This is a genomic window from Corynebacterium sp. HMSC074C01, assembly GCF_001814605.1.
Classification (GTDB): Bacteria; Actinomycetota; Actinomycetes; order Mycobacteriales; family Mycobacteriaceae; genus Corynebacterium.
This window is the reverse complement of the sequence record NZ_KV817300.1, coordinates 1-112,343: the sequence shown is the minus strand read 5'-3', so window position 1 is coordinate 112,343 and position 112,343 is coordinate 1. Positions and strand designations below refer to the sequence as shown.

At 62.6% G+C, this 112,343-nt stretch carries 105 protein-coding genes and 1 pseudogene (1 of these 106 running past the window's edge); 46 read left to right on the top strand and 60 right to left on the bottom strand.

All coding sequences use genetic code 11. The features are described 5' to 3' along the window. Together guaB and HMPREF2978_RS11020 are read left to right on the top strand one after the other, a co-directional pair. Positions 1-2, top strand: a 2-nt sliver of a protein-coding gene (gene guaB / locus HMPREF2978_RS11025; protein ID WP_070745579.1) for an IMP dehydrogenase. It extends 1,513 nt beyond the left edge of the window; just 2 of its 1,515 coding nucleotides fall inside the window; its start codon lies off the left edge, out of view; the stop codon is cut by the window's left edge — 2 of its three bases fall inside, at positions 1-2. A 9-nt stretch (positions 3-11) separates the two neighbouring features. Next, positions 12-1,208, top strand: a complete 1,197-nt coding sequence (locus HMPREF2978_RS11020; protein ID WP_070527912.1) for a GuaB3 family IMP dehydrogenase-related protein — start codon at positions 12-14, stop codon at positions 1,206-1,208. A 47-nt stretch (positions 1,209-1,255) separates the two neighbouring features. Here HMPREF2978_RS11020 and HMPREF2978_RS11015 read toward each other — a convergent pair whose 3' ends face one another. Next, positions 1,256-2,236, bottom strand: a complete 981-nt coding sequence (locus HMPREF2978_RS11015; RefSeq protein WP_168166449.1) for an EamA family transporter — start codon at positions 2,234-2,236, stop codon at positions 1,256-1,258. Between the two features lie 74 nt (positions 2,237-2,310). Here HMPREF2978_RS11015 and HMPREF2978_RS11010 point away from each other — a divergent pair, with 74 nt between their 5' ends. Both HMPREF2978_RS11010 and guaA read left to right on the top strand, forming a co-directional pair. Beyond that, positions 2,311-3,237 (top strand): LysR family transcriptional regulator, encoded by a 927-nt coding sequence (locus HMPREF2978_RS11010; RefSeq protein WP_070745574.1) that lies wholly within the window; start codon positions 2,311-2,313, stop codon positions 3,235-3,237. Positions 3,238-3,261: 24 nt separating this feature from the next. Beyond that, positions 3,262-4,830, top strand: coding sequence for a glutamine-hydrolyzing GMP synthase (gene guaA / locus HMPREF2978_RS11005; RefSeq protein WP_070745572.1), 1,569 nt, complete (start codon positions 3,262-3,264; stop codon positions 4,828-4,830). A gap of 516 nt (positions 4,831-5,346) precedes the next feature. Here the strand turns inward: guaA and HMPREF2978_RS11000 are convergent. The 3 genes from HMPREF2978_RS11000 to HMPREF2978_RS10990 are packed head-to-tail and all read right to left on the bottom strand — an operon-like array spanning position 5,347 to position 8,780. Further along, a complete protein-coding gene (locus tag HMPREF2978_RS11000) occupies positions 5,347-6,558 on the bottom strand; it encodes an HNH endonuclease signature motif containing protein (protein ID WP_070745570.1) in 1,212 nt (403 codons plus the stop codon). A gap of 33 nt (positions 6,559-6,591) precedes the next feature. Further along, positions 6,592-7,713: a threonine aldolase family protein gene (locus HMPREF2978_RS10995; RefSeq protein WP_070745568.1), complete on the bottom strand. Its 1,122-nt coding sequence runs from the start codon at positions 7,711-7,713 to the stop codon at positions 6,592-6,594. Between the two features lie 11 nt (positions 7,714-7,724). Beyond that, positions 7,725-8,780, bottom strand: a complete 1,056-nt coding sequence (locus HMPREF2978_RS10990) for a PspC domain-containing protein (protein ID WP_070745566.1) — start codon at positions 8,778-8,780, stop codon at positions 7,725-7,727. 113 nt (positions 8,781-8,893) lie between these two features. On the opposite strand from HMPREF2978_RS10990, the gene HMPREF2978_RS10985 reads away from it, so the two are divergent. Together HMPREF2978_RS10985 and HMPREF2978_RS10980 are read left to right on the top strand one after the other, a co-directional pair. After that, on the top strand, positions 8,894-10,042 hold the full coding sequence (locus HMPREF2978_RS10985; RefSeq protein WP_187357532.1) for an ATP-binding protein: 1,149 nt from the start codon (positions 8,894-8,896) through the stop codon (positions 10,040-10,042). Positions 10,043-10,044: 2 nt separating this feature from the next. Beyond that, on the top strand, positions 10,045-10,698 hold the full coding sequence (locus HMPREF2978_RS10980) for a response regulator (protein WP_070527938.1): 654 nt from the start codon (positions 10,045-10,047) through the stop codon (positions 10,696-10,698). Between the two features lie 96 nt (positions 10,699-10,794). On the opposite strand, the gene HMPREF2978_RS10975 is transcribed toward HMPREF2978_RS10980, so the two are convergent. After that, positions 10,795-11,205: a hypothetical protein gene (locus HMPREF2978_RS10975; RefSeq protein ID WP_070745564.1), complete on the bottom strand. Its 411-nt coding sequence runs from the start codon at positions 11,203-11,205 to the stop codon at positions 10,795-10,797. Between the two features lie 59 nt (positions 11,206-11,264). Between HMPREF2978_RS10975 and HMPREF2978_RS10970 the strand changes: the two genes are divergently transcribed. Both HMPREF2978_RS10970 and HMPREF2978_RS10965 read left to right on the top strand, forming a co-directional pair. Next, positions 11,265-11,948, top strand: coding sequence for a hypothetical protein (locus HMPREF2978_RS10970; RefSeq protein WP_070527944.1), 684 nt, complete (start codon positions 11,265-11,267; stop codon positions 11,946-11,948). Next, entirely contained in the window at positions 11,945-13,489 is a 1,545-nt protein-coding gene (locus HMPREF2978_RS10965; protein ID WP_070745562.1) for a DNA polymerase Y family protein, read from the top strand. The genes HMPREF2978_RS10970 and HMPREF2978_RS10965 overlap by 4 nt, the downstream gene beginning before the upstream one ends. Positions 13,490-13,494: 5 nt before the next feature. Here the strand turns inward: HMPREF2978_RS10965 and HMPREF2978_RS10960 are convergent, their stop codons facing one another. Then, complete coding sequence (locus HMPREF2978_RS10960; protein WP_070745561.1) at positions 13,495-14,148, bottom strand: AMIN-like domain-containing (lipo)protein; 654 nt, start codon at positions 14,146-14,148, stop codon at positions 13,495-13,497. A gap of 98 nt (positions 14,149-14,246) precedes the next feature. Between HMPREF2978_RS10960 and HMPREF2978_RS10955 the strand changes: the two genes are divergently transcribed. Next, positions 14,247-15,116: a sucrase ferredoxin gene (locus tag HMPREF2978_RS10955; protein ID WP_070745559.1), complete on the top strand. Its 870-nt coding sequence runs from the start codon at positions 14,247-14,249 to the stop codon at positions 15,114-15,116. An 18-nt stretch (positions 15,117-15,134) separates the two neighbouring features. On the opposite strand, the gene HMPREF2978_RS10950 is transcribed toward HMPREF2978_RS10955, so the two are convergent. The 4 genes from HMPREF2978_RS10950 to HMPREF2978_RS10935 form a co-directional block, all read right to left on the bottom strand. Next, positions 15,135-15,815, bottom strand: a complete 681-nt coding sequence (locus HMPREF2978_RS10950) for a methionine ABC transporter permease (RefSeq protein WP_070521487.1) — start codon at positions 15,813-15,815, stop codon at positions 15,135-15,137. Continuing rightward, positions 15,812-16,855 carry a methionine ABC transporter ATP-binding protein gene (locus HMPREF2978_RS10945; RefSeq protein WP_070745557.1) on the bottom strand — a complete coding sequence of 348 codons (1,044 nt, stop codon included), beginning with the start codon at positions 16,853-16,855 and terminating at the stop codon, positions 15,812-15,814. Before HMPREF2978_RS10945 ends, HMPREF2978_RS10950 begins: the two co-directional genes overlap by 4 nt. 107 nt (positions 16,856-16,962) lie before the next feature. Then, positions 16,963-17,868 carry a MetQ/NlpA family ABC transporter substrate-binding protein gene (locus HMPREF2978_RS10940; protein WP_070527960.1) on the bottom strand — a complete coding sequence of 302 codons (906 nt, stop codon included), beginning with the start codon at positions 17,866-17,868 and terminating at the stop codon, positions 16,963-16,965. Between the two features lie 39 nt (positions 17,869-17,907). Continuing rightward, a complete protein-coding gene (locus HMPREF2978_RS10935; protein ID WP_070527963.1) occupies positions 17,908-18,807 on the bottom strand; it encodes a MetQ/NlpA family ABC transporter substrate-binding protein in 900 nt (299 codons plus the stop codon). Positions 18,808-18,971: 164 nt separating this feature from the next. Between HMPREF2978_RS10935 and HMPREF2978_RS10930 the strand changes: the two genes are divergently transcribed. After that, positions 18,972-22,109 (top strand): error-prone DNA polymerase, encoded by a 3,138-nt coding sequence (locus HMPREF2978_RS10930; RefSeq protein WP_070745555.1) that lies wholly within the window; start codon positions 18,972-18,974, stop codon positions 22,107-22,109. Here HMPREF2978_RS10930 and HMPREF2978_RS10925 read toward each other — a convergent pair. From HMPREF2978_RS10925 to HMPREF2978_RS10910, 4 genes are all read right to left on the bottom strand, one after another. After that, positions 22,106-22,333 carry a helix-turn-helix domain-containing protein gene (locus tag HMPREF2978_RS10925; protein WP_046648395.1) on the bottom strand — a complete coding sequence of 76 codons (228 nt, stop codon included), beginning with the start codon at positions 22,331-22,333 and terminating at the stop codon, positions 22,106-22,108. The genes HMPREF2978_RS10930 and HMPREF2978_RS10925 overlap by 4 nt on opposite strands. Continuing rightward, a complete protein-coding gene (locus tag HMPREF2978_RS10920; protein WP_083316540.1) occupies positions 22,320-22,868 on the bottom strand; it encodes a DUF2975 domain-containing protein in 549 nt (182 codons plus the stop codon). Before HMPREF2978_RS10920 ends, HMPREF2978_RS10925 begins: the two co-directional genes overlap by 14 nt. A gap of 91 nt (positions 22,869-22,959) precedes the next feature. After that, positions 22,960-23,433: a hypothetical protein gene (locus tag HMPREF2978_RS10915; protein ID WP_070527973.1), complete on the bottom strand. Its 474-nt coding sequence runs from the start codon at positions 23,431-23,433 to the stop codon at positions 22,960-22,962. 7 nt (positions 23,434-23,440) lie between these two features. Further along, positions 23,441-23,701, bottom strand: coding sequence for a helix-turn-helix transcriptional regulator (locus tag HMPREF2978_RS10910; RefSeq protein WP_070527976.1), 261 nt, complete (start codon positions 23,699-23,701; stop codon positions 23,441-23,443). A gap of 58 nt (positions 23,702-23,759) precedes the next feature. Between HMPREF2978_RS10910 and HMPREF2978_RS10905 the strand changes: the two genes are divergently transcribed. Next, entirely contained in the window at positions 23,760-24,209 is a 450-nt protein-coding gene (locus HMPREF2978_RS10905) for a PH domain-containing protein (protein ID WP_070745551.1), read from the top strand. Continuing rightward, entirely contained in the window at positions 24,206-25,609 is a 1,404-nt protein-coding gene (locus HMPREF2978_RS10900) for a PH domain-containing protein (protein ID WP_070745549.1), read from the top strand. Before HMPREF2978_RS10905 ends, HMPREF2978_RS10900 begins: the two co-directional genes overlap by 4 nt. Here HMPREF2978_RS10900 and HMPREF2978_RS10895 read toward each other — a convergent pair. From HMPREF2978_RS10895 to HMPREF2978_RS10875, 5 genes are all read right to left on the bottom strand, one after another. Further along, the gene (locus tag HMPREF2978_RS10895) at positions 25,587-25,850 is read right to left on the bottom strand and encodes a FeoC-like transcriptional regulator (protein ID WP_070527982.1); all 264 of its coding nucleotides are present in this window, start codon (positions 25,848-25,850) and stop codon (positions 25,587-25,589) included. The genes HMPREF2978_RS10900 and HMPREF2978_RS10895 overlap by 23 nt on opposite strands. Beyond that, positions 25,850-27,784, bottom strand: a complete 1,935-nt coding sequence (feoB, locus tag HMPREF2978_RS10890) for a ferrous iron transport protein B (protein ID WP_070527985.1) — start codon at positions 27,782-27,784, stop codon at positions 25,850-25,852. The genes HMPREF2978_RS10895 and feoB overlap by 1 nt, the downstream gene beginning before the upstream one ends. Before the next feature lie 3 nt (positions 27,785-27,787). Continuing rightward, positions 27,788-28,036, bottom strand: coding sequence for a FeoA family protein (locus HMPREF2978_RS10885; protein WP_070563834.1), 249 nt, complete (start codon positions 28,034-28,036; stop codon positions 27,788-27,790). A gap of 141 nt (positions 28,037-28,177) precedes the next feature. Beyond that, complete coding sequence (locus HMPREF2978_RS10880; RefSeq protein WP_070745547.1) at positions 28,178-30,040, bottom strand: pyruvate kinase; 1,863 nt, start codon at positions 30,038-30,040, stop codon at positions 28,178-28,180. Positions 30,041-30,087: 47 nt separating this feature from the next. Beyond that, positions 30,088-30,558, bottom strand: coding sequence for a tRNA (cytidine(34)-2'-O)-methyltransferase (locus tag HMPREF2978_RS10875; RefSeq protein ID WP_010189418.1), 471 nt, complete (start codon positions 30,556-30,558; stop codon positions 30,088-30,090). 24 nt (positions 30,559-30,582) lie between these two features. Between HMPREF2978_RS10875 and HMPREF2978_RS10870 the strand changes: the two genes are divergently transcribed. Together HMPREF2978_RS10870 and HMPREF2978_RS10865 are read left to right on the top strand one after the other, a co-directional pair. Then, positions 30,583-31,437, top strand: a complete 855-nt coding sequence (locus HMPREF2978_RS10870; protein ID WP_070745545.1) for a bifunctional methylenetetrahydrofolate dehydrogenase/methenyltetrahydrofolate cyclohydrolase — start codon at positions 30,583-30,585, stop codon at positions 31,435-31,437. Positions 31,438-31,569: 132 nt separating this feature from the next. Continuing rightward, positions 31,570-31,884 carry a DUF3017 domain-containing protein gene (locus HMPREF2978_RS10865; protein ID WP_083316542.1) on the top strand — a complete coding sequence of 105 codons (315 nt, stop codon included), beginning with the start codon at positions 31,570-31,572 and terminating at the stop codon, positions 31,882-31,884. 33 nt (positions 31,885-31,917) lie between these two features. Here the strand turns inward: HMPREF2978_RS10865 and HMPREF2978_RS10860 are convergent, their stop codons facing one another. The 4 genes and pseudogenes from HMPREF2978_RS10860 to HMPREF2978_RS10845 form a co-directional block, all read right to left on the bottom strand. Continuing rightward, entirely contained in the window at positions 31,918-33,117 is a 1,200-nt protein-coding gene (locus HMPREF2978_RS10860) for a homoserine O-acetyltransferase MetX (protein WP_246818771.1), read from the bottom strand. Beyond that, the gene (locus tag HMPREF2978_RS10855) at positions 33,065-34,384 is read right to left on the bottom strand and encodes an O-acetylhomoserine/O-acetylserine sulfhydrylase (RefSeq protein ID WP_070745541.1); all 1,320 of its coding nucleotides are present in this window, start codon (positions 34,382-34,384) and stop codon (positions 33,065-33,067) included. The genes HMPREF2978_RS10860 and HMPREF2978_RS10855 overlap by 53 nt, the downstream gene beginning before the upstream one ends. Before the next feature lie 150 nt (positions 34,385-34,534). After that, positions 34,535-35,137, bottom strand: a complete 603-nt coding sequence (locus HMPREF2978_RS10850) for an MBL fold metallo-hydrolase (RefSeq protein ID WP_070745642.1) — start codon at positions 35,135-35,137, stop codon at positions 34,535-34,537. A gap of 10 nt (positions 35,138-35,147) precedes the next feature. Continuing rightward, positions 35,148-36,727 (bottom strand): annotated as a pseudogene (locus HMPREF2978_RS10845) (cytochrome c biogenesis protein CcdA). 170 nt (positions 36,728-36,897) lie between these two features. Between HMPREF2978_RS10845 and HMPREF2978_RS13290 the strand changes: the two are divergent. The 3 genes from HMPREF2978_RS13290 to HMPREF2978_RS10835 are packed head-to-tail and all read left to right on the top strand — an operon-like array spanning position 36,898 to position 38,279. Next, entirely contained in the window at positions 36,898-37,035 is a 138-nt protein-coding gene (locus tag HMPREF2978_RS13290) for a hypothetical protein (protein ID WP_168162410.1), read from the top strand. Positions 37,036-37,042: 7 nt separating this feature from the next. Then, positions 37,043-37,663: a sigma-70 family RNA polymerase sigma factor gene (locus HMPREF2978_RS10840; RefSeq protein WP_083316539.1), complete on the top strand. Its 621-nt coding sequence runs from the start codon at positions 37,043-37,045 to the stop codon at positions 37,661-37,663. Beyond that, positions 37,647-38,279, top strand: a complete 633-nt coding sequence (locus HMPREF2978_RS10835) for an anti-sigma factor (RefSeq protein ID WP_070528004.1) — start codon at positions 37,647-37,649, stop codon at positions 38,277-38,279. Before HMPREF2978_RS10840 ends, HMPREF2978_RS10835 begins: the two co-directional genes overlap by 17 nt. Before the next feature lie 3 nt (positions 38,280-38,282). Here HMPREF2978_RS10835 and HMPREF2978_RS10830 read toward each other — a convergent pair whose 3' ends face one another. Next, entirely contained in the window at positions 38,283-39,584 is a 1,302-nt protein-coding gene (locus HMPREF2978_RS10830; protein ID WP_070745539.1) for a MocR-like pyridoxine biosynthesis transcription factor PdxR, read from the bottom strand. 81 nt (positions 39,585-39,665) lie between these two features. On the opposite strand from HMPREF2978_RS10830, the gene pdxS reads away from it, so the two are divergent. From pdxS to ppc, 3 genes are all read left to right on the top strand, one after another. Beyond that, complete coding sequence (gene pdxS, locus HMPREF2978_RS10825; protein WP_070521426.1) at positions 39,666-40,568, top strand: pyridoxal 5'-phosphate synthase lyase subunit PdxS; 903 nt, start codon at positions 39,666-39,668, stop codon at positions 40,566-40,568. A gap of 41 nt (positions 40,569-40,609) precedes the next feature. Then, positions 40,610-41,407 carry a pyridoxal 5'-phosphate synthase glutaminase subunit PdxT gene (pdxT, locus tag HMPREF2978_RS10820; protein ID WP_070528014.1) on the top strand — a complete coding sequence of 266 codons (798 nt, stop codon included), beginning with the start codon at positions 40,610-40,612 and terminating at the stop codon, positions 41,405-41,407. A gap of 124 nt (positions 41,408-41,531) precedes the next feature. Then, entirely contained in the window at positions 41,532-44,261 is a 2,730-nt protein-coding gene (gene ppc, locus HMPREF2978_RS10815; protein ID WP_070745538.1) for a phosphoenolpyruvate carboxylase, read from the top strand. Here the strand turns inward: ppc and HMPREF2978_RS13285 are convergent. The 5 genes from HMPREF2978_RS13285 to HMPREF2978_RS10795 all read right to left on the bottom strand — a co-directional run bounded on the left by HMPREF2978_RS13285 (position 44,258) and on the right by HMPREF2978_RS10795 (position 51,669). Next, positions 44,258-44,425 carry a hypothetical protein gene (locus HMPREF2978_RS13285; RefSeq protein ID WP_168166448.1) on the bottom strand — a complete coding sequence of 56 codons (168 nt, stop codon included), beginning with the start codon at positions 44,423-44,425 and terminating at the stop codon, positions 44,258-44,260. The two genes, ppc and HMPREF2978_RS13285, sit on opposite strands and share 4 nt — an antisense overlap. 17 nt (positions 44,426-44,442) lie before the next feature. After that, positions 44,443-45,471, bottom strand: coding sequence for an HNH endonuclease signature motif containing protein (locus HMPREF2978_RS10810; RefSeq protein WP_070745536.1), 1,029 nt, complete (start codon positions 45,469-45,471; stop codon positions 44,443-44,445). A gap of 163 nt (positions 45,472-45,634) precedes the next feature. Beyond that, positions 45,635-47,677, bottom strand: a complete 2,043-nt coding sequence (locus tag HMPREF2978_RS10805; RefSeq protein WP_070745534.1) for a M3 family metallopeptidase — start codon at positions 47,675-47,677, stop codon at positions 45,635-45,637. A gap of 52 nt (positions 47,678-47,729) precedes the next feature. Beyond that, the gene (locus tag HMPREF2978_RS10800; protein WP_070745532.1) at positions 47,730-49,097 is read right to left on the bottom strand and encodes a PepSY-associated TM helix domain-containing protein; all 1,368 of its coding nucleotides are present in this window, start codon (positions 49,095-49,097) and stop codon (positions 47,730-47,732) included. 388 nt (positions 49,098-49,485) lie between these two features. Continuing rightward, positions 49,486-51,669, bottom strand: coding sequence for an NADP-dependent isocitrate dehydrogenase (locus HMPREF2978_RS10795; protein WP_070745530.1), 2,184 nt, complete (start codon positions 51,667-51,669; stop codon positions 49,486-49,488). A 162-nt stretch (positions 51,670-51,831) separates the two neighbouring features. Here HMPREF2978_RS10795 and HMPREF2978_RS10790 point away from each other — a divergent pair, with 162 nt between their 5' ends. The 6 genes from HMPREF2978_RS10790 to HMPREF2978_RS10765 all read left to right on the top strand — a co-directional run bounded on the left by HMPREF2978_RS10790 (position 51,832) and on the right by HMPREF2978_RS10765 (position 57,224). Beyond that, positions 51,832-53,082, top strand: coding sequence for an MFS transporter (locus tag HMPREF2978_RS10790; protein WP_070745528.1), 1,251 nt, complete (start codon positions 51,832-51,834; stop codon positions 53,080-53,082). Positions 53,083-53,092: 10 nt separating this feature from the next. Beyond that, positions 53,093-53,992, top strand: a complete 900-nt coding sequence (locus HMPREF2978_RS10785; RefSeq protein ID WP_070745526.1) for an exodeoxyribonuclease III — start codon at positions 53,093-53,095, stop codon at positions 53,990-53,992. Positions 53,993-54,057: 65 nt separating this feature from the next. Beyond that, complete coding sequence (locus HMPREF2978_RS10780) at positions 54,058-54,249, top strand: hypothetical protein (RefSeq protein WP_049157254.1); 192 nt, start codon at positions 54,058-54,060, stop codon at positions 54,247-54,249. A 48-nt stretch (positions 54,250-54,297) separates the two neighbouring features. Further along, a complete protein-coding gene (gene trpS, locus HMPREF2978_RS10775; RefSeq protein WP_070528041.1) occupies positions 54,298-55,332 on the top strand; it encodes a tryptophan--tRNA ligase in 1,035 nt (344 codons plus the stop codon). Between the two features lie 62 nt (positions 55,333-55,394). Continuing rightward, entirely contained in the window at positions 55,395-56,477 is a 1,083-nt protein-coding gene (locus tag HMPREF2978_RS10770; RefSeq protein ID WP_070745524.1) for a YhjD/YihY/BrkB family envelope integrity protein, read from the top strand. A gap of 6 nt (positions 56,478-56,483) precedes the next feature. Beyond that, complete coding sequence (locus HMPREF2978_RS10765) at positions 56,484-57,224, top strand: RDD family protein (protein WP_070528045.1); 741 nt, start codon at positions 56,484-56,486, stop codon at positions 57,222-57,224. Here HMPREF2978_RS10765 and HMPREF2978_RS10760 read toward each other — a convergent pair. Further along, positions 57,199-58,419, bottom strand: a complete 1,221-nt coding sequence (locus HMPREF2978_RS10760) for a D-alanyl-D-alanine carboxypeptidase family protein (RefSeq protein ID WP_070528049.1) — start codon at positions 58,417-58,419, stop codon at positions 57,199-57,201. The genes HMPREF2978_RS10765 and HMPREF2978_RS10760 overlap by 26 nt on opposite strands. A 39-nt stretch (positions 58,420-58,458) precedes the next feature. Between HMPREF2978_RS10760 and HMPREF2978_RS10755 the strand changes: the two genes are divergently transcribed. After that, positions 58,459-59,343, top strand: a complete 885-nt coding sequence (locus HMPREF2978_RS10755; RefSeq protein WP_083316538.1) for an amidohydrolase family protein — start codon at positions 58,459-58,461, stop codon at positions 59,341-59,343. 3 nt (positions 59,344-59,346) lie between these two features. On the opposite strand, the gene HMPREF2978_RS10750 is transcribed toward HMPREF2978_RS10755, so the two are convergent. Genes HMPREF2978_RS10750 through HMPREF2978_RS10740 form a run of 3 tightly spaced genes read right to left on the bottom strand, consistent with a single transcriptional unit; the run spans position 59,347 to position 61,750 of the window. After that, positions 59,347-60,585: a hypothetical protein gene (locus HMPREF2978_RS10750; protein WP_070528056.1), complete on the bottom strand. Its 1,239-nt coding sequence runs from the start codon at positions 60,583-60,585 to the stop codon at positions 59,347-59,349. An 11-nt stretch (positions 60,586-60,596) separates the two neighbouring features. Next, the gene (locus HMPREF2978_RS10745; protein ID WP_070528060.1) at positions 60,597-61,466 is read right to left on the bottom strand and encodes a C40 family peptidase; all 870 of its coding nucleotides are present in this window, start codon (positions 61,464-61,466) and stop codon (positions 60,597-60,599) included. Beyond that, positions 61,466-61,750: a hypothetical protein gene (locus HMPREF2978_RS10740; RefSeq protein ID WP_070528063.1), complete on the bottom strand. Its 285-nt coding sequence runs from the start codon at positions 61,748-61,750 to the stop codon at positions 61,466-61,468. Before HMPREF2978_RS10740 ends, HMPREF2978_RS10745 begins: the two co-directional genes overlap by 1 nt. 61 nt (positions 61,751-61,811) lie before the next feature. On the opposite strand from HMPREF2978_RS10740, the gene upp reads away from it, so the two are divergent. From upp to HMPREF2978_RS10725, 3 genes are all read left to right on the top strand, one after another. Beyond that, on the top strand, positions 61,812-62,447 hold the full coding sequence (upp, locus tag HMPREF2978_RS10735) for a uracil phosphoribosyltransferase (RefSeq protein ID WP_010189385.1): 636 nt from the start codon (positions 61,812-61,814) through the stop codon (positions 62,445-62,447). Between the two features lie 117 nt (positions 62,448-62,564). Then, the gene (locus HMPREF2978_RS10730; RefSeq protein ID WP_010189384.1) at positions 62,565-63,746 is read left to right on the top strand and encodes a M20 family metallopeptidase; all 1,182 of its coding nucleotides are present in this window, start codon (positions 62,565-62,567) and stop codon (positions 63,744-63,746) included. 73 nt (positions 63,747-63,819) lie between these two features. Beyond that, entirely contained in the window at positions 63,820-65,244 is a 1,425-nt protein-coding gene (locus HMPREF2978_RS10725) for an NAD(P)H-quinone dehydrogenase (RefSeq protein WP_010189383.1), read from the top strand. A 35-nt stretch (positions 65,245-65,279) separates the two neighbouring features. On the opposite strand, the gene HMPREF2978_RS12915 is transcribed toward HMPREF2978_RS10725, so the two are convergent. Continuing rightward, positions 65,280-65,378 carry an Ltp family lipoprotein gene (locus HMPREF2978_RS12915; protein WP_246818770.1) on the bottom strand — a complete coding sequence of 33 codons (99 nt, stop codon included), beginning with the start codon at positions 65,376-65,378 and terminating at the stop codon, positions 65,280-65,282. Between the two features lie 36 nt (positions 65,379-65,414). Next, positions 65,415-66,722 carry a short-chain fatty acyl-CoA regulator family protein gene (locus HMPREF2978_RS10720; protein ID WP_070528067.1) on the bottom strand — a complete coding sequence of 436 codons (1,308 nt, stop codon included), beginning with the start codon at positions 66,720-66,722 and terminating at the stop codon, positions 65,415-65,417. 168 nt (positions 66,723-66,890) lie between these two features. Here HMPREF2978_RS10720 and prpD point away from each other — a divergent pair, with 168 nt between their 5' ends. The 3 genes from prpD to HMPREF2978_RS10705 are packed head-to-tail and all read left to right on the top strand — an operon-like array spanning position 66,891 to position 70,531. Further along, the gene (gene prpD, locus HMPREF2978_RS10715; RefSeq protein WP_070745519.1) at positions 66,891-68,402 is read left to right on the top strand and encodes a 2-methylcitrate dehydratase PrpD; all 1,512 of its coding nucleotides are present in this window, start codon (positions 66,891-66,893) and stop codon (positions 68,400-68,402) included. Continuing rightward, positions 68,403-69,335: a methylisocitrate lyase gene (gene prpB / locus HMPREF2978_RS10710; protein ID WP_070745517.1), complete on the top strand. Its 933-nt coding sequence runs from the start codon at positions 68,403-68,405 to the stop codon at positions 69,333-69,335. Positions 69,336-69,382: 47 nt separating this feature from the next. Next, positions 69,383-70,531 carry a bifunctional 2-methylcitrate synthase/citrate synthase gene (locus HMPREF2978_RS10705; RefSeq protein WP_070745515.1) on the top strand — a complete coding sequence of 383 codons (1,149 nt, stop codon included), beginning with the start codon at positions 69,383-69,385 and terminating at the stop codon, positions 70,529-70,531. Here the strand turns inward: HMPREF2978_RS10705 and HMPREF2978_RS10700 are convergent. Both HMPREF2978_RS10700 and HMPREF2978_RS10695 read right to left on the bottom strand, forming a co-directional pair. Beyond that, positions 70,528-72,963 carry a hypothetical protein gene (locus HMPREF2978_RS10700; protein ID WP_070745513.1) on the bottom strand — a complete coding sequence of 812 codons (2,436 nt, stop codon included), beginning with the start codon at positions 72,961-72,963 and terminating at the stop codon, positions 70,528-70,530. The genes HMPREF2978_RS10705 and HMPREF2978_RS10700 overlap by 4 nt on opposite strands. An 87-nt stretch (positions 72,964-73,050) precedes the next feature. After that, the gene (locus HMPREF2978_RS10695) at positions 73,051-73,635 is read right to left on the bottom strand and encodes an ABC transporter ATP-binding protein (protein WP_246818769.1); all 585 of its coding nucleotides are present in this window, start codon (positions 73,633-73,635) and stop codon (positions 73,051-73,053) included. Positions 73,636-73,968: 333 nt separating this feature from the next. Between HMPREF2978_RS10695 and HMPREF2978_RS10690 the strand changes: the two genes are divergently transcribed. Then, positions 73,969-77,400 carry a pyruvate carboxylase gene (locus tag HMPREF2978_RS10690; protein WP_070745511.1) on the top strand — a complete coding sequence of 1,144 codons (3,432 nt, stop codon included), beginning with the start codon at positions 73,969-73,971 and terminating at the stop codon, positions 77,398-77,400. A 23-nt stretch (positions 77,401-77,423) separates the two neighbouring features. Further along, positions 77,424-77,600, top strand: coding sequence for a hypothetical protein (locus HMPREF2978_RS13280; RefSeq protein WP_168166447.1), 177 nt, complete (start codon positions 77,424-77,426; stop codon positions 77,598-77,600). Between the two features lie 287 nt (positions 77,601-77,887). Here the strand turns inward: HMPREF2978_RS13280 and HMPREF2978_RS10685 are convergent, their stop codons facing one another. The 3 genes from HMPREF2978_RS10685 to HMPREF2978_RS10675 all read right to left on the bottom strand — a co-directional run bounded on the left by HMPREF2978_RS10685 (position 77,888) and on the right by HMPREF2978_RS10675 (position 82,135). After that, a complete protein-coding gene (locus tag HMPREF2978_RS10685) occupies positions 77,888-78,445 on the bottom strand; it encodes a GNAT family N-acetyltransferase (protein WP_070745509.1) in 558 nt (185 codons plus the stop codon). A gap of 915 nt (positions 78,446-79,360) precedes the next feature. Beyond that, a complete protein-coding gene (locus tag HMPREF2978_RS10680; protein WP_070745507.1) occupies positions 79,361-81,133 on the bottom strand; it encodes an ATP-binding protein in 1,773 nt (590 codons plus the stop codon). 141 nt (positions 81,134-81,274) lie between these two features. Then, positions 81,275-82,135, bottom strand: coding sequence for a sulfurtransferase (locus HMPREF2978_RS10675; protein WP_070745504.1), 861 nt, complete (start codon positions 82,133-82,135; stop codon positions 81,275-81,277). A gap of 289 nt (positions 82,136-82,424) precedes the next feature. On the opposite strand from HMPREF2978_RS10675, the gene HMPREF2978_RS10670 reads away from it, so the two are divergent. Both HMPREF2978_RS10670 and HMPREF2978_RS10665 read left to right on the top strand, forming a co-directional pair. Then, complete coding sequence (locus HMPREF2978_RS10670) at positions 82,425-83,483, top strand: Cj0069 family protein (RefSeq protein ID WP_070745502.1); 1,059 nt, start codon at positions 82,425-82,427, stop codon at positions 83,481-83,483. Between the two features lie 197 nt (positions 83,484-83,680). Beyond that, positions 83,681-84,844 (top strand): DUF4282 domain-containing protein, encoded by a 1,164-nt coding sequence (locus HMPREF2978_RS10665; RefSeq protein WP_070528092.1) that lies wholly within the window; start codon positions 83,681-83,683, stop codon positions 84,842-84,844. A gap of 302 nt (positions 84,845-85,146) precedes the next feature. On the opposite strand, the gene HMPREF2978_RS10660 is transcribed toward HMPREF2978_RS10665, so the two are convergent. The 15 genes from HMPREF2978_RS10660 to HMPREF2978_RS10590 all read right to left on the bottom strand — a co-directional run bounded on the left by HMPREF2978_RS10660 (position 85,147) and on the right by HMPREF2978_RS10590 (position 100,635). Next, positions 85,147-85,563: a DUF3151 domain-containing protein gene (locus HMPREF2978_RS10660; RefSeq protein WP_012714873.1), complete on the bottom strand. Its 417-nt coding sequence runs from the start codon at positions 85,561-85,563 to the stop codon at positions 85,147-85,149. 109 nt (positions 85,564-85,672) lie between these two features. Then, positions 85,673-86,269 (bottom strand): Maf family protein, encoded by a 597-nt coding sequence (locus tag HMPREF2978_RS10655; protein WP_070528097.1) that lies wholly within the window; start codon positions 86,267-86,269, stop codon positions 85,673-85,675. Positions 86,270-86,273: 4 nt separating this feature from the next. Further along, the gene (locus HMPREF2978_RS10650; protein WP_070528100.1) at positions 86,274-86,468 is read right to left on the bottom strand and encodes an acyl-CoA carboxylase subunit epsilon; all 195 of its coding nucleotides are present in this window, start codon (positions 86,466-86,468) and stop codon (positions 86,274-86,276) included. Positions 86,469-86,477: 9 nt separating this feature from the next. After that, positions 86,478-87,809 (bottom strand): carboxyl transferase domain-containing protein, encoded by a 1,332-nt coding sequence (locus HMPREF2978_RS10645; RefSeq protein ID WP_070528103.1) that lies wholly within the window; start codon positions 87,807-87,809, stop codon positions 86,478-86,480. 60 nt (positions 87,810-87,869) lie between these two features. Further along, entirely contained in the window at positions 87,870-89,483 is a 1,614-nt protein-coding gene (locus HMPREF2978_RS10640; RefSeq protein WP_070745500.1) for an acyl-CoA carboxylase subunit beta, read from the bottom strand. A 136-nt stretch (positions 89,484-89,619) separates the two neighbouring features. Further along, positions 89,620-90,474, bottom strand: coding sequence for a PRD domain-containing protein (locus tag HMPREF2978_RS10635; RefSeq protein WP_083316536.1), 855 nt, complete (start codon positions 90,472-90,474; stop codon positions 89,620-89,622). Between the two features lie 83 nt (positions 90,475-90,557). Next, on the bottom strand, positions 90,558-91,997 hold the full coding sequence (locus tag HMPREF2978_RS10630; RefSeq protein WP_070745496.1) for a 6-phospho-beta-glucosidase: 1,440 nt from the start codon (positions 91,995-91,997) through the stop codon (positions 90,558-90,560). Next, positions 91,998-93,953 carry a beta-glucoside-specific PTS transporter subunit IIABC gene (locus HMPREF2978_RS10625; protein WP_070745494.1) on the bottom strand — a complete coding sequence of 652 codons (1,956 nt, stop codon included), beginning with the start codon at positions 93,951-93,953 and terminating at the stop codon, positions 91,998-92,000. A gap of 203 nt (positions 93,954-94,156) precedes the next feature. Then, entirely contained in the window at positions 94,157-94,429 is a 273-nt protein-coding gene (locus HMPREF2978_RS10620; protein ID WP_070745492.1) for a hypothetical protein, read from the bottom strand. 161 nt (positions 94,430-94,590) lie between these two features. Then, a complete protein-coding gene (gene treS / locus HMPREF2978_RS10615; protein WP_070745490.1) occupies positions 94,591-96,093 on the bottom strand; it encodes a maltose alpha-D-glucosyltransferase in 1,503 nt (500 codons plus the stop codon). After that, a complete protein-coding gene (locus HMPREF2978_RS10610) occupies positions 96,090-96,275 on the bottom strand; it encodes a hypothetical protein (RefSeq protein ID WP_070528110.1) in 186 nt (61 codons plus the stop codon). Before HMPREF2978_RS10610 ends, treS begins: the two co-directional genes overlap by 4 nt. After that, positions 96,275-97,096, bottom strand: coding sequence for a carbohydrate ABC transporter permease (locus HMPREF2978_RS10605; RefSeq protein ID WP_070745488.1), 822 nt, complete (start codon positions 97,094-97,096; stop codon positions 96,275-96,277). The genes HMPREF2978_RS10610 and HMPREF2978_RS10605 overlap by 1 nt, the downstream gene beginning before the upstream one ends. After that, on the bottom strand, positions 97,093-98,070 hold the full coding sequence (locus HMPREF2978_RS10600) for a carbohydrate ABC transporter permease (RefSeq protein ID WP_070745486.1): 978 nt from the start codon (positions 98,068-98,070) through the stop codon (positions 97,093-97,095). Before HMPREF2978_RS10600 ends, HMPREF2978_RS10605 begins: the two co-directional genes overlap by 4 nt. Before the next feature lie 160 nt (positions 98,071-98,230). After that, positions 98,231-99,520: an ABC transporter substrate-binding protein gene (locus HMPREF2978_RS10595; RefSeq protein ID WP_070528114.1), complete on the bottom strand. Its 1,290-nt coding sequence runs from the start codon at positions 99,518-99,520 to the stop codon at positions 98,231-98,233. Between the two features lie 125 nt (positions 99,521-99,645). Beyond that, positions 99,646-100,635 (bottom strand): ABC transporter ATP-binding protein, encoded by a 990-nt coding sequence (locus tag HMPREF2978_RS10590; RefSeq protein WP_070528117.1) that lies wholly within the window; start codon positions 100,633-100,635, stop codon positions 99,646-99,648. A 48-nt stretch (positions 100,636-100,683) separates the two neighbouring features. On the opposite strand from HMPREF2978_RS10590, the gene HMPREF2978_RS10585 reads away from it, so the two are divergent. The 3 genes from HMPREF2978_RS10585 (at position 100,684) to HMPREF2978_RS10575 (ending at position 103,053) form a co-directional block, all read left to right on the top strand. Then, positions 100,684-101,340, top strand: coding sequence for a hypothetical protein (locus tag HMPREF2978_RS10585; RefSeq protein WP_246818527.1), 657 nt, complete (start codon positions 100,684-100,686; stop codon positions 101,338-101,340). Between the two features lie 42 nt (positions 101,341-101,382). Further along, positions 101,383-102,273 carry a biotin--[acetyl-CoA-carboxylase] ligase gene (locus tag HMPREF2978_RS10580; protein WP_070624309.1) on the top strand — a complete coding sequence of 297 codons (891 nt, stop codon included), beginning with the start codon at positions 101,383-101,385 and terminating at the stop codon, positions 102,271-102,273. Positions 102,274-102,609: 336 nt separating this feature from the next. Beyond that, positions 102,610-103,053, top strand: coding sequence for a hypothetical protein (locus HMPREF2978_RS10575; RefSeq protein WP_070521601.1), 444 nt, complete (start codon positions 102,610-102,612; stop codon positions 103,051-103,053). On the opposite strand, the gene budA is transcribed toward HMPREF2978_RS10575, so the two are convergent. Further along, the gene (gene budA / locus HMPREF2978_RS10570) at positions 103,050-103,769 is read right to left on the bottom strand and encodes an acetolactate decarboxylase (protein WP_070745484.1); all 720 of its coding nucleotides are present in this window, start codon (positions 103,767-103,769) and stop codon (positions 103,050-103,052) included. The genes HMPREF2978_RS10575 and budA overlap by 4 nt on opposite strands. Here budA and HMPREF2978_RS10565 point away from each other — a divergent pair. Continuing rightward, on the top strand, positions 103,755-105,017 hold the full coding sequence (locus tag HMPREF2978_RS10565) for a 5-(carboxyamino)imidazole ribonucleotide synthase (protein WP_070745482.1): 1,263 nt from the start codon (positions 103,755-103,757) through the stop codon (positions 105,015-105,017). The genes budA and HMPREF2978_RS10565 overlap by 15 nt on opposite strands. Before the next feature lie 42 nt (positions 105,018-105,059). Then, positions 105,060-105,560, top strand: coding sequence for a 5-(carboxyamino)imidazole ribonucleotide mutase (gene purE, locus HMPREF2978_RS10560; protein ID WP_070745480.1), 501 nt, complete (start codon positions 105,060-105,062; stop codon positions 105,558-105,560). On the opposite strand, the gene HMPREF2978_RS10555 is transcribed toward purE, so the two are convergent. Then, positions 105,561-106,454: a ribokinase gene (locus HMPREF2978_RS10555; RefSeq protein ID WP_070745478.1), complete on the bottom strand. Its 894-nt coding sequence runs from the start codon at positions 106,452-106,454 to the stop codon at positions 105,561-105,563. A gap of 31 nt (positions 106,455-106,485) precedes the next feature. On the opposite strand from HMPREF2978_RS10555, the gene HMPREF2978_RS10550 reads away from it, so the two are divergent. Then, positions 106,486-106,959: a YdcF family protein gene (locus tag HMPREF2978_RS10550; RefSeq protein ID WP_070745638.1), complete on the top strand. Its 474-nt coding sequence runs from the start codon at positions 106,486-106,488 to the stop codon at positions 106,957-106,959. Here the strand turns inward: HMPREF2978_RS10550 and HMPREF2978_RS10545 are convergent. Then, a complete protein-coding gene (locus HMPREF2978_RS10545) occupies positions 106,956-107,417 on the bottom strand; it encodes a hypothetical protein (protein WP_070745475.1) in 462 nt (153 codons plus the stop codon). The two genes, HMPREF2978_RS10550 and HMPREF2978_RS10545, sit on opposite strands and share 4 nt — an antisense overlap. A 38-nt stretch (positions 107,418-107,455) precedes the next feature. After that, positions 107,456-108,496, bottom strand: a complete 1,041-nt coding sequence (locus HMPREF2978_RS10540) for an RNase H family protein (RefSeq protein ID WP_070745472.1) — start codon at positions 108,494-108,496, stop codon at positions 107,456-107,458. A 93-nt stretch (positions 108,497-108,589) separates the two neighbouring features. On the opposite strand from HMPREF2978_RS10540, the gene HMPREF2978_RS10535 reads away from it, so the two are divergent. Further along, positions 108,590-109,084 carry an RNA polymerase sigma factor gene (locus HMPREF2978_RS10535; protein WP_010189329.1) on the top strand — a complete coding sequence of 165 codons (495 nt, stop codon included), beginning with the start codon at positions 108,590-108,592 and terminating at the stop codon, positions 109,082-109,084. After that, a complete protein-coding gene (locus tag HMPREF2978_RS10530; protein ID WP_070745469.1) occupies positions 109,077-110,126 on the top strand; it encodes a hypothetical protein in 1,050 nt (349 codons plus the stop codon). Before HMPREF2978_RS10535 ends, HMPREF2978_RS10530 begins: the two co-directional genes overlap by 8 nt. Positions 110,127-110,134: 8 nt before the next feature. Here HMPREF2978_RS10530 and HMPREF2978_RS10525 read toward each other — a convergent pair whose 3' ends face one another. Next, positions 110,135-110,692, bottom strand: a complete 558-nt coding sequence (locus tag HMPREF2978_RS10525) for a TetR/AcrR family transcriptional regulator (protein WP_070624315.1) — start codon at positions 110,690-110,692, stop codon at positions 110,135-110,137. A gap of 215 nt (positions 110,693-110,907) precedes the next feature. On the opposite strand from HMPREF2978_RS10525, the gene HMPREF2978_RS10520 reads away from it, so the two are divergent. Beyond that, complete coding sequence (locus HMPREF2978_RS10520) at positions 110,908-112,083, top strand: acyl-CoA dehydrogenase family protein (protein WP_070745466.1); 1,176 nt, start codon at positions 110,908-110,910, stop codon at positions 112,081-112,083. Positions 112,084-112,343 lie beyond the last annotated feature (260 nt).

Sequence of the window (112,343 nt, the reverse complement as noted above, 5' to 3'; positions counted from 1 at the left end):
AAGGACTAATCATGCGTGATTACGTAGAAATCGGCGTGGGCCGTGAGGCTCGCCGCACCTATGACTTGAACCAGATTTCCCTGGTGCCGACTCGCCGCACCCGTTCCTCCAAGGACGTGGACACCTCGTGGCACATCGATGCCTATACCTTTGAGGTCCCGTTCGTCTCGGCGCCGACTGATGCGCTGGCTACGCCTGAGTTCGTTATCGAGATGGGCAAGCAGGGCGGCCTCGGCGTTATCAACGCGGAAGGCCTGTGGGGCCGCCACGAGGACCTGGAGGGCGCGATTGCCCGCGTGACGGAGAACTTCGGTGACTTGTCGACGCTGCAGGATCTGCACGCAGCACCCCTGAACGAGGAACTGCTGGCCGAGCGCATCGCGCAGGTCCGCGATTCCGGCGTGACCGTGGCCGTGCGCGTCTCCCCGCAGCGTGCCCGCGAGCTGGCGCCTGTGGTTATTAAGGCCGGCGCGGAGTTGCTGTTCATCCACGGCACCCTGATTTCCGCCGAGCACGTGCAGACTGGCGGCGAGCCGCTCAACTTGAAGGAGTTCATCGGCTCGCTGGATACCCCGGTGATTGCCGGCGGCGTGGCGGATTACACCACGGCGCTGCACCTCATGCGCGCGGGCGCGGCTGGCATCATCGTTGGCTCCGGCGTGAACACCAACCCGGAGACCGTGGGCATTGATATCCCCATGGCGACGACCATTGCGGATGTTGCAGCCGCACGCCGCGATTACCTGGATGAGACTGGCGGCCGCTACGTGCACGTGCTTGCCGACGGCGACATCTTCACGTCTGCAGACATCGCCAAGGCCATTGCCTGTGGCGCCGATGGTGTTGTTCTGGGCCCGGTCCTGGCCCGCGCGGCAGAAGCCGGCGGCAAGGGCTGGTACTGGCCGTCCACGGCCGGCCACCCGCGTTTCCCGCGCGGCATCATCGAGCCGGTTGGCGTGGCCGATGCCCTCTTGGGCACCGGCACTTTTGGCGCCGATGCTTCTGGTGCTGATGCGTCTGGCAACGCAACTTCTGGCGCCGCCGAGGATGCCTCAGCGGGTGCGCCTTCCTTGGAGGTCGTGCTCCATGGCCCGTCCAATGAGCCGCTGGGTGAGCTCAACCTGGTCGGTGGGCTCAAGCGTGCCATGGCCAAGTGCGGCTACACGGACCTGAAGTCCTTCCAGAAGGTAGGCCTGGCCGTCCGCTAACTCGCCCGTTGTAACGCTGCTCCGCTCAACGAAGCCCGGGGCGGAGCTTATGTCATTGCTCCAGTGGCCGTGGCGCTGGCCTCGGTGGCCGTAGCGTCCGAGTCGCTGGCGCGTGGTTTCGGGCGCCACGGCAGCCGGGGCTTCTTTAGACGGCGTGGGCGCAGTGCCACCTTGCGGAAAGCCACCCGCCCGCGGGTCGGCGCCATGGTTTGTAGCACCGAGGCCACCACCACCAACCCGATAGCCGCCAGCTTGAGCTGGGATACGTTCTGGGAGAGCAGGATCCAGCCAAAGAGTGCGGCGAAGACAGGTTCCAGGGCGATCAGGATGGAAAAGACGTTGGGGGCGAGCCTGCGCAGCGCAATGAATTCCAGAGAGTAGGGGATGAGCGAGGCCAGCACGCCCGTGCCTAGGGCGAGCAATAGGAGGGTTGGGTCGTTGGCCAAAGCCACCGCGCCGCGCCCTCCGACAGGCAGGAGCACGAGGCCACCGATGAGGAAGGCCACGGCCAAGCCGTCTGCACCGCTAAAGAGCGCCCCGGCCTTCTTGCTGGCCAGGATGTAGGCGGCCCACATTGCGCCGGCGCACAACAAGAAGAACACGCCACGCAGGTCGAGGGGGTCTCCGTTGAAGGAGTCCAAGCCCATCAGGCCCATGCCGAGAAGGGCGAGGGCGACACAGGTGGCGTCGCGAAGCGAGCGTGAGAGGCAGGCCGCTAGCAGCAGCGGCCCGAGGAACTCGATGGTGACCGCCGGGCCCAGCGCGACGAGCTCGATGCCGGCATAGAAAAAGCCATTCATCAGGCCCAGCGTGAGGCCGAACATGGTGGCGGAGATCCATTTCTCGCGGCTCCATGTGTGCACGCGCGGTCGCGCAATGGCGAGCAGAATCACGGCGGCGAAAAGCAGACGCAGCGAGGCGGTGCCCCACGGGCCGCCAATGGGGAAAATCTGGATGGCGAGGCTGGCTCCGAGCTGGAGGGAAATGCACGAGCCGATGACGCACAGAACGGCAAACGGATTGGTCATGCAGTCCATTGTGGGGTGGGAAGAACTGTTAGTCTATCTACAGTTTTTAACACGTACCTGTTAGGGATTCTGTCATGTTGGACCTGCACCGCCTCCGCATTCTCTACGAGCTGCAACGCCTCGGCACCGTCACCGCTGTGGCGGAATCGCTGCGCTATACGCACTCGGCTATCTCCCAACAACTGGCGCAGTGCGAAAAGGATGTCGGCGTGGCGCTGTATGAGAAGGTCGGCCGGCGCGTGCGTTTGACGGAGCAGGGAGAAATCCTGGCCTCCTACGCGGAGCGAATGCTCGCGTTGGCGGATGAGGCGGAGTCGCAGGTCATCGCGTCAACCAACGCGGTGCGGGGCACGATTAAGGTCACGACCTTTCAAACGATCATGTCCTCGCTGGTCCCGCGGGCGCTGACGGAGTTGGCGCGCGAATACCCGGACCTGCGCGTGCAGATCATTCAGCGTGAAGCCGATGGCGCAATGGAGCTGCTGGCGCGCCGGGAGGTGGACCTCATCCTGGGTGAAGAGTATGAGTCGGACATGCCCGCCACGGATGAGCACACCCACCGGGAGCTGCTTCTCGACGACCCCCTCCGCCTCATCACCCCACTCACCGGCCCCTTGAGCGAGTTGCGCTTAGAGGATTTTGCAGCGCATGACGAGGAAATCCCCTTTGCCATGGACCCGGAGGAGTTTTTATTGGGGCGCTTCGTCCACCGGCTGTGCCGCAGGCATGGCTTTAACCCCAGCGTGCTCTATGAAACCCCGGACCCCTTTCTACATGCGCACCTGGTGCGCACCGGACACGCGGTGGCGGTGATCTCGGATCTTTTCCTCGACGAGATTGAGGGCGTGCGCGTGGTTTCCTTGCCTGGTAATCCCACCCGCACGCTCTACACAGCGGTGCGCGCCGGGCGCGAGGGACACCCAGCCTTGCGGGCGTTTCGGGAGGCGCTAGGCAAGGCGGCTGCCACCGCTAAAGATTTTGGGCCACTCCCTGCGGTCTAGGGGGTGGGTTCTTGCGTTAAACTGATGACCGTGACTAACCCAAATACAACCCCGCGTCCTGTCCTCGTGGTGGACTTTGGCGCCCAGTACGCGCAGCTCATCGCCCGGCGCGTGCGTGAGGCCAACATCTACTCCGAGGTTGTCCCCAATTCTGCCTCTGTGGAGGACATCAAGGCCAAGAACCCGGCCGCGCTGATCCTCTCCGGTGGCCCGTCTTCCGTATACGCGGACGGCGCCCCTGTTCTGAAGCCGGAGCTGCTCGAGCTCGGCATTCCGGTCTTTGGTATCTGCTACGGCTTCCAGTCCATGACCCAAGCCCTGGGTGGCACCGTGGCCTCCACGGGTGCCCGCGAGTACGGCCGCACGGACATGACCGTGTCCGGCGGCGTGCTGCACAAGGGTCTGGAGGACACCCACAAGGTGTGGATGTCTCACGGCGATTCGGTCACGGAAGCCCCGGAGGGCTTTGAGGTGACGGCGTCGTCGGAAGGCGCTCCCGTGGCAGCCTTCGAGTGCCTGTCCAAGCAGATGGCCGGCGTGCAGTACCACCCGGAGGTTCTCCACTCGCCGCACGGCCAGGCGGTGCTCACGCGCTTCCTGACTGAGGTAGCAGGCCTGGAGCAGAACTGGACCGCAGAGAACATCGCGGAGCAGCTCATCAACGATGTGCGCGAGCAGATCGGCGAGGAAGGTCGCGCTATCTGTGGCCTGTCCGGTGGCGTGGATTCCGCCGTGGCCGCAGCCCTCGTGCAGCGCGCTATCGGTGACCGTTTGACCTGTGTCTTCGTTGACCACGGTCTGCTGCGCGCGGGTGAGCGTGAGCAGGTGGAGAAGGACTTCGTGGCGTCGACTGGCGCCAAGCTCATCACCGCTGACGAGCGCGAGGCTTTCCTTTCCAAGCTGGCCGGCGTGACCGAGCCGGAGGCCAAGCGTAAGGCCATTGGTGCGGAGTTCATCCGCTCCTTCGAGCGTGCCGTCGACCAGGCGCTGGACGGCCAGGACGCCGCGTTCTTGGTGCAGGGCACGCTGTACCCGGACGTGGTGGAGTCCGGTGGTGGTGACGGCACCGCGAACATTAAGTCTCACCACAACGTGGGCGGCCTGCCGGACGACGTCGAGTTTGAGCTCGTCGAGCCGCTGCGCCTGCTCTTCAAGGATGAGGTGCGCGCGGTTGGCCGCGAGCTGGGCCTGCCGGAGGAAATCGTGGCGCGCCAGCCTTTCCCGGGCCCGGGCCTGGGCATCCGCATTATTGGCGAGGTCACCGAGGAGCGCCTCGAGACGCTGCGTCAGGCGGACCTCATCGCGCGTACCGAGCTGACCAACGCTGGCCTGGATGGCGAGATTTGGCAGTGCCCGGTGGTGCTGCTTGCCGACGTCCGCTCCGTCGGCGTCCAGGGCGATGGCCGCACCTATGGCCATCCGATCGTCCTGCGCCCGGTGTCCTCCGAGGACGCCATGACTGCGGACTGGACCCGCCTGCCGTACGACGTGCTGGAGAAGATCTCCACCCGCATCACCAACGAGGTCAAGGAAGTCAACCGCGTGGTGCTCGACGTGACGTCGAAGCCGCCGGGAACCATCGAGTGGGAGTAAGCGCCGAAAGGCACTGGGACACGCACTGCATCAGTGCTGTGGAGTATCTCAGTGAGATAGCGCAGTGCTAGAGAGCGTGCAGCGAAGCAAACTCCCCGACGCTGCGTAGCGCGGCCGAGCCTTGAAATAACAGGGCGCGGCCGCGCTCCTGCGTTTTCGGCCTCGTTGCACCAAGCTTGCGTGGCTGATCGCTTTGACGTCGTCACCGTCTTTGCGGCCGCGAGCTCCGCCCGAGCTGTGCTATTTGGAGCCTTGATGCTGTTCAGCTCAGCGAATTGGTGGCGAGTTCCCGCATGCCTTTATAACGCGCGCGCGAGTAGCCGCACGCCGAGCGAAAAATCTCAGCGAGCGGCTGGTTAGAGTGGCTTGTTGAAGGGGCTAGTCGCGTGCGGCTGCTGCCTACGTCTCCGTTGCTCTATTGAACCGGTGACCAGCAACTGGCGCCTTGGCTGAACCGGTGCCCCGACGACCGAAAGGTCTCGGTCGATGTTTCTGCCCTGGATGCAGGGCGAAGATTCACGGGCTAGTTGAATTTGGTGGCAGGGCCGGAGGTTTGCCGTCATGACGCGTCGGCGCACCGGGGTCGGGGCCGGAACGTGAGTCGGGAGGGCCGGATGTCGGCGGTTCCGTGGATGGCCGAGCAGCTGTACGCGTCCCAGAACTCAGGGCGGACCCCGGGGCCGCAGGAGTTGCAGGGGCCGGAGCGGAGCGCGGCGGGTGGGCCGGGCTTTCGATGGGAATCGGCGGGCCGGCCCACGGCGGCAGGTAGTGCACGCGGCCATTGATGCGGTCGAGATGTCCTCGGCCGGTGGGCTTTTCCGGATCATCGTCATTGACCGCGTTGTGATACGCACACAGCGGCACCATATTGGCCATGTTGGTCGGCCCGCCATCTTGGAAGCGGGTGAGGTGATGAATCTGCGAGTCCTCGGCAGGCGCGTTGCAACCCGGCCACGCGCACGTCGGGTGCTCCGCAGACAGCGCGAGGCGCTGCTTGGTGTTAGCGAAACGGCTCGCCATGTACAGGTTCACGGGGCCGTGGTGGGGGTGGACGAGGGTGATGAGGCCGACGTCGGCAAGCTTTTCGCGTACGAACTCCGCGCCCGTCATCGTGGCCCCATTGGTCAGTTGCAGCTCAATCTCCTCACCATCGCCATCCACGATGCGGTCGAGCTCATCCAAGCGCACGATGACGTTGGACTGCAGCTTCTGGCCCGAACCGCCCCCGCCGCGGAACACGGTATGCGCCGCGGTGAGCAAGTCCTTGTCGGTGGTCTTCAGTACGGCCAGCAGCTTCGAGATGTTGAGCGAGGAATCCGTAATACTCAGCGTGTGGTTGCGGCCTGCGCGCCGCGTCACCCGCACGCCCGGGGCGGGGTCCTTGGGCGGGCGCCACTCTTTGAGCTTTGCCTTCGCCACCATGGGGATTTTCTCCCGCGGGGTAGCGGCCAGCAGTTGGCGCAGCTCCCAAGCCTTGCGGGCCTTGAGCTTGGAACAATAGCGCTCGATATCGAGGAGCGTGAACACGTCGTGGCCCGTGCGGCGCGCTTTGCGCTGCCGGGAGCGGAACATCGTGTCCCCGAAATACACCGCGTGCAGCCCTAGGAGCTTTTCCGCGAAATCCGGCCGCGCACCCATCTCAACCAGCTGCGCGCGCGTAACACCGGCGCATTGCTCGACCACGTCGAGCCCGCGCGCTAGTGCTTGAATGTAACCCCCCAGTTGCATAGCCCACAGCCTAAACCAGGTCAGGGAACCTCGCTACTTGAGCGCAGAAATCGCAGCGCAGAGCTTATCGACGTCCCCCTCTTCCGTCGACCACGCGGTACAGAACCGCACCACCCGCAGGCCTTCGTGCTCTTCGAAGAACTGGCACACGAAGTCCTGCGAGAGCTTCTCTTCCTGCTCGCGGGTTAGCAGAGCGAATTGCTGATTGGTGGGGGAGTCAAAGAGCATGTCGATGCCTGCGGCGTGGAAGGCCTCGGCGATGCGCTGGGCCTGGGCGTTGGCACGGGCGCAGATCTGCTCGTAGAGGGTCGTTGCAGCTGTGCCGGTGACCTCAGTGTCTGGGGTAGTTGCGCTAGCGTCTGCGCAGGAAGCGTTGGCTCCGGGGTGCGCATCGTCGGATTCAGGAGTGGGGGCGCTGAAGAGGGCGGCGAATTGCGCGCCGAGCAACCAGCCCTTAGCTAGCAGGCCGCCGTTTTGCTTCATGGCATTGCGAAAGCGCGGCGCACCTGCGGGGAAGACGATGGCCTCGCCGAAGAGGGCGCCGCATTTGGTGCCGCCGATGGTGAAGACGTCGACAAGCGCGGCCAGGTCCGGCAGCGTGATATCCGAGGCGGACAGGCCGTAGCCGAGGCGGGCGCCGTCGACAAACAGACCCAACTCGTACTCGTCGCAGACCTCGCGCAGGGCCACGAGTTCGGCGCGGGAGTAGGCGGTGCCGAACTCGGTGGGCTGCGTGATGTAGACCAGTGCGGGCTCCGGCATGTGCTCCTCCACCCCGGAGGCGCGGTATTCCTCCATGCACGCGCGAACCTGCGCGGCGGTGATCTTTCCCAGCTGGTTTGGCAGCGTGATGACCTTGTGCCCGGTGTGCTCGATAGCTCCCGTCTCATGGGTGGCGATGTGCCCGCTATCCGCCGCGATAACACCCTCCCAGGGGCGCAGTTGGTGCGCGATGATGGTGGCGTTGGCTTGCGTGCCACCGACCATGAAATGCACCTCGGCGTTCGGCGCTTGGCAGGCAGTGCGGATGCGCTCAGCAGCCGTGGCACAGAGCTCGTCGGCGCCATAACCGGCATAAGCCCCACTCGCCTCCGCAATGGCTTCGAGGACGCGGGGGTGGGCTGAGCGGTGGTAGTCGTTGCCGAAGTGAATCATGGTGGGTAAGTCTAGCCGGTGACGGTGACCTCGCCGATGCCTGCGTCGATGTGAATGTTCAGCAGCGCGTCAGGGTCTCGGCGTTCGGTGCAGTTACTCTCACCCAGGCCGTCATCACAGGTCAGTGCGACGGGGATGTCCTTCGGGAGGATGACCTCGACGGCGCCGATGCCTGCGTCGACGGTGACGTCGTGCTCGTCTTTCAGGTCGTGGAGTTGGCTGAAGTCTACCGTCGATTCGCCGATGTCCAGGTCGTAGTATTCCTCGAGCTCATCTTCATGAGTGGGCGCGATGTCTTGCTCACCGGCGTTGAAGCGGAAGCTGAAACCGGATTCGTCGTCGGCCTCGGAGACGAAGGTGACTCCAAGGAAGGCGATCGTCAGGGCGGCCCCCACAGCACCGAGCGCAATTGCGCCCTCGACCCACTGCGAACCGCGCTTCTTTGTCGGTTCTTCCCGCGGGCCCGGCTCCGGCAGGTCCCAGGCATCGGGCACCACACCGAGCGGATCCCAGGACGGCGGGGTCGTGCGCCCTGGCGGGAAGGGGTGGCCGTCTGCCGGGGTATAAGGGTTGAGGTTGACAGGTTCCTCGCGCACCGGCTGCTCGGCAGCTAGTAGCCCGCTGGGTGGTAGCGGCTCGCGTTGGTGAAGGGCGTACCACGCCAGCGCTAACAGGCCGAAGGTCAGTGCAGCGGGCGGAAGGCCGGCGAGGAATTGTCCGCTCAAGAACAGCGGGCCGGAGCCAAACGTCAGAAGGACGCCGATAATCAGCACCCAGCCGAGCTCTTGTTCCTCCTTGACGCCATCCTTGCCCAAGGCCGCATCGAGCGGGCAGTAGGGTGAGCCGAAGCGCGGCATGAGCGCCCACGCGGCGAGGTAGGCGGCGATGCCACCGCCGAAAGCCAACGCGGCGACCACGAAGGCCACGCGCACAATCGTGGGATCAAGCTGGTAGCGCACCGCGATGCCTTCGCAGACACCAGCGATGTGCGCGTCACCGCCCTGTTTCTTGGGAAGGCGGACGGGGCGGGTCGTCCACATCTGGTTGAGTGTGCTGTTCTTCGTCATGCTTTTATGGTGCCGCGTGGGGCCTCGCGGCGGTATCGGTAATCGCCCTGATTTTTCGACCTCAGGGTTGTCCCCGATGTGCCCGAGGGGTGGTGCGTGGGACTATGTCTAGTATGACTTCGCCCTATGTGCCTGCAGAAAACGCGGCGCCTTATCCCGTGATGTCGCGCCCCCAATCTGGCCGCGTGGTCGCCGGCGTGGCGGCGGGGCTGGCGCAGAATCTTGGGGTTTCGGCGCTCTCCGTGCGCATCGCTTTGACCGCGTTGACTCTGCTGGGTGGGGTGGGGGCGATGGCCTATGCGGGGCTGTGGATCTTCACGCCCGCGCTTGACGACGCCCCCTCCACCCGCCGCAGCCCCCTTTCCCTCGTGCTGGTGTTCCTGGCGCTGGCGGGTAGTGCGGTGGGGGTGTTGGGGGTTTCGGGGGCGTCGCTAAGCGTGGCGGTGCCGTTGGCAGTGGTGGCCATCGGCGCGGTGCTGGCGTGGTTGGCGTATGACCGCGGGCTGAACACGCCGGTGGGCCTGGTTGCTGTGGCGGCCGGTGCCGTCTTGGTCATCGGTGGCGTTGTGGTGGCGGCGGTGACGTGGGAGAGCGGATCGGGTTCGGCGATCCTGGCCACGGCGCTGACGCTGGTGGGCTTCGGTGCGCTGGTGGTGCCGCTGGTGTTGAAGCTCTGGCGTTCGCTATCGCAGGAGCAGGCGGCCAAGGCGGTTTCAGAGGAGCGCGCCGAGATTGCCGCCCGCCTGCACGATTCGGTGCTGCAGACGCTGGCGCTGATTCAGAAGCGGGCGGGGGATTCGCGTGAGGTGACGCGTTTGGCGCGCGCCCAAGAACGCGAGCTGCGCGCCTGGCTTTTCGACGCCCCCTCCGCCGCCCCCACCACCTGTTTTGGTGCTCTCGAAGCGGCGTGCGGGGAAGTGGAAGATCTCTTTGACATACGGGTGTCCGCGGTGACGGTGGGTGAGGACACAGAGCTGACGGAGTCCGCGAAGCTGCTTATCCAGGCCGCGCGTGAGGCGATGGTCAATGCCGGCAAGCACGCAGGCGTGGACGTGGTGGATGTCTACGCGGAGTTGTTGGCGGGCGAGCTGAGTATCTTTGTGCGTGATCGCGGGGTGGGTTTCGACGTGGAGAATATTCCTGCTGATAGGCATGGGATTCGTGACAGTATTCGCGCGCGCGTAGAGGGATCTGGTGGGCGCGTGCGGATTTCCTCGACCCCGGGGGAGGGCACCGAGGTGGAGCTCGCGGTAGCGTTATGAGCATGGTGAAGGTCTTTTTGGTTGATGATCACTCCGTCTTCCGTGCGGGCGTGCGCGCGGAGCTGGCGGCGTCCTCGGAGATTGAGATTGTGGGCGACGCCGGCACCGTTGCGGAGGCGCTGGAGGGCATTGCGCGTACCTCGCCGGACGTGGTGCTTCTCGACGTCCACATGCCCGATGGCGGCGGCCTCGCCGTTATTAACGCGACGGCTAATCAGCCGGCGCGGCCGGTGTTTTTGGCGCTGAGCGTGTCGGATGCGGCGGAGGACGTGATTGCGCTGATTCGGGCGGGCGCGCGCGGGTATGTGACGAAGAATATTTCCGGCCCGGATTTGGCGCGCGCGATCCTGCAGGTCAACAGCGGGGATGCGTATTTCTCGCCGCGCCTGGCGGGCTTTGTCCTTGATGCTTTTGCCTCCGGCTCGCCCGCGCCGGAGCCGGAGGAGGGACAGGACCCGGCGGTGGATGCGCTCACGAGGCGCGAGCTGGAGGTCTTGCGGTTGCTCGCGCGCGGCTATACGTACCGCGAGATTGGCAAGCAGCTGTTCATTTCGGTGAAGACAGTAGAAACACACGCCTCCAATATTTTGCGCAAGACCCAGCAATCCAACCGCCATCAGCTCACGCGCTGGGCCACCTCCCGCGACCTGGCTTAGGCGGCCCGCATACACCAGGCTTGGGGAAAGGTCTAGGCGGACCGACCCAGACAGCTCGGCCCGCACGCCCCGGGCGTTGGGGGAGACGGGCTGAGCCTAGGCCGGGGGCGCGTAGGCGAGCTTGCGGGAGCCGTCGACGTGGGGAAAGAGCAGGAAGGCCGCACCTGAAACGAGCACCCACACCAGCGCGCTGCCCCAGGCAGGTAGTGCGAGGAGCGGGGAGAACATGACCATCAACCACAGCACAATGAGGGGAATAAGCTGCGCCGCATTGGGCAGCATGGTGACGTTGTGGTGCTGGGCATAATCGCGCAGGTCCGCGCGGTAGGGGTGCAGGAACACGAGCGCGCAGGCCGCGAGGAGGAAGAGCAGGCTGAGCCCTAGCGCGAGGCCGAAGTGGATGCGGCTGGCACCCACCGCCACGGCGGCACCAGCCAGCAGCGAGGCGCCGAGGCGTACCCACGGCGGAGTGGGGATCGGGGTGGTGTGCGCGTGGAGGGGATTCATGGCGCCTAACGCTACCAGCGCAATTGCGCGCGTCCGGAGAGAGGTTCATAATAGGAACCATGAATCAAACAGGTGTTCGCGTAGTGGGTGGATCGCAGGCCGAGCAAATTGCGGTCCTGCGCGCCCAGATTCAACGCCTGGAAACCCCGGATGTTGCTGCGCAGGTGCAGCCGGAGGTGGAGCTTCTCGGCGTCCCCGAAGGGCTATCTGAGCTGCTCCCGGGCGGTGGACTTCCCCGCAAGCGGGCAACCGCCTGTGCGGAATGTGCCGCGCTCGTCGTGGAGCTGGTCTCCCATGTTAGCGCGGCGGGTGGACACGTCGGGGTAGTGGGCTGGCCGGATCTCTCACTCGCACAAGTGACCGAGAGTGGTGATATCTCCCGGGTTATCACGGTGCCCGATCCAGGTGTAGAACCCTGGGCGGTGACCGGCGTGCTGTGCGAGGGGCTGGACCTCGTCGTGCACAAAGGCACAGGCGAGCTGAGCCCCACCCGGGCGCGCCCCGTGCTGGCGAAAGTGCGGGCAGGGCAGGCAGCCCTGCTCACCGTGGGAACCCGGCTGTCGGGCACAGCTGTGGAGATAGGCGCGGAAGTTGTCGCTGTGCATGGCTTGGGCCGGGGCAGCGGGCGGATTCGGGGGGTTGATATAGGGGTGCGGGTGGCGTCGGCAAGCATGCGCCCGCGTCGTGGAGTGCTCACGTGTGGGCAGCATCCGGAAGCGCGCCCGCACTTGGAGGTCGTGTGAGGGTCGCGGCGCTGTGGTTCCCGGACTGGCCTATCCAGGCGCTGCAGGACGCCGAGAGGGCGGCGTGCGTTATTGCCGCCCAGCACCGCGTGGCGGTGTGCAACGCGGTGGCGCGCCGGGCGGGGGTACGCCGCGGGATGCGGGTGCGCCAAGCCCAAGCCCTCCTGCCGGAGTTGCGCGTGGAGGAGGCCAACCCGGATCGGGACGGGGTGGTGTTCGCGGAGATCGCCGCGGGGCTGGACGCGGTGGCTTCGTCGGTGGAGGTGCTGCGTTCGGGCCTGGTCATCGTGGACGCGGGCGCGGCCGGGCGTTTTCACGGCAGTGAGGCAAAAGCAGTGGAGATGCTTGTCGACGCCACCTCCAGATCCCACCTCGACGCCACCGTCGGCGTCGCCGATGAGATTGCCACCGCGCTGATTGCCGCGCGGCACCGCAACCTGGGCGCGGTAGTCCCGGCAGGTGGCTCGCGCGACTTTTTGGCTAAGCAGCCGGTGGGAGTATTGGCTGCGGAGGTGGCGCTGGGGTGTGCGGCGGACGTGGTGCATGCCTTGGAGCAGCTGGGCGTGCGCACGCTAGGGGAGCTAGCGAGCCTGCCGCTGCGCCAAGTCACCACCCGGTTCGGCGAGGCTGGGCGGCGGTGCCACGCGGTGGCCGCGGCCGCACCGGATCGGCGCGTGGCGCCGGAGCTTGCGCGCCCTGATCTGGGCGTGGAGCAGGGCTTCGAGGAACCCTTGGAGCGCGTGGATGCTGCGGCTTTTGCCGCGCGGCAGCTCGCGGCTCGCCTCCACGGGGCTCTCGAGGAAGCGGGCGTGGTGTGCCTGCGGCTGCGCGTTGCCGCGGAGTTCGAGGGCGGCGAGCGCTTGGAGCGGATTTGGCGTACCCAGGAAGCGCTCAGCGAGGCCGCCACGGCGGATCGTGTGCGCTGGCAGCTCGACGGCTGGTTGAGTACTGCGCGGGCGGGGAGTGCGCCGGGTGAGGGAGGGGGCATCGCCAAGCTGGCGTTGGAACCGGTGGAGGTCGCCCCGCCGGGGGATGGGCTCCTGTGGGGTGCGGGCGAATCCGCGGAGCAGGCCAAGCGTGTCATCGCGCGCGTGCAATCCCAGCTGGGGGTGGACCGCGTGCTGCAGCCCCGCCCGGCGGCCGGGCGCGGGGTGGCCGAGCGCATCGAGTACGTCCCTTATGGCGAGCAGCGCGACCCGCAGCCGGAGGGCACGTGGCCGGGGCGCATCCCGGCGCCGCTTCCGGCGAGCCTGGCGCACCCGGCCGCGCGGATTCGGCTTATCGACTCCTCCTCGAAGGACATCATCGTCACCGCCGAGGCCCTCCTCTCCGGGGAGCCAGCGGGCCTGGGGTGGGGGCGCCACCGCTACCGGGTGACCGGTTGGGCCGGCCCGTGGCCCGTGGACTCTGAGTGGTGGGAAGCAGGTGCGGCGCAGCGCTGCGCGCGTCTGCAAGTCGTCGGGGAAAACGACAAAGGCCAGCGCGCCTGGCTCCTCGTGTGGGCAGGCGGGCGCTGGTCAGTGGAGGCAACCTATGCCTGAACTGCTTAGTTCAGGATGTCGATAACCAGGCGCGTCGGCGCCCTGAGCACCTGAACCGAATACGGGTGGCGCTCATTAAGCCCGATAACGAACTGCGAGCGAGCCTCGAAGGTACCGCTGCTGACCACCTGGGTCACCAGCCCGCCGGCACCCTTTACAGTGCCGATGTTTGGGTCTTCCATGTCGAGTTGGAAGGGATAAGCGGTGCCGTCGATGCTGACGTCGAGCGCGGTGGAACCTTCATAGGCAATCGGGTTGCCGGAGCCCTGCTGGGCGGGGGCATCGGTGTAATCGATGAACCAGCCCGGTGAACCGTTCCCTACGAATTCGAAGACTACGCGGTCAAAGCCCTCGTGTTTACCCACGCGGACATCGGTCACCACCAGCTCCGAGGGGGCCGGTGGGCGGAGGGTTTTCATCTCCATGTTGGCGTCGCCCAGCGGGGTCAGCCCAGCCGGTGCGGCGGGGGCGGGGGCAGTGGGAGTAACGGTAGCCGTGGAGGTGGAGGCGCCGGACAGGGTGGCGTCGAGAGTCTTCGTGGGGCCGTCGGAGCTGTCGTCCGGGGAGGAAGACGGAGCGCATCCCTGAAGCGCGAGCGCACCCGAGACAACGAGTGCGGCCACTGGGGTGGCTGTGCGCAAGAGGTTATGTTTCGGCATGACTTCGAGCGTAGTGGCACCACAGGGAATTATATGCATCGAGCTAAGCATCGTAACCACATTGTTGTGAAAGAAGTGATGCCAGTTAAGATGGCGCCATGACCTTCTGCTCCGACGTCCAGGTCGAGCCCCTGGCTGGTACCGCTAAACAAGAATCTGTGTACGTCCTTTTTGAGTGGCCCACGGCGTGGTCGCGCGACGTGCTCGATGGCCGTACCTTCGGCCCGGGCCTCACCGAGAAGCTCAAGGCCAAGCTCAAAGGCGTGGCGGGCCTGCAGCTCATTCGCCGCCCCGGGCGCGCCGGGCACGAGCGGGGGACGGGGCACTTCCGCTGTTTCGTCGTGTGGGCACGCGAGGGCTTAGTGCAGGATTACGTCCTGAACGGCCCGGAGGACATCCTCGATCTGGATCTGGAGCACCCCACCGGCACGTGCCTGCCGCTGGTGCTCGTGTGCACCCACGCCAAGCGCGATGCCTGCTGCGCAATCAAGGGCCGCCCGCTTGCTGCCTCCCTGGCATGCGAATTTGAGGAGACCGTGTGGGAAACCTCCCACACCAAGGGACACCGCTTCGCGCCGTCGGTGCTGCTGATGCCGTGGGGCTATTCCTTTGGCCGCCTCAACGTGGAGGCCGGCCGCGAGCTCGTGGGCAAGGCCCTACACGGCGAGTATTTCTACCCCGCCAACCGCGGTTCCGGCCTCACCACGCCCCGGGGTCAGGTGGCGGAGCTTGCGGTGGCACGCCAGCTTCTCGACGCCTCCGAGATCCTCCACTACGGCGACCTCACCGTCGACGCAGCGGAAAACACGGCCGCAAAGAATAACGTCGTTGTGCGCCACCGCGACGGCCGCGTATGGGACGTGGAACTGGAAGAAAAAGAGGCCTCCGGCATCGTCTCCTCCTGTGGAGACGAACCGAAGACCTCGTCCTATTTTGCCGCGCGTCGCGTCGAAAAGCGCAGCGTATAGAGCACGGGGTCGGCGCGGTTAGCGGCGCATAATCTTGGCCGAGAGCCAGTTACCGAAGAACTGCGCTGCCTGCACCAGCACAATGATGATGAGGGTAGCCACCACGGTGACCTCCCACTCGAAGGCGCGGTAGCCGTAGACGATGGCGAAGTCGCCCAGACCGCCGCCGCCGACGTAGCCGGCCATCGCGGACATATCGACGATGCCGATGAACAGGAAGGTGTAGCCCAGCACCAGCGGGCCCAGCGCTTCCGGGATGATGACCGTGGTGATGATCTTCCACGGCGAAGCACCCATCGCGCGGGCCGCCTCAATCACGCCCGGATCCAGCGCCACGAGGTTCTGCTCCACGATGCGCGCCACCGCGAAGGTAGCCGCAATGACCATGACGAACGTGGCCGGTTCACGGCCGATGGAGCTGCCCAGCACCGCCACCGTCAGTGGCTGGACAAAGGCCAGCAGGATGATGAACGGGATCGGGCGAATGAAGTTCACCAGAATGTTGATGACGAAGTGAATGGGCTTGTTCTGCAGGATGCCGCCCGGGCGCGTGGTGTAGAGCAGGATGCCCAGCACGAGGCCGATGATGCCGGCGAGCACCAGGGTGGTGGCGACCATGATGAGGGTGTCCTTGATGGCGTCGACAAGCGTGCTGCCCAGTCGGTCCCAATTGGCCTGCGCGAGGTAGGTGACGTTCATCGTTGGATCTCCTCAATGTCGGTGGTGCGTTGCATGTGGGCGTAGAAGTCTTCGATGGCGGCGTCTGGGCCGTTGAGGCGCACGGTGATCTTGCCGAAGGAATGCTTCTGCAAGGTGGTGATGCCGCCGTGGACCACGGCGATAGACACGCCCTCGTCCGCGAGCTTGCCGGCGGCGCCAAAGAAGCCCGATTTTTCCGTCAGGTTGATGGTGAACAAACGTCCTTCGTGGGCCAGTAGGTCATCGGCCTCCACGACGTCCGGGGTGTTGCGCAGCGAGGTGGCCACGAACTTCTCCGCCACCTTGGTCTGCGGATTGGAAAAGACCTCGTAGACGCTGCCGGCCTCGATGACGCGGCCGCTTTCCATGACGGCCACCTTGTCGGCGATGGAGCGAACGACGTCCATCTCGTGGGTGATGACCACGATGGTGATGCCGAGGTCGCGGTTGACTTTGCGCAGCAGGTCAAGAACCTCGTGGGTGGTGGTGGGGTCGAGCGCCGAGGTGGCCTCATCCGCCAGCAGCAGGGAGGGGTTATTAGCCAGGGCGCGGGCGATGCCGACGCGCTGCTTCTGGCCGCCGGAGAGCTGCTCCGGGTAGTTGTCGCCCTTGTCCGCCAGACCGACGAACTCCAATAGCTCCTGGACGCGCTGCTTACGCTCTTGCTTCTCGACGCCCTGCAGCTTCAGCGGGTATTCAATATTGCCCGCCGCGGTGCGCGAGGACATGAGATTGAACTGTTGGAAGATCATGCCGATGTTGCGGCGGATGCCGCGCAGCTTGGACTCGGGCAGGGGGACGACATCGGTGCCGTCGAGAAGCAGCTGCCCTGAGGTCGGCTTATCGAGGCCGTTGATCATGCGCACCAGCGTGGACTTGCCTGCGCCGGAGAAGCCGATGATGCCGATGATCTCGCCGGGCTCGACGGTCAGGGAGACATTATCGAGTGCGGTGGTGGTGGTTTTCTTGTTTTTAAAGACTTTGGTGATGTTGCGGAATTCAATCCGGGTGCCCCGGTGGGCGCCTTGTTGTTCAGTCACGTGGTTTTCCTTTGTACGTGTCCGTGTGGTGAATAAGCAGGGAGTAACGGGCAAAATCCCCCGGGTCACGCAAACGAGCGTGAGCGCGGGGGAGGAGGGAGATTCGCTTAGCTGGAGGAGGCTTCCTCTTCCAAGCGCTCCAGAATCTCCTGAAGCTCTGGCTGCGGTTTATCCACGAAGATAGTGGTGCCACCCGTGGTGTCTTGCACCGCGGCCTTCACCTCATCAGAGAGGTAGAGTTCAGCCAGCTTCTTGACCTTCTCATTGTCCTTGTCTTTTTCCTGTACAGCCCACACGTTGACGTAGGGGTCGAACAGGATCTTCGGGTCGGCGTTGGGGTTTTCCGGGTCGTCGTAAAGCACGGCGTCGGCCGGGTTGATACCCGCGCGCTTGAAGAAGGAGTTGGTGATGATGGCGGGCTTGCCCTCGCCGAAGGCGGACGGGGTCTGGGAAGCATCGACCGGGGTGATGCTTACCTTGGATGCGGCCTCGTCGATGTCGGCGGGATCCGGGGTGAGCTTGCCCTCTTCCTTGAGCTTCAGCAAACCGTTGGCTGCCAGCAGGTTGATGGCGCGGCCCTGGTTCGTGGCGTCATTCGGAATGGCGATGTCCTGGCCCTCGATGCCGTCGATGCTGTCGTGGCCCTTCCAGAACAGCGGCATGGGGTAGACCTGCGTGGAGGCCACCGGAACGAGGTTCGTGCCGTTGCCCACGTTGTACTCGGCGAGGAACTTCAGGTGCTGGAACTTGTTGGTATCCGTGCTGCCCTCAGCCAAGGACTGGTTGGGGGTGGCGTAGTCGGTGAAGCTCTTCATCTCGATCTCGATGCCTTCCTTGGCAGCGAGCTCTTTGAGTACGCCCCACTCCGGAAGTTCGGCGTCGGTGGTGCCGACGATGATGGGATCCTCGGCGGTGCCGGCGGCGAAATCGGAGCTTGCAGACGAGCAGGCGACCAAGCTGGTAGCAGCAACCAGGCTAGCGGCGGCGGCTGCTACGAGGCGGCGGATGCGCATGATTCGTCCTTTACTAGTTAGTCAGTGATGGGATTGTGCTTAGACCTGCTCTTCGAGGCGCTCCAGAATCTCCTGGAGCTCCTCCTGGGAGCGGTCGACGGCCACGGCGGTATCGCCGGAGGACTTCAGAACGGCATCGGTGACCTTCGGGTCCTTCCACAGCTCGGCCAGCTCGTGAAGGGTTTCGTTATCGGCGTCGTCGGCGCGTACGGCCCAGACGTTGATGTAGGGCTCGGCCTCAGTGGAGTCCGGGTCATCCTGAGCGACGGCAGACTGCGGGTCAATGCCAGCGCGCTCGAGGAAGGAGTTGTTGATGACGGCCGGCTTACCCTCGCCGTACGCGGCCGGAGTCTGAGCAGCGTCTACCGGGGTGACCTTGACCTTGGACTTCTCCTCATCGATGTCCAGCGGGGTGGGGGTCAGCGGGCTGCCCTCCTTGAGGGTGACCAGGCCTTCCTGAACCAGCAGGCCGATGGCGCGGCCCTGGTTGGTGGAGTCATTCGGAATAGCAACTTCCTGGCCCTCGATGTCAGCGAGGTCCTTGTGGTCCTTCCAGTAGATGGCCAGCGGGTAGATCTCGGTGGCGGCCAGCGGGACGAGGTCGGTGCCGTTGCCCTTGTTGTACTCAGCCAGGAACTTCAGGTGCTGGAACTTGTTCGTCGTCAGCTTGCCCTGGTCCAGAGCCTGGTTCGGAGTGTTGTAATCGGAGAAATTCTCCAGCTTGACGTCGAAGCCAGCTTCCTTGGCCAGGTCCTGGAAGACGGCCCACTCTTCCATGTTGGCGTCGGTGGTGCCGATGGTGATGGTGGAGTCCTTGGTGATGGCTTCGCCGGAATCCTTGGACTCGGCGGAGTCCGAGGAATCGGAGGAGCAAGCAACCAGGCCGGTTGCGGCGATGACGGCTGCCGAGGTGGCGGCAAGTACGCGACGGATGCTCATGGTGGGTTCCTAGTGTCCCTTCTTAGTTTGTGCGGCAAGTCGTGTCACCGCAGGAGTGTTCACTGCAGGAAAAACTAGCAACGATTGAACCGCTTTGTCTATCCGGCGGATCGTTCAACGACAACCTTGACGGGAACCTGTGTTCGAATATAGTGTGTGGGGCTATGAGATTCAATGGGGGTGAGGCGCTGCCGTGGTCCCGGGTGGAGAGGATTCTCTCTGGCCGCCCGGGGCCCGTCCCGGTGTCGGTGGACCACCTACCGCAGGCCGCGGACGCGCCGAAGGCGGGGTATTCCGCCGTGCCTTTTGCCGAGCTGCACGCGGTGAGCTCCTATAGTTTCCTGCACGGTGCCTCCGAGCCGGAGGAGCTTGTGGCGCGCGCCGTCGAACTGGGCTTGCGGGGGATTGCGCTGGTCGATCGGGATGGATTCTATGGGCTCATGAAGTTTGCGGAGGCCGCCGCCCAGGTGGGGCTGCCCGCCGTTTTTGGCGCGGAGCTTAGCCTCGACCCGGCCCCGCTGACGGTCTTGGCGCGCACCCCGGAGGGTTATCGGCGTCTATCCCGGCTCATCTCCCGCGCACACATGGAGGCGGGGGAGAAGGGGGTCGTGTCCTATCCTTCCCTGGCGGAGATTGGTACGCAGCTGCAGGATGAGTGCCTCTTTCTGGTGGGCTGGGAATGGGCGGAGCATTTCGATCTTCTGGTCGATGGAATAAAAATAGACAGCATGGTTCTGGAGTACGCATGTACCCAGCTCCCGGAGGACGCGGACCACCACCTACTGCTGGATTCCTTGCCGGTTCCGCGCGCCATAGCCACCGCCCACCCGGCTGCCGCCACGCGGGAACACGCGCGGTTGGCCGGAGCCAAACAGGCCTTGTCCAGACGCCTCGCGCTTGCCGACGCCTCCCCCAACTCCCACCCCATGGGCTCGTCCTGGCTGCGCTCCGGGGAACAGATGGCGCGCTTGCTGCCTGAGCGTCCCGAGCTCATTGTGGAAACCGTCCGCGTTCTCGAGGAGTGCAGCTTCACGTGGGAGGCGCTGGCCCCGAACCTGCCTGATTTTGACGTGCCGGAAGGCCATACCGAGATGTCCTGGCTGGAGCACCTCACCTTCGAGCGAGCAGCGGCGCGCTATGCCACGAGGCCTAAGGAGATTCGGGAACGGGCGTGGGAGCAGATGCGGTATGAGCTGGGCGTCGTCAAGCAGCTGGGCTTTCCCGGCTACTTCCTCATCGTGTGTGATCTCGTGGACTTTTGTAAACGGGAGAACATCCTGTGCCAGGGGCGCGGGTCGGCGGCGAATTCGGCGGTGTGTTTCGCGCTGGGGATTACGAATGCGGAGCCGATTTCCGCGGGCCTGCTCTTTGAGCGCTTCCTCTCCCCGGACCGCGATGGCCCGCCGGATATTGACATCGATATTGAATCCGGGCGGCGTGAGGAAGTCATTCAGTACGTCTATGCCAAGCACGGTCGCGAGCGCGCCGCGCAGGTGGCCAACGTGATTACGTACCGCCGCAAAGGGGCGTTGCGGGATGCTGCCCGCGCGTTGGGCTATCCGCAGGGTTCGGCCGATGCCTGGTCGAAGGGCATTGCGCCCGCGCCTTCGGATGTTGAATCCTTAGCCGAGCAGTTTCTGGGCCAGCCGCGCCACCTGGGTATTCACTCCGGCGGCATGGTGCTCTGTGATCGACCGATTGCGGATGTCGTGCCCGTGGAATGGGCACGCATGGAGAACCGTTCAGTGCTGCAGTGGGATAAGGATGATTGTGCCGCGGCCGGGCTGGTGAAGTTCGACCTGCTGGGCCTGGGCATGCTCGAAGCCCTGCACCACATGATGGATTTGGTGGAGGAGAGCACCGGCAGGGTGGTCAACCTGTGGGAGTTGGACCTGGCTGACGTGGAAGTCTATGACATGCTCTGCCGCGCGGATGCGGTGGGCGTGTTTCAGGTGGAGTCGCGCGCGCAGCTGAGCACTCTGCCGAGGCTCAAGCCGCGGGTCTTCTTCGACCTTGTGGTGGAGGTCGCCCTCATCCGCCCGGGTCCCATCCAGGGCGGGTCGGTGCACCCCTACCTGCGCCGCCGCGATGGCAAGGAGCCGGTGACCTATGACCATCCGGTGCTGGAGAAATCCCTGGGCAAGACGCTGGGGATTCCGCTCTTTCAGGAACAGCTCATGCAGATTGCGGTCGATGCCGCTGGGTTCAGCGGCGCGGAGGCTGATGACTTGCGGCGCGCGATGGGCTCGAAGCGCTCGCCGGCCAAGATGGCGGCACTCAAACAGCGCTTCTACGACGGCCTTGAGGAAACCAACGGGATTGTCGGGGAAGTGGCGGACAAGCTGTGGGCCAAGATCGTGGCCTTCGCTGCGTATGGCTTCCCGGAGTCGCACTCACAGTCTTTTGCCTCCTTGGTGTACTTTTCGGCGTGGTTTAAGCGCTATTACCCGGCGCAGTTTTGCGTTGGCTTGTTGCGCGCGCAGCCGATGGGCTTCTATTCGCCGCAGTCGCTTATTCAGGATGCGCGCCGCCATGGGGTGGAGGTGCTGCCGGTCAGCGTCAACGAATCGGGCCGCGAGGCGCGCGTGGTGGTGGGCGCGGACGGCCAGGCTCGCATCCGCTTAGGCCTCAACCTCATCAAAGGCCTAGGTGATAAGGCCGCCGACCGAATTGAAGCGGCCGCGCCGTTTGTCGACGTCCCCGATCTCTCCCGCCGCGCCGATCTCACCGTCGATCACGTGGAGACCCTCGCCGTGGCGGGGGTCTTGGATGTCTTTGGGATGGATCGCCGCCAAGCGCTGTGGCAGGCGGGTGTGGCCGCAACGGAGCGGGCGGGAATGCTGCCGGGGCTGTCTGCTATCGAGGCGCCGTCCTTGCCGGGGATGAGCGCTTTTGAGCTCATGGCGGCGGACGTGGCGAGCACCGGCGTGACCCACAATCAGCAGCCAATGGAGCAGGTTCGTGGGGAATTGCAGGCCCGCGGAATCCTATCGGCGGCGGACCTGCCGGGCGTGGAGGATGGCACTCGCGTGCGCATCGCCGGGGTGGTCACGCACCGCCAGCGCCCGCACACAGCGGGCGGCGTGGTCTTCTTCGGTCTGGAGGATGAGACCGGGTTGATGAACGTGATGGTCTCACCCGGCCTGTGGGCCCGGGATAAGGTCACCGCGCGAACAGCGCCCGCGCTCATCGTGCGCGGCATTGTGCAGAATGGCTCTGGGGCGGTCACCGTTGCCGCGGACCAGCTTGAGCCACTGGCCTTCGGTGAGGCTCTTTCGCGGGGCTCGCGGGATTTCCGCTAGTGCTCGACGCTGAAGAGATCGCCGGGCTGGCACTCCAGGGCCGCGCAGAGTGCGGCGAGGGTGCTAAAGCGCACGGCCTTGGCGCGATTATTCTTCAGCACTGAGAGGTTCACCGGGGTGATGCCGACTTGCTTGGCCAGGTCGGTGCCGGTGATCTGGCGCTGGGCCATCACCTCGTCGAGGTGGCAGGTCACGATAGGTTCAGTGTTGTTAGACAAGGCCATCCACATCCTCTTCGAGTGCGCTGCCACGCTTGATGGCTACGGAAAAGAGAATCAGCACGCAGACTGCGATATAAGGGATGGCCAGTTCCGCTAGGGGCGTGCCCGTCTGGTTGGCCCACCAATCAATTCCTAAGTCGTTGGCGGCCCAGTTATTGCCCATGCCCTCGATGCCGAAGCGGGCGATGGCCCACACGAAGATGCACACGGCGAGTCCGTTGAGCGAGCGCGTGGAGCGGGGGTCGAAGAGCTTGCCCTGCTGCATCGTGCGGGCAAGGGAGAAGATGAAGCCCGCGGCGGCGAAGATCGCCACGATCTTGAGGATGAGCGCGGTCATGAGCATCCAGTAGGCGCCGCCGTCCAGGTTGTGGGCGCCGAGGCCTTCCGGCACGGCCGCGCTGAGCGCGGTGTGAAACGTGCCGTCGAAGACATCCCTGGCGTAGTTGGGCAGGATGAGCGCGATGGTAAGAGCGGCGATGAAAATGGCGGCGCCGATGTCACTGCGCTCCTTTTTGGCCTTCTTTGCGGGGTCTGTCATGGTTGTCCCTTCCGCCGATATCTTATCGACTATCGATGTTGTCGTAATTCGATAATATCGATTAGCGATAAGTATGGCAAGGGGTGCGGGGTTATTCCTTTGAGATGAGCTCGTCGCGATTCATTTTGCCGGCCAGGGAGCGCGCCACGGAGAAAGGAACCCACACCATGAGCAGCAGGATGATTTTGAGGTAGAGCTGGGAGACGAATGCGCCGTCCATGATGGGCATGGCTCGGGCACCCCAGGCAATGAGACCGGTCACCGGCAGCAGGATGACGAGTGCCGTGAGGGAGAATTTGAGACCGTCGTCGCGGGCCTCAAGGTGTTGCTGCATCTGGTACTCATCAAGTTCCGTTCCGGGTAGGTCTGCCGCGTTGATAGTGGTACGCAGGCGAGCGGTCATCAACGCGCAGAGCAGCGTGCCGAGGGCGGCAACCATGAGTGAGGTAAAGGCGCTCCAGAACTGCAGGGGGATGGAAGCGATGATGAGGGTGGTGAACAGGTCGGTCAGGGTGATGTAGCGCTTGCGGGTCTTAACGGAATCGGGAATGGTGGCGGCGGACATGGGTGGGTTAGTCCTTTCGGTAGATTTCGGAGGACATGGGGGTGAATTCGGTCCGGGAGAACACGGCTTCCACGGGCAGGTCGAAGACTTCGCAGATATTGAAGGCGAGGTCCAGGCTGGGGGAGTGGTCGCCGCGCTCGAGGGCGCCAATGGTTTGGGGGTTGACCCCGATGGCGGCGGCAAGCTGTGCGCGCGTCATGTCCCGTTCAGCGCGGAGCACGCGGACCCGGTTAAATAGTGGGCGGGTTGGCTTTTTCTTTGGGGACATGCACCACAGTGTTGTATAAACCCAACGACTTGTCAAGGGTTCGTGTTAAGGTGGCGGCATGAACCCCGTATCCCCGTCACTCACTAAAGCCCGCTACATCTCACGTTTGAGCTGGGACATTATCCTCGCCGCCCTAGCGGCCGCGGCGGCATATTTCTGGTGGGATTGGCTGTATTGGGTTGCCGGAGCGCTCGTTGCATGGGCGCTCTACGAGCTGTGGCTCATCCCCGCGCAGGTGAAAAACCTAGGCTGGCAGGAAACCGCAGACGAACTCCTGGTCACCCGCGGCAAAATCTGGCACACCTTCACCGTCGTGCCCTATGGCCGCATCCAATTCGTTGACGTCACAGCCGGCCCAATCGAGCGGGCGATGGGGCTGAAGAAGGTGAAGCTGCACACGGCGTCGCCCAGCAGCGATGCCACCATCCCTGGCCTCCTTGCTGCCGACGCCGACGCCCTGCGCGAGCGCCTCGCCGTCAAGGCCCGCGAGAGGATGAGTGGGCTGTGAAAGACCGCGCGCTTGTCGACGTCGACGGCTACACTCGTGTCCACCGCCTCACCCCGCTGCTGCGCTTTTGGTCGCTGATCCTAGCGCTGGTGGCCATTTTCGCGGTGAACATCAACGCCTCCATGATTTCTGATGTGCTGTCTTACCTGCAGGGCGGACATCTGGGCGAGGTCGGCCGCGGAACCCTGTTGGGCCTCGGTGCCTTCGTGCTGGTGTGCACGGTGATTTGGCTAGTCTCTGGTATCTGGTGGCGCAAGCTGGGCTACAAGCTCACAGAGGATGAAATTGCGCTGCGCCACGGCGTCATCTCAACGTCCTTTCGCTCTGCGCGCTACGAGCGCATCCAGGCGGTGGATGTCGTGGAATCCATCATCGCGCGCCTATTGGGCTTGGCGGCGGTGCGCGTGGAGACCGCCGGTGGTACGTCCTCGGTGATCAAAATTGAGTACCTCTCCAAGGTGAAAGCGGAAGAGCTGCGCGCGGAGTTGCTGCGGCGCACGAATAAGGGGCCTGCCGGTGAGTCCGCGCCGGAGACTCCCGCCGCCTTGATCCCGGAGATTCCCATCCTGCGCACGATTGCCGCCGAGGCGCTGCGCCTACCCACGTTGGTTACCGCACTTGTCATCGGCGGCCTGCTCTTCCTCCCCGGTATGTGGACCGCGCTGCTGCCCATCATCGTGGGTTTCGTGGGGCGCGTGTGGGGGCTGGTAGATTCCTCCTGGAAATTCACCGCGCTTCACGACGCCCCCGCCAACGCCCTCAACGTCTCCTACGGTCTTGCCGACCGGCGCCGCCAAACCATCCGCATCAGTCGCATCCACGGCGTGCGGGTGAGCCAGCCTTTCCTGTGGCGGCGCTTTGGCTGGTACGAAGTAAACGTGTCGGTGGCCGGCTACGGCGCTAAGGGCAGTGGCAAGCAGTCTGGTTCTACGCGCATCCTGCCGGTGGGCACTCGCGAGCAGGTGCTGGAGCTTTTAGAGCTCATCTCAGATCTAGACCGCGCGCAGATTGAGGATTTCGCACGCCCTGAAGGGCACACCCAGCCCACCTATACGTCTCCGCGCCGGGCCACTTGGGTGAGCCCCATCGACCGCAAGCAGCAGTCGGTGACGTTGGTGGATTCGCCTCAGCCCGTCACCATCGTGCATCGAGGCCGCATCAACCGCCGCGTCATGGTGATTGGCACCCCGCACATCCAGGAGCTCACACTGAAAGTCGGGCCGCTGGGGCACCTCGCGGGTGTGCGCACCGTGCGCTTCGACCTTGTGGCCGGCCCCGTGAAGATGGCTGGCCAAGACCTCACGCCTGCCGACGCCTCCGAGCTCCTCACCCGCCTGCGCTCCCGCCGCCTCCCCGCTCTTGAGTCTGCGCCTGCTCCTAGCGGCGGCGACGAAGCTTAAGCAGCACCGGCCCGCGGGTGCTGCTGGGGCCGGCACACGCCGAGGCTGCCGAACAGGACCCGCATCCGCCCGCGGGGCAGGAGCCGAGCGGCTCCATATTGAGCACCCCGCTGGCGGTGAGATGATCCAGAATCACATCGACCGTGCCGGGCTCTAGCCCGGTCTGCGCCGCGATGGCTACGCGCGAGCGCACTCCGGACTCGATGGCTTGCTGTACGGCGTGAATGGGCGAGGCGGACACTAGATAAACACCCTCAGTATCTGGAAGGCGCTCACTGCCAGCACCCACGCGGTGGCCAGCTGAATGCCGAAGCCAAAGAGCGTCCAGCGCCAGCCAATCTCGCGACGCTGCGCGGCAATCGTGGCCACGCACGGAGTGTAGGCCAGCAGGAAGAGCATGTAGGCCCACACCGCGGCGAGGGGATGGCCACCGGAGGCGCGGTCGAAATCTTGACGCACGTGGTCACTGAGCGCGCTGTGGGATTGCTCCTCTGCGGAAGCGTCGGTGACGTCGTCGACGGCGTAGGTCTGCGCCCATGTCGAAATCAGCGCCTCCTTGGCCACGAAACCCGTGACCAGCGGACCGGCCAGGGACCAGGAATTGAAACCAGCCGGAGCAAAGGCCGGGGCAATGGTGCGCGAGACCGCGCCGTAGGCGGAATCCTCCGGTGCTGGTGGCTCGCCCAAGGTGGTCTCGTGCACCGCGGCCCCAACCGGGATGGCCATGAGCAGCCACACCACGACCACCGTGCTCACGATGATGCCGCCGGCGGTCTGCAGGAAGCCTTTCAATCGCGTCCACATCACGCTCAGTGCCAGGCGCGCGGTGGGCAGCTGGTACGTCGGCAAGTCAATAACCAGCGCTTCCTCAGGCACCGCGCGCCACAGCGTCTTTCGCAGCGCCAAACCCACCAGCACGAGCAGCGCGATGGAGATGACGTACATGAGAAACACCACGCTGCCGGCGTGCTCCGGGAAGAACGTGGCCGAGAGCATGACGAAGACCACCAAGCGCGCCGAGCACGAGGTAAACGGGATGAGCAGCGCCGTCATAATGCGATGCCGAGGGCTTCCCAGCACGCGCGTGGCCGAGATCGCCGGCACGTTGCAGCCAAAGCCCACCACAATCGGGATAAAAGCCTTGCCCGGCAGGCCGATGGCCCGCATAAGACGATCTGTGACCACTGCAGCACGCGCCATGTAGCCGGAATCCTCCAACACCGCCAAACACAAAAACATCAGCGCCATGAGCGGGGCAAAGGTGAGGACCATGCCGACGCCGCCGATGAGGCCGTCGACAAGCAGGCCAGTGACGAGGGGGTGACCTAGGCCGATGGCCTCTAGCCCCGCCCGCGCCCAGTCGCTCAAGGGGCCGGAGATCAGGGCCTCCAAGCCATCCTGCAGGGGAGCGGCCACCGTGGTGGTGATCTGGAAGACTAGCCACATCACGGCCAGGAACAGCAGCGGCCCCACCACCGGGTGGAGGGCCATCGCGTCGAGGCGGTGGGAGAGTGGCGTGGCATGCTCGACCTCGCTCACCGAGGCCTTCGCCGCCGCATCCAGCTCCGCGAAGCGGCCCTCCAGGCCGGTGTCCTCGCGCAGCTGCACGGGCTCAGCCGCCAGAGAATCTACAACAACCTCTCGCAGCTTCTCGACGCCCTCCCTCCTGCGCCCATCGACCACGACCACGGGGATGGAGGTAGCTTCTGCGAGCGCGGCGGGATCGACCGACTGGCCCTGGTTGAGCGCCACGTCGGTCTTGGTCAGCGCGATGATGAGGCGGTAGGGCTGCTCCGCTAATTGGAGGGCGACGTTGAGGCCGCGCGCCACAGCGCTGGCATCGACGACCACGACGACGGCGTCGGGGCGCTCATCATCGGGGCAATCGATGAGCATGGCGCGGGTGAGCGCCTCATCGGGGCTGAGCGGGTCGAGCGAGTAGGTGCCGGGGAAGTCGATGAGATCGGCGGTGGATTCACCCAGCTTCCACGCACCGCGGCTGACCTCAACGGTGGTTCCCGGCCAATTGCCGGTCTGCGCCTTCGCGCCGGTCAGGGCATTAAAGAGTGTGGACTTGCCGGAATTTGGGGAGCCTACGAGCGCGATGATGGGCGCTCCGGCAGGGGCTACCGCGCCGCCCGGATCGCCGTGGCAGCTGGGTTTCGTGGTGGCCATGATTTAGACCTCGATGGCTTGCAGCGTTGTCTTGTCGATGGCGTAGCGGCAGCTGCCCACCGAGACAACGCGGGCGCCGCCGGCCACGCGCGGGCCCATGGTCAGCGTGGCGCCGGGGCGGATTCCTAGCTCGCCGAGGCGCACCGCTAAGGCGGCATCGCAGGTGCAGGAAATGCACTCGTTTCCCAAGGTGATGGTGCATCCCATGGGGATGGCGTCGGCGGTTTGCCGTGGGCACCCAGACAACTTCACGGTGAGCTCTCTTCCTCTAAAGCATTACCGTTATAGGTTACCCTAAGTAAATATAGGTCTATCTAGTTTTTGCCGCTTTCGGTTAGGTGATCCTCACCACGCGGCGCTCGGGGGCGCCGTGTTTCCTACGTGTTGCCTGAATTAGTTTGTCCAGCTGCTGACTTGGCGCAGCTTCTGGCGGTTCTTCAGGCGCGACTGGCCTAGCTTGCGAGACATGCGGTCCAGAATCTGGATGGCCTCCGTGATGTGCGGGCCCTTGTTGAGCATGACGCACTCCGCGCGCAGCGCATAGCCCGCGTCCGTGATTTCCGCGCGGGAGGGAAGCCCCGTCTTGGCCAGAGTCTCCAGCACCTGCGTGGCCATGATGACCGGGATGTGGGCCGCCTCCGCGACCTTCATGATGCGCCCCGGCACCTGGACCATCTCCTCGAATCCCAACTCCACGGCCAAGTCACCGCGCGCAATCATGATGCCGAACTTGGCGTGTCGCATCCCCTCCAGCAACACGCTTCCCAGCTGCTCATAAGCCGGAACCGTCTCAATCTTGAGCACGATGCCGAGGTCACGCACGCGCTGCGCCATCTCCTCGGACTCCTGCTCGGCAGCGAGCTCCTCGAGCGTGTCATAGAGGAAGGCCACATCAGCCGGCGTGCGGATGAAAGAGACCGCCGCGATATCGCAGTGCGTGGCCACAAAACGCAGTGCCTCGATGTCTTCCTCGGTGAGGCTGGGCAGCGGGACGTCGGTATCCGGAAGATTGATTCCCTTATAGGCGGCCAGGTTGGTGCCGGTAGGCCCGGCATGCTCCACGGTGACGACGGCCTCGCGCGCCGCACCATTATCCCGCACCTCGCGGACGCGGCCGGCGATGGCGCCATCATCGAAAATCACCCGGTGTCCCACCTCGAGCGCACCGACCACCTCCGGCAGCGTGCAGCCGATGGTGGTCACCTCACCCTCGACAATCCGCGCCGGCTCCTGCGAAGTGCTGAGAACCACCTCCTCGCCGCGGTGCAGGCGAATCTTCTGCTCGAGAGCCGGCGCCCCATGCACCCGAGTGATCTCCCCGCCGTGGTTGACCACCGTCCCCTCGGCGAGGTAGCAGTTGCGCTCACCGTGTAGCACAGCCACGCCTGCGTCCACGCTTTCCACGGTGAACACACGGGAGCGTCCGCGTGCCTCCGTGAAGCGCACTTCGCTGCCGGGCTGCAGGCCAGCGACCCACTCACCATCCACCTCCAGCGCTACCGCCGGGCGCGCCGTGCTTGGCGACGCCTCCCTCGCCACCCCGTGGGCGCGGGTGGTGGAGGGGGCGTCGTGAAGCACGAGCGTTGCCGGACTCAGCAGCTCGCCTGCAGCGGTGCGCTCGCCGCGCACGCGGATGACCTGCGGGCCCGGCTCGATGGTGCCGGTGCGGACCTTGGGGCCAGCAATATCGCAGGAAATCAGAATCTCGCGCCCCACCTCCTCAGCGGCGCGGTGGACGTGCTCCACCATTTTCGCCCAGGCAGCCTGGTCATCGTGGGCGCAGTTGATGCGGGCCAATTCCATGCCCGCGCGGGCGAAGCCGAGGACCAGCTCATAATCCTCCGCGGCCTCGGTGGGAAGGGTCACCATGATGCGCGCGTGGGTGTCCTCCTGGGTGGGGCCGAGGAGGGCTTCGGTGTTGGCGTCGAGGATATCGTCCGCGTCCGCATACGCCGTGGCGATGGGCTGCACGGGGTAGGTCGGTGCCTGGCCATCGAAGGCGTCGAGCACGTTGCGCGCGGCGTGGAGGCGCTCGAGCACCGCGGGCTCCGGGTGGCTGAGGCTCGTGGCGCCTAAGGCCGTGAGGCCTTCCTGGATTTCGACGGCGTCCTGGGAGCGCAATTCCATATAGCGCACGAGGTTGACCGCGCCGGGGCGGTGGACGGGAGCCACGCGCGCGATCTGTGCGGCGTGGGCGGCAGACGAAGCTTCGACGCGGGTAGTGAGGGAATCAAGCAATGGGCGCAGGCTGGGCACGGTGTCTCCTTCGGTGTGAAAGTCCACCCATATTGTGCCGCGACTTGTTAGACCGCGCCACGGAAGCCGAGCTGCCGCCAAGCCTCGTACACGGCCGTCGACGCCGCGTTAGATAGATTCATCGAGCGTCGCGCCGGCATCATGGGGATGCGCACGCGCTCCGTTACCCGCGGGTGGAAGGCGTGCTCCTCCGGCAGGCCGGTGGGCTCGGTGCCGAAGAGAAGGACGTCCCCCTCCTGGTATTCCACGTCCGTGAACCACTTTTCTGTGTGGGTGGTAAAGGCGAAAACGCGCGCGTCGGGGAGGGCCTCCATGCAGGCGTCGAAGTCTTTGTGGATCTTGAGATCCGCCAGGTCGTGGTAATCCAGGCCCGCGCGCTTGAGGTGCTTGTCCTCGAAGTTGAAGCCGAGGGGCTCGATGAGGTGCAGGCTCGCGCCCGTGACGGCGGCGGTGCGGATGGCGTTGCCGGTGTTGGTAGGGATCACGGGGTTGTCGAAGACGATGTGCAAGCTGCTCATAGGCATCAGTCTAGGATGGTGGGCATGAGCGCTACCAAACTAGATGGCAACTTGTACCGCGACGAGATTTTTGAGGACCTGGCCCAGCGCGTGGCCGCCCTCAAGGAGAAGGGGATTACCCCAGGCCTGGCCACGGTCCTGGTGGGCGATGATCCGGGTTCGCATTCCTACGTGAAGATGAAGCACCGCGATTGCGAAAAGCTAGGAATCAACTCGATTCGCAAGGACCTGCCTGGCGACGTTACCCAGGAAGAACTCGAGCGCGTCATCGAAGAGCTCAACAATGACGATGCTTGCACCGGCTACATCGTGCAGCTGCCGCTGCCGAAGCACCTGGATGAAAACCGCGTGCTTGAGCTCATCGACCCGGCCAAGGACGCCGATGGCCTGCACCCGATCAACCTGGGCAAGCTGGTGCTCAACGAGGACGCCCCGCTGCCGTGCACGCCGAACGGTTGCATCCACCTGCTGCGCCGCTTCGGAGTGGAGCTTGATGGTGCCAAGGTCGTGGTCATCGGCCGCGGCGTGACCGTAGGCCGCCCGATTGGTCTGATGCTGACACGCCGCAGCGAGAATTCCACGGTGACGCTGTGCCACACCGGCACCAAGGACTTGGCCGCGGAAACCCGTGAGGCAGACGTCATCATCGCGGCCGCCGGCAAGGCGCACATGCTCACCGCCGACATGGTCAAGGAAGGCGCCGCGGTTCTCGACGTCGGCGTGTCCCGCGTCGACGGCAAACTCGCCGGCGACGTAGCCGAGGATGTCTGGGAGAAAGCCGGCTACGTCTCCCCGAACCCGGGTGGCGTGGGCCCGCTGACACGCGCGTTCCTGGTCAGCAATATCGTGGAGCGCGCCGAAAAGCTCGCCGCGCACTAACGGCGCAACACGAACACTCAAATAATGAGCATGTCCCCACAGTTAGAAGGAAGCCCGCAGTACCGAGCGCAACGAATGCCCCGGCGCCCGGCTCAGGGCCGAGCCCGTGCGCAGGCTAAGGTCGCGCCGCCGGTGTCTTTGGCCAATCCCCACGATGCGCATCTGAAACCTTCGGCGCTGCCGCCGGCCCTCCAGTGGCTGGCCATCGGGCTGTTCGTGGTGGCGGTCGTGGTGTCAGGCTTCTATGCCGTGTTTGAGCACTGGCGCCGTGCCACGCTGTTGTTGGGCGGGGCGCTGGTGTGGCTGACGGTGGTCCGCCTGACCTGCGACTCCTCGCGAGTCGGCGTGCTCGCTGTCCGCTCCCGACGCTTCGATGCCTGGTTTACAGGCATCTTGGGCGCGGCGATGGCGTTCCTGGCCTTTTCCATCGACGCGCTGGGGTCGTGATGCGTGTGGCTCCTGAGAAGAGATAAACGGCTTTTAGATGTAGTATTCGTCGCCCACGTACGCAGGGCCCACGTCGAGGCCATTTGGCGCCGAGAGCAGCAGGAAGTTGCGCAGGATGCGATTCATCTGCCGGGTCTCCGTCAGGAAGGCATCGTGGCCCACGGGTGAGACAATCTTGGCCATCGCCAGCAGCTGGTTAACGTTGCGGGAGATGTGTTCCTGCTGGTGATAGGGGTAGAGGATATCCGTGTCGACGCCCACGACCATCGTCGGCACCTGGGAGGCAGCCAGTGCTTTGATGAGCCCGCCGCGCCCGCGGCCGACGTCATGCCGGTTCAACGCCTCCGTGAGCACCACGTAGGAACCCGCATCGAAGCGCTCGGTGAGTTTCGCCCCCTGGTAATCCAAGTAGGAGTTCACCGCGAAACGCTGGTTGAGCTCTCGGTGCGGCCCCAGCGGGTTTTCGCCCTGTTGTGGCTGGGCGCCGAAGCGTTCATCGATTTCCTGCTCACCGCGATAGGTCAAATGTGCAATGCGGCGCGCGGCCGCCAGACCATCCCGCGGAGTCTTGTCCGTGAGGTAGTAATTTCCGCCGTGCCAGAAGGGATCGCGCTCGATGGCGGAAATCTGCGCGGATTGGATGCCAATCTGCCAGCCCGAAGCCCGGGCCGACACCGCAATCACGCACACCGCGGACACGCTTTCCGGGTGCAGCAAGCTCCACTCCAGAGTCCGCGCCCCGCCCATCGAGCCACCGAGCACCGCGTGCACACGCGAAATGCCCAGCTCCTTCAAGCAATCGTGCTCGGCCTCCACCAAATCTCGAATCGACAGCGCCGGAAAGCGCCCGCCCCACGGCTTTCCATCCGGGTGCAGGGACTTCGGCCCCGTCGAGCCGTTGCAGCCACCCAGCGCATTGGTCGCGATAACGCACCAGCGCGTGGTGTCCAGGGCCTTGCCGGGGCCGACCAGGTCGGACCACCAGTCCGCCACATTGGAATCCCCGGTCAGCGCGTGCTCAACCACCAAAACATTGTTGACGCCGTCCGGGTCGCCGGCGAAAGCGCCCCAGCGTTGGTAGGCCACGTGGGCGTCGGCAAGCACGGCGCCTGCTTCCGTGGTGAAGTCACCGATGGGGACGACGGCGAGCTCGCCTTCGGGTGCGAGTTCCGGAATCGGGCTAAGCAATGGCTGCGAACCCACGCTCGAGGTCGGCGATGATGTCGTTGACATCCTCGATGCCCACCGACAGGCGCACCGTGGCCTGCGTAATGCCCGCGGCCTTGAGCGCGGCCTCGTCGGACTGGGAGTGCGTGGTGGTCGCCGGGTGCACCACCAGGGAGCGGGTATCGCCGATGTTGGCCAGGTTAGAGTGCAGCTGCAGGGCGTCGATAAACGCCCAGGCCTCCTCGCGGCCGCCGTCGATGTCGAAGGAGAGCACGGAGCCGGTGTAGTCATAACCCAGCTTCTCCTTCGTGGCCTTGTACGGCGAGGACTCCAGGCCGGCGTAGTTGACCTTCGTGACCTTGGCGTGGGACTCCAGGTACTCGGCCACGGCCTGGGCGTTGGCATTGTGCTTCTCGACGCGCAACTGCAACGTCTCGATGCCATTCAGCGTCAGCCAGGCGTTGAAGGGGGAGATGGCGGCACCCGTATCGCGCAGCAGGCCCGCGCGCGCCTTGACGGCGAAGGCCGGGGCGCCCAGGTCGGCGTACTTGAGGCCGTGGTAAGCCTCGTCTGGGGTGACGAAGTAGGGGAAAACGGGCTCGCCGTCGCGGGTGACGGTCCAGTCGAAGGAGCCGCTGTCGATGATGGCGCCACCGATGGCGGAGCCGTTGCCGCTGTAGAACTTGGTGGTGGAGACAACGACGATGTCTGCGCCTAGCTCCAGCGGACGGGCGAGCGCGCCGGTGGCGATGGTGTTATCCACGATGAGCGGGACCTGGTTCTTGTGCGCTACCTCCGCGATGGCGGGGATATCGAGCACATCGGCGACCGGGTTGCCGAAGGTCTCGCCGTAGAAAGCCTTGGTGTTGGGCTGGACGGCGTCCTGCCAGGAGGTCGGGTCATCCGGGTTCTCGACGAGGGTGACGTCGATGCCGAGGCGCTTCAAGGTAACGGTAAAGAGGGTGGAGGTGCCGCCGTAGAGGCGCGGGGAGGTCACGATATGGTCGCCGGCGGAGGCGAGGTTCAAAATGGCCGCGGTCTCGGCGGCCTGGCCGGAGGCGAAAGCCACGGCGGCGACGCCACCTTCGAGGGAGGCGAGGCGCTCCTCCAGCGCGTCCTGCGTGGGGTTGGTCAGGCGGGTATAAATCGGGCCGGCATCCGAGAGGTTGAAGCGGTTGGCGGCGTGCTCGGCGTCGTTGAAGACGTAGGAGGTGGTTTGGTAAATCGGCACGTTGCGTGCGTTGGTGGAGCCGTCCAGGTTCTGGCCGGCGTGGAGGGCGCGGGTGGCAAAGGACCACTCGTTTGCTGCGGAATTATCGTATTTGGTGCTCATGTCATGAAAGGCTAGACCAAGCGGTTCAGTGCAGTTAGTGGTTTTCTGGAAACCGCAGGCACGCCCGAGAATAAAAATAGACCGAGCGGTTGGTTTGGTGGCCTGTGCGTGCCGTAGATCTCCCTGCAGTGCGAAGGCTCCAGGCTGCTGTTAGGCGTCGATGCTTTCTCCGACCTGCAGGCGCTGGTAGCCGGTCACGCCGGCGCGTTGGAGCATGCCGTCGGTGATTTGCTTGCCGGCGTCGGAAAGCACGGCGTCATGGATGGGCACCGTCACGCGCGCGCCGATGCGCATGGCATAATCCGCGGCATCCGCCCCGCGCACCCACGGGCCGGCGATGGGGAGTAGGAGGACATCTACCGTGCGTCCCTCAGGGAGGCACCACTGGTCGCCCGGGTGGAGCACGCCATTAAAGATATAACCGAGGTTCTCCGGGCGCGGAATGGTGGGATGGATTTCCTCGTGGAGGCCACCCAGAACCTGAATCTCAAGGCCCAGAACCGCAAACGTCTCTCCTGCATGCACGACGGTGCCGGAGCCGATGGCGTCGACGGCCTCGCGCGTTCCCCACACGGGCAGGCCGCTCGCGCGCACGGCGTCGACGTCGAGGTGGTCGCCGTGTGCGTGCGTGAGCAGCACCGCTTTGGCGCCTTCGAGGCAACTGAGGTCTGAAAGGGGGCCGGGATCGATGACGATGCGCCCCTGGGGAGCCTCGACGGCTACGGCGGATTGTCCATGCAGCGAAATCTTCATGATTCCCACGCTAGCCAAAAGTAAAGGAATACAGCGAGAGTCCTTCGCTTACCTCCAGCTCGATGGTTTCGGTGTGGTTGTCGGGGTCGCGGATGAGATCCACCGTGCCGTCGTGGGTGATGTCGAAGGCGTCAACCGAACCATCCGTGCGGTGTACGCGAACCGTTCCGCGCCCTGATGTCACGAGCTGCACCCAGGCGGCACGGTAGTTCAGGCGCAGGCGCGCGTTAGGTCCGGCGGTGATGGGCTGGTCAGCCAAAGTCCACGTACCGCCCAGCGAATACTGGCCTAATGGAGGCTCGCTCGTGGTGAACTGGTGCGTGCCGTTGCGGTAATCGAGGTTGGTGAAATACTGTGCGCGTGCGGTACCGAGGTAGGTCTCCGGCGAGCGCGGCGCGCTGTTCAGATCGGCGGCCTCAATTGGCTCAGGCAGCTCGATGGAGGGGTCGCGCTCGAGGAGAAGCTCGCGGATGAGGCGCTCGGTCTCGGCGTACTCTCCCTCGCCGTGGTGGGATTGGCGTAACATGCCGTGCTTGTCGACGAGATAGTGCGCCGGCCAGTACCGATTCCCAAAGTTCTTCCAGGTGGCAAAGTTATTGTCCTGTGCCACTGGATACTCGATTCCCTGCTCGCGGGCCGCCCGACGCACATTGTTGGCCTCGTGCTCGAAGGCGTACTCCGGTGCGTGGATGCCGATGATGTCGAAGCCGTAGTCCTTGTAGTGCGCATAGAGCTTGGTCAGGTGCGTGTTGTTGCGCTGGCAGTTGATGCAGGCGTAGGCCCAAAAATCGATGAGCGTGACCTTGCCGGAGGTGCGCGGGTCGACGGGCGCATCCGTGTTGAACCATCCGGTCAGCCCCGCAAACTCGGGTACTGGGGTTCCTTCCGCTGTGCGGGCGGCTTGTTCAACGGGCGCGGGTTCGGCGTTGATACTGGGGAGTTTTGCTGCAGCCAGGCGGGCGCGCCGAGGGATATCGCACCAGCCATAGCGATCACCACAATTCCCGCGGTGATGCGCACCCCGCGCTGGTGGGAGCGGAAAGCATCGACGCGTTTGCCCACCTCGTTGCCGCCTAAGGCGAAAGCCAGCAGCGGGATCGCCACGCCGAGGGCGAAGGAGAGACAGAGAGCGAGGATGTGGGCGTCGACAGTTCCGGTGGCACCCGCCACTGAGATTGCGGCCAGTACCGGGCCCGCGCAGGGAACGAAGACAACACCCATGGCTAGGCCAACGACGAAACCGCCCTTGTCGCGGGCCCTGGTTTGCAAGCCGCCAGCTTTCGGGAGCTTCTGGAAAGGCCACTCGAGGGCTTCCTGCAGGCGAGGGAACAACATTCCCAGGCCCACGAGAACGAGCAGCGCGATTCCCACATTCCACAGGATGTCGGCGGGCAGTCCTAGGGAATTGAGCAGCGTTGTCGCAAACAGCGTGACGAGGCTGAAACTGGTGACGAGTCCGCCTACGACCTGCCATGGCCGCCACCGTGAGCCGCCGCTAACGGCGAGGATCAGCGGCAAGACCGGCAAGATGCAGGGCGAGATGCCCGTGATAAGGCCACCGGTAAACCCGATGAATAGCGTTGATAGCATGCTGTGTTCCTTCGTTTGGTGTGCGGTGTGGGTATGCAACTAGTTCGGAACACGAGTGAAAAGCGGATTGGTTTTAAATCCGTCCAATCCGCATCGCGGGGCGGCTCCGAATAGTCAGATACAGGGCCCGGAAAAGCCGAGCCCCGATTGCTTGAAGAAGGAGCACCGAAATGAAGAAACTTGTAACTGTCGCCGCTGCACTTGTCGTTGCCGCCAGCGGGTTGGTTGCCTGCAACGACAAGAAGGAGGAGGTGGACATGATGCCCAGCTCTGAGATGATGGCGCCGAGCGAAGAAATGACTAAGTAAAAGTGCCATGTTCGCCCCGTTGCTGGAGGTAAGCTCTACACCCGTGTCTGCGATGTCACCTGATGAACATGCGCGGCTGAACCACCTGCTCGTTCAGACCGCTGCGGCAGACAAGCATGCCTTCAGCGCGCTATACGACGCCCTCGCACCCACCGTGTACAGCGTGTGCCTGAGCGTTCTGCGCAATCCCGCCTTAGCAGAGGAAGTTGCTCAAGACGTCTTCGTTGAGGTCTGGACCTCCGCCGCGAAATTTGATCCGCAGCGGGGAAATGCGCGGTCGTGGGTGGGTAGGTTGGCGCATGGGAGGGCCGTCGATAAGCTGCGCAGCCACGTTGCCGCAGTGCACCGTGATGACCGCGACGCGCTGCTGACCCAGGCCACCTACTCGGAGCCCCTCGAAGAGGAAGCTCTGGGGAACGTGGAAGCACACCTCCTGCGCCGGGCTATTGACGAGATCGGGGAGCCGCATTCCACCGCGGTGGCGCTCGCTTTTCTCTATGGCTTGACGCATGCTGAGCTGGCAGAATCAACGGGAGTACCTCTGGGTACGGCGAAGACGCGCGTGCGCGACGGCGTTAAGAAGCTAAAAGCGATTCTCGGAAGGAGGGATGATGAGCAATACGCATGAGTTTTCTGATGAGACTTTCGATGACTTCCTCGATTCCCTCCCCGAGGTCGAACCGCCAGCGCGAATGAAGGATGCCATCTTTGCTGAAATTGATGGTGGCGAAGCTGCCGAGGTCATCGAGCTGCCACGCCGCCGGTGGCGAGCCTTCGTGGCGGTGCCAGCGGCCGCGGCAGTGCTCGTGGTAGGCATGGTTGCCGCGCCGCAGCTCTTGCAGTTGGGCCAGCCCGATGCAGCGGATAGCGCGCGAGTCGAAGCTGAATCGCCGGGCGAGAAATCCATGCATGACATCATGGGCGCAGAGGACCTCATACAGGGCAATGCCGATGCCTCGGGAGCGCAACTGGATATCGTTTCCTCCGCCTCGATGGCGAAATCCGGCGCGATGGTCGATGGCCAGCCGCAACTCGCCGACGGCATGGGCGCCCAAGTGTGGGCAGTTAGTGCCGATGGTGAGATGGCTTCAGCGGGGGTCATCGGCCAGGACCCACACGAGGGGGTGTGGATGCCCTTCGACGGCGCCGCGGTCAAAGTCATGGTCACCGAGGAACCCGCAGGCGGCAGCATGCAACCGACGGGCCGCACCCTTGCTACCGTGACCTTGGCAAGCGCCGGTTAGGGCTCAGTCCGCTAAAGCCTGTTTGATCAGCTCCAGCGCGGCGGCGAGTTCGACGTCGCTCAAATGCCCAAAGCCCAAGACCACGCCTTCCTCGGCGGGCGCGCCGCCCCAATAATCGCGCAGCGGGGTCAGCGTGAGGCCCAGATCGGCCGCGCGCTGGACGACGCCCTCCTCACACAACAACACCGCGTGGAGCCCGCCGTGGATGGGCAGGAGAGTGGCGGGGGTGTTTTCCAGCGCGGCTTGGACGAGGTCGCGGCGGCGCTTGTAGGCGCGGCGCATCCGCCCGGTATGCCGCCGCAGCGCCCCGCTGGCTAGGTAGTTCGCTAGCGCCGCCTGGGGAATAGCGCCGACGGGCTGGCCGAAGACCTCCCGCACGCGGTCCACGCCCGCGCGCAGGTTCGGCGGCACAACCAGATAGCCGCAGGCAATCGACGGCGAAATCACCGAAGAAAACGTGCCCAGCAACACCGTGTGTTCTGGGGCGAGCGCGGTGAGCGCGGGCAAGGGCTGGCCGACGTAGCGCAGCTCGGAATCGAAATCATCCTCGATGATGAGCACGTCGTTGCCGCGCGCCCACTCGACGAGCTCCGCGCGCCGGGCAGCCGGCAGCGAACCGCCATAGGGGTGCTGGTGGGAGGGGGTGACGATGAGAACGTCGAGGTCAGCGGTGGGGACGGTGACGCCGTGGGCGTCGGTGGGGACGTCGACAAGCGTGTGCCCCAAGGCCTGGGGGATGCGGCGCAGGCTGGGGTAGCCGGGGGATTCCACGCCCACGCGCAAATGGCCGCCTAGCGCGCGCAGCAGCACCGACAGCCCGTCGCGGGCGCCAGCGGTGATGACGACGTAGGCCGGATCGACCGTCAGCCCGCGCATGTGGCGCAGGTGCGCGGCCACCTCGCGGGGGAGATCGCCGGAAGGATCCACCGCGGCCTTGCGCCACGCCGCCCTCCATTCGGGGGTGATGATTCCGGCCGTATCGGGCAAACCGGGGGTCAACTCCACGCGCGGTGGGGCAGGGGTGGGCCGTGGAGCAGGATGAGGCTGCGGGGCGCGCCCGTGGGGCAGGTGCGGGTTGATGACGGTGCCCGATCCAACCGCCGCGGTCAGGTAGCCCTCGGCGGTCAATTGCTCATAGGCGGTAACCACGCTGCCTCGGGAAATGCCCAAATCGCGGGCTAGTGAGCGCGTCGACGGCACCGGCTCGCCGGGCAGTAGAATGCCCGCCGCGACTTGGGCGCGGAGGGCTTCGGCGATCTGCACCGGCAGCGCGCGCGCATCAGATGGGTCGAGGCGGAAAGACACGGCCCCATCATAAGTGGTCTAATTCAACACTCGGGAAATGGCTCTTGTCTTGGACCAATTTTCTGCGCCACTATGTGAGCCATGACTGAACAGAAGAATGAACAGGGACGCGCCACGACGCGCGTCAAGCGTGGACTAGCTGACATGCTCAAGGGCGGCGTCATCATGGACGTCGTCACCCCGGAGCAGGCACGAATTGCGGAAGACGCGGGCGCTTCCGCCGTCATGGCGCTCGAGCGCGTGCCGGCCGATATCCGCGCCCAGGGCGGCGTGGCCCGCATGTCTGACCCGGACCTCATCGAGGGCATCGTCAACGCCGTGTCCATCCCGGTGATGGCGAAGGCCCGCATCGGCCACTTCGTGGAGGCGCAGATCCTCGGCGAGCTGGGCGTGGACTTCATCGACGAGTCCGAGGTGCTCAGCCCCGCCGATTACGTCAACCACATCAACAAGTGGGATTTCGACGTTCCTTTCGTGTGCGGCGCGACGAACCTAGGCGAGGCCCTGCGCCGCATCACCGAAGGTGCTGCCATGATCCGTTCTAAGGGTGAGGCCGGCACCGGCGACGTCTCCGAGGCTGTCAAGCACCTTCGCACCATCAAGGGTGAAATCGCGCGCCTCCAGAACCTCGACCGCGACGAGCTCTACGTCGCCGCCAAGGAGCTGCAGGCGCCGTATGACCTCGTTGCTGAGGTGGCGGAGACCGGCAAGCTGCCGGTCGTGCTGTTCGTCGCCGGCGGCGTCGCCACGCCTGCCGACGCCGCCCTCGTCCGCCAAATGGGCGCCGAAGGCGTCTTCGTCGGCTCCGGCATCTTCAAGTCCGGCGAGCCTGCGAAGCGCGCGGAGGCCATCGTGAAGGCAGCGACCCTCTACGACCAGCCGGCCGAGCTGGCCAAGATCAGCCGCGGCCTGGGCGAGGCCATGGTGGGCATCAACGTCAACGACATCCCCGCCCCGCACCGCCTGGCCGAGCGCGGCTGGTAGGACCTGTGCGAGCACTGAGCATAGAACGCGCAAAGGGAACGATGGTGGCAGCGGACACGGCGCGGCCACTCGTCGGAGTGCTCGCGCTGCAGGGCGGAGTGGAAGAGCATATCGCTGTGCTGGAGAGCCTCGGCGCCGAAACGCGCCGGGTGCGTCTGCCTAAGGACCTCGACGGGCTGGACGGAATCATTCTGCCCGGCGGCGAGTCGAGCGCCATCGATAAGCTGGCGCGCTCCTTCGGCGTTGCGGAGCCGCTGCGCCGCGCCGTCGAGGGTGGGCTGCCGGTCCTCGCCACCTGCGCGGGGCTCATTTACAGCGCCCGCGAGCTGGAAAACCCCGCGCCGGGCCAGCAGACGCTGGGGCTTATCGACGTCACCGTGCGCCGCAACGCCTTCGGCAACCAACGCTTCTCCGAGGAGCGCATCGTTCCCGTCGCGATGCAAGGCCAGTGGCCCGATGTAGAGACCTCAGAAGTTGGGCCACGGCGCACCGAGTCCCGGGACACCGAGACTAATGGCGAAGGGCCCGGAAGTATCACGCTAGACATTGAGGCGAGCTTCATCCGCGCGCCCATCGTTACCCGCGTGGGCGAGGGCGTCGAGGTCATCGCCACCGTGCCCGCCCCTGCGCCCGACACTGTGACTGGTGGCGCGGCTGGCGAAGATAGCGCGGCGTGCAAAGATGGCGCCGAACATGACGGGGAGCTAACTCATCCCTCCGCAGGCCACGAGGTAATTGTGGGCGTGCGCCAAGGTCATGTGACGGCGTTGAGCTTCCATCCGGAAGAGAACGGCGACTCGCGCCTCCACGCAGCGTGGCTCGCTTCCTTTGCCCATTAGCTCTTTCTGTCCGAGCCCCTTTCTGCCCGCAATCTCTTTCCTTAAATAACTATCGCTCTATAGTGCTCTGGGCTACATTGAGATGTGCTAGTTGAACACATCACTCCCAGAAAGGCTCCTCGCCGTGAGCACACCTGCCCCAGAACAAGTCCGCGAAGACATCCGCTTCCTCGGCCGGGTGCTCGGCCGAGTTATCGCGCAGCAGGAAGGTGAGGATGTCTTTGCGCTCGTCGAATCGACCCGCCGCATGGCCTTCGACATTGCCCACGGCGATGCCAAGCCGGAGGACCTCGTCGCCATCTTCCGCGACCTCGACATCACCAAAGTCAACCTCGTGGCGCGAGCGTTCAGCTATTTCGCGCTCATCGCCAACCTAGCGGAGGACTTGGATGACGAGTCCGTCGAGGCGCCGGTTTCCCTGCGCAAGACATTCGCCAAGCTCAAGGAAGAAGGCGTCGCGCCCGCCGACGCCGCCTCCGTCATCCGCGGTGCGCACGTCGCCCCCGTTCTCACCGCGCACCCCACCGAAACCCGCCGCCGCACAGTCTTCGACACCCAGACCCGTATCAAGAATCTCCTCAAGGAAGCGCATCGCGGCGGCGACATGGCGGCGATCGAGAAGGAAATGTACCTGCGCATGACGCTGCTGTGGCAGACCGCGCTGATTCGCATCGCCCGCCCCACCCTTGAGGACGAGATTGACGTCGGCCTGCGCTACTACAAGCTTTCGCTGCTCGACCAGGTTCCCGCCCTTAACCGCGCTATCCGCCACGCCATGCGCGAGACCTTTGGCCAGCAGCTTCCCGATTCCCCCGTTGTCCGCCCCGGCTCCTGGATTGGCGGCGACCATGACGGCAACCCCTTTGTTAACGAGCACACTCTGACCTATGCCACCCGCAAGGCCGCAGCGACGGTGCTCCAGTACTACGCCGACGAGCTCGGCGAGCTGGAGCGCGAGCTCTCCCTATCAGACCGCTATTCCTCCAGTTCCAAGGAGCTGGGCGCGCTTGCCGACGCCTCCCACAACGACGAAAAATCCCGCGTCGACGAGCCCTACCGCCGGGCCATCTTCGGCATCCGGAAGAAGGTGCTGGCGAGGCTGGAGGGGGAGGCGTCGCCAAGCGCCTATGCGTCTCCGGAGGAACTCAAGCGGGATTTGGACGTGATCGACCGCTCGCTACGCCAATTCAACGATGACATCATCGCCGATGACCGCCTGGCTCGATTGCGCTCGGCGGTGACGACGTTTGGATTCCACCTTTCGACGCTGGATATGCGCCAGAACTCGGAGTCCTTTGAGAACGTCCTCACCGAGATTTTCGCCGCGGCCAGCATCACCCCGGACTACCGCGCGCTGGGGGAGGAGGAGAAGGTCGCACTGCTCGTGCGCGAGCTGCAGACCAATCGCCCGCTGCTCTTCCCCGGCTCCGAGCGGGAGTTCAGCGAAGATACCGCGAAGGAGCTGGGGATTTTCCGTGCGGCGGCATGCGCTGTGCGGGACTTTGGGCCGGAGTCGGTGTCGCACTGCATTATTTCTATGACTGGAACCGTCTCCGACATACTGGAGCCGATGGTGCTGCTCAAGGAGGTGGGCCTGAGCCAGGTGGACGTGGTGCCGCTGTTTGAGACCATCGAAGATCTGAAGGCCGGCGCCGGCATCCTGGAGAAGCTGTGGCAGGTGCCTGTTTACCGTGAACATCTGCGCTCGCGTGGGGATGTGCAGGAGGTCATGCTGGGGTATTCGGATTCCAACAAGGATGGCGGTTACCTGCAGGCAAACTGGGCGCTGTACGACGCCGAATTGGCCCTGGTTGAGCTCTGCGCGCGCCACGGCGTGGAGCTGCGTTTGGCTCATGGCCGTGGTGGAGCGGTGGGCCGCGGCGGTGGTCCGACGTATGATGCGATTTTGGCGCAGCCGAAGGGCGCGGTGTCGGGTTCGGTGCGCATCACCGAGCAGGGTGAGGTGATTTCTGCGAAGTATGGAGCTCCGGAGACCGCGCGCCGCCACTTGGAGGCTTTCGTTTCCGGCGCGTTGGAGGCGTCGCTGCTGGATACCGAGCCGATTGCGGATCCGGAGCGCGCCTACGAGATCATGCGCGAGCTGGCGGCCTTGAGCGGTACGGCGTACCGCCAGCTTGTCGACGACCCCGGGTTCATCACCTACTTCACCCAGTCCACCCCGCTGCACGAGATTGGCGAGCTTAACTTGGGCTCGCGCCCGACTTCTCGCAAGCAGACCACCGCGATTACGGATTTGCGGGCGATTCCCTGGGTGCTTTCGTGGTCGCAGTCCCGCACCAACATTCCGGGCTGGTTCGGCGTGGGCAGCGCGGTGACGGCGTGGGTTCAGCAACCCTCCGGAGGTGCAGCAGGAGCGGTAAATACCACAGCGGATGTAGTAGCGACCGAGAAAGCTGGAGCAGATACCGGAGCTGGCGAAGAAGAGAAGCGCTGGGAGGAGCTGCGCGAGCTGTACCGCACGTGGCCCTTCTTCCGCTCTGTGTTTGCCAACATGGCGCAGGTCATGGCCAAGGCGGAGATGCAGCTAGCGCGCCTGTACGCCAACTTGGTCGATGATAAAGAAACTGCGGACCGTATCTTCGGCCTGATATCCGAGGAATTTGAGCGCACCCGCGAGGTCTACCTCAAGGTCACCGGTAACGCGGATCTGGTGAGCGAGAATCAGCGCCAGGCGCGTTCACTCAAGCGGCGCTATCCTTACCTGCTTCCGCTCAACGCCGTCCAGTTGGAGCTGCTGCACCGCTACCGCCGCGGCGACGACCAGTTCTTGGTGTCCAAGACCATCCAAGTCACGATGAACGGGCTAGCCACCGCGCTGCGCAACGCCGGCTAACCCAGCACAGCCGGCACACCAGCACGCCGAATGCCCCGCGAGGAAGTGATTTCCTGCGGGGTTCGACCAAACATTGCTGGAAGAATGCCCTGGCGTTGGTAGCGGCGTTCTTGCACTGCTACCTGCACTGGCGGGACGAGGCACACCGGTGCCTTAACGGGCATTAGGGTGAGTTGAAGAGTCAGTTGAAGGCGCTGGTGAAGACCGGCGCGGCGTCGTATGGCGGAATCCATGCGACCCGCCCACCGATACGATCCATGTGGCCGCGTGAGGGCGGGGCATCGGGGTCGTCGTCGTTGACTCCGTTGTGGTACGGGCATAGCGGCACCAGGTTGAGGATATTGGTGGGCCCGCCGCGGGCCCAGGCCTTGATGTGGTGGATCTGGCATTTCTCAAAAGGAACCTTGCAGCCCTCCCATGCGCAGCAGGGATTCTCCGCGGCCAAGGCAAGACGCTGCTTGGCAGTGGCGAAGCGCTGGAAGCGGAAGACATCGAGCGGGCCATGCTCGCGACTGACCGCCACGATGACCCCCTTGTCCAGCAAAGCGCGCTCCACCAGCTGCGAGCCGGTCATCGTCGCGCCATTGGTTGTCCGGACGATGAACTCTTCGCCGTCCTTGTCGGTATTGCCTTTGAGCAGCTCGGCATAGTCATCGAGCTGCAGGACCGCCATGGTGGCAACTTCAGTCTTGACGCCACCGCCGTCCAGATTCTCGAAGAAACTCTCGCCGGGGCGTTCCTGGTCGATGCCTTCGAAGACGCCGGTAAGCTGCAACGAGTCCGCGGTGACCGTGAGGGTGGCCAGACCGTTGCCATGCTGGGTGAGCTTGGCGCGCTCGGCATATGTGCGGGGTTTGCGCATCATCCGCAGCCTCTTGCGCGCTACTTTTTCCACTAGCTCCGCTCTGGTCTGGCACAGCTCTACCCGCAAGTCCCACGCTTTGTTGTGGTTCCGGACTTTGGCCACGAAGTGCTCGATGAGCTGCAAGGTCACCAGCCCGTGCCCGCGCCGGCGCGCGGCTTCCACCGCCGTGCGCTGCTTCTTCGTCGAAGAGGTGTGCCCGAAGTAGGTGTGGTGGAGGGAGAGGAACACGGTGGCGTCGGCAGGCGCGGCACCGAGGGCGACTAGGTCAGATTCAGACAGGCCCGCGCACTCGGCCACCAGGTCAATGGCGCGGCCGAGGGCGGCGAAGAATGTCTGTAATCTCATACCCGCAGCCTAAAAGCACCCCATCCCACCGCCAAGACCCCAACCAGCTTCCCACCGAAATCTGTGGATAACTAGTCGGCACTCGGTTTGAGAGCTCGGCCTTAGATGCCGAGCTCGTGGTGTTTGCTTGTCAGTATTCTGCGCGGGTCAGGCTTCGTGGCTACTAGGCGCCGGCGAGGCCGCGGCGCTTGAGCAGTGGCGCAACGTCTTTGTCGCGGCCGCGGAACTCGCGGTAAGCCTCCGTGAAGTCGCGAGACGCGCCCTTCGACAGGATGACATCGCGGAACTTCTGACCGGCCTCGCGAAGGTCGGCCTGCTCTTTGAACCACTCGAAACCATCGGCGTCGAGGGCCTCGGCCCACAGGTAGGAGTAGTAGCCCGCGGAGTAACCGCCAGCGAAGATGTGGTTAAAGTAGGTCGAGCGATAGCGCGGCGCGATGAGCTCGTTGTCCAGCCCGGCCGCGCGCAGAGCCTCGGCCTCAAACTCGGCCACGGTTTCTGGAGTGGCCTCTAGCTTGGCGGCCTCGGCAGCGCTTAGGGAATGCCAGGCGAGGTCGATGATCGACGCCCCCAGATACTCCGAGGTGGCGAAACCTTGGCCGAATTCGGAGGCGGCGGAGATGGCGTCGAGAAGCTCGTCCGGAATAGGTTCGCCCGTCTCCACGTGGCGGGCGTACTCCTTGACCAAGTTCTTATCGAGCGCCCAGTTCTCGTTGATCTGCGAGGGGAACTCCACCCAGTCACGCGGTACGTTGGTGCCGGCGAAGGTGGGGTAGCGGACGTCGGAAAGCAGGCCGTGCAGGGCGTGGCCGAATTCGTGGAAAACGGTGCGGACCTCGTCCATGTTCAGCAGCGGTTGGGAGCCGTCGGCGGGCTTGGTGATGCCCATGACGTTGACGATGACCGGCTTGCGCTCCAGCAGCCGGGATTGGCCTACGAACTCGCTCATCCATGCGCCGCCGCGCTTGGTGGGGCGCCCGAAGTAGTCGGTAAGGAGAAGGCCGATCCCGTGTGGGTCGATATCTACGTGCGGGACGTTTCCGTCCCGCACCTCCCAGACGCGGACCCCCTCCGCGTAGCCTTCGAGGTCATCGCGCGGGATAACGGTGATGCCGTAGAGACGTTCGGCGGCGGCGAAGACGCCCTTCTCCAGGACCTGGTCCAGCGGGAAGTACTTGCGCAGTTCCTCCTCGTCGAGGGAGAAGTCGCGGGCGCGGACCTTGGATTCCCAATACGGCCAGTCTGCCGCACTAAAACCTTGGCCGTTGAGCGTTGCTTCCTCCGCGAGGAGCTTCTGCTCGCCTTCGGCGTTGGCCGCGGCGGCGGGGGCGAGGTCGAAGAGCATGGTGCGGGCGGCGTCGGCAGTCGCGGCGGTTTCCTCGGCGATGACGTAGTCGGCATGCGTAGCAAAGCCCAGCAGCTCGGCGCGCTCGGCGCGCAGCTGGACGGCCTCGATGAGCCCCGGGATGTTGTTCTCGGAGCCCCTGCTTGCCGACGCCCCATACAACCTCCCCCTCGCATCCTCCCGCGCCAGACGGCTCAGCTCGGACTGCACGGTCGGCAGCTCCAGCGGGATGACAAAACCTTCGCGGCCGAGTGCCTCGGCATCGGCCTTGGCGGAGGCGATGCGCTCGGCGGGCAGGCCCTCGAGTTCTTCCTCGGTGAAGGAGACTGCGCGCTCGCGGGTAGACGCCATGAGGTTGCGGCCGAATTCTTCAGAGAGCGCGGAGAGGCGCTGGTTGATCTCGGACAGGCGGGCCTTGCCGGCCGCGTCGAGGTCGGCGCCCTTGCGGGCAAAGGTACGCAGGAGGTGGTCGTGGAGGCGCTGGCCTTCGGCGTCGTCGGCAGGCGGCGTGGCCTCCTTGATGCGCGCGTAGAGCACCTCGTTCTGGTACATCGCGTCATAGTGCGCCGACAGGCGCGGGTAGATGTCGGCGGCGATCTCCTCCATCTCCTCGGTGACGTCGGTGCCGGAGAGGTTACCAAAGACCGCCATGACGCGGTCGAGGTCCTGGCCGGAGCGCTCGAGCGCCTCTACGGTGTTTTCCCACGTGGGCGCGGCGGGGTTGTCGGTGATGGAGGTGATCTCGGCGTCGTGAAGCGCGAGTGATTCGTCGAAGGCGGGGCGGTAGTGTTCGACCTTGATCTCCGCAAACGGCGGGAGCTGGTAGGGCAGCGTGGAGGGGGTCAGTAGTGGGTTAGTCATAAGAAACTACCGTACCTAATAAGCTCCGCCCTATGTGATGGCTTTCACTAAACTATCCGACTGGAACCGGTGTGCGCTCCTTGCGCGGGGTGGTGGCACGGTTCACCAGGATGACATCGAGAATCAGGAACGCCGCCAAGGTGATTCCTAAGAGCGGCAGGAAGACGCCGACGGTGGCCGCGAATAGCGCGCCCAGTCCTGTGGTGGCCCAAGAGAAATGAGTGGTGGGGAGGAAGCGCGGGCGGCGTTTCCACCACATGTAGTAGCCCAGCACCACCAGCGCGGCGGTGGCGAGGCCCAGTGCGAGCAGCGCAATCTGCAGTGGAAGGCCGAACATGATGCCCATGTGCAGGTAGATGCCCCAGCTGCTGAGCTTGCTAAACAGCGGCAGGCTGGAGAAAGGCTGGCGGTCGATGATCTCTCCGGTGGCGCCATCTACCGAAATTGCATCGGAGGTGGTGCGCCATTCCACCCAGCGTTCGCTGACCTGCCAGGCGGAGTTGGCGTCCTCCGGCGGGTACACGCGCAGCGGTCCGGTCAGCCCCTCGGCGCGGCCGGTGGCGAGGACGCGCTCGGCCTCGGCAGCTACGCTCGAGCTTGACGACGCCCTTCCAACCCCATGACCTTCATGTCCTTCATGGCCAGTGTGTTCATGTGTTTCGGTGGTGGTGCCGGGGAGGGCAGTCTCGATGGGGGTGGCCTTCCAGTTCATGCGCTCGACGAGGGAATCGACGTTGTCGCCGGCCAGTCCCGACCACGTGATACCGGTGGCAGAGAGGCCAAGCAGGCCGATGAAGATCCAGGCGCCAATAGTGGAATGCAGGCGGGTGGCCTTCCAGCGGGCAGAGCGCTTGGGCTGGCGTTGGGTGGCGTTCGCGGTTGCTTTGTTCTTCGGGCGGCGGCGAATCCACCACATATAGAGACCTCCACAGGCCATGACCCACAACCAGGAAGCGGCCAGCTCCGAGTAGAGCTCACCGATCTTGCCCAAGTGAAAGCTTTCGTGCAGGGAGGAAATCCAACGGCGCAGCGGCATCTCACCCAGGCCGGAATAGGTGGGGTAGTCGCCGATGACCTCAGCGGTGGCGGGGTTGATGAAGACGGTGCGCTGCAGGCTCTCGTCGATGCTTTCATCGGAGACCAGCACGCGCGTGGAATCCGTCGGTGTCGTGGCCGGCCAGACCTGCGTGACCGGCATGTCGGGGTGCTCCTGCTGCGCGGCTTGGATTTGTTCCTCCAAGCTCACGGGGTGCTCGACTGCCGGAACGGTCATGACGTCGCGGTACACTACCTTCTCCAGGGAGGGTGCCATGGCATAGAGGCAGCCAGTCAATGCCGCAACGAGGATGAAGGGGCCGGCGAACATGCCGCCATAAAAGTGGATGCGTTGAATGAAGGATCGCAGAGCCGTCCGACTCATAAGTAGTGCTCTTTCGGGGTCTATCGATTAAGGCCCTGCTGAACGTTCGCGGGGCGTTCAGGAGGGGCGATGGACAGGTGCTGATATCAACTGCACTAGTAGTCGGAGGCGAGGGTTTCTCGGTTCCCGAGTATTGAAAAACTTTTTAACTAACTGGGGTCCTCGGCGTTCAAAGGATGAAAACCCCGCGAGATAAGGCGCGAGAAGCAAGAAACAGTCAAGAAAAAGTCTTCGCAGCTCAACGGGTAAAAATGGCGTCGTAGAGTGCTGTTTTAGGCCTGTTTGTGGTTAATGAAGCAAGAAAAGGCTCGACCCACTCATCGTGGATCGAGCCTTTGTGGTGGCTAGCCCTGGCTTAAGACGTCGGGGCTAGAGGAGAAGCGGGGAGTTACTTCTTCAGGCCATCGATGATCTCATTGAAGGCAGCAACCGGGCGCATGGTCTCGTTGAGCTTCTCCTCGTTCGGGGCATAGTAGCCGCCGAGGTCGACGGGGGAGCCCTGGACGTCGAGAAGCGCCTGCTCAATCTCGCCAGCCTTGGCCTCGAGGGCCTCAGCAACCGGCTTGAAGGCCTCGGCCAGCTCGGCGTCGTCAGTCTGCGCAGCCAGCTCCTTGGCCCAGTTGAGAGTCAGGAAGAAGTGGGAGCCGCGGTTGTCGTTCTCGCCCACCTTGCGGGACGGGGACTTGCCCTCATCCAGCAGGGTCTCGGTAGCCTTGTCCAGCGCAGCGGCCAGCACGCCAGCCTTGGCGTTGCCGTTGGTGTTGTGCTCGTGGCGGAAGGACTCAGCCAGAGCCAGGAACTCACCGAGGGAGTCCCAGCGCAGGTGGTTCTCCTCCTGAACCTGCTGGACGTGCTTCGGGGCGGAGCCGCCGGCACCGGTCTCGAACAGGCCGCCGCCAGCCATGAGCGGAACCACAGACAGCATCTTGGCGGAAGTGCCCAGCTCGAGGATGGGGAAGAGGTCGGTGTTGTAGTCACGCAGGACGTTACCGGTCACGGAGATGGTGTCCTCGCCCTTGCGGATGCGCTCGACGGAGATCTTGGTCGCGGTGACCGGGTCCTCGATGGAGATGTCGAGGCCCTCGGTGTCGTGATCCTGCAGGTACTTCTTGACCAGCTCGATGAGGTTGGCGTCGTGGCCGCGCTCCGGGTCGAGCCAGAAGATGGCCTTCATGCCGGACAGACGGGCACGGTTGACAGCCAGCTTGACCCAGTCCTGGATCGGGGCGTCCTTGGTCTGGCAGGCGCGCCAGATATCGCCAGCTTCCACGTCGTGGGAGATGAGAGCCTCACCCTTGGAGTTGCGAACCTCAACGGTGCCCGCAGCCGGGATCTTGAAGGTCTTGTTGTGGGAGCCGTACTCCTCAGCCTTCTGTGCCATGAGGCCGACGTTCGGGACGGTACCCATGGTGGTCGGGTCGTAGGCGCCGTTGGCCTTGCAGTCCTCGATCACGGCCTGGTAGACGCCGGCGTAGGAGGAATCCGGGATGACGGCGAGGGTGTCCTGCTCCTCGTCGTTCTTGTTCCACATGTGGCCGGAGGTGCGGATCATGGCCGGCATGGAGGCGTCGATAATGACGTCAGACGGAACGTGCAGGTTGGTAATGCCCTTGTGGGAGTTGACCATGGCGAGGTCTGGGCCCGCGGCAAGCGCGGCGTCGAAAGCAGCCTTGATCTCAGCGCCGTTCTCCAGCTTGTCCAGGCCCTCGTAGATAGCGCCCAGGCCGTTCTCGCCGTTGAGGCCAGCGGCCTCGAGCTCCTCGCCGTACTTTTCAAAGACGTCAGCGAAGAAAGCGCGCACCACGTGGCCGAAGATGATGGGGTCAGAGACCTTCATCATGGTGGCCTTGAGGTGAGCGGAGAAGAGCACGCCCTCCTCCTTGGCGCGGGCAACCTGCGCCTTGAGGAACTCATCGAGTGCCTTGGCGGACATGAAGGTGCCGTCGATGACCTCACCCTTGAGGACCGGCAGCTTCTCCAGCAGGGTCTGCTCGCCTTCGGCGGTTTTCAGGACGATGGAGAGGGTGTCCTCCTCCGGCATGATGACGGACTTCTCGTTGTGGCGGAAGTCGTTAGCGTCCATGGTCGCCACGTTGGTCTTGGAATCAGCGGACCAAGCACCCATCTTGTGCGGGTTCTTCTTAGCAAAGTTCTTGACTGCAATCGGGGCGCGGCGGTCGGAGTTGCCCTCACGCAGAACCGGATTCACGGCGGAGCCCTTGACGGCGTCGTACTTCTCCTGAGCCTCTTCGTACTCCGGGAGATCAAAGCCGGCAGCCTGCAGCTCAGCAATAGCCTTCTTCAGCTGCACCAGGGAAGCGGAGATGTTCGGCAGCTTAATGATGTTGGCTTCCGGGGTCTTGGCCAGCTGGCCAAGCTCAGCCAGGGCGTCGGAAACCTTCTTGTCACCAAGGCGCTCCGGGAACTGGGCCAGGATGCGGCCGGCCAGGGAAATGTCGCGGGTTTCTACCTCGATGCCCGCGGTGGAAGCGAAAGCCTCCACGACCGGCTTGAAGGAGTAGGTCGCCAGCAGCGGCGCCTCGTCGGTACGGGTCCAGATAATCTTTGCCATGGTTCTCCTAAAGAAGTTGAAAACTGTTCAACCTCACAGGATACCTGTCTTATTTTCTCGCGGTGCCGGTCCCCCTGTGACTCGCGCCACCAGCGGGGCAGGGCTGTGTGGTTGATACGGCCTTCTCGTCTGCGCGCGGGAAAGGGACTAAGGTACGCGCACGTGAATCTCCCGCACTCTGCTCCCCGCATCCAACGCCGTCCCGTCCCACGCCAGACGGAAATCTCCACGACACGCCGCACCATTGTCATGATTGCCATGGCGATGGGTGCCTTCGCCATCGGCACCACGGAGTTCACCTCCATGGGCCTGCTGCCGCTCATCGCGGATGATTTCGGGATTACGGAAGACACGGCGTCGGTAGTCATCTCCGTCTACGCGCTCGGCGTCGTCGTGGGCGCGCCGGTCATCGCAGCACTCACGGGCAAGCTCCCACGCCGCCGCCTCATCATCTTGCTTATTGGATTCTTGCTCGTGGGCAACCTGCTCACGGCCGTGGCCCCTAACTACGGCGTCCTGCTGATGGCGCGCTTCATCGCGGGCCTGCCGCATGGCGCATACTTCTCCGTAGCTAATCTGGCGGCGGCCTCGATGGCCCCACCGGGCAAGCAAGGGTTTGCCATGTCGATGGTGGGCATGGGGCTTTCCGTTGCCACCGTGATCGGTGTACCAGCAGCCCAAGCGTTGGGCCAGGGACTGGGCTGGCATTCGGCCTACTACCTGGTCGTGGCCCTTGCAGCTTTAACGATGGTGCTGCTCTTTTTCCTCTTCCCGCACATGACGCGTATGCCGGAAACGGATATGTTCACCGAGCTCGGCGCGTTGAAAAACAGTCAGGTCCTGCTCACCGTATTCCTCGGCACCGTCGGCTTCGGCGGCATGTTCGCCGTCTATACCTACATCACGTGGACCATGACGGAGGTCGCCGGCATGGACCCGAACTACACGTGGATTGTGCTCATGGCTTATGGCATCGGTATGACTGTCGGCAACGTCGCTGGCGGTGCGCTGGCGGACCGAAACCTGGAATTCGGCATCATCTTTGCTCTCATCTGCATGGTTGGAGTGTCGGTGACCTTCTACTTCGTGGCGCACAGCGCGTGGGCGGGCACGATTGTCTTTGGCGTCTTGGCCTTCTTCGGCTCCATTCTCGTGCCCTCACTGCAGCTGCGCTTGGTCAACGTGGCGGGGGATGCACAGACCTTGGCGGCGGCGCTGAACCAGTCCGCCCTCAACATCGCTAATGCAGCGGGCGCGGCCATCGGCGGCGCAGTCGTGGGCGCAGGTTATTCCTATAACTCCACCGCCCTTGCCGGTGCGGGACTGGCGGTGGCCGGCTGCATCACCTGGGTTATCACCATGTGGGACAAGCGCCGCCGCGGCCCTTCCGTGAAGATTATTGAACAGAGTTAGACTGGCCGGCATGAGTTTCACCATCGCCTCCGTCAACGTTAACGGCATCCGCGCGGCCTGCAAACAGCGCAACGAGAACAACCCGGGTATGAACGCATGGCTGGAAACCACGCCCGCCGACGTCGTCCTTATGCAGGAGGTGCGCGCCAACCCCGAGCAGACCCAGAAGGCTCTGGCTCCGGCCCTGGAGGCCGGATGGAACCTGGTACAGGCCGAATCCGCCGCCAAGGGCCGCGCGGGCGTGGGCATCCTATCGAAGCACGCGCTTGGCGACGTCTCCGTAGGCTTCGGCTCCTTCGCCGAATCCGGCCGCTTCATCGCCGCCACCGTGGAAGGCGTGCGGGTGGCTTCCCTGTATTTGCCGTCTGGTGATACCGATTCCCCGAAGCAGGATGAGAAGTACCTCTTCTTGGATGAGTTTTCTGAAGTTTTGGATGAGATGGCTGCAACGTACCCGGAGGCCGTCATTGGCGGTGACTGGAACATCTGCCACCGCGCCCAAGACCTAAAGAACAATAAGGCCAATGAGAAGAAGTCCGGCCACCTGCCGGAGGAGCGCGCCTTTATGGACCTCGTCTTCGGTTCTTTCCCGGATGAGCAGCCGCAGGACAAGAAGGGGCTCGGGGACTGGCTCGGCGTGGTGGACTATGAGACCAAGACCGCCTGGGAGGCGGCTGCGGATCCGCAGTGGTTTGACGTCGCCAGGCGCCTGCACCCAGAGGCGGATGGCCCCTACACCTGGTGGACCTACCGCGGCCAGGCTTTTAACAACGATGCCGGATGGCGCATTGACTACCAGGCGGCCACGAAGGCCATGCTGGAGCGCGCGCAGCGCACGTGGGTGGAGAAGGCGCCGACGGTGGAGGAGCGCTGGTCTGATCACTCTCCGCTTCTGGTCGAGTACAAGTAGCCCACTCCAAGTAGTGGTACGATAATCCCGTCTTAACGTCCTTTTCTATTTCGCAGGAGATGCTCATGACCCGCGCAATCATCTACTTTGTCCTCGGCGCTATTCTGCTTGCCCTGGGTATCTGGTGGTGGACCATCGTCGGACCGTCCTTTGCCTTCCTTGGCCCGATCGTCCTCCAGGGCGTTGGCGGCGCGTTCATGGTGGCTGGTTTCGCCGTCATGATGGACGTTATTAGCCCGACCTCCCGCAAGATTTAACCGACGCAGCGCCGCCCCAGCGGAGGCGGCAGAGTAGAGTAGTCAACCATGACTGACTCCACTTCTGCATCGACCTCCGCTTCTCGAGTCCTCTCCGGCATCCAGCCCACGGCGGACTCCTACCACCTGGGTAACTACCTCGGAGCGCTCAAGCAGTGGATTGACCTGCAAGACTCCCACGAGGCTTTTTACTTCATCCCGGACCTGCACGCCATCACGGTGGAGCAGAACCCGGAGGAACTGCGCCACCGCACCGTGGCGGGCGCCGCGCAGCTTATCGCATTGGGCATTGACCCGGCGAAATCCACCCTCTTCGTACAATCCCACGTCCCCGCACACGCGGAGCTGACGTGGGTTTTGCAGTGCCTGACGGGCTTCGGTGAGGCCTCCCGTATGACCCAGTTCAAGGACAAGTCCCTCAAGCAGGGCCAGGACCGCACGTCCGTGGGCTTGTTTACCTACCCCGTTTTGATGGCTGCGGATATCCTTTTGTATTCCCCGCACTACGTGCCGGTGGGGGAGGACCAGCGCCAGCACCTCGAGCTCACCCGCAACCTGGCGGAGCGTTTCAACAACAAGTACGGCGAGGTCTTCCGCGTACCGGAGGCCTTCATTCCGGAAGGCTCGGCCAAGATTTATGACCTGCAGGAGCCGACGTCCAAGATGTCGAAGTCGGGGGCAAACCCGAAGGGCATCGTAAACCTGCTCGATGCTCCCAAGACCTCCGCCAAGCGCATCAAGTCCGCGGTGACCGATGACCTCGGCGTGGTGGCCTTTGACCGCGAGAAGCAGCCGGGCGTGTCCAACCTACTGGCCATCCAGTCCGCGCTGACGGGGGAGAGCATCCCGGATCTCGTGGACAAGTATGCCGGCCAGGGCTATGGCCACCTCAAGGTCGATACGGCCGAGGCGCTCGAGGCCTTCACCACTCCGCTGAAGGCTCGCTATGACGAGCTCATGGAAGACCGCGGCGAGCTCGAGCGCATCTTGGCCCAGGGTGCCGAGCACGCCACGGAGATTGCCACCCCGCTCGTGGACAAGGTCTACGAGGCGGTGGGCTTTCTCCCCGCGCGTCGCGGCTGAGTTGGCTAGCATGATGAAGACTGTGTAGAGGATTCTGTAATCAATTTTTAAGGGGAAGGCCTGTGGCGCCAACGACACGACCTGATGAGAAGAAGACAGATGATTACGGCATCGAGCGTGCCTATGCCGATGAGCCGGACGCGGTAGATAAAGTCCGTGAGAAGTCCGGCTTCATCGACCACATCATGAAGATGCTGGACCGCTACGGTAGTGAAGGCGGCAACCAGTTCGCAGCCGGAATTACATATTTCTCGGTCCTGGCTCTCTTCCCGATCTTCATGCTCACCGTGGCCGCTGCCGCGACGGTGCTGGCGAACCGCCCCGACCTCATGCAGCAATTGGAGGAGCAGATCGCCAACGCCGTGTCGGGCGATCTGGGGAATTCGATCACGGAGCTTCTTCACACCGCAATTGAACAGCGCGGCGCGATGTACGGCATCGGTGGTCTCACCACCCTGTGGTCAGGACTCGGCTGGATGAATAACTTGCGCATCGGCATTTCGGCGATGTGGATGCAGGATCCGACTGACGCCCCGGGCAACTTTGTGACCAAGAAGCTCAGCGACCTGCTGGGGCTCATCGGCCTGCTCCTGGCCATGGTTATCGCCTTCGGCGTGACGGCGGCGGGTTCCTCCGGGCTGACCCAGAAGGTTTTCGAGTGGGTCGGCATTGAGTCCTTCCCCGGTATGGGAACCGTTTTGGTTATCGCCGGCATCGTGATCGGTCTTATCGCCAACTTCCTCGTCTTCTGGTGGATGGTGGCTTTCCTGCCGCGCACGAAGGTGCCCACCAAGTCGGGCCTGATGGGCGCGGCCATCGGCGCGGTGCTCTTTGAGGCCATCAAGCAGCTGTCCACCGTCATCATGTCTTCTGCAGCAGGCAACCCGGCCGGTGCCGTGTTTGGCCCGGTAATCGTCCTCATGGTGGTCATGTACCTGGTCTGGCGCGTCGTGCTTTATGTTTCCGCGTGGACGGCGACCACCGAGGAGTCTCTCGAGCTGCTAGTCCCGCCGGTTCCGGATCAGGCAGTCATCCGCGTCCGCAACGAGATCCGCCAGGGTCCGAACACGGGCGTGACCTTGGGCGCCGGTGCCGCCCTCGGCGCGGCCGCTGCGGGTGCATGGGCCCTGCTGCGCCGAAAGTAGGGCGGGATGCTACCAGCGTCTTTTGCTCCGAACCTCTACGAGCACTTCACCTTGGATTCGCGCGCGACCTCACGCGAGCTGGGCGTGCAACTGGCGGCTGCCGACGCCCGCCTCGAAGGCCTCGGCTACCTCTCCGACAACCCAGAGCGCGAGGAACTCGCAGTTGCCGCCCGCATTCTTTGTGAGCCTTCCTCCCGCGCAAGCTATGACCAAATGCTGGAATCAGGTGCTCGGCTCACGTGGGCGCAGCTGGATGATTACGCCACGACCGGCCGCTGGGGCGCGAACCACCATGCTCCCGCGCCTGATGCGCCCGTTCAGGACGCCCCGCGCGCAACTCCCGGCACCCGCGTGCTCTTGGCCGTCATCGACTACGTCATTGCGGCGATCGGTGCGTCCCTCTTCGTTAGCATCGGGGTGTATAACTCCAGCGTCAATGAGGTCTGGCTCACCAGCATCACCGGCATCATCACGGTGGCCTACTACCTCTGCTTCGAGGTCCTCGTGGGAGCAACGCCTGCAAAGATGATTGCGGGCTACACCGTGCGCGATGTCAGCACTCACAACAAGCTCACCTGGCAACAGAGCTTTAAGCGCAATTGGTGGCGCGTGGCCTCCCTCGTGCCGCTCATCGGCCCGCTGGTCGCCTTCTTCGGTGCGCTCTACGTGGTGACCACGATTAGCCCAAAGAATGCGCTCCGCGGCCAGCACGACATCATGGCTAACGCCGAAGTAGTGAAAAAGTAGCGACCACTACGACAAGGAGGGCGACGAGGCCTGCCACCAGCCAGCCGATCCAGCCCTGCGAGTCCCCAAAGGACGAAGACCCCGCAGTCGCCTCCGAGGCGGCGGGCGCAGAAGGCGTGGTAGGAACCGGGCTGGTAAGTGCAGGTTCCGAGGGCTCTTCTTTCCCAGCCGCGAAATCATCCAAAAGCCCTACGCCATCGCCGGGGCGGACGTCGGAGGCTTCGTCGAGAAGCATCTGCGCCTGCTCCCAGGCGCGGAAACCATGCTCGACGGTTGTATCGAGGAGGACCGCCTGCAGGCGGCGCCCGTCGCGATTAATTGCGCCGACGAAGGTGTGGTGCGCGTCCTCGGTATAGCCGGTCTTTCCGCCGATGCCATCCGGGTCGTTGAGGAAGAGCCCATTGTCATTCCACAGCTCATAACCGGGCATGTCACCCCAGCCGGGAAACTCCACGTGCTCAGTATCGACGATGCGCGCGAAGGTGTCGTTGGCAAAAGCCGCGCGGTAGATCAGCGAGATATCCGCCGCGGACGTCGACATACCCGCCGCGTCCAGCCCGGAGTAACTGGCCGCCACCGTCGAGCGCGTGCCAATCTCCTGTGCCTTCGCGTTGACCTTCTTTAGCGCCTCCTCATCCCCGCCAACGGCCTGCGCGAGGGCGTGCGCGGCATCGTTGCCGGAAGCCATGAGCAAACCCTGCAGAAGCTGCTCCACGGTGTAGACCCCATCGGGGCCGAGGCCGACGGCGGAGCCTTCGACGGAGGCGTCGTCAAGCGTGGCGGTGATGCGCTGGTCGAGGGGAAGCTCCTCGATAACCACGAGCGCCAGCAGCGCCTTGATGATGGAGGCCGGGCGATAGCGCCCGTTGGGATCCTTCATGGCGATGATTTCGCCGGTGTCTAGGTCACTGACCATCCATGCCGAAGCTACAACGTCCTTGTTCAGCCGAAAGCCGCGCGGGGCCGTCACGCCACACGCAGCGCCCTCAACCGCGGGCAGGGGAGTGGGCGCTTCCTGGCCGGGCGCCAACCTTTCTGAGGTGGTCGTCGGTTCCTCGGGAACGAGAGAATGCGGGCAGGCGTCGGTATCCGGCGCGGTGGTGCGCGTGGGCGATGAGGACTCTTCCTCTTCTGCGAACGCGGGCGGCGTTGCGGCCAGGGCGATGGCGGTGAGGAGCGCGGGGACATGTTTCATAGCGTGCTTAATCCTAGACCTCGTCCTAGGATGATCCTCATGCATGACGCACCACTAATTAGCCCAGAGAACAAAGACTCCGGCGCCGAGATTTTCGCCGGTCTGCCCAAGGTGACGCTCTTCGCACCGTTGCCCACGGATGCTTCCACCCCGGAGGAGCTGCGCGCGGCCACGCAGGCTGTTGTGCAGGCGCTTGTCGACGACCACGTGGTTTACGCCGAGCTCCGCCTGCGCCCCAGTGCTTTCTCCTTCGGCGCCGCTGAGGCACTCGCTGCGGCGCAGGAAGGACTCGACGTTCCCGGAATCGATGCCCGCCTCATCGTTGAGGGCGATGCCAATAGCTGGGATGCCGGCGAAGGCGTTGCCGGTGCTGCGCTGACTGAGCTATCTGCGGCTGAGAAGCTCCGCGCAGACTTCATCCCGTGGGAGAGGGACGTTGCCTCTTATGAGGACGCCGTGGCGGCTGTGCAGGCGGGTGCGACGCGCCTTGTTCATGCCACTGATCTCGTCGACGATTTCAGCGCGGATCTCGAAGGCGTTCGCCCAGGTAAAGCCTCGGCGTGGGTGCGGGATCGCCACATCGCGCTGACCTTTGCGCCGCTGGAGGAAATGCCCGCAGAGGAGCTGGCTGATCACCCTCTGCCGCTGTTGCAGCAGCTCGGCTTTACCTGCACGGTGGCGGGCGAGAAGCTCAGCGATGTGTTCCTCGCTCTGAGCGAGACCTTTGGCTATGGCCTCGAGGAGTTCTTCGACCTCACCATCAAGGCCATTGAGAATTCCTTTGCTAGCGAAGAAGACCGCCAGCGCCTCATTGAGCAGGAGATCCTGCCCGCCTATGAGGAACTGGCGGATCCGGAATTTGCGGAAGACGCTTCCGGTGTGAGCGACTCCGAGGCGGAAGAAGTCAGTGAGTCTTCCGAATAGAAACTAGAAGCGGGAGAAGCGTTTCGTCAGCATTTCCTCCAGGCCCTTCCAGGACTCCGCGTGCTCGGTGTAGGGCTTGGAGGGCACGTAACCCGCGTGCTCGGTGGAGCCAAGCATGTAGCCCAGGTAGTCCTGGAAGCGCGGGTTCTGCAGCATGTAGGAGTTGATGGAGTCATCCCCGGCCCAGTCGGCGGCGTCCGCGCAGACCTCGTAGCAGCGGCTCATTTGGTCCGTATCAACGGACTCGGGGCCCTTTTCAATATCGCGGACGATGCCGTAGAAGCTGTACTGGTTATCCGGGTGGACGGTGACTTCGAGCTCACCGGCGTTCGCTGCGGCAACGACCTCCTCCCAGGTGGAAACCTTTGCTAGGTCGTGGTCATCGTTTTCCATGATCCAGCGCACCAGCACCTTGGAGCTGGGGAAGGTGAAGATTTCGCCCCACTTACCCAAGAAAACCGGCTTGCCGTCGAGGTAGGTGCGCAGAGTGTAGACCGTCCTTTGATCAGCGGTGATCTTTACCGGGTCGATGCCCGCGGCGGCCCAGGGGGAGCTGTCATAAGGATCGGCTGATTCCGCGGCGGCCTTGCGCTCTTCCTCGGCCTTCTTGCGTGCTTCCTCCGCTGCTTCGCTGGCGGCGGAGATGCGGGTGGCGGCGTTCGTGGTTGCATCCTGGGTGAAGTCAGAGGAAGGAACGACCTTGACCACCTTGTCGAGGTCTTCGATGACCGAGCGCCAGTTGCTGTGGATAACGCGGCCCACGCCGGACCACTCGCTCATGCCCTGTTCACCGGCGTAGTGATCGGCTCCGCGGGCTGGGTTGCGCAGGATGGAATGCGATGCGAAGAAGATGACGGTGTGCTCTGCGGCGCTGACCTCTGCCAGCGCCTGCGCAATCTCGAGGCAGCGTGCGACGGTGGACACGTTCTCGTGGCTGGGACGGCCGGCCAGGTGCTTCGGCATCCCGATGAGGTCGTAGACGTGCTTCTTTTCTGGCACGACGCGGTCTGCCGCCTGGGAGTTGAAGACCTCCCACTTCGGGTGATCGAGCAAGTCATGCTTCGTGCCAGATTCGAGGAAGCAGAGCATCTCGGCTTCGGTGTTAAAAAGCAGGACCGACTCATCATCACCGAGAAAAGCCTGCCACTCGGAACCGTTTTGGCGCCACTTTGGCGCCCACAGGGTATAGAAATCGCCCTCAGAAAGGGAGAGCTTGATGGGGACAATAGCGCGGGTGTTCATGGGCAAATAGTCTACCCTGTAGGCCTCCAGAAGCCTTTGAAAGCCATCCCCATGTTGTTGGTGCGCAGCGGATTGGTTTGTACGGGGCTACCGGCTTCCACCATCTGCCCGTCACCGGAGTACATGGCCACGTGCCCATCCCACACGACGAGGTCGCCGGGCTGCAGCTCATCCGCGCTCACCTGGCGGCCCACAGTCTGGTTTTCAGCGGTGCGCGGCAGTTCCACCCCAGCTTGGCGCCAAGCCCATTGGGTCAGCCCCGAGCAATCGAAGCTACCGTTGCCGGTGCCGCCCCAGCCATAGGGTGTTCCCAGCTGGGAGAGTGCGGCTTGCACCGCGGCCTGGCCTTGCGCACTTCCTTCACCGCCAGAGGAGGATGAGGAAGCTGTGAGCGCGTGGCGAGCCCCGCCTTCCTCCTGCGGACCGCGCACTGAAGGGCGTACCGCGCGTTGAGCAATGGGCACGAGGGGTGCGGCCGACTGAAGGAGCTCCCCGGCCAGTTGCTTTACGCGCAGCATCGTCTTGCCGACGTACTCCATTGCCAAAGCCTGCAAAGCAGAGCGGGCCGCGGCCTGTGCCGCTGGGTTGGGGATGAGCAAGCCCAGGGCTAAAGGCAGCCCGCGCTGGAGCAGCTCGAAGCCCAGCCCGATGAGGTCCTTGACGGCCGCCGAGATGAGCCCGCGCGCGGAATCTAACGCAGAGCGCGCCGTGGAAAGGTCCTCGGTGGCCTGGCGTGCAGTGTCGAAAAGCGCCTGCGGATCTCCGTGCGCTATCTCCGCTAAGGGTCCGGCAGCAGTGAGATCAGGCACAGTGGGCAGGGAGACATCGGGAAGCTGCGCCGGTTGCATCCGGGCGATGTGGGTGAGTGCTGACTCCAACATCACAGACTCCCACAGGCGCTAGCAAGAGCACCGTCAGCGTCTTCGGCCTCGCGGGCCATGCGGAAGCTGGACTCCGCCACGGCACCAGCATCCGCCCTGACCTGGGCAAGGCGGGCAGAAAGGTTCTCCATGGCGGAGTTAAATGCTCCGGTGAAGCCGCCTAGAACGGGGTCCGTCGGTAGCTCGGGAGGGGGAGTGGTGGAGGTTTGGGAGACGGTGGCCAGCTCGTGTGCCAGCCGGCGGGTGTACTCGGTGTCAATAGTGAATGTTTCAAAGCTAGTCATGCCTTATTAGACTGCACCGCCCGCTGATCGGTTCCCGCCGGATTCTTATACAGTGAAGGGCATGGATATCCACGTAGTAGACCACCCCCTCGCCGCCTCCCGGCTCACGCTGATGCGTGATGCCCGCAGCGATAACACCGCTTTCCGTGCCGCCCTGCGAGATCTGGGCACCATGCTTGTGTATGAAGCAGCCCGTGACCTGCCCGTCGAACATTTTGATTGCGTTACTCCCGTCGCCACGGCGGAGGGCACCCGCCTGCAGAATCCGCCGATTATCGTGCCCATCATCCGTGCTGGTCTGGGCATGATTGACCCGGCTCTGTCCATGATTCCGGATGCCCAGGTCGGCTTCATCGGCATGGCGCGCGATGAGGAAACTCACGAGCCGGTGCCTTATCTGGAGGCCCTGCCGGAGGATCTCAGCGGCCGCAGCGTCTTCGTAGTCGACCCGATGCTCGCCACGGGTGGTTCCCTCCTGCACTCCCTGAAGCTCCTCGCGGACCGCGGCGCTACCGACATCACGGCGATCTGCATGGTCTCCGCTCAGCCGGGCGTTGATGCGTTGGCCAATTCGGGCTTGCCGGTTCGCTTGGTTACCGCAGCGATTGATCCTGCCCTCAACGAGGACGCTTATATCGTGCCGGGGCTGGGTGACGCCGGCGATCGCCTCTACGGTCCCCGCAATATCGACCTGTAGCGAAACCGTCGGGCAGGCAGACCGCTCAGTATATCTAGCGTGTGACCTGCCCGGCTAACTGAACCGCATGGTCTAGTTGTAGACTCTTCCCAAGAGAAAACCACGGAGGAGGAAGCAGTGATCTCGGACTACGTCAGTGAGTGGTTCAGCAACCACCGCGCGGAGGTCATCGCGTGGCGCCGCCATATTCACCGCCACCCGGAGACCTCCAATAACGAGGTGGAAACCACCCGCTTCCTGTCCCGCACCCTGCGCGAGTACGGCTTGGAGCCGCATCTTTTTCCCGAAACCGGCCTCATGGTGGACATTGGTCCCGATACCGAACTTGGGCGCTTGGCCTTCCGTGCCGATATTGACGCGCTTCCCGTCACCGAGGTCACCGGCCTCGAGTACACCTCTGAGGTCCCAGGCGTCATGCATGCCTGCGGGCATGACATGCACACCACCATTGCGCTGGCCACGGCCTGCGCCTTGGCGGACCTTAATCGCGAGCATCCGCTAGATTTCGGTGTTCGTGTCATCTTCCAGCCCGCTGAAGAGGTGTGGGTGGGCGGCGCCACCGACGTCATTGAATGGGGTGCGCTCGAAGGCGTGAACTCCATCTTCGCCGTCCACGTTGAACCGAAGCTGCGCGTCGGGCGCATCGGCGTTCGCGCTGGAGCGATCACCTCGGCCACCGATGTCGTGGAAATCAACGTCTCCGGCCCGGGCGGGCATACCTCGCGCCCGCACTTGTCTGCGGACGTCGTCTATGCGCTGGGCAAGCTGCTGACGGACCTGCCAGGTTTGCTCTCACGCCGCGTCGATCCGCGCACCGGCACCGTCTTGGTCTTTGGCCAGGTGAATTCCGGCTATGCCCCGAACGCGATTCCGGAGACCGGTTCTGTATCCGGCACCATGCGCACGGCAGACATCGGAATCTGGCGGGATATGCAAACGCTCTTCTCCGAGTTGGTGGAACAGGTGCTAGCGCCCCTGGGTGTGGAACATGAGCTGGTCTACCACCGCGGGGTTCCGCCCGTGCTTAACGACGACGTCTCCACCGCCCTCCTCGCCAGCGCTGCCCAGGCCATCGACCCGCAAGCCGTGGTTCAGGCACCGCAGTCCTCGGGCGGCGAAGATTTCTCGTGGTACCTGGAGAAGGTCCCCGGCTCCATGGCTCGCCTTGGCTGCTGGTCCGGTGAAGGCGAACAGCACGATCTCCACATGGGAGATTTGGCACCTGATGAGCGGGCTATCGGCGTGGGCGTCAAACTCTTTGGCTCCGTAGCAGAACAGTTTGCCAACGTGGAGGATTAAGCGCCTAAGCATTACACTGTGACAAGGATTTCCCCAGAGTTCTTATAGGCAGAATTTTAAAAAAGGAGCGACAGTGTCACAGGAAGCCCCCCGCATCGTAATCATCGGCGGTGGCCCCGCAGGCTACGAGGCTGCGACCGCCGGCGCCAAGTACGGCGCGCACATTACGTTGGTTGAGGAACAGGGCCCCGGTGGCTCCTCCGTTCTCTTGGACTGCGTGCCCTCGAAGTCCTTCATCGCTGGTGCGAACATTCGCACCGATTTCCGCCGTGCGGATGACATGGGCCTGAACCACCAGCTCAGCTCCTTGCAGCTGAGCCTGGAGGCCCTCAACGGCCGTGTGCAGGCGCTGGCTGCTAACCAGTCCCGCGACGTCCGTGCGGGCCTAGAGAAGATTGGCGTCAAGGTCATTGATGGGCGTGCCGCCTTTTCTGAGGATCAGCATGGCGTGAAGGGTGCAGCACACAAGGTTGATGTCACCCACAAGGATGGCACCACCGAAACCCTCGACGCGGACCTCGTCCTCGTTGCCACCGGCGCTACCCCGCGCATTCTGCCGGGCGCGCAGCCGGACGGCGAGCGCATCCTCACCTGGCAGCAGGTTTATGACCTCAAGGAGGAGCCGGAGCACCTCATCGTGGTGGGCTCCGGTGTGACCGGTGCGGAGTTCGTGTCCGCCTTCGCGGAGATGGGCGTGCGCGTGACCATGGTGGCGTCCCGCGACCGCATTCTGCCGCATGACGACGCCGATGCTGCCGACGTCCTCGAGACCGTCCTGGCTGAGCGTGGCGTGGAGCTGGAGAAGAACTGCCGCGTGGAGACGGTCTCCCGCACTGAGGACGGCAACGTGGTGGTCAAGACCCAGGATGGCCGCGAGATCCACGGTTCCCATGTCATCATGTCCATCGGTTCCATTCCGAATACCAAGAACCTGGGCCTTGAGCACGTTGGTGTGGCCACCACGCCATCTGGCCACATCGAGGTTGACCGCGTTTCCCGCACCAATGTCGCTGGCATCTATGCCGCCGGTGACTGCTCCGATCTGTTCCCGCTGGCTTCCGTTGCTGCGATGCAGGGCCGTATCGCCATGTACCACTCCCTGGGTGAGGGCGTGTCCCCGCTGCGTCTGAAGACCGTGGCAACCGCCGTGTTTACCCGCCCGGAGATCGCTGCCGTGGGCTTTACGCAGGCGGAGATTGAGGCCGGTGAGGTTGCCGCCCGCACCATCATGATGCCGCTGAACACCAACCCGCGCGCCAAGATGCGCTCCCTGCAGCACGGCTTTGTGAAGCTCTTCTGCCGCGCTACCTCCGGCCGCGTCATTGGCGGCGTAATCGTCGCGCCGACTGCCTCCGAACTCATTCTGCCCATCGCCGTGGCCGTGACCAACCAGCTCACCGTGAACCAGCTCGCGGATTCCCTGGCGGTCTACCCGTCCCTGTCGGGCACCATCACGGAGGCAGCCCGCCGCCTCGTTGCTCACGACGACCTTGAGTAAGTAGGCTCTAACTCCGATTTAGTTTCGGCTCGTCCTTATAAGCCCAGTGTGCTCACCGCATGCTGGGCTTCTTCCATGGTGAACTGCTTACCGTATTCGCTGGTGAGCTGCTCTAACAGTGCCGGGCCGGACATGGGAGAGAACCTCCTGCGTAGGCGAAAATGAGAGAACTACGAGGTGGCATAGGCCGAAACCGGCGTTGCATTGAGGTCGAGGCTGACGGGCCGGCCCGCCTGCGGGAAGGCGCGCTGTGGGCACGCCGGGCGCGGGCAAGCAGCGCAGCCGGGGCCGATGGGGGTTGCCTCGGAAGGGGAGAGGTTGAGTGCATCCGCGTAGACCACGCGATCCGCCTGTGCGATATCGCAGCCTAAACCCACCACGAATTCTTTGCGCGGCGTGCCCCAGGCCTGGGCCTGGCCTTGGACGAAGCGCGCAATCCACAGGTAGGTGTGGTCATCGGGCATGGAGGCCACTTGGCGCGTGATGCGGTTGGGCGTTTCAAAAGCGCGGTGCACCACCCACAACGGGCAGGAGCCACCGCTGCGGGCGAAGTGGAAAGCGGTGGAGGACTGGCGCTTGGAAATATTGCCCGCGCGGTCGGTGCGGATGAAGGAGAAGGGCACACCTTGGTGGCCGGGTCGCTGTAACGTCGACAAGCGCTGCGCGGTGGTTTCGAAACCAGTGCCAAAGGCCGTCGCGATGACATCGATGTCATAGCGCGTTTCCTCCGCGGTGGCGAGGAACTGGGTATAAGGCATGGTCACGGCGGCGGCAAAATACTGAGCGAGGCCCAGCGTGCCAATAGTCTGTGCTTCCTCGCCCGGTAATTCGGCGACGAGTTCCGCGCAATGCTCTGGGTATGCCAGCAGGCAGTACTGGAGCGCCATTTCGAAGACGAGCTGGGATTCCGTAAGTCCCGCGCGCAGGTGCAGCTCCCGGTTGTGGAAGGCGCGGCGCCGCGGGGACGAGGAGGAAAAGCGCGTCGTAACACCGAACTCTTCCTGTAAGACGGAGGCCAAGCGCCCGCGGCGCAGGACTCGGTCCCCGAGCGAATCGGAAAGCTCCTCGGCGGCGATGTCGAGACTGTGGACGTAGTTGTGCGCGTCATAGAAGAAATCACGGACCGCCTCGAAGGGGCCGGGTTCCGCGGGGGTGTGCGCGGCGGCGTCGACAAGCCGGGGCACAAGTTCGGGGAAGCGCCCGCTGAGATCGGTAAGAGTTGCCTCAGATGCTTCGGGGAAGAGCTGGCGCAGCTCGGCGAGGGCACGCAGGTCACGGTCCCCGGCGAAATAGGTGGCATCAACGCCGAAGCGTTGGGTCAGCTGCATGAGGACGGTGACGGTGAGGGGGCGCTGGTCATTTTCCAGCTGGTTGAGGTAGCTGGTGGATAGCCCTAGCTGCTTCGCCATGGCGGCTTGCGTGAGTTTGCGTTCCTTGCGTAGTGCGTGGATTCTCGCCCCCGCGTAGTGTTTGCTCACCGTCTGACTCCTCCTAAAAAGCCTCCCTGCCTGGGAATTCCACAAGTTTCGCAAGGAACGCAAATCCCTGCAACAGATAGTCACAGTTTACACATGTGGCAGGGCGCACGGGGCGTGGTTAGTGTGAGCTCTATCGCAATCGTTGTTCTTGTCTAGGAGGGAATCCCGTTGATTAACCACGAAGTACGTACCCACAAGTCCGCCGAGGACTTTCCTATCGAAGAGCACCTGGCCTACAAGATTGCCAAGGTTGCAGCGGATCCCGTCGAGGTCCCGGCCGAGACCACCGAGATGATCATCAACCGCATCATCGATAACGCCTCCGTGGCCGTGGCCTCAGCCACCCGCCGCCCGGTGACCTCCGCCCGCGTTATCGCGCAGGCCCACCCGGCTCAAGAAGGCGGCGCCACCATCTTCGGCGTTGACGGCACCTACTCCGCCGAGTGGGCAGCCCTGGCCAATGGCACTGCCGTGCGCGAGCTGGACTACCACGACACCTTCCTCGCCGCCGATTACTCCCACCCGGGCGATAACATCCCACCGATTCTCGCTGTGGCTCAGCACAAGGGACTGACCGGCAAGGACCTCATCCGCGGTATCGCCACCGGCTACGAAATTCAGGTCAACCTGGTCAAGGGTATTTGCCTCCACGAGTGGAAGATCGACCACGTGGCACACCTCGGCCCCTCGGTCGCAGCAGGCATTGGCACCATGCTGAACCTCGATGTCGACACCATCTACCAGGCCATCGGCCAGGCACTCCACACCACCACGGCTACCCGCCAGTCCCGCAAGGGCCTCATCTCCTCCTGGAAGGCCTATGCACCGGCGTTCGCCGGCAAGATGGGCATCGAGGCAGTGGACCGCTCCATGCGCGGCGAGGGCGCCCCGGCCCCAATTTGGGAAGGCGAGGACGGCTTCATTGCCTGGATGCTCCACTCCCCGGAGCGCACCTACACCGTCCCCCTGCCGGGGGACGGGGAGCCCAAGCGAGCCATCCTGGACACCTACACCAAGGAACACTCCGCGGAGTACCAGGCACAGGCCCCGATCGACATGGCCTTTGCCCTCAAGAAGACCCTGGCAGAGAAGGGCCTGAAGACGGAGGACATCGAGTCCATCGTCCTGCACACCTCGCACCACACCCACTACGTCATTGGCACCGGCGCCAACGACCCGCAGAAGATGGATCCGAACGCCTCCCGCGAGACTTTGGATCACTCCATCATGTACATCTTCGCCGTGGCCCTCCAGGACGGCGAGTGGGATTACGAGACCTCCTACTCCAATGAGCGCAAGCACCGCCAGGACACCATCGACCTGTGGCACAAGATTTCCACCGTTGAGGACCCGGAGTGGACCCGCCGCTACCACTCCAACGACCTCAGCGAGAAGGCCTTCGGCGGCAAGGCCGTCATCACCTTCAAGGATGGCACCGTGATCGAGGACGAGCGCGCGGTGGCCGACGCCCACCCGCTCGGCGCCCGCCCCTTCGGCCGCGAGGAGTACATCAACAAGTTCAAGAAGCTCGCCGCCGGCAAGGTATCGGAGGAGGAGCAGGAGCGCTTCCTCGCTGCCGCCCAGAACCTGGAAAACCTCACCGACCTGAGCGAGCTCAACGTTCGCCTCACCGACGAGGCTATCGCCACCGCACCCGAGACCCCGAAGGGACTGTTCTAAATGGCTGGCCTATTTGGCTCCACTATCAGCAATGCAGACAAGCGCAAGAGCTTCCGCGAGGCGCTGAACGCACCGGGAATTACCACGCTGCCGGGCGCCTTCAACCCGTTGACCGCGCGGCTCATCCAGGACATCGGCGGCTTCGGCGGCGTCTACGTCTCCGGCGCGGTGCTGGCTAATGATCTGGGTCTACCGGACACTGGTCTCACCACCCTCACTGAGGTGGCGCAGCGCGCCGGGCACATCGCCCGCGCCACGGACCTGCCTGTGCTTGTCGACGCCGACACAGGCTTCGGCGAACCGATGTCCGCCGCCCGCACCGTCGCCGCGCTGGAGGACGCCGGCCTGGCCGGCTGCCACCTGGAGGACCAGGTCAACCCGAAGCGCTGCGGCCACCTCGATGGCAAGGAAGTGGTGCCGACGGATCTTATGGTTCGCCGCATCACCGCCGCCGTCAACGAGCGCCGCGATGAGAACTTCATCATCTGTGCCCGCACCGATGCCGCCGGCATCCACGGCATCGATGAAGCCATCGAGCGCGCCAAGGCCTACGCCGACGCCGGTGCGGACCTCATCTTCACCGAGGCCCTGTACTCGCCGGCAGACTTCGAAAAGTTCCGCGCCGCCGTGGACACCCCGCTGCTGGCCAACATGACGGAGTTCGGCAAGACCGAGCTGCTGTCCGCCAAGCGCATTGAGGACTTGGGCTATAACGCCGTCATCTGGCCGGTATCCACCCTGCGCGTAGCCATGGGTGCTACCGAAGAATTCCTCCGTGACATGCAGGAAACCGGCCTGCAATCCGAGGAATGGCTCGACCGCATGCAGCACCGCTCCCGCCTGTATGAGCTGGTGCGCTACGACGAGTACAACGCCTTCGACCAGAGCGTTTTCACCTACTCCAAGGACAGCTACAAGCCCACCTTTGACTAAACCCCACGTCCCAGAACTCACACCACACCCCTAAAGGAGAAAACACCATGTCTGAAACCCCAGAGATTTGCAAGGGTCTGTACGGCGTTGTCGTCGACGAGACCGCCGTGTCTAAGGTTGTCCCGGAAACCAACTCCCTGACCTACCGCGGCTACCCGGTCCAGGAGCTGGCGCGCTACTGCTCCTTCGAAGAGGTTGCTTACCTGCTGTGGAACGGCGAGCTGCCCACTCAGGATGAGCTGGTCCGCTTCTCCGCCCGTGAGAAGGCGCTGCGCCACCTGGACCGCCACCTCATTGACCTGATCACCTCCATGCCGAAGTCTTGCCACCCGATGGACGTGCTGCGCACCGCAGTCTCCTTCATTGGTTCTCAGGACCCGGAGGAGTACACCAAGGACTCCGAGCACATCCGCCGCACCGCGCTGGAGCTCATGGCGAAGCTGCCGACCATCGTTGCCCTTGACATCCGCCGTCGCCGCGGCGAGGGCTACATCGAGCCTTCCCGCAAGAAGGGCTTTGCGGAGAACTTCCTGTGGATGGTCTTTGGCGAGGAGGAAGGCTCGCCGGCCCTCTCGCGCTCCGATATTGAGGCCTTTGATAAGTCCCTCATCCTCTATGCTGAGCACTCCTTCAACGCCTCTACCTTCGCCGCCCGCGTGGTGACCTCCACGATGTCGGATACCTACTCCGCTGTTACCGCCGCCATCGGCGCCCTCAAAGGCCCGCTGCACGGTGGCGCTAACGAGGCCGTGATGAAGAACTTCCTCGAGGTTGGTGCCCCGGCCAAGGCGGAGGAGTGGACGCTGAACAAGCTCAAGAACAAGGAGCTCGTCATGGGCTTCGGCCACCGCGTCTACAAGAACGGTGACTCCCGTGTTCCGACCATGGAGGCCGCCTTCCGCGAGCTGGCCAAGGACCACGGCCAGGAGCAGTGGGTGGAGATGTACGAAAACATGGCGAAGACCATGTATGAGAACACCTCCATTAAGATTCAGCCGAACCTGGACTTCCCGGCTGGCCCTGCGTACCACATCCTGGGCTTCGACATCGAGTTCTTCACGCCGATCTTCGTGATGGCCCGCATCACCGGCTGGACCGCGCACATCGTGGAGCAGAACGAGAACAACTCCCTGATCCGCCCGCTGTCTGCCTACAACGGCAAGGAGCAGCGCTCCGTTCCGCCGAAGCAGATCTAATTAGCGGCTGCGCTTGACGACGGGCGCTGCACGTGGCGAAGGCATGTCATGCCGACGCCACATGCAGCGCCTAATGCTATTGCGCCCGTGGCAACAAGAAGAGCCTTCCAATCGATGGCGAATGTGAGGCCGTCTCCCATTGCGTAGACCATTCCGGTAAGCGGGAGGATTCCAGCGAGACAGCCAGCAATGATCGCGGTACATGCCAGTGAGACTGTCGTGAGCACAACGATTCTTAGGTGCCAGGAGGAATCGAGGCCCAGTACTTTGAAGGTGGTCTCGATTGCCTCGGTAGCCCGAGTGAGCTGCCGCGAGAAAACAAAGGTTACGGCTAACGCGCTGAGCAGCGCGGCTGCCAAGCTGATATAGAATGCCCGCGGTGTCGAAGAGGTTTGAACCAGCGGCAGTAACACGAGATCGTGGGGAATATGGGCTTGTGCAGCGCTATCAAGAAAGCGCTTTTCTTGGTCTTCCTGGAGACCCGTAAAAACCCATTGTGTCCTACCTGCCGGTGCATCTAGTCTCTGCGCCGTGGATGCGAGGGTAAATCCTCCAGCTAGCTTCTCCCAGTGTGGCCCGAAGTCCATACTCAGCGCTGGAAGGGATGAGTGGCTTGAATTCTTGCTCGTGTTGATTGAAACGTGGTCTTGGTCGATGAATCTGTGATCGCGGACTAATGCCCCAGTCTTAAGGACTTCTTTTTCTGAGGCAGTAAGCTCTCTGTCTAAGAGTTGCTCTACGTCATGAACGGATTCGACGCTCAGTACGCCAAAAGTCCCCGACATCTCCGTGGGCATGTCCAGCGTGGCTTGGACATAAGAAACACGAACTGGGGCGGGCGCCCCCAACACAGTGGCTACGTGCTGGACGGATTCAACACGCGTGGAAAGCCCGCTATCTGTCGTCTCTAAAATGTGTGCCTGGTTTGGGGCGATCGTTGACGTCAAACTGTCATTCTCACTGGCTGTGAAGCTGGCTGACATCGAACTGCTAAACACTGCGGTTCCCATGCACAGGACCAACAACGTCAGACCCGTGCCAATAAGCTGCCGGTGCTTCTCTGCAAATCTCAGGGCCACGCCTGCTGGAGTGTAGGGCCGGCTGGTTCGCGGACAGCGTGCGAGAAGAAGAGAAAAGACGATGCACAATGCCACGGTTGGCAATGGCGCCCAAGTTTCGAACACGTCTGGCCCCAGCAGTGCTGAAGCGACCGTAAAGAGTGCGGCCACAAGGACAATAGCAATAGCACTCCAACGCAAGAATGATGCCGATAGGGCCGGCAGCGGGATATCTTTCCAGAACGGATGCGGCTGGGTCGACGGCGCGGTGGTAATACCGCCAATCAGGAGTGCTGCTAGCGAGCTAGCGAGAAGAAGCACTAACCATTTCCACGGAATGAGGACTCCAGGATCAGGCAACCCCGCAAGTCCCGAAATGAAAGGGCGCACGCATTGCGCCAGGCCTGCACCTACAACGAGGCCTAAGACGGAGTACATCAGGGCTGAACGAAGCAGGGTGGATGTGCTGGACTTCCACAACAGGAAGGGGGAGACTCCTAGCTCGAAGAACCGCCGGTTCAACGGGTGAAGAACTAGGTACGTGACTCGCCACAAAAAGAGGATCAAAGCACACGGTATGACAATGGCGAACAGGCCGAAGAAGAAAGAATAGCTATCGGCGAACCCTGAAGGCGGCGTGGCGAGCAGGCTTTCGCGGGTGAGGAGTGAGGTCGAAAAGGCGTCGTCAAGCGCAGCGCGATCGACGAGGTTTGTAGTTTCGAGCTGACTGCTAATGAAGTCGGTGAGCTCGGCAGGAGTCGTTCCTTCGGAACCGAACACAATCGGCCGGACCGAAGCGGAGGTCATGGAATAAGCGTCGGCGTCGATGGTGTTCCATGTTCCCGATGCGCCGTACACCGCTTTCTCCTGGCTGTGGAAGGAATTCGATGCAACGCCAACGATACGGAGTGGTAGCGTGCCGTTGAATGCTGTTGTGTTCTCTCCAAGACTAAGGTTCACGTCCTCGGTGACTACTACCTCGCCAGGAGCGCTAGGCCAATGGCCCTGAACTAGTGTCAACCCAAAATCGGGAGCTTGCTCTTCCCAGTGAGACTCCTTGTAGACAAGGGAAGTGGAAGGATTGCTATCGATATAGAGATCGTAAGTCTCGAGTTGGGTAGTAAAGCCCCTCTCTGGGGAATCAAGTTGCGGCAGCGTCTGTTCAACCACGCCCGCCCGCGTGTACACAGGCACGTCCACCCGCACGGCGTTGTTTCCCAATTCTGACTGCGCCTTCTGCTGCGGGGACAATGTCATGAAGAGATCAGCCGATACAGCAAATGCGAATAATCCTAAGCACACTGCGATTGCTGCTGCGCCGAAACGATACCGTTTCGACGAGTGCACGATTTTCGTGATTAGTTCATTGAGCATGTGGGGCTGCTTTCCCAAGCTGGCCGTCGATCAGCGTGTAGGCCGTGCCGCAATAGTCCAACATGATGGGGTCGTGGCTGGTCGCTATCACGGTTGTGCCGGTTGATGCGAGCTTTTTGAATAGTTGAAAAATGCCGAGTTCTCGGAATCGAGCGCAGCGGACGGCTCATCAGCCAAGAGAATTCGTCGGTTTCCGGAGAGCGCTCGGGCGATTCCTACTCTTTGGCACTGGCCGCGTGACATCTCTGCGGGAAATCGTTGAGCGAGTTCTGCAAGTCCTACTTGGGCTAATGCCTCGGAAGCCTTATCGTGTGCCGTCGTTTCATCGACACCCGCTGCGGCAAGCACAAGCATGACATTTTCGAGCGCGGTGAGTTCATTCATTAATAGGTCGTCTTGGTGGACGAAGCCGATTGTGTTGCGGCGCAAGGCAAGTAGTTCCTTGGGAGCAGCGGTGGATACACAGGTATCGAAGACCGAGATTGAGCCTTCATCGATAGGTAGAAGACCTGCAACCGCGCGCAGGAGAGTGGTTTTGCCGGAGCCGCTCTTTCCTGAAATACCGAGAAACTCGCCTTCACCAGCTTCTAGGCTTGCGCCTTTGAGAACATGCGTGCGCTGGGCGCCTTCGCCTAAATACTTGTGGACGTTAGAAATGGTGACTGAGTTCATAAGCTCTTTTCTGTCTTCACCGTGTGGTCTTTGGAAGTGAAGGATGAAGTTGGTTCTTATGAACCTGATTGAAGGATAGAAACGGAGGGTAGAACATGTCAATAGGTTTATATTTTTTTAAAAGCGAAGTAACTCTTCTCCTATTTGGCCGCTGCATGTTTAAAGGGGGAAGGGGAGCTGTTCATGAAGGGGTGAGTCTTCTAGGGGTGTGCCTAGGAGTCTGGCGAGAACCTATTCGAAATCTGTTGACCGATATGTCGATTTCCGCCCGCATTGTCGCCTCGGACACTATCCTTAAGTTCGTATTGTGCTTATCTGAAAGGATCACTCCCAGTGTCTGATACTGCTCACAAGTCCTTCTCTAAGATCTTGGTGGCCAACCGCGGTGAGATTGCCGTGCGTGCCTTCCGCGCCGCCTTTGAGGTCGGTTCCAAGACCGTTGCAATTTATCCCAAGGAAGACCGCAACTCCTTCCACCGCGCCTTCGCGGATGAAGCCGTGCGTATTGGCACTGAGGGCCAGCCGGTTAAGGCTTATCTCGATATCGACGAGGTTATTCGCGCCGCCAAGAAGTCCGGTGCGGATGCCATTTACCCGGGTTATGGCTTCCTTTCGGAGCGCGCTGATTTGGCCCGCGCTTGCCGTGACAACGGCATTAAATTCATCGGCCCCACCGCCGAGACCTTGGACCTGACCGGTGATAAGGCCGCCGCAGTGGCCGCAGCCGAGGAAGCAGGGCTGCCGACTCTGAAGGACTCGAAGCCCTCGACGGACGTCGACGAGCTGGCGGAATACGCCAAGGACTTTGAGTTCCCCGTCTTCGTGAAGGCAGTGGCCGGCGGCGGTGGCCGCGGCATGCGCTTCATTGAGAACGAAGCGGAACTGAAGACCAAGTGTGCTGAAGCATCCCGTGAGGCAGAGGCCGCCTTCGGTGACGGCCACGTCTACCTCGAGACCGCGGTCATTCGCCCGCAGCACATCGAGGTGCAGATTCTGGCTGACTCCCAGGGCAACGTCATGCACCTGTATGAGCGCGACTGCTCCGTGCAGCGCCGCCACCAGAAGGTCGTGGAGATCGCCCCAGCGCCGACGCTGGACCCGGAGCTGCGTGACCGCATCTGTGCGGACGCCGTGAAATTCTGCGAGCACATCAACTACGAAGGCGCCGGTACCGTCGAGTTCCTCGTCGATGAGAAGGGCAACCACGTCTTCATCGAGATGAACCCGCGCGTGCAGGTGGAGCACACCGTGACCGAGGAGGTCACGGGCGTGGACATCGTGAAGTCCCAGATGCAGATCGCCGCGGGCTTCTCCCTCGAGGAGTTGGGCCTCAAGCAGGAGGAAATCCACATCACCGGCGCGGCGCTCCAGTGCCGCATCACCACCGAGGATCCCTCCAATGGCTTCCGCCCGGATACCGGCACGCTGACCCAGTACCGCTCACCGGGCGGCGCAGGCGTGCGTCTCGACGGCGCAACGGCCGTCGGCGCGGAAATCTCCCCGAACTTTGACTCCCTGCTGGTGAAGATGACCTGCCGCGGTGTCACCTTCGAGCAGGCCGTGGCACGTGCACAGCGCGCGCTCAACGAGTTCACCGTGGCCGGCGTGGCCACCAACATCGGCTTCCTGCGCGCACTGCTGCGCGAGCCGGACTTCGTCAACACCCGCGTGGACACCAGCTTCATTCCGGAGCACCCGGATCTGCTCAAGGCTCCGCCGGCCGTGGATGAGTCTGGTCGCATCATCGACTACATCGCGGACGTGACCGTTAACAAGCCGAACGGCGAGCGCCCGACCACCCTGCGTCCCTTCGATAAGCTGCCGGATCTGGACTTTAACTCTGAGCTGCCGCGCGGTTCCCGCGATGAGCTGTTGGAGCTCGGCCCGAAGAAATGGGCGGAGAAGATCCGCAAGCAGGACGCTCTGGCCGTCACCGATACCACCTTCCGTGACGCCCACCAGTCCCTGCTGGCTACCCGCGTGCGCGGCACCGCGCTGGTCACGGCCGCAGAGGCCGTCGCCCGCATGACCCCGGAGCTGTACTCCGTGGAGGCATGGGGCGGTGCGACCTACGACGTCGCCATGCGCTTCCTCAAGGAAGACCCGTGGGTGCGCCTGGATCTGCTGCGTGAGGCCATGCCGAACCAGAACATCCAGATGCTGCTGCGCGGTCGCAACACCGTGGGCTACTCGCCGTACTCCAACGATGTGTGCACCGGCTTCGTGCAGGAGGCCGCCAAGTCCGGCGTGGATGTCTTCCGCATCTTCGACGCGCTGAACGACGTCACCCAGATGCGCCCGGCAATCGACGCCGTCCTGGAGACCAACACCACCGTGGCCGAGGTCGCCATGGCCTACTCCGGCGACATGTGCTCCCCTAATGAGAAGCTTTACACGCTGGATTACTACCTCAAGCTGGCCGAAGAGATCGTCAACACCGGCGCTCACGTCCTGGCCATCAAGGACATGGCCGGCCTGCTGCGCCCGGAGTCCGCATCCAAACTGGTTATGGCTCTGCGCAAGGAGTTCGACCTGCCGGTTCACGTGCACACGCACGACACCGCAGGCGGCCAGCTGGCCACCTACTACGCGGCAGCGCTGTCTGGTGCCGACATCGTCGACGGCGCCTCCGCACCGCTGGCGGGAACTACCTCCCAGCCTTCGCTGTCCGCCATCATCGCGGCGTTCTCGAACTCCTCGCGTGATACCGGCATCTCCCTCAAGGCAGTCTCCGATCTGGAGCCCTACTGGGAGGCAGTGCGCCAGCTCTACCACCCGTTCGAGAAAGGCATTCCTGGACCGACCGGCCGCGTATACCGCCACGAGATTCCGGGTGGCCAGCTGTCCAACCTGCGCGCGCAGGCTACCGCCCTGGGCTTGGAGGACCGCTTCGAAGTCATCGAGGACACCTATGCTGCGGTGAACGAGATGCTCGGCCGCCCGACCAAGGTGACCCCGTCCTCCAAGGTGGTTGGTGACCTCGCCCTGCACCTCGTGGGTGCTGGCGTGGACCCGGCTGACTTTGAGGCCAACCCCACCAAGTACGACATCCCGGATTCCGTCATCGCCTTCCTGCGCGGTGAGCTCGGTACGCCTCCGGGTGGCTGGCCGCCGCTGCGCGACAAGGTCCTGGAAGGCCGCGCGGCTGGCGACGTCACCGTCAAGCCCGTCCCCGAAGAGGAGAAGGTGCACCTGGCCTCGGATGATTCCACTGAGCGCCGTGCTTCCCTCAACCGCCTGCTCTTCCCGAAGCAGTTCGAGGAGTTCAACGAATTCCGCCGCACCTACGGCAACACTGAGGCGCTGACGGACACTGTCTTCTTCTATGGTCTGGAAGAAGGAAACGATTACATCGTTCACTACTTCCCGGAGGGCTCCAACGACCGCGCAGACCTCAAGCCCATCACCTTGCGTCTTGACGCGATGGGTGAGCCGGACGAGAAGGGCATCCGCAACGTCGTGCTCAACGTCAACGGCCAGATCCGCCCGCTCAAGGTGCGCGACAACAACGTCGAGTCCACCGTCGCCACCGTGGAGAAGGCCGACCCGTCCAACGAGGGACACGTGGCCGCACCGTTTGCCGGCGTGGTGAACCCCACCGCCAAGGCTGGCGACGAGGTCAAGGCCGGCGACCAAATCGCCGTCATCGAGGCCATGAAGATGGAAGCCTCCATCTCCGCCACCAAGGATGGCACCATCGAGCGCGTCGCCGTTGGCGCTGCCACCAAGGTTGAGGGCGGCGACCTCATCGCCGTCATCAACTAAAGGCCGACTTAGGTCATGAATGGGTGAGCAGCGTCATTCTTGGCGCTGCTCCCCGGTGGTTTTCGGCGGTGGGGTGGGATTTTTCCGCACTGCATTGGCCTAAGTCAGAAGGGCATCTGGCAGAAGGCATCGTTGGGTCCAAAAACGCCATCTGTACTGAGCAAAAGGCGTTTTTAGCCGTGAAAACGCCTTTTGACTGATGCCTTTTGCCAGGCGCCCTTTGTCAGATGCCTCCAGCATCTCGATGGAGGCATGCAGACGTTGCGCGTTGCTAGGGGAGCGAAGAAGCTAGTCGCGTTTCGCGAAGATACGTGCAGCGTTCTACGGAAACGGTCGTTGTGACCCGACCTAGGTTGTAGGTGGGTGAGCAACGTCGCTCTTGGCGCTGCCGTCGGCGCGCCGCCGAAGGCGTCGAGTATAGTCGACACTTTTAGAAGAAACCGAGGAAGTGTCGGGTATAGTCGACACCTTTTGTCGGCTTGTGGTACTAGAAGCGCTTGAGCATCACGTGGGCATCCGGGCGGCCCGGGATGTCGATGTCGACGAAACCTTCGGATTCATATAGCTTGCGGGCGCCGGTATTCTCCGGTTCAATCCACAGCGAAATGGCCGGTGCTTGCTGCGCCTCGGCGAGGTCACAGGCGTTGCGCAGGAGACGTCGCCCAGCGCCGAGGCCCCTGTAGCGGGACTCCACAGCGATGAAGAGCTCGGGAATCTCCTCCGGATCTAGGTCGGTGGCCCACTGGGACTCATCAAAAGGATCGGCCTCGGGGTTTCCGGTGTAAGCAGCGCCCTTCGCTTCAGTGGTGTAGTAGCGCAGCCACGCACCACCGACGGGAACGCGGTGGCTGGAGACGGCGATGACGCCGCCGTCGACATGGGGCGACCATTCGTCGACGTACAGCCCCACATCAGGTGTGTGGAAATCCCCGATATGGGCGTCCTCGTCACCGAGGACATCGGCGAGGAAAAGGAGACGGGAGAGGTAGGTACGGTCGTGCTCCTTGGCCAACCGTACGCCGAACTCGGAATCGTTAACGCTCATGCCTTTCGAGGCTACTTGATCTCTGAATTTAGCTACTCACTGAGTGACTCGAGGGGAGTGGGTGGATTCTCTATGGTCCAGAGAAGAGTACTCGTGTCGGTGGTATGGCGTGTAACTCGCGGGTTCAGTAACTCCTCGACTTTCAAGATCGAGCGGAAGGCGTGAAGGGCCTCCCTACGACGTCGTGAGCTTATGAATGGCTCATTGTGGGCCGCACGGTTTCTGACACGATTGATTCGTGCTAGGTGTTGTTCGACTTCCTTGCGGCGTGTGTGCGGCGCAAATGCTTTGTGCAGTGCAGGAATCCACAACAATTGCTCATGAGCTGCGTCTGTTAAGTGGCGCCAGAATCCAAAGGGGAGCTCGGCGACTAAAGCTCCAGGACTGACATGTTTCGTATGATTGCGCCGCAGAGCTTCGGCTATTGATTGTCGATTCTTATCATTCGAATCTATTTGTACTCCGTCGCGCATTCGGTGGAGAGGTGCATTCACTGGTGACTGAGGATCTATCAGCCAATGCTGGTCGCCCAGCCACCACCGCTCCAGAACAGTGTTATAAGAGTTTCTGAGTAGTACTTCGGCATGTGAGGCGTCGTGGAGAAATGCCATCGCGACGCTGATGTTCCATTCATACAGTGCTAATGCAGCTTTGCCGTCTTGATGGGCAGCACGAAGGAATGGCTCCCAACGCGGTGTTGAGAGCCATTGCGTAATCCACTGGCTATCCTGATGCGCCACTGCTGCATCCCCCCGGAGCGACAAATCAGCACCCCGGTAAGTAGTACTCAGCGGGTCAGTGACCCAGAGCAGAGCTCCACCGGGGTATCACGTCAGAGAGTACTTAACTGTGCTAATCGAGGCAAGGTTTTAGCAGTTTTGTACTGCTCTCTGCTGACAAAGAAGCGCTAGCGAACTACTTGATCTCCAGAATCGGCTCGCCCTTGTTGATCTGCGTGCCGGTGGACACCTTGAGATCGGTCACGGTGCCGGATTTGTGGGCCTTGACGGGGTTTTCCATTTTCATGGCCTCGAGGACGACGACGACCTCGCCCTCTTCGACTTCCTGGCCTTCTTCGACGGCGACCTTGATGACGCTGCCCTGCATCGGCGCGGTCACGGCGTCACCGGACACGTTGGCTGCTGCGCCTTTACCGCGGCGCTTCTTCGACTTCTTGCGCTTGGTGCCGCCACCCAAGAGCAAGTTGCCCGGCAGTGCCACCTCGATGCGGCGGCCGCCAACCTCGACGACGAACTTCTGGGAAGCTTCCTGCTCCTCGTTCTCGGGTGCTTCGGCGGTGTCGGTGTACTCGGGCAGCTCGTTGACCCACTCTTCCTCGATCCACTTGGTGTAGACCGTGAAGTTGCCGTCCTCGGCGGTGAAGGCAGGATCGGTGAGGATTGCCTGGTGGAAGGGGATAACCGTGGGCAGGCCTTCGATGCGGTACTCGGACAGCGCGCGGCGTGCGCGCGCGATGGCGGCCTCGCGGTCTGGGCCCCAGACGATGAGCTTGGCCAGCATGGAATCGAACTGTCCACCGATGACGGAACCCTCGCGCACACCGGAATCCATACGCACGCCCGGGCCGGAAGGCTCGGAGTAGGAGACGATGGTTCCAGGAGCCGGCATGAAGCCCGCGGCGGCGTCCTCGCCGTTGATGCGGAATTCGATGGCGTGGCCGTGCGGAGTTGGGTCCTCGGAGATGGAAAGCTCGCGACCCTCGGCGATGCGGAACTGCTCGCGAACGAGGTCATAGCCGGTGGTTTCCTCAGTGACGGGGTGCTCCACCTGGAGGCGTGTGTTGACCTCAAGGAAGGAAATGAGTCCATCCGCACCTACGAGGTACTCCACCGTACCGGCGCCGTAGTAGCCAGCCTCGCGGCAGATACGCTTGGCTGACTCGTGGATGGAGGCGCGCTGCTCATCGGTGAGGAAGGGGGCAGGGGCCTCTTCGACGAGCTTCTGGAAGCGGCGCTGTAGGGAGCAGTCGCGGGTGCCCATGACGACGACATTGCCGTGCTGGTCAGCCAGAACCTGGGCTTCGACGTGGCGGGCCTTATCCAGATAGCGCTCGACGAAGCACTCGCCGCGGCCGAAGGCAGTGACGGCCTCGCGCGTGGCGGACTCGTAGAGATCCTTGATCTCCTCGCGGGTGTGGGCCACCTTCATGCCGCGGCCACCGCCACCGAAGGCAGCCTTGATGGCAACGGGCAGGCCGTGCTCGTCGGCGAAGGCCTCGACCTCCTCGGCGCTGGCGACGGGGTCCTTGGTACCGGGTGCCATAGGGGCGTCGGCACGCTCGGCAATGTGGCGGGCGGTGACCTTGTCACCCAAGTCTGCGATGGACTGCGGGGAGGGGCCAATCCAGGTCAGGTCGGCGTCGATGACGGCTTGGGCGAAGTCGGCGTTCTCGGAGAGGAAGCCATAGCCGGGGTGGATGGCGTCGGCGCCGGACTTGGAGGCGGCGTCGAGAATCTTGCTGAAGTCGAGGTATGACTCCGCCGAAGTTTGACCGCCGAGTGCGAAGGCTTCGTCGGCAAGCGTGACGAATGGGGCGTCAGCATCGGGCTCGGCATAGACCGCTACGGATGCGATGCCAGCGTCGCGAGCCGCGCGGATGACGCGGACCGCAATCTCACCGCGGTTGGCCACGAGGACCTTGGTGATGTTCTTGGTTTCAACTGCCACGGCAGGAACCCTCCTCCATTTTTTCTGATAGGACTGCGTACTATTCTTGCACACCAAAACATGAGGATACCGTCATATCTTGGTTTCGTGTCAAAAAATAAACCCGCACCAGCGTGGATGCGGGCTTATTTCGGCGTGTTGCTAGCGCTCAACGGGCATACGAACCATGTTGCCCCATTCTGCCCACGAGCCATCGTAGACGCGCGGCGCCTTAAAACCGAGCAGGTACTTAAGGACGAACCAGGTGTGTGCTGCCTGGGCGCCGACGTGGGAATAGAGGACGGTTTCCGTGTCCGGCTCCAGCTCGCCGTAGTTGACCTTCAGTTCGCTCAGCGCGCGGAAGCAGCCGTTGGGGTAGACCGCGCGATCCCATTCCAAGTTGATGGCCCCGGGGATGTGGCCGTGGGTCAACGTGGTGCCGTAGGCGGACTCGCCGGTGCCGTTCTTGAGGGCGGCTTCGCCGCAGAACTCGTCTGGGCTGCGGGTGTCGACCACCGTGGCGGTGGATTCGCGCAGCTCGTCGACGAAGATGCGTGAAGATTCCTCGCGAGAGACCTCGGGGTAGGAGGAGGTAGATGGTTCGGGGACCATGAAGGAAGTATCGCGCTCTTCGGACATCCAGGCGTCCCTGCCACCGTCGAGAAGCCGCACGTCTTCGTGGCCGTACAGCTCAAAGATCCACAGGGCGAATGCGGCCCACCAGTTGGATTTATCGCCGTAGAGGACCACGGTGTCCTCGCGCTCGATGCCCTTGGAGCGAAGGAGGGCTGTGAAGTCTTCCGCACTGATGATGTCCCTCGTTGTGCTATCGAGCAGTTCCGTCTGGACGTTGATGCGGATGGCGGTGGGGATGTGGCCGATATCGTAGAGGAGCGAGTCCTCATCGACCTCGATGACGTGGAGGCCGTTAATGCCCAGTCGCGCGGATAGCCACGGTGCGGACACAAGACGCTCGGGGTGCGCGTATTCCTGGAAAGGGGGATTCGGGTCGAGTTCGGCCACGGTCCACCTGCCTTTCTCGTTAAGGGGGAACGTTCGCTTCAACCTTAGCGTGCTTGGTCGACTAGTGGTCACGGGGGAGAGCCTTTTGTGGTGTTGGATACATTTCTGCGACGTGGAGCCGCGTGTGACATGCACTGGTTATAACAAGCGTGCAGGTCAGCGGCTAAAAACTGCGTTAAGCTTGTCTTTTACCGCTTTTTAGTGTCGATTCTTCAGGTGAGCGCGTGGGCCGAACCTGGGTTATTTTAAGAAGTGACACTCATTAACCCCCTAGCGAAAGGGAATTACTGTGCACAAGGCAATCGTCGTCTTCGAGGTTGAGGGCGGATCAGACAAGCAGATCAACGGACACCGTAAGGACACCATGCCGATCGTCGACTGCATCAAGGATGCGGGCTGGCACGCAGAGGTCGTGTTCTACCGTCCCGAGTGGTCTGAGAAGCTCTTTGAGTACGTATCCGAGAACTTCGATGCCTACATCTCCCGCGTGAACCCGGGCAATATCCCGGGCGGTGAGAAGGGCTACTTTGACCTGCTCTCCAAGCTGTCCGACGCTGGCCTGGTCGGCATGTCCACCCCGTACGAGATGATGGCCTACGGCGCTAAGGATGCCCTAGTCAAGCTCAACGACACCGATCTGGTTCCGGCTGACACCGCCGCCTACTACGACGTCGAGTCTTTCCACAACACCTTCCCGACCTCCCTGTCCTACGGTGAGCGTGTGCTCAAGCAGAACCGCGGCTCCACCGGCTCCGGCATTTGGCGCGTGCGCCTTGCCGACGAAAAACTGGCCGAGTCTGTCGAACCGGGTACCGCACTGCCGCTCGACACCAAGATTAAGTGCACCGAGGCTGTGGACAACCACACTGAGGAGCGCGAGCTCGGCGAGTTCATGGACTTCTGCGATCAGTACATCGTGGGTGACAACGGCATGCTCGTGGACATGCGCTTCATGCCGCGCATCGTTGAGGGCGAGATTCGTATTCTTCTCGTGGGCCCGGATCCGGTCTTCGTGGTGCACAAGAAGCCGGCCGAGGGCGGCGACGCTTTCTCCGCAACCCTGTTCTCCGGTGCCAAGTACACCTACCAGAAGCCGGAAGAGTGGCAGGAGCTCGTCGACATGTTCGCTGAGGTCCGCCAGGTCATCGCTGAGAAGCTCGGTGGCGACAACATCCCGCTGATCTGGACCGCGGACTTCATGCTGGCTGACGGTGAAAACGGCGAAGATACTTACGTCCTTGGTGAGATCAACTGCTCCTGCGTGGGCTTCACCTCTGAGCTGGACATGGGCATCCAGGAGAAGGTGGCCGCTGAGGCCATCAAGCGCGTGGAGGCCAAGCACGCATAAGCGATTATTTTCGCGCTAGTCTTGACAAGTTTCCCCTGCCACGGCAGGGGAAACTTTCTTTTTTCTGGGGCAAGTTCCCCACGCCGAGCTGCCGGTGAGCGAGATCTCAGGTACGTTCGAAGGGGTAAAAAATTACGCCAGTGTAGCGCTGTAGCGTACTGCGAAAATCGATGATTCTCCGAAAGGTCTAAGGAATAATGACGAACCCCAACCAGTTTGGTGAGAACGCCGACAACAGCGATAACAACGTGGGCGACAACAACTTTAACGGTTCCAACGGCGACAACGCTGGGAACGACAATTTCGGCGGCTTTGGTGGCTACGGCAGCGCCCAGTCCAACAACGATAGCTCGGAGTCTGGCTGGAATGCCCAGGAATCGAACTCTGGCTTTGGCTGGGGTGGTCAGGCAGGCTACGGCGACTACTCCGAGAGCTCCGCTGAGACCTCCTCGTTCGGAAGCGCGTCTTCCCAGAATTCGCAGCCGGAGTCTGAAGGTGAGGCCAAGGACAGCACTCTTGGCTCCAGCTTTGCTGCGTCTGAGTCTGCCTCTGGTTCTGCCAACGCGGAGTCAGCTGACCGCAAGTCTGAAAGCCATGACACCCGCGCTAACCATGACTCTTTTGGTACCTCCTACGCTTCCTACAACACCGATAGCAGTGCTGGTGCCGAGCACTCCGCTGAGTCGGCGAACTCGAATCAGGGCTACGGCAACCACGGTTACGGCAACAGCGGCTTTGGCAACGAAGGCTTTGGCGGCACTGCGCAGGCAGAATCCAACCAGAGCCAGGGTTTTGGGCAGCAGTCTGGTGATGGCTTCGGCGCCCAGGCTTCTCACTCCAACTCCACGTCCGGTTTTGGTAGCTACCAGCAGCAGAACCAGGGCTTCGGTGCCCAGGAGCAGCAAGGTTTCGGCTCCCAGGGACAGCAGGGATTCGGGGCGCAGGAACAGCAGGGTTTTGGTCAGCAAAACTCGCCCTTTGCAGCCTCCCCGCAGAATCAGTACCCGCAGCAGGCAGCGCCGAATGGCGGTTCTTCCAAGGGCACGGGCTTCTTCAAGGCGCTGTTTGACTTCTCCTTCAGCAACTTCGTCACCCTGAAGTTCTCCTCCTTCATCTACATTCTGCTCGTTATCCTGGCAGGTGCAGCATGGGCGGGAATGATCCTCTTCTCCTTCTTTGCTTTCGCTGACAGCTTTCTCATCGGAATCTTGACGTTCCTGGGCGCTGTCATTTTTGGTGGAATTGGGTTCCTCTTCTACGTCATCCAGTTCCGTTTGATCCTGGAGTTCTTCGTGGCGAACATCCGCACCGCGCAGAACACCGGTGACCTTGTTGCCAAGGCAGACGGCGACAAGGCTTAATCGCATACCAATCCCTGCGCTGCTTTAAGTTAGACAGACTAATCCCGCGGCCTCAGTATTCGAGGTCCGCGGGATTTTTGTACGTAATGCGCCGTGCCCGTCTGAGAGGTCCGCTAGCTGCCACGGATGGTTCCAGTCATATGGTTCGGGTCAGAAGGTTCATGTGCCCCCAAACAACCCTTCTTTGGGCACCTAGATGGTTCACCTGCCCCCAGCTAAACCTTTTGAGTAGAACCAGGTTGCCAGAACCATGTGGTGGGCCGGGGGGAGGCGGGCCAGCGCGCAACGGCGCTACTGGCTGCCTAGTCCAGCAGCGTGGCGACGGACTCGGGGTCGGCGTCGGAAAGCATTTGGCGGATGCGGTCATACTCCGCGTCCTCACCGATGGCCTTCGCAGCATGGCCCAGTGCGGCAATCGCGCGCAGCACGCCCTGGTTGGGCTCATGGGAGAAGGGGACCGGGCCCCAGCCCTTCCACCCATTGCCGCGCAGGCGGTCGAGGCTGCGGTGGTAGCCGGTGCGCGCATAGGCGTAGGCGGTGATGAAAGCGGTGGGCTCAGCGCCCTTGTGCTTGTCTAGTTCCTGCTCCGCCAGCAGTGCCCACAGCAGCGGGGAATCCGGGTGGGCGACAATTCCGGCGGTGAGATCGGAAGTGCTGTCAGCACCCGGATCGGCCGGCAGCTTGATGGGCGGGGGAGCGAGCATATCTTTCATTTCCATGCCGCCCCACTCTAGCCATGTGGCGCTACGGCCACCAGAGGGGGCGAACCTGGGAAGGTTCGCCCAAAGATAGAAGAATTAGCCCGCAGCTGGATGGATTCGCCCGAAACTAGGACTGGGCCCAGAAGTCGGAGACGTTGAGCCCAAAGGAGTACAGCGCGCGGCGCAGCACCGGCAGCGAAAGGCCGATGACGGAGGAAGGATCGCCCTCAATGCGGTCGATGAACCAGCCGCCGAGGGCCTCCAAGGTAAAGGCGCCGGCGCATTCCAGCGGCTCGCCGGTGCGGGCATAGGCCTCGATATCGGCGTCCGAGGCCTGGGCGAAGTGCACCGTCGTGCGCGAGGCCTCCACGAAGCGCTCGTCGCCGCGCAGTACGCAGTGGCCGGTGATGAGCTCCGCGGCGCGACCGGCCTGCGCGTGCCAGCGCTCTACGGTGGCCTCGGGGGTGTGGGGTTTGCCTTGGAGGGAGCCGTCGAGAAGCAGCATGGAATCCCCGCCCACCACGACATCCTCGGGATAGTCAGGAGCAATGGCCTCTGCCTTGGCAGTAGCCAAGGCGCAGACGATCTCGGCGGGCTCAGCACCCGCTAGGCGCTCCTCGATGGCCCGCTCATCCACGTGGGCGGGGGCGATGACGGGTTCCACGCCCGCACCCCGCAGGATGGACAGGCGGGACGGGGACTGGGAAGCCAGAACCAGGCGCATGTGCTTAGTAGTAGCGGACGTTGCGGAAGGCGGACGGGTTAAACACGTCGCCCGGCTGGCCCCACAGGTCGCGCTCGGAGCGGGTATCGGCGGCCTTGGCGCGCGCCTCGGAGTCGAGCTGGCTGAGCACCGTGGTCAGGGCCGCCACCTCAGCATCGGTGGGGTTGCCGTTGAGAACGGTAAACAGGGAAGCGGTCATAGGAAACCTCTACAAAACGATATTGCCGTGTTTCTTCGGCAGAGTCGGAATAATCTTGCGATCCAGCAGGCGCAGGCCCTCAATGAGGGAACCGCGGGTGGCTGCCGGGGTAATGACAGAATCGACGAGACCACGCTCAGCGGCCTGGTACGGGGTGAGGTAGGCGGCGGCCTCCTCCTCACTCAGCTCCAGCTCGGCGGCCAGCGCAGGGGCATCGGCCACGGCGATCTCGGCGGTCGGCCACGCATAGGACAGGTCCGCGCCGAGCTCCTTGGAACCGAAGGCGATGTATCCGGTGCCGTGCGCGCGGCGGACGATGACACTGATCTTTCCCACGCTCGCCGCGGAGTAGGCGTGCACGAGCTTGGCCAGCGCTGCCTTCTCCACGTCCAGCGCCGGAGTGTCGACGAACTCGATGATGGGGGTGTTGAAGGCATCGCAGAGGCGGATGAAACGCGCGGCCTTAGCGGCAGCTTCCGCGTCGAAGGAGTCGCGGTTGGCGATGATGCCCACCGTGCGGCCCTCCACGCGGCCGAAGCCGGTGAAGACACCGCGCACCTGGGCACCGAGCTCGAAGACATCCTCACAAGTGGCGGTGACCACGTCGGCGAGATCGACGGCGCCGTCATCGCCCACGAGGACATCGAGCGCGTGGTCGGCCTCGCTGATGTTGTCTTCCACCGAACCCGAAACGATGGTGGCCTCGGTGCGGGGAGCTGCAGCACGGTTATTGGAGGGCAGGTAGGAGAGCACGCGCTTGGCGACGTTCACCTCGTGCTCCCCGTGCGCCTGCAGGTCACCGTCCGGAGCGATGACGACATCGGACAGCGCGGCCACCAGCGAGGCCTCCTTGGAGTCCGCGTAGACCGCCGTGACCTGCGGGATGAGGCCGGAAGCGGTGGTGGCGCGGGCAAGGATGCGGGCCTGCATGGCGGAGGAGACAATGCCCTCCTGGGCGCGGGGCTTGTCGCTGGCGACGAGTGCGACGATGGGCACGCCGGTCTTAATGGCCAAGTCATAGAGCTTGGTGACCTTTTCGCCATAGACCTCGCCCATGGTGCCGTCGAACAGCGAGGCGTCCTGCGCATAGGCGCAGACCTTGCGGCCATCGACGGTGCCGAAGCCGGTGACGACGCCATCGGTGTAAGGGCGGATGTGCTCGCGGCCGAACTCGGTGGAGCGGTGGCGAGCAAGCGCGTCAGTCTCTACGAAGGAACCGGCGTCAAAGAGCGCCTCGATGGCGCTGCGGGCCGCCGGGACTTCGCCCTGCGGCGCCCGGGACTCGGTGAGCTTGGAGCTCAGGTCCTCGATCTTGCCAGCGGTCGTCTTCAAGTCAGTCATGGGACACTAGTGTAATACAGTGCTTCTTCTGCACTAATCTGTGCTTGATCCGAGCGCGGCCTAGAGCGGGATGTTTCCGTGCTTTCGCGAGGGGCGCGCAACATTCTTGTCCGTGAAGAAGCGCAAGTTTTTGGCGATTGCACTGCGGGTTTCGGAGGGGAGAATGACGGCGTCGATAAGCCCGCGCTCCGCTGCCTTATACGGGTTGAGCATGTGGTCTTCGTATTCGCGCTCGAAGGATTTGGTCAGCTCAGCCACGTCGAGACCCTTCTCGTGGGCAGCCTTGATCTCCTTGCGGTAGATAAAACCGACGGCGCCGGCAGCACCCATGACCGCGATCTGGGCGGTGGGCCAGGCCAGGTTGACGTCCGCTCCCAGTCCCTTGGAGCCCATCACGCAGTAGGCGCCGCCGTAGGCCTTGCGCAGGGTGACGGTGATTTTGGGAACTGTGGCTTCGGCGTAGGCGTAGAGGAGCTTGGCGCCGCGGCGCAGGATGCCGTCGTGCTCTTGGTCGGCGCCGGGAAGGAAGCCGGGGACGTCGACCAGCATGATGATGGGGATATTGAAGGCATCGCAGGTGCGCACGAAACGCGCGGCTTTCTCTGAAGAATCGATGTCGAGGCAGCCGGCAAAGACCTGGGGCTGGTTGGCCACGAAACCAACAGTGCGGCCCTCGATGCGCCCGAAAGCGGTGACCACGTTATCGGCGCGGTCGGCCTGGATCTCTAGGAAGTCGCCGTCATCGGTGAGGGCCTCGATGACCTCCTTGACGTCATAGGGCTGGTTCGGGGAGTCCGGGATGATCTCATCCAGCATGAGGTCGTCGGCGGTTTCTTCGCCCAAGTCTTCGTAGGGCTCAACCGGGGTCAGCTGCCGGTTATTGGAGGGCAGGTAGGTCAGCAGATCGTGGACCCAATCGAGCGCTTCCTCGTCGCTAGAAGCGGTGTAGTGCGAGGTACCGGACTTGTGCATGTGGACGCCCGCGCCGCCGAGTTCTTCTTGGCTGACTTCTTCGCCGGTGACGGTCTTGATGACGTCTGGTCCGGTAACGAACATCTTGGACTTCTTGTCCACCATCACCACGAAGTCAGTCAGCGCAGGGGAGTAGGCGTTGCCGCCAGCGCAAGCACCCATGATGACGGAGATCTGCGGGACGACGCCGGAGGCCTTGACGTTTTGGTAGAAGGTCTTAGCAATCCAGTCCAGGGACACAGCACCATCCTGGATGCGGGCGCCGGCGCCCTCGTACAGGCCGATGAGCGGGCGGCCGGTGGTGATGGAAAGCTCCATGATCTTGATCATCTTCTCGCCGTAGACCTCGCCCAAAGCGCCGCCGAAGACGGTTCCGTCCTGGGAGAAAATGCAGACCTCGCGGCCGTCGATGGTGCCCCAGCCGGTGACGATGCCATCGGTGAGCGGGCGCTTCTTGCCCATGCCGAAGTCCGTGGTGCGGTGCACGGCGAGCATGTCAGTCTCCACGAAGGAGCCTTCATCAAGGAGATAGTCCAAGCGCTCACGCGCGGTGAGGCGGCCCTGGGCGTGGACCTTCTCATGAGCTTTTTCGCCCATGGGCTGCGCCGCTGCTTCGCGACGCCTCTTCAGTTCAGCGATCTTGCCTGCGGTGGTGTCGGCGCTCAGGGAGTCAAGCTCCGACAAATGTGAGGAAATAGTCATGTTTCGACAGTGTAGAGAAGTTTTGTATAGGAATGTATATCGGCGCGCAGGTGATTTCCCTCACAGGCTGCGTTTGTGCAGGTAAGAGAGGTGGAAAAGGTGAGGGTTTCCTCGCAAACGGCGTGTTGGGTGCATTCTAACCGTCCTTGCCACCTTGCTCAGTCCCAAGGGCGCTGTGCAGGCGCGCAACGTGTAGGGCAATGTAGGCGAGCTCATTGTCATTAATGGCATGACCTTGACCTTCCAATTTGGAACGGACGAGACGAGCAACGCGCACTGCTGCAGCATCATCGTGTTCGATAGCCGCAAGCATGGAGTGCAATGGTGCGTCAGCTTCCCGGCTCGGGGAATGTAAACGTGCGAAGAGATACCGCAGGTGCGTAACGAATCGTGTGACCGTGGGGGAGCTGGGGCGAAGGTGGCACTGAAGCTCGGAAGAGACCAAGTCGAGAAGAGCAGAGATTTCCTTCGTGGTGTTTTCTGCCTTCGTCATATCCCCATCCACAAACTGTGCGTTGATGAAATGCATCGCTACGGCGGCGGCCTCATCGCGGGCTAGACGGACGCTAGTGGCTTTCTCTACTTGGTCTAGGAGCTTTAACCCCAGCTCAAATTCCTCTGGGTACAAAGTGGATACTTCCCACATCAATGGGTAGCTGAATTCGATTCCGCTTTCCTCGCGCTCGATTGCGAAAGAAATATGATCTGCTAGGCCTAAAACTAAAAGCTGTGTTTCGCTGACCTGAGAGTGCGTGTTTACGAAATCGACAACAAGATTGACTATGTCTAGCGAGAGCTCAGAGAGTAGTGCGGTGAGGTTTGCGATGGGGTGGGCGGAGCTTGGACGGAAAACTTGCTCCACAGCATCATCCCGGATTTCATCGCCAAGCTTTCGACCGAAACCAATCCCCTTGCCCAAACAGATAGCTTGAGTACCGTGTGCGTCGGTACAGAGCACAGCGTTGTTGTTAAGTGCGCGGATGACATCCATAGATTTAGGGTACAGGGCACGGAAACGCAGACTTGAAAGATTCAGTCGTACGTGACCGTGCCCTGTCTTAGAAGGCCAGAATGTTAGATCTCAGCTCCGTTGGAAGCAATGACGTTCTGGTACCACTCGAAAGAATCCTTCTTTGAGCGCTCCATCGTGCCATTTCCCTCATTGTCACGGTCGACGTGAATCATCCCGTAACGCTTCTTCATTTCACCGGTGGTGAAGGAAACCAGGTCGATGATTCCCCAGGGGGTGTAGCCCAAGAGATCGACGCCGTCTTCAAGGACGGCCTCCTTTACTGCCGCGATGTGGTTTCGCAGATAGTCGATGCGGGCCTCATCGTGGATGGAACCATCGGCTTCTAAGTTATCGACCGCGCCGAAGCCGTTTTCTACGATAAAAAGCGGCTTTTGATAGCGGTTGTAGAGGGAATTGAGGGAGTAGCGCAAACCTTGTGGGTCGATTGGCCAGCCCCAGTCGGAGGACTGGATATACGGATTATCTACTGAGTTGGGTAATCCGCCGTTAACCGAGGAACCAGCGTCGGCCACTGCATCGTGCTTAACGGTGTTGGACATGTAGTAGGAGAAACCGAGGTAGTCGACAGTGCCGTTGCGGAGAATTTCCTCGTCGCCGTCTTGGAAGCCTGGATCAATTCCCTCTCGCTCAAATTTCTTCAGAGCATAGGCTGGGTAAGAGCCACGGATTTGCACATCGGGGAAGAAGTAACGATCGCGGCTAGCAATTTCTGCGGCCATGATGTCTGAGGGATTGCAGCTGTAGGGGTAAATCGGGACCATGGCAACCATGGCGCCGATCTGTAGGTCGGGATTGATTTCGTGTCCCACTGCTACGGCACGTGCAGAGGCGAGCAGGCAGTTGTGCGCGGTCTGGTACAGCACCTGCTGGGGGTTTTCACCTTCGGCGATGGTCACGCCCGAGTTGGTCCATAGGAACAGCGGGTTATCCACGTTCATTTGGTTGTTGATCTCATTGAAGGTCATCCAGTACTTGACCTTCTTGTGGTAGCGCTCGAAGCATACCCGTGCGAAGCGCTCGAAAAATTCCACCAGCTTGCGGTTGCGGAAACCGCCGTATTCACGAGCAAGGTGAAGGGGAATCTCGAAGTGGCTCAATGTGATGACTGGTTCGATACCGTGCTTCAGAAGCTCGTCGAAGACCTCGTCATAGAACCTGAGTCCTTCTTCATTGGGCTCCAGCTCATCGCCCTGCGGGAAAATCCTGGACCAGGCAATTGACGTGCGGAAGCATTTGAGTCCCATTTCAGCGAAGAGCTTGATGTCCTCACGGAAGCGACCGTAGAAATCGATTGCTTCGTGGTTGGGGTAGAACTCGTTGGCTTCGACGGTTTCGGTGACACGGCGAGGAACTCCGTGGGCACCAGCAGTGAGGACGTCGACGACGGAGGGGCCTTTACCGCCCTTGTTCCAGCCGCCTTCGAATTGGTGTGCAGCAACAGCGCCGCCCCAGAGGAAATCCGGATTGAGTGACGTGGTCATTTACTTGGCTCCTTCTACTTGAGTCTGGTTCGAGGCCTTGGCTTCAACGGCCATGAGCTCGTTTCCATGAGTGGTACGGGTTGATGGATGGATGATGACATCAGCGAACTTCTTCGTATTCGTGATGATTACTGGCGTAGTGAGTGAATAGCCGGCTTGGGTAATCGATTGAGCATCAAATTCAACCAATAAGTCTCCTTCTTCGACGCGCTGTCCCTTCGTAACGTGACTGGTGAAAGGCTTTCCCTTGAGCGCGACCGTGTCTAGGCCGATGTGGACCAACACTTCAACGCCGTCATCTGAAATGATCCCTACAGCGTGTTTGGATGGAAGGACAGTCGCAACCGTGCCATCGAAGGGCGCGTAAACCTTGTTGTCGGTAGGTTCTACGGCCACGCCGTCTCCCATGGTTCCCTTTGCGAAGACCGGATCGTCCACCTCGTTAAGGGCGAGAACTGTACCGGTCACCGGGCTCGAGATGTGGAAGACGGTCTCTTTTTGGGAGAGTTGACTGTGATATTCAGCGGATGCGGCGTCGGAGTCGGGAGAACTGTCAGTTGCTTCGGCAGGGGCCTCGGCGAGCACATCCGTGAAGCCAACAAGGTAGACGCCGATGGCGGCTCCGAAGAATGCTACGGTGCAGCCAATAATCTCACCCATGAGCGAGTTGGTTCCCGGTTCGTAGGCATTCATGATGGTGAGCACGCCAGGTAGTCCTGCATAGACGTATTGCAGGGAACCAAAGAGGGAAACCACGATTGCGCCTGCAGCACCCGCGACACAGCCTACAATGAAGGGTTTCTTTAAACGGAGCGTAACGCCATAAATAGCGGGTTCAGTGATGCCGAAGACGCCGGTCAGAGAAGCGGATGCGGCGACCTTCTTCATTTCAGGGCTGCGAGACTTGAGGAAGACTCCGAAGGCCGCTCCAACCTGAGCAATCACCGCAGCGGTCTGGAAGGCCTGGAAGGGGTCTGAGCCATACTGTTCAAAGTTCGCCAGGACCATTGGGGTCACGCCCCAGTGCACACCAAAGATGACGATTACCTGCCAGAAACCACCTACCATGGCTGCAGCTACAGGGGGAGCAACATCGACCAACCAGTTGAAACCGTCTGCAATGAGAATCGCGCCTTGGTTGGACAGAGGGCCAATGATCAGAACAGTGAGTGGCACGGCGATGATGAGACAGAACAGTGGGGTAAACAGCTGCGTGATGACCTCAGGTAGGTGCTTCCGGAAGAACCTTTCGAGGTAAGACAATCCCCACACGACGAAAAGGGGTGGGAGCACAGTTGAGGTGTATGTGGTCTCGCTCAATCCAAAACCGAAAAGCGAAATGTGTTCGCCCTCGGCCACGCGTGAGGCAATGTCGGCCATCTGCGGGGCGACGAGAGCACCAACAGCGGCGACAGAGATGAATGTGTTCGTCTTGAAGAATTGCGAGGCGGTAATCGCGATGAGGATGGGCAGGAAAGTAAAAGGCGCCCAGCTCATGAGTGAGAAGATCTCATATGTACCCGTCTCACCAAACTCCGGCCAGGCGGCAGTGATGAGGATGAGCGCACCTTGGATAAGGCCCGCTGCGGCGAGTACGTAAATGAAGGGGGCAAAGACCGCCGACATCATAGCGATGATGCGGTTCATGAGGGTGGGTTTATTGTCCTCGTCATCAATTTGCTGTTCATTAGGATCGATTCCTAGCTGATCAATGGCAGCTTCGTAAACCTCGCCCACGCGGTTGCCGATGACGATTTGGAATTGCCCTCCCTTCTCGACCGTTGTGATGACGCCGGGCAGATTCTCAATCTTGGTGTGGGCGTCTTCGGGAGTGCTTTTCAGGACAAGGCGCAGGCGAGTGGCGCACCGAGCAATTCCTGTGATGTTAGATGGCCCGCCGACCAGAGTGATGATGTCGTGGGCAAGCTTTGGATAATCACGTACCGGAGCGGTCATGATGTCCTCACTTTCGTTCTTAGGCTTTCGAAAAGTCCCAAAACGAAAAAGACTCGCGAGAGCAATGAAGCTGAAGTCCCTTTCGTTAAAGGGGGATTCCGCTTCAGGTTCTTGCCTCTTGCGAGTAACAGGCCTGATAGCCGATATGTGAAACTATAGCCCCTCTTGTGGCAGGGCACAAGAGGGGCTAGTTGTGACGTGGATTAAGCGGCTTTATCTGGAGCGTCGGCTAGCCAGCCGAGGTTGTAAAGGAAGAGTTCAACCTCTGTGAGATCCTCTTCACTGGGAAAGGAGTTGGTCAGCGCCGCGTAGGACTCTTCGATGTCGGTGCGGGTGGCTGGGACGAGGCCGTGCTTGAGCAGATCTTCAGCGATGTGTGACACCAGCGGCGCCGGGTGCACCGTGTCAAGGTTGATTCCGGTGGCACTCTTGAATTCGTTAGTGATGGCGGAAAGGAATCCGGTCAGGGTATTCATTTGGCTCACCTCTCTATTTCTTGTCGTAATGATGCGGCTGTCCGCATCATGGGGTTGAACCAACTATATAGGTAGATTTCCCGAAAAGCTACATTTCGTTCACGGCGAGTTAACTTTTAGTTAACCTAGTGCGAAATGTGAGGTGAGAAACAAAGCGCCGCTTAGTTTTCAACTGGGAGCCAGGCGTATCCATACGGACCAAGCTCTACAGGGCCCAGGTCAACGGCCCGATCCGTGAAGTTGTGCAGGCACAACAACTCACCGCGCTGGTACCCCAGCACGCCCGCATGGCCGGTCTCCACGGCCTCGAAAGGTGCGGTGCCGAGTTCCGGATGCGCCTTACGCTGCTGGATCAGGCCGCGGAGGCGGTGGAGGAGCGAGGAGTCGTCGGCAAGCTGCTCTTCCACCGAAACCCCAACACCACCGACGATGGGTCGGCGCGTCTGGGCGGAGGTGCTGAACCCTGCGCCCTCGCCGGGCTCCCACTGCATGGGTGTGCGCACGGCATCGCGGTCAGGCAACTCGGGGGCATCGTTCATACCAATCTCATCGCCGTAATACAGGAAGGGCGCACCCGGCAGAGTCATAAGTAGTGAATAAAAAAGCTCAATCTTGCGGTAATCATTGCCCAAAAGTGGAGCAAGGCGTCGCGCGATGCCTACGTGCGCGCGCATTTGATCATCTGGCAGGTAGTGCTCGTACATGATGGCGCGTTGATCCTCGTCGACCATCTCCAGCGTCAGCTCGTCATGATTGCGCAGGAAGGTGCCCCACTGGCAGCCCTGGGGAAGCTCTGGAAGTTCCGCCATGATGTCGTAGACCGGTGTGGCGTCCCCCAGTGCGAGGGCTTGGTAGAGCCGCGGCATCACAGGGAAGTTGAACACCATGTGGAAGCGATTGCCCGTGCCATAAAACTCCATGGTTTCTTCGGGCGGCTGGTTAGCCTCCGCGATCATGATGGCCTCGGGGTAATTCTCGTCGATGAAGGCGCGGACCTTCTCCACAAAGTCGACGGTCTCCGGCAGAGACTCGCCGCCCACCCCATCACGCTCGTACAGGTAGGCGATGGCATCGAGGCGGAAGCCGTCTACGCCCTTATCCAGCCAGAAGGAAAGAATCTTGAATACTTCTTCGTGGACCTTCGGGTTGTCGTAGTTCAGGTCCGGTTGGTGCGAGTAGAAGCGGTGGAAGTAGTACTGCTTGCGCTCCGGGTCCCACGCCCAATTCGAGGTCTCCGTATCGGTGAAGATGATGCGGATCTCCGGGTAGCGCAGGGGATCATCGCCCCACACGTAATAGTCGCCGTAAGGGCCTTCCGGATCGGTGCGCGAGGCTTGGAACCACGGATGATCGGTGGAGGTGTGGTTGAAAGCCAAATCCGTCATGAGCCGCATGCCGCGAGCATGGAGCTCGGCAACGAGCTCGTCAAAGTCCTCCATCGTGCCGTAATCAGGGTGGATGGAGTAGTAGTCGGCGATGTCATATCCGTCATCGCGCAGCGGGGAGGCATAGAACGGGGAGAGCCACAAGCAATCCACGCCGAGCCACTTGAGGTAATCCAGCTTCTCAATAACTCCGCGCAGCGTGCCAACGCCTTCGCCGTGGGTGTCTTTGTACGAGCCCACGAGGGCCTGGTAGAAAATGGCGTTATCGTGCCAGGTCATCGGAGATCCTTCCGTTTGGCCCGCCACAGCAGATACTCCGCCAGGCACAGCGCGCCCGCGAGGAGCCCCGGCCAGATGGCGGGGGAGGGGTGAAAAAGATTGAGGACTGCTTGCACCAGCGCCAGGAAGGCAAAGAAGCCAACGAATCCCAGCGCGGTGTCCCACAGCAGTTCGCGGCGCATTAGGCCTTGACACCTCCGGCGGTGAGGCCGGCGACGATGCGGTGCTGGAAGATGAGCACCATGATGATGAGCGGAACCGTCACCAGCGCGCCTGCGGCCATGGTGGCGGCGTAGGGGTACTCGAAGGCCGAGGGGCCCGAGAAGCGCGCGATAGCCACGGTCACCGGCTCAGTAGCAGTGGTGGATAGCTGCTTGGCCAGCATGAACTCGTTCCACGTTGTGATGAAAGCGATGATGGCGGTGGTAAACAGCGCGGGCGCGGCCAAGGGCAGGAGTACGAGGCGGAAAGCTTGACCGCGGGAAGCGCCGTCCACGCGGGCAGCCTCCTCTAGCTCCCAGGGCAGCTGACGGAAGAAGCTCAGCAGCGTATAGACAGTTAGGGGCAGCGCGAAGGAGATATTCGGAATGATCATCGCGCGGTAGGTGCCAATCCACTCGAGGTTGCCAAAGAGCTGGAAAAGCGGGGTCACCAACGCGATGGCCGGGAACATCGAGGCGGCCAGGATGATGCCGGTGACAATACCTTTGCCCGGGAAGTCATAGCGCGCCAGCGCATAGGCGGTGAACACGCCGATGAGGACCGCCACAGCGGTCGTGACCAGAGAGATGATCAAGGAATTGCCCAAGGCATTGAGAAAGTCATTGCCCTTGTCTGTGGCCAGTGCATCCCGGAAGTTATCTAAGGTCATGTGAGTGGGCCACGGGGTGGTATCGAAGGTATGGGACTTGTGCCGCAAGGCGGTGACAACCATCCAGTAGAAGGGCGCGAGCCCCCAGAACATGATGAAGAGGATGCCGAGGTAGTGGCCAAGCTTTTTCATGACTTCTTCTCCTTCTTCTGGCGAGCAGTACCGGAGACATCAGCGCCGAGGAAGCGCACCAAGATGAACGCGACGGTGAAGATAAGCAGGAAGATGAGCGTGGACAGCGCGGAGGCCGAGTTGAAGTGGCCCTGACGCATGTCCTCCACGACGAGCTGGGAGATGGTGGCCGTCGGCGAGTTGGAGGAGGCCGAGATCATGATGACCGGCAGGTCGTACATGCGCAGTGCGTCCAGCGTGCGGAAGAGGATGGCCACCATGAGCGCTGGCCGCACCAGCGGCAGGGTAATAGTGAAGAAGGTTTGGATGCGCGAGGCGCCGTCCACGCGGGCCGCGTCATAGACATCGCGTGGAATCATCTGCAGGCCCGCCAGGATGAGCAGCGCCATGAACGGGGCTGTCTTCCACACGTCGGCGATGATGACCGCGAGGCGGGCATAAAACGGGTCCGTGGTCCACGCAATGCGTGAGCCGATGAGCGCGTTGACGATGCCGTCCGGCGCGAACATGAACTGCCACAGCTTCGCAGTGACTGCGGTGGGAATGGCCCAGGGGACCAACACCGCCGCGCGCACGAGACCGCGTCCGCGGTACTCACCGTTCATCACCAGCGCCATGAACATGCCCAAAATCGTTTCCAGGGTCACCGTGACCACGGTGAAGAAGAGCGTGATCTTGAGCGCGGGCCAGAAATCAGTGGCAATGATGCCGTCCGGGCACGCGGTGGCCTGGCCGGTGGCAGACATACAGCGATTGGTGATCCAGTACAGGTAGTTCTCGAGGCCTGCGAATGCGCCTTCCTCGAATACACCCGTAGTCGGGTTAAGCCGCTTGTTGCCCTGGAAGGACAACATCACAGCGCGCACGATGGGATAGCCGATGACCACGGCCAGCGCTATCAGCGCCGGTGCGATGAGCGCAGCGACGCGCAGATACTGTCTGCGGGGCTGCGCGGTAGCCGGTGCTCCAGCCATGCGGTGCCTGCCTTTCTGATTTATGGGAGAGGGGGTTATCGGGGGTTGGGGAAAATCATAGCGGGTGGCTGAGACATTCATTAGAACGAAGCCAGATCAAAGAAGGAGGCGCGGGCAAGTCGCGTGGACTTACTCGCGCCCCCATTTCACGCTGGGAGGATTAACCCTGGGAGGCTGCCTCGATGGCTGCCTTCATGTCCTTCGTTGCGTCATCGACGGACTTGTCAGCGGTCAGAGCCGCGTAGGCGTTATCCTGCACGGCCTTGGAGATGGCGGTGTAGAACGGGGAGACCGGACGCGGAGCGGCGTTCTCCAGGGACTCCTTGAGAGCCGGAAGGTACGGGAACTCCTCGACGAGGGACTCATCGTCGTAGATGGAGGCCAGTACCGGCGGGAAGGAAGCCTCGGCGAAGGACTTCTGGTTCTCCTCGTTGATGATGAACTTCATGAAGTCCAAGGCCGTAGCCTTGTGCTCGGAGTTGATGTTGATGCCGTTGTTGTAGCCACCGAGGGTGGAGACACCGACGCCGTCCTTACCCACCAGCGGCTGGACCTCAAACTTCACGCCAGCCTCTTCGGCATTGGTGTACATGTACGGCCAGTTGATGGCAAAAGCGGTCTTGCCCTCGGTGAAGGCCAAGTTGGTCTCCTCCTCCGTTGTGGCGGTGGAGTCCTTGGAGATGGTGCCGTCCTCGTAGGCGTCGACAAGCGCCTGTAGGCCTTCCTTGGCCTCGTCGGAGTCAACGGCGACGTTGCCCTCGTCATCCAAGATGGAGCCGCCCCAGCCCTCGATGAAGCCGGCGGTGTTGACGGTCAGGCCTTCGTACTGCTTGAGCTGAGTGGTGAGGCAGGAAGCATCATCCTTAATAGCTTCGCAGGCAGAAGCGATGTCCTCGAACTTCTCCGGAGCCTTCTCCGCCAACTCGGTGTTGCGGAAGAGCAGCTGGCCGTTGGTGTTCTGCGGCAGCGCGTAGAGGGTGTCGTTGTAGGTGGCGGATTCCACGGTGGGCTCCAGCAGCCCGGAGGTATCCACCTCGAGGTCACCGGTCAACGGTGCCAGCCACTGGTTAGCGGCGAAGTCCGCGGTCCAGACCACGTCCAGCGCCATGACGTCGTAGTCGGAGTTGCCCGCCTGCAGGGATTGTACGAGGGTCTCGCGCTGAGCGTCGGCCTCGCCGGCGAGCTCCTTGAGCTCGACCTTCTCGTCCGGGTGCTCGGCGTTCCATGCCTCGATGATGGGCGTGATCTTGTCGGTATCGTTCTTGCCCATGGCAAAGGTGATGGGGCCGCGGCCGTCACCATCAGTCGAGGAGGCATCGGAGCCAGTGCTTGACGACGATCCCTCGTCGCTCGACGAGCAACCTGCCAAGGTCAGTGCGAGGGCAGCGGTGGTGACGACAACGCCGCGGCGGACGGAACGCAGCGAGCTGGGGAGAAACGGCTTCTTCATTGAATATTCACCTTTCGGAAAACTTCTGATGACTACAAAATAGGGGATCATCCCCACATCGCACGTGGTTTTGGCTTTTAATTCACTCCAAGCGGGGGTGAAATCACCCCTGTTTGTGTTGCTGCTTAAGTTTCGATGCGCTGGCCGGTCTCCGGATCGAAGCGGTGTGCCTCGCGGGGGTTAAAGGTCAGCACGACGTTCTCACCGCGTTGCGGAACGTCGTCGCTCGCGCGAGCCACGAAGCGCTGCTCGCCCACCATGACGTAGACGAAGGATTCGGAGCCCAGCTCTTCCACGAACTCCACCGTGCCCTGGAAGCCAATCGGCCCCTTGTTAATGAACATCTTCTCTGGGCGTACGCCGACGCGTCCGCCGTTGTAGTCGAAGATGTTCATCGCAGGGGAGCCAATGAAGCCGGCGACGAATTCGTTAGCAGGAGCGTCGTACAGCTCGCGCGGTGGCGCGACCTGCTGCAATTCACCGTCCTTGAGCACGGCGACGCGATCTCCCATGGTCATGGCCTCCACCTGGTCGTGAGTGACGTAGACAGTGGTGGTGCCGAGGCGCTGTTGGAGGCTGGCCAGCTCCGCACGGGTTTGTACGCGCAGCTTGGCGTCGAGGTTGGACAGGGGTTCATCCATGAGGAAGGCCTTCGGCTCGCGCACGATGGCGCGGCCCATGGCCACGCGCTGGCGCTGACCACCGGAGAGGTCTTTGGGCTTGCGCTGCAGGTACTCCGTGAGCCCAAGGGTCTTCGCGGCTTCCTCTACTTTGGCTGTGATTTCAGCCTTGGGCTTCTTGGCCAGCTTGAGGGCAAACCCCATGTTCTGGGCCACGGTGAGGTGCGGGTAGAGCGCGTAGTTCTGGAAGACCATGGCGATATCGCGCTCGCCGGGCTCCAGTCCCGTGACGTCTTTGCCGTCAATAAGGATGCGGCCGCTGGATACCGGCTCCAGCCCCGCGAGGGCGCGCAAGGTGGTGGACTTACCGCAGCCGGACGGGCCGACGAGGACTAGAAACTCGCCATCCGCAATCTCGATGTTGAGGTCTTTGACCGTGGGTTTCTCGGCACGGGGATAGGTGATGCCGACGTTCTCAAAAGTGACCTTTGCCATGGATTCACACTAGCACCTGGCGGCAGGTGCATTAGGCTGGAATTCGCTATGAAGAAGTTCGCCCCTCTCCTCGCGCTGCTCTTGGTCGGTTGCTCCAGTACGGAATCCACTGAGTCCTTTGCGCCACTGACAACCGTTTCTATTGGGACCGTTGATGCGTCTTCGGCATCTTCAGAGACCACTACGGAGTCATCGACCTCCACTACCAAATCTTCTTCGGAAGAGCCTTCCCCGACGATGCCCTCGAAGGAGTCCGCGACATCGCCGACCACCTCGGCTGCAGAGGCGCAGCGCGATACCGTGTTCCGCGCTATTTTTGCCGATACTGTCGACGCATCTGAAGTCCGTTCACAGTTGGTGGACAATGGCCGTGTAGATCGCTCCACCATGCGCGCCAGCATGAAAGGGATGGGGCTGGAGGTCTCGGACTCGGAATTGCAGGAATATGGCGAGTGGGTCTGTGAGTGGGTCACCCCAGCAACCCGCTATGTGCTGGTAACTGAAGGAAAGCCGGATAGCCTCGGGGCGCAAGACCGCGCGGACTATGACAAATTGATTGGGGATACTGTTTCTTTCTTGGCGGATACGCGGCAGATCACCGTGACACCTGAGCAGGTTACTCACGCGTTGCCCCAGGCGGTGCTGACTACCTGTCTTGACGATGCCACCGCTCGCACAATTCTGGCCAACCCGGATTACTTTTAGTTACTTCTAGAAGGCCACTGCTCGGCGGGTAACCTAGGGTGCATGACTGCACTTGATATGGACCGAATTCGCGAGGCGCTGGGCGGCGACTTCGCTGTTATCGATTACACCGAGTCCACTGGCTCCACCAATACCGATCTCATGCAGGCGGAGAAGGTGGCTGATGGCACCGTACTGCTGGCCAACGAACAGGTTGCCGGCAAGGGCCGTTTGGGTCGCCAGTGGGCGAGCCCGGCGGGGGCGCAGCTTATCTTTTCCGTGCTGATTCTCCCGGATTCGCTTGATCACCTTGGCACCCTGCCCTTGGCCGCCGGCTTGGCGGTGACTGACTCGGTGGAGAAAGCAGTACTCAAGTGGCCGAATGACGTGCAGATTGATGGCAAGAAACTGTGCGGCATACTCGCCGAAGCCGGCCCGGTGGGCGAGGCCTTCAAATCTGCTCCGAAGACGGAAGTTTCCAAGGCTGAAATCAACAAGGCCGAGGTGAACAAGGCTGAGATCAACAAGGCTGAAGTTAATAAGGCCGAGATCAACAAGGCCGAGGTCGCGCCCAAGACGCAGTCTGCGAACCCGCCTTCAGCTCGCGTGGTCGTGGGCATGGGCATCAACGTCACCCTGACCCGCGAGGAACTGCCCATCGAGGCCGCGACATCGCTCGCGCTCGAAGGCCTTGAGACCGACCGCACGCAGCTGGCGGTCACCGTGCTGAAGAACCTGCGTCGCCGCATTACCCAGTGGGAGCAGCAGGACCCACAGCTAATGGCTGATTACCGTAAGGTCTGTTCTTCCATCGGGCAGGAAGTCCGCCTCGAAGCCCCGACCGGCGACGTCATTGGCACCGTCGAGGGCGTGGCTGACGACGGCCGCATCAACGTCGGCGGCGAGTACTACTCCGCGGGTGATGTTATCCACCTGCGTCCCGCTGATAATTAGCCGTCCGCGCTGCGTTGCATTTTGGTATCTACCGGTGAAGCACCATAGAAGGTGCTGCACTCAACTAGGGCACTCAACTAAGATGCTTTCCACATGGCATCTGCCAAAAGGCATTTATCACATGGCATTAGTCAAAAGGCGTCTTTGCCCCTGAAAACGCCATCTACAGGCCCGCAAAAGGTGTCTTTGACCCCAAAGACACCTTTTGACTAATGCCTTCTGTGAGATGCCATGCGTGGGGCTCCGCTCGGCGCTAAAGCGCCCCAGAGCCTGCTGTGGGCAGGGGAGGCCTCGGCAAAGAACGGTGTTTCCGGGGCAGTAGGTACCATGAGCCCCATGAACCTCATGCAGATGGGCCGCGGCGAGGTTGTTCGCGCGGACATGACCGCCCCGTTTCGCACGCTGCTCTTTCCTTTTCTAGAGCTCGTCGTGATTACCGGGGTGTGCTGGATCGCCATCGGCTGGTGTGACTATAACGGCATTGACCTGGCGCTTCGCAATGGCTTAGTAGCTATATGGGCCTTGCTTGCCGTCTGGCGCTTTGTCCTTCCCCTCATCAAAGCCCGCCGCAAACGCTTCATCGTGACCAACCTGCGCGTCATCGCCCGCGAAGGCAAACGCGTTGATTCGATCCCACTCACCGATATCCGTGGTGCCCGCCGCCGCCGCGGTGGGATCTCGCTGGCACTTCACGGCTATGACAAGCCGATGTATTTCCCCTCCATCCCCAAGGCCAAGCGCGTTGAGGACATCCTCAACGAGCAACCGGTGTGGGGTTAGTCCTTAATCTCCGTCGTGTGTAGCTGCTGGTCCAAGTCATCAGGGGCCAGGTTGGCGGAGCGGAACTCGTGGGTCAGCGGCAGACGCAGATCGAGGTCCGTTCCGGGGCAGAGCTCAATGGTGGCCTCATCCACCGTGTAGTCCAACACGTGCCCGCCGGAGGTACGCGCAGCGTCGATGAAGTGCACGTGGCATCCGGGAACGGAAATTCCTTTTTCAAAGACCGGCGTGCGGAAACCGCCGATGATACCCTCGACGTCGTCAAAGCGCAGCTCCTTATCGCCGCCCACCGCTTGGGCCATCGGCGGGTAGGGCTTGCTCTGCTTGACCACCGTGCGGGTAACCACGTTGCTGAACCGCCCAGAGATGCGCACCGCGTACATGAAGTTAGCGGAAGGTTCTACCTCATCGATGAATGCCGAAAGCTCCTCGCGCCTCAGGCCCTTGGGCGCGGCCACCTTAATACGGGGGACGAAGTTCGTCGCCACCGCAAAGGGCGTGCCCTGGTCTAGGTCAGCGACCGTTGCGGTACCATCGCCGCGCAGCTGGTAGCACACCCCGTCGAGGATAATCATCTCTCCGTCCAGCGCATCGAAGGTACCAATGCCGAAATTGCCCTTGCCCAAGAGCTCGCCGATGGTCATTTCGCCGTCGTAAATGCCATCCAACAGCGCGGTCATGAGGGAGTTCTGAAAGATGGTATGCCGGATGATCATGGCCCCAAGGCTAGTATTGAAAGAGTGAGTGAACAACACAAACCCCTCGTTACTGTTTATGGAGACGGCCAGCTTGCACGCATGATGCAGCCGGCCGCCGCGGAGCTCGATATCCACCTGCGCGTGCTGGCCTCCGCGCCAGACAAGTCCGCCGCACAGGTGATTCCGGACGTGGTGCTCGGTGACTACCACGATCTCGACGTGCTCACCGCCGCCGCAGAAGGCGCGGATGCAATCACCTTTGAGCACGAGCACGTTCCCACCGAGCACGTGCAGGCGCTCATCGCCGACGGCCTCAACGTCCAGCCCCAGCCTTCCGCTCTCCTCTACGCGCAGGACAAGCTGCTCATGCGCCAGAAACTGGCCGAGCTGGGCGCCCCAGTGCCGCGCTTTGCCGCCATCGAATCGGTGGAGGATGCACGGGACTTCGCCGCGCTTGTTGACGATCACGTGTGCCTCAAAGCCCGCCGCGGCGGCTACGACGGCCATGGCGTGTGGTTCCCGTCCGCGGAGGAGCTGGAGCCGCTGGTAGAAGAACTTCTCGCAGCAGGCACCCCACTTATGGCAGAGGAAAAAGTTGCTCTTACCCGCGAGCTGTCCGTGCTCGTCGCCCGCCGCCCCTCCGGTGAGGTGAAGGCTTGGCCGGTCACCGAATCCGTGCAGCGGGACGGCATCTGCGCCGAGGCTTTTGCTCCTGACCCGAACCTGTCCCCAGAGCTGGCAGAGCGCGCCATGCAGGTAGGCATTAAGGTGGCCACCGAGCTGGGCGTTACGGGCGTGCTGGCGGTGGAGCTCTTCGCCTTCGCAACGAAGCAAGACGCCGGCTCCATCATTGCGTCCGCCTCGGGTGCCCCGGGAGTATGCGTGGAGGAGGATATCGCAGTCAACGAGCTAGCCATGCGCCCCCACAACACCGGCCACTGGACCCAGGATGGCTGCGTGACCTCGCAATTCGAGCAACATCTGCGCGCCGTGCTGGACTTGCCGCTCGGCTCCACCGCGCCGTTGGCGCCGATTACGGTCATGGCCAATGTGCTGGGTGCCGAGGAGGATCCGCAGATGCCCATGCCGCAGCGCGTCCGTGAAGTCATGGAGCGTTACCCCCAGGCGAAGATCCACCTCTATGGCAAGGACCACAAGCCGGGCCGCAAGATTGGCCACGTCAACGTTGTCGGTGAGGACGTGGAGGAAACCCGCCGCATCGCCCACGATGCCGCCCACTTTCTCGTCCACGCGCAGTGGGCTTAAGCCCGCAGCGAGCTTGAAACCTATTTAATAAGGAGAGTTTTTATGGAACCACTCGTCGGCCTGATCATGGGATCCGATTCCGATTGGCCCACCGTCAAGCCCGCCGCAGAGGTGCTCGCCGAGTTCGGTGTGCCCTTTGAAGTGGGTGTCGTTAGCGCGCACCGCACCCCGGAGAAGATGCTGGCTTATGCCAAGTCCGCGCACGAGCGCGGCCTCAAGGCCATCATCGCCTGCGCCGGTGGCGCGGCTCACCTGCCGGGCATGGTCGCCGCGGCCACGCCACTGCCGGTCATCGGCATTCCGCGTGCGCTGAAGGATCTCGACGGACTCGATTCGCTGCTCTCCATCGTGCAGATGCCGGGCGGCGTGCCGGTAGCCACCGTCTCCATCGGCGGAGCGAAGAATGCCGGCCTGCTTGCCGTGCGCATCCTCTCCGCGGGTGACCCGACACTGGTGGACAAGATGGAGGCTTACCAAGAGAACATGGCCGCCGAGGTGGAGAAGAAGGACGAGAACCTGCGCTCCCAGCTCCTCGGGGAGTAATTAGCTGGGGAGCTTGCTCCCGAGATCGGGGTAGGACGCCTGCGCGCCTTCTCCAGTGACGGCGTAAGCCCCGACTCGAGCGGCATAGGTGGCGGCCTCCACGAGGTCGTCGCCGTGGAGTAGTCTCGCGCATAGCGCGCCGGCGAAGGCATCGCCCGCGCCGGTCGTATCGACGGCGGTGACCTGCGGGGAGGGGACGTCGACAAGCTCAGCCCCTTCGGCCACGAGGGCTCCCCGTGCACCCAGCGTGAGGACCACCGAGGCAAAGCCGGCCTCCGTGAGGCGCCGCGCCAGCTCCTCCGGCGCGCCCTCGCCGCTAAGGCCCAGTTGCTCTAGGATGAGCCCGGCTTCGTGCTCGTTGGCCAGCAGCGGATTAGCACGCAGGAGAGCTTCCGTTTCAACCTCGATGACCGGCGCGAGGTTGACCACGACCCGCCCCGTCGCTAGCTCAATAGCCTTGGCAAAACCCTCCGCCGGAACCTCGCCTTGGAGCAGAACCAGCTCCGATTCGGTGATAGGGGAGGAGTGGGGGGTGACGAAGGAATCGTCGACAAGCGCATTGGCCCCCGGTACCACGATAATGGTGTTTTCGCCCTGCTTATCCACGGTAATGACCGCCAGGCCCGTCACCTCTTCGCTGGCCTCGACGTGCGAGAGGTCCACGCCGCTGGCCTGCAAGTAGTGCATCGCGGGCGCGGCATAGGCATCGCTGCCCACCGCGCCGACGAAGCTGACCTTGGCACCAAGCCGAGCGGCAGCGACCGCCTGGTTCGCTCCTTTGCCGCCCGCGGTGATGGTGCCGCCGTGCCCCAAGAGGGTTTCGCCCGGTTGCGGGTGCCGCGCGGTGTGGACCACGAGGTCAGCGTTGATGGAACCGACTACGCACATGCTCATGCTGACTAGTATGCACGCTAAGCTAGCGGGCATGCAGTTTCCGCTTCTGGTGTTGGGCGCGCGCGTGGAGGGCGGCGAGCCCGGCTCGCTGCTGCGCAGCCGCTTGGACCGCGCGGTGGTGCTGGCGCGCGTGCTGCCGGAGGAGCCGATCATCGTATCCGGTCTCGGGGAGGCGGAACCAATGGCGCGCTACCTCATCGAGCGGGGTGCGGACTCAGAGCGGATTCGTGTGGAGCCGCTGGCTACCAGTACCAACGAGAACCTCGAGCGCGCCCACGCGCTGTGCCCGGACTATGACTATTTCCGCGTCGTAACCAATGATTTCCACGTGCTGCGCACCCGGATGTGGGCCTGGCACCTGGGGATCCGCGTTCACATGCACGGCGTGCGCACCCCGCGGAAAGACCGTCTGTGGAACTACCTGCGTGAGGTGGTGGCAACTCCTCATTCGCTGCTGCGCATCGTGTGGCGGCGGGTGGTTGCGCGGTGGCGGCCTGTGGCTTAGGCGCCGAAGAACATGAGCACGATGGCGATGAGCCAAATGACAAACCAGTGGCGCTTTTGCGGCGTGGTTGGGTTGGCCTTCTGCTGTAGTGACTTGAGGAAGTACCAGGCGCCGGGTAAAGCGAAGCCGATGCCCATGGCCACATCGCCGTCAGTAATTCCGGAGAAACCTATGAGGACCGAGAACAGACTCAAAAGCCCTTTGAACAGGGAGAAGCTGTGGATCGTGCCGCCCGTCGAGTGCTGCTCAAGGGAATAATCCGTTTGCGGCGCCGGGGCGTATGCGCGCTCAGGCTCAGCAAAAGGTGCCGCGACGGGATCCGCATAAGGCTCTACGGAAGGATTCGCAGAAGGCGCCGCGTAGGATTCGCGCGCAGGTTCCGCGAAGGGATTAGCCCCACGGCCGTTGAATGGCTTGGCCGGCTCCTCGAAAGGATTGGAGTCAAAGGGATTGCTCATGCGATTTACCCTAGGCCACCAGTGCGCCGAACCCCGAATTAGAGCTTGGCCAACGTCTTCCTGATGCCCTCTTTCAGCGTGGCGCGTGATTGCTTCATCGGATGCGCAATCGCGCGCAGGCCCATGTACGCAATCTGGTCCGCCGCCCGGTTCAGCGGGTCACCCGCATGCCCCATCACGCGGCGAATGGTCACTTCGCAGACTCCCTCCACGTCATGCCATGCTTGCTGGAAGCGCGAGCGCGAGCCCGAAGACAGCCCTCTCCACACGCCACGCGAGCGCATTGCCTTCGAACCCTTCTGCCGAATCTGTTCCACCGCTTCTAATGCGGCGACGGAATCTGACTCGATGATCGCCTTGGTTGCGCCGACCTTGAGCAGGTACTTCAGTGCCAGGGTCAAGGATTCGAGCTCAAGCTCATCGGTGCTGGCCGTCGTCTTGCGCGTGCGCAACCGGTAGTCACCATTGCTGGCTACGAAGCACATGGATCCCTTGAACACCGTGTCCGAGGAGGCATCCGTGGCGATGCGCACGGTGGCGCCTTCGGGCCAGGAGGAGGCCGTCGAGAAGTTCGGCCACCAGTGCGCCTTCGGCGTTTCTACCTTTACGACCTGCTTCTTGCGCGGGGCCTCGCCTTCCTTCTTCGCGCGGCGCGCGGTGATCCCGGCCTGCTTGCGCCGCACGGAGCTGGCGCTTTTCGACGCCCTATTCTCCTCCGCAAAACTCCCCGTCACGGCATAGCCGCGTTCCTCCAAGGCGGCGCGCAGTGCCGCTTGCCGTCGGCCAGTGACAATCCACTTGCGGCCCCGGATATTCTTCGTGGCCTTCTCCAATTCGCGGACGGCTACCTCAACGATGTCGCCCTTCTTAATCTGGCCCTTGCGCACGAAGCGCGTCTTCGTGGTGTTGACGGCGATGACCCAGCCGTCGACAGTGCCGTTCTCGGCGGAATCCCAGCGCTCATCCCACAGTGCAATAGCCACGTGCACGGGTGCTGAGATCATGTCCTTGGTGATCTTGCGCGTGCCGTAGGTGCGCGACTGCGTGCCCGTCAGGGCGGAGAGCTCAAGTGGTTCCATCCCCTTTAGTAAACCATTTAACCGCTTGCCTGTAACGCTGGGGCATCTGATGCAACATACTCAGTGAGCCCACAAACAATATGGAGTTATTTAGTGTCTGTCCTTACCTTGCCTGGTTCGCGTAAGCGGGAATTCTCCCGCCTGTTTCGCGAGCATTACCCGGCGGTGCTGGCCTATTTGCGCCGCCGCGTCCCACCGAGTCACGCGGAAGAGCTGGCGGCTGATGTGTTTGAGCGAGCGTGGGCTGGCTTCGACTCCTTACGCGGCACGCCGTTGCCGTGGCTTTATGGCATCGCCCGCAACGTGATGCGCGAGTTCTACCGCACCCGCCGGGAGACGGAGAACCTCGACGATCATGAGCTGGAATCCTACGCCGGCTATGACGCTGTCGATGCCAACCTCGATATCACTCGCGCGCTGATGCAGCTGCCGCACGCAGAGCGCGAGATCCTCACCCTCCACGCTTGGGAGGGGCTCGACCATCCCGATATCGCCGAGGTTCTCGGCATTTCCCGCAATAACGTGCGCGTTCGCCTGCACCGCGCACGCACCCACCTTTCCGAACTCACAGGAGAAACCGATGCCTAACTCTCTCGATATGCTCCGCGCCGCCAACCCAGTTCCTGACACAGCGCTTGACGACGCCTCCCTCGCCCGCTCCGAAGACACCCTCGCAAAGATCACGAAGGGCCGTCCCACGTGGACTATTGCGGCGGCCTCCGTCGCGGTGCTCGCGCTCATCGGCGGTGCCTTCCCGCTGCTCAATAACTCGGAGCCCGTGGCCTCGGCCGCGGAAATCCTGACGCAGGCCGGCGAAGCTGCTGCCACCCAGCCTGATGCCGTGGATAAAGGCGTGACCGCGAAGGAATACATGAAGCGCGTTGACACGCTTGGCGATGCCACCGCGATCACCGAATATGCGGTGGATGCCGGCGGTGCCGTGGAGGTTTCCTCGCAAGGAGAGGTCCCGGGCTTCGACCCGCAGCCTTCCATCAACCCGGAAGACCTCGTTGTTGCGACCGACCGCGCCGGGTTGGAGAAGCTGGCGGATTCCTTCCCGAACCACGCCCTCGGTGCGTTGGAGCTGCTGCTCCAGCCGGGACTAAGTAGCGAGCAGCAGAAGATTGCCTATGACATGCTGGCGGACGCGGAGGGCAATGAGGTCGGCACTGTTGAAGGGGAGGGCGAAGACCAGCTGGTTACCGTGATTCGCGATGCCGACCAGGTCAGCTTCTCCGTCCTGCCCGCCACTGGTCAGCTGGTACGCGTAGTAGGCCTGGTGGGGCCAGACGTAGAAACCACCATCGATGCCACCGCGATCTTGGACTGCGTGTCCGTGACGGGATTGGAGGGCCCGGACCGCATCTCGCTGGCCTGTGCGGATAACAACTACTTGGTCAATGAGCTGGACTGGCAGCGCTGGGGAGCCGACTCCGCGGAGGCGGAGGGCGTGGCCATTGAGAACGACTGCGACCCCAATTGTGCGGAGGGCAAATTCAGTGAGGATCGCGTCAAAGTGGTCGTCGACAAGCGCGTGGCGTGCGGCTACCACGCCGAGGTCTACTCCCGCGTGCGCGTGCAGTACCCGGATGGACGTGAGGAAGAGCAGCAGATTGGCTGCGCGCCTTAGGCAAGCTCTTAGGTAAGTTGGCGCAGGGCGAACTGGCCGTACATGTCACCTAAAGCCTCGGCGGTGTAATCACCGTCGGGGCTAAACCATTGGGCGACGCCGATGCCCATGTCGATGAGCGCCCAGCAGGCGATTTTGAGGTTTTCCGCGTGGAAGTCGCCCTCGTTGACCACGGCCATCCAGCGCGCGACATAGTCGCGGCGCAGCTGCAGGACGACGGATTTGTGGGGTTCTTCGAGGTTGGTGAGCTCGTTGTTGACCACGCGGACGCGCCGGGCGTGGGTGGCGTGGTAGATGACGTGGGCTTTCATGGTGGCGACGAGCTTGTCGCGGGGATCGTTCAGCCCGGCGAGGCAAGCGGCGTTGGCGCGCAGGAGGTCCTCCATGGCGGTGATGGTGACTTCGGCGAGGAGCTCTTGCTTGGAGGAGAAGTGGTTGTACAGGCTGGAGGCGCGCATGCCGACGGCTTTGGCGATGTCCTCCATGCCGGTGGCGTGGTAACCGCGCTGGTCAAAGAGGTCGAGTGCGGCGGCGGCGATTTGGTCGCGGCGTCTCTGGTTGGCCATGGCGGGCGTCCTCCTCAATGAGCTAATGGCGGTTAGTATACCTGCGGGGGCAGGGTGAAGGTTGGCTGGGGGAGATACTGGCCCTGAAGTCTGGTTATCGTTCCGAATCCCGGCTGTGCCGCGCGTTGTGATGAGACACTTGACAGCCTGGGGAGAGTCAGGTCACAATTAACGCTAATCGCCATTCGTATTGCCTGTTAGTTGGAGAATTGACCATGTCCCACAACCTCTTCGAGTCCACCACTGATTTCCTGGGTGTCTTTGACAGCCTTTCTGAGGCCGATGCTGCGGGGTGGAAGCGCGCGGCGCAGTTCCGCGACTACTCCTACCCGGTGATTAACCGGCACTGGCAGGCCGCGGAGTATCCGCTGGACTTGGTTCAGCGTCTGGGGGAGCTGGACGTGATGACCGATGGGCTTTCGGTGGAAGGCCATGAACAGATGTCCACGCTTGGCGCTGGCTTGACGCTCATGGAAGTCACGCGTGCCGATGCTTCGATGGGCACGGTGATTGCGGTGCAGGCGGGGCTGGCCATGCGCTCAATTTCGATGCTTGGTTCTCCGGAACAGCAGGCTTCGTACTTGCCGCAGATGGCTGCTTGCTCTTTGTTGGGTGCCTTCGGGTTGACCGAGCCCGCGCACGGTTCGGATTCCATCGCTTTGGAGACCACCGCGGTGCGTGACGGCGATGAGTGGGTTCTCAACGGCGAAAAGAAGTGGATCGGCAACGGCGCTTCCGGCGGCATCACGATCATCTATGCGCGCATGGAGGATGGCAACGTGGGTGGCTTCATCGTGCCGCAGGAGACGGAGGGCTACTCGGCGACTGTCATTGAGGGAAAGCTTTCCCTGCGCGCCATCCACCAGGCGCACATCATCTTGACTGATTGCCGCATTCCCGCCGCCAACCAGCTTCCGGGCTGCCGCAGCTTCAAGGATGTGTCGCGTGTTCTGACTGCGACTCGCATTGGTGTGTCCTGGATGGCGCTTGGCTCCGCGGTGGCCTGCTACGAGATTGCCCGCTCGTATGTGCTGGAGCGAGTGCAATTTGGTCGGGAGTTGGCGAAGGCGCAGATTATTCAGCAGCGCTTGGCCAATATGGTGCTCGATTTGAGCCAGATGATGCTGACCTGCCGCGAGGTCTCCCAGCGCGAGGATGCTGGCACGTTGGCACCGGAACAGGCTTCGGCGGCGAAGCTCCACAACACCCGCGCTGCTCGCCGCATCGCCGCCGACGCCCGTGACATGCTCGGTGGTGTCGGCATTTTGCTGGAAAATGATATTGCTCGCCATTTCGCGGACATCGAGGCCATGCACACTTACGAGGGCACCGACACTGTGCAGTCCCTCATCATGGGCAAGAAGATTACGGGCTTCTCGGCCTATAAGTAACCAGCCGGCCGGGGATGTGGAAAGGCTCGCTTGGTGGTCCTTCTAGTTTGGTCCTCTTACTTTGGTCCCTTTGCCCTCGATCGGCGCCTGCCTTTGAGTTGTGAACATCCCCCTGTTTGACGTGGTTGTTACTTTACGCGCTCGATGTCTCGGGCGCTAGGGGTTTGCCGTTGTTGATTTCTACCGTTTTAGGTGGTGGCTTGTAGACGGATTTCCGGGGTCTGGGTGGACCTGACCCCTGTTTGGTAGACACCTGATAT

Coding starts and splice junctions, on each gene's coding strand:
- HMPREF2978_RS10595 (WP_070528114.1), bottom strand. CDS start 99,520: ATGAAGAAGCCGTTTCTCCCCAGCTCGCTGCGTTCCGTCCGCCGCGGC.
- HMPREF2978_RS10705 (WP_070745515.1), top strand. CDS start 69,383: ATGTCTGAAACCCCAGAGATTTGCAAGGGTCTGTACGGCGTTGTCGTC.
- HMPREF2978_RS10985 (WP_187357532.1), top strand. CDS start 8,894: ATGACTTCGCCCTATGTGCCTGCAGAAAACGCGGCGCCTTATCCCGTG.
- HMPREF2978_RS10915 (WP_070527973.1), bottom strand. CDS start 23,433: ATGTCCGCCGCCACCATTCCCGATTCCGTTAAGACCCGCAAGCGCTAC.
- HMPREF2978_RS10550 (WP_070745638.1), top strand. CDS start 106,486: ATGCAGTTTCCGCTTCTGGTGTTGGGCGCGCGCGTGGAGGGCGGCGAG.
- HMPREF2978_RS10930 (WP_070745555.1), top strand. CDS start 18,972: ATGAGATTCAATGGGGGTGAGGCGCTGCCGTGGTCCCGGGTGGAGAGG.
- HMPREF2978_RS13290 (WP_168162410.1), top strand. CDS start 36,898: ATGAAGAAACTTGTAACTGTCGCCGCTGCACTTGTCGTTGCCGCCAGC.
- HMPREF2978_RS10630 (WP_070745496.1), bottom strand. CDS start 91,997: ATGACCACGTCACTCAATCCGGATTTCCTCTGGGGCGGCGCTGTTGCT.
- HMPREF2978_RS10805 (WP_070745534.1), bottom strand. CDS start 47,677: ATGACTAACCCACTACTGACCCCCTCCACGCTGCCCTACCAGCTCCCG.
- HMPREF2978_RS10975 (WP_070745564.1), bottom strand. CDS start 11,205: ATGAATCCCCTCCACGCGCACACCACCCCGATCCCCACTCCGCCGTGG.
- HMPREF2978_RS10785 (WP_070745526.1), top strand. CDS start 53,093: ATGAGTTTCACCATCGCCTCCGTCAACGTTAACGGCATCCGCGCGGCC.
- HMPREF2978_RS10565 (WP_070745482.1), top strand. CDS start 103,755: ATGCCGGATGATCATGGCCCCAAGGCTAGTATTGAAAGAGTGAGTGAA.
- HMPREF2978_RS11015 (WP_168166449.1), bottom strand. CDS start 2,236: ATGACCAATCCGTTTGCCGTTCTGTGCGTCATCGGCTCGTGCATTTCC.
- pdxT (WP_070528014.1), top strand. CDS start 40,610: ATGGTGGCAGCGGACACGGCGCGGCCACTCGTCGGAGTGCTCGCGCTG.
- HMPREF2978_RS10635 (WP_083316536.1), bottom strand. CDS start 90,474: ATGGATGTCATCCGCGCACTTAACAACAACGCTGTGCTCTGTACCGAC.
- HMPREF2978_RS10700 (WP_070745513.1), bottom strand. CDS start 72,963: ATGCTCAATGAACTAATCACGAAAATCGTGCACTCGTCGAAACGGTAT.
- HMPREF2978_RS10755 (WP_083316538.1), top strand. CDS start 58,459: ATGCATGACGCACCACTAATTAGCCCAGAGAACAAAGACTCCGGCGCC.
- HMPREF2978_RS10995 (WP_070745568.1), bottom strand. CDS start 7,713: ATGATTCACTTCGGCAACGACTACCACCGCTCAGCCCACCCCCGCGTC.
- HMPREF2978_RS10950 (WP_070521487.1), bottom strand. CDS start 15,815: ATGAACGTCACCTACCTCGCGCAGGCCAATTGGGACCGACTGGGCAGC.
- HMPREF2978_RS10760 (WP_070528049.1), bottom strand. CDS start 58,419: ATGAAACATGTCCCCGCGCTCCTCACCGCCATCGCCCTGGCCGCAACG.
- HMPREF2978_RS10780 (WP_049157254.1), top strand. CDS start 54,058: ATGACCCGCGCAATCATCTACTTTGTCCTCGGCGCTATTCTGCTTGCC.
- HMPREF2978_RS10905 (WP_070745551.1), top strand. CDS start 23,760: ATGAACCCCGTATCCCCGTCACTCACTAAAGCCCGCTACATCTCACGT.
- HMPREF2978_RS10800 (WP_070745532.1), bottom strand. CDS start 49,097: ATGAGTCGGACGGCTCTGCGATCCTTCATTCAACGCATCCACTTTTAT.
- HMPREF2978_RS10525 (WP_070624315.1), bottom strand. CDS start 110,692: ATGGCCAACCAGAGACGCCGCGACCAAATCGCCGCCGCCGCACTCGAC.
- HMPREF2978_RS10575 (WP_070521601.1), top strand. CDS start 102,610: ATGAACCTCATGCAGATGGGCCGCGGCGAGGTTGTTCGCGCGGACATG.
- HMPREF2978_RS10540 (WP_070745472.1), bottom strand. CDS start 108,496: ATGGAACCACTTGAGCTCTCCGCCCTGACGGGCACGCAGTCGCGCACC.
- HMPREF2978_RS10840 (WP_083316539.1), top strand. CDS start 37,043: ATGTTCGCCCCGTTGCTGGAGGTAAGCTCTACACCCGTGTCTGCGATG.
- HMPREF2978_RS10750 (WP_070528056.1), bottom strand. CDS start 60,585: ATGAACACCCGCGCTATTGTCCCCATCAAGCTCTCCCTTTCTGAGGGC.
- HMPREF2978_RS10610 (WP_070528110.1), bottom strand. CDS start 96,275: ATGCGCCGCGAACTGCTGTGGGACACCGCGCTGGGATTCGTTGGCTTC.
- HMPREF2978_RS10685 (WP_070745509.1), bottom strand. CDS start 78,445: ATGAGCGTTAACGATTCCGAGTTCGGCGTACGGTTGGCCAAGGAGCAC.
- HMPREF2978_RS10955 (WP_070745559.1), top strand. CDS start 14,247: ATGACCTTCTGCTCCGACGTCCAGGTCGAGCCCCTGGCTGGTACCGCT.
- HMPREF2978_RS10990 (WP_070745566.1), bottom strand. CDS start 8,780: ATGACGAAGAACAGCACACTCAACCAGATGTGGACGACCCGCCCCGTC.
- guaA (WP_070745572.1), top strand. CDS start 3,262: ATGACCGTGACTAACCCAAATACAACCCCGCGTCCTGTCCTCGTGGTG.
- HMPREF2978_RS10810 (WP_070745536.1), bottom strand. CDS start 45,471: ATGAGATTACAGACATTCTTCGCCGCCCTCGGCCGCGCCATTGACCTG.
- HMPREF2978_RS10835 (WP_070528004.1), top strand. CDS start 37,647: ATGAGCAATACGCATGAGTTTTCTGATGAGACTTTCGATGACTTCCTC.
- HMPREF2978_RS10940 (WP_070527960.1), bottom strand. CDS start 17,868: ATGCGCATCCGCCGCCTCGTAGCAGCCGCCGCCGCTAGCCTGGTTGCT.
- HMPREF2978_RS10640 (WP_070745500.1), bottom strand. CDS start 89,483: ATGACTATTTCCTCACATTTGTCGGAGCTTGACTCCCTGAGCGCCGAC.
- pdxS (WP_070521426.1), top strand. CDS start 39,666: ATGACTGAACAGAAGAATGAACAGGGACGCGCCACGACGCGCGTCAAG.
- budA (WP_070745484.1), bottom strand. CDS start 103,769: ATGATCATCCGGCATACCATCTTTCAGAACTCCCTCATGACCGCGCTG.
- HMPREF2978_RS10740 (WP_070528063.1), bottom strand. CDS start 61,750: ATGACTAGCTTTGAAACATTCACTATTGACACCGAGTACACCCGCCGG.
- HMPREF2978_RS10580 (WP_070624309.1), top strand. CDS start 101,383: ATGACTGCACTTGATATGGACCGAATTCGCGAGGCGCTGGGCGGCGAC.
- HMPREF2978_RS10555 (WP_070745478.1), bottom strand. CDS start 106,454: ATGAGCATGTGCGTAGTCGGTTCCATCAACGCTGACCTCGTGGTCCAC.
- feoB (WP_070527985.1), bottom strand. CDS start 27,784: ATGGCCACCACGAAACCCAGCTGCCACGGCGATCCGGGCGGCGCGGTA.
- HMPREF2978_RS10920 (WP_083316540.1), bottom strand. CDS start 22,868: ATGACAGACCCCGCAAAGAAGGCCAAAAAGGAGCGCAGTGACATCGGC.
- HMPREF2978_RS10590 (WP_070528117.1), bottom strand. CDS start 100,635: ATGGCAAAGGTCACTTTTGAGAACGTCGGCATCACCTATCCCCGTGCC.
- HMPREF2978_RS10585 (WP_246818527.1), top strand. CDS start 100,684: ATGAAGAAGTTCGCCCCTCTCCTCGCGCTGCTCTTGGTCGGTTGCTCC.
- HMPREF2978_RS10520 (WP_070745466.1), top strand. CDS start 110,908: ATGTCCCACAACCTCTTCGAGTCCACCACTGATTTCCTGGGTGTCTTT.
- HMPREF2978_RS10970 (WP_070527944.1), top strand. CDS start 11,265: ATGAATCAAACAGGTGTTCGCGTAGTGGGTGGATCGCAGGCCGAGCAA.
- HMPREF2978_RS10980 (WP_070527938.1), top strand. CDS start 10,045: ATGGTGAAGGTCTTTTTGGTTGATGATCACTCCGTCTTCCGTGCGGGC.
- HMPREF2978_RS10745 (WP_070528060.1), bottom strand. CDS start 61,466: ATGTTGGAGTCAGCACTCACCCACATCGCCCGGATGCAACCGGCGCAG.
- HMPREF2978_RS10910 (WP_070527976.1), bottom strand. CDS start 23,701: ATGTCCCCAAAGAAAAAGCCAACCCGCCCACTATTTAACCGGGTCCGC.
- HMPREF2978_RS10795 (WP_070745530.1), bottom strand. CDS start 51,669: ATGGCAAAGATTATCTGGACCCGTACCGACGAGGCGCCGCTGCTGGCG.
- HMPREF2978_RS11010 (WP_070745574.1), top strand. CDS start 2,311: ATGTTGGACCTGCACCGCCTCCGCATTCTCTACGAGCTGCAACGCCTC.
- HMPREF2978_RS10960 (WP_070745561.1), bottom strand. CDS start 14,148: ATGCCGAAACATAACCTCTTGCGCACAGCCACCCCAGTGGCCGCACTC.
- HMPREF2978_RS13285 (WP_168166448.1), bottom strand. CDS start 44,425: ATGCCCGTTAAGGCACCGGTGTGCCTCGTCCCGCCAGTGCAGGTAGCA.
- HMPREF2978_RS12915 (WP_246818770.1), bottom strand. CDS start 65,378: ATGTCCGGCCCGGCACTGTTAGAGCAGCTCACCAGCGAATACGGTAAG.
- HMPREF2978_RS10545 (WP_070745475.1), bottom strand. CDS start 107,417: ATGAGCAATCCCTTTGACTCCAATCCTTTCGAGGAGCCGGCCAAGCCA.
- HMPREF2978_RS10650 (WP_070528100.1), bottom strand. CDS start 86,468: ATGACCGCTTCCCTGTTTACCGTTCTCAACGGCAACCCCACCGATGCT.
- HMPREF2978_RS10600 (WP_070745486.1), bottom strand. CDS start 98,070: ATGGCTGGAGCACCGGCTACCGCGCAGCCCCGCAGACAGTATCTGCGC.
- HMPREF2978_RS10855 (WP_070745541.1), bottom strand. CDS start 34,384: ATGAGCACCAAATACGATAATTCCGCAGCAAACGAGTGGTCCTTTGCC.
- HMPREF2978_RS10665 (WP_070528092.1), top strand. CDS start 83,681: ATGACGAACCCCAACCAGTTTGGTGAGAACGCCGACAACAGCGATAAC.
- HMPREF2978_RS10935 (WP_070527963.1), bottom strand. CDS start 18,807: ATGAGCATCCGTCGCGTACTTGCCGCCACCTCGGCAGCCGTCATCGCC.
- treS (WP_070745490.1), bottom strand. CDS start 96,093: ATGACCTGGCACGATAACGCCATTTTCTACCAGGCCCTCGTGGGCTCG.
- HMPREF2978_RS10620 (WP_070745492.1), bottom strand. CDS start 94,429: ATGAATACCCTGACCGGATTCCTTTCCGCCATCACTAACGAATTCAAG.
- purE (WP_070745480.1), top strand. CDS start 105,060: ATGGAACCACTCGTCGGCCTGATCATGGGATCCGATTCCGATTGGCCC.
- prpB (WP_070745517.1), top strand. CDS start 68,403: ATGGCTGGCCTATTTGGCTCCACTATCAGCAATGCAGACAAGCGCAAG.
- HMPREF2978_RS10875 (WP_010189418.1), bottom strand. CDS start 30,558: ATGAGCAGCTTGCACATCGTCTTCGACAACCCCGTGATCCCTACCAAC.
- HMPREF2978_RS11000 (WP_070745570.1), bottom strand. CDS start 6,558: ATGCAACTGGGGGGTTACATTCAAGCACTAGCGCGCGGGCTCGACGTG.
- HMPREF2978_RS10870 (WP_070745545.1), top strand. CDS start 30,583: ATGAGCGCTACCAAACTAGATGGCAACTTGTACCGCGACGAGATTTTT.
- upp (WP_010189385.1), top strand. CDS start 61,812: ATGGATATCCACGTAGTAGACCACCCCCTCGCCGCCTCCCGGCTCACG.
- HMPREF2978_RS10655 (WP_070528097.1), bottom strand. CDS start 86,269: ATGCGCCTGGTTCTGGCTTCCCAGTCCCCGTCCCGCCTGTCCATCCTG.
- HMPREF2978_RS10695 (WP_246818769.1), bottom strand. CDS start 73,635: ATGAACTCAGTCACCATTTCTAACGTCCACAAGTATTTAGGCGAAGGC.
- HMPREF2978_RS10605 (WP_070745488.1), bottom strand. CDS start 97,096: ATGAAAAAGCTTGGCCACTACCTCGGCATCCTCTTCATCATGTTCTGG.
- HMPREF2978_RS10530 (WP_070745469.1), top strand. CDS start 109,077: ATGCCTAACTCTCTCGATATGCTCCGCGCCGCCAACCCAGTTCCTGAC.
- HMPREF2978_RS10645 (WP_070528103.1), bottom strand. CDS start 87,809: ATGACTGACTTGAAGACGACCGCTGGCAAGATCGAGGACCTGAGCTCC.
- HMPREF2978_RS10850 (WP_070745642.1), bottom strand. CDS start 35,137: ATGAAGATTTCGCTGCATGGACAATCCGCCGTAGCCGTCGAGGCTCCC.
- HMPREF2978_RS10925 (WP_046648395.1), bottom strand. CDS start 22,333: ATGGCCTTGTCTAACAACACTGAACCTATCGTGACCTGCCACCTCGAC.
- HMPREF2978_RS10625 (WP_070745494.1), bottom strand. CDS start 93,953: ATGACCGCTCCGGTACGTGATTATCCAAAGCTTGCCCACGACATCATC.
- trpS (WP_070528041.1), top strand. CDS start 54,298: ATGACTGACTCCACTTCTGCATCGACCTCCGCTTCTCGAGTCCTCTCC.
- HMPREF2978_RS11020 (WP_070527912.1), top strand. CDS start 12: ATGCGTGATTACGTAGAAATCGGCGTGGGCCGTGAGGCTCGCCGCACC.
- HMPREF2978_RS10660 (WP_012714873.1), bottom strand. CDS start 85,563: ATGGAAATGAAAGATATGCTCGCTCCCCCGCCCATCAAGCTGCCGGCC.
- HMPREF2978_RS10765 (WP_070528045.1), top strand. CDS start 56,484: ATGCTACCAGCGTCTTTTGCTCCGAACCTCTACGAGCACTTCACCTTG.
- HMPREF2978_RS10860 (WP_246818771.1), bottom strand. CDS start 33,117: ATGTCAACGACATCATCGCCGACCTCGAGCGTGGGTTCGCAGCCATTG.